105 protein-coding genes, 2 tRNA genes, 1 other RNA gene and 1 riboswitch (1 of these 109 cut by a window edge) are annotated in these 112598 nt (G+C 65.9%); of the genes, 47 read left to right on the top strand and 61 right to left on the bottom strand.

Going from position 1 to position 112598, the window contains the following annotated elements; all coding sequences use genetic code 11:
* Positions 1-33 carry the 3' portion of a c-type cytochrome gene (locus tag M2342_RS00310; RefSeq protein WP_264577618.1) on the top strand. 615 nt of this gene lie to the left of the window's left edge, so only the last 33 of its 648 coding nucleotides appear in the window; its start codon lies off the left edge, out of view; the stop codon is at positions 31-33.
* A gap of 36 nt (positions 34-69) precedes the next feature.
* On the opposite strand, the gene M2342_RS00315 is transcribed toward M2342_RS00310, so the two are convergent.
* Positions 70-1191, bottom strand: coding sequence for an NAD(P)/FAD-dependent oxidoreductase (locus M2342_RS00315; RefSeq protein WP_264577619.1), 1122 nt, complete (start codon positions 1189-1191; stop codon positions 70-72).
* Between the two features lie 100 nt (positions 1192-1291).
* Here M2342_RS00315 and M2342_RS00320 point away from each other — a divergent pair, with 100 nt between their 5' ends.
* The 9 genes from M2342_RS00320 to galE all read left to right on the top strand — a co-directional run bounded on the left by M2342_RS00320 (position 1292) and on the right by galE (position 10568).
* Positions 1292-1765, top strand: a complete 474-nt coding sequence (locus tag M2342_RS00320) for a prepilin peptidase (RefSeq protein ID WP_181561223.1) — start codon at positions 1292-1294, stop codon at positions 1763-1765.
* 55 nt (positions 1766-1820) lie between these two features.
* On the top strand, positions 1821-2792 hold the full coding sequence (gene cpaB, locus M2342_RS00325; protein WP_181561222.1) for a Flp pilus assembly protein CpaB: 972 nt from the start codon (positions 1821-1823) through the stop codon (positions 2790-2792).
* Position 2793: 1 nt separating this feature from the next.
* Positions 2794-4242, top strand: a complete 1449-nt coding sequence (locus tag M2342_RS00330; protein WP_264577620.1) for a type II and III secretion system protein family protein — start codon at positions 2794-2796, stop codon at positions 4240-4242.
* A 16-nt stretch (positions 4243-4258) separates the two neighbouring features.
* A complete protein-coding gene (locus M2342_RS00335; protein ID WP_264577621.1) occupies positions 4259-4918 on the top strand; it encodes a CpaD family pilus assembly protein in 660 nt (219 codons plus the stop codon).
* A gap of 1 nt (position 4919) precedes the next feature.
* On the top strand, positions 4920-6209 hold the full coding sequence (locus M2342_RS00340) for an AAA family ATPase (RefSeq protein WP_181561220.1): 1290 nt from the start codon (positions 4920-4922) through the stop codon (positions 6207-6209).
* Between the two features lie 46 nt (positions 6210-6255).
* On the top strand, positions 6256-7251 hold the full coding sequence (locus M2342_RS00345; RefSeq protein ID WP_264577622.1) for a type II secretion system F family protein: 996 nt from the start codon (positions 6256-6258) through the stop codon (positions 7249-7251).
* A 15-nt stretch (positions 7252-7266) separates the two neighbouring features.
* Positions 7267-8253: a type II secretion system F family protein gene (locus tag M2342_RS00350; protein WP_264577623.1), complete on the top strand. Its 987-nt coding sequence runs from the start codon at positions 7267-7269 to the stop codon at positions 8251-8253.
* A 69-nt stretch (positions 8254-8322) separates the two neighbouring features.
* The gene (locus tag M2342_RS00355) at positions 8323-9405 is read left to right on the top strand and encodes a mannose-1-phosphate guanylyltransferase/mannose-6-phosphate isomerase (RefSeq protein WP_264577624.1); all 1083 of its coding nucleotides are present in this window, start codon (positions 8323-8325) and stop codon (positions 9403-9405) included.
* A 155-nt stretch (positions 9406-9560) separates the two neighbouring features.
* Entirely contained in the window at positions 9561-10568 is a 1008-nt protein-coding gene (gene galE / locus M2342_RS00360) for a UDP-glucose 4-epimerase GalE (RefSeq protein ID WP_264577625.1), read from the top strand.
* A gap of 5 nt (positions 10569-10573) precedes the next feature.
* Here galE and M2342_RS00365 read toward each other — a convergent pair whose 3' ends face one another.
* The 3 genes from M2342_RS00365 to msrP are packed head-to-tail and all read right to left on the bottom strand — an operon-like array spanning position 10574 to position 13085.
* A complete protein-coding gene (locus M2342_RS00365; RefSeq protein WP_264577626.1) occupies positions 10574-11461 on the bottom strand; it encodes a CHAD domain-containing protein in 888 nt (295 codons plus the stop codon).
* 33 nt (positions 11462-11494) lie between these two features.
* Positions 11495-12142 (bottom strand): sulfite oxidase heme-binding subunit YedZ, encoded by a 648-nt coding sequence (locus M2342_RS00370; protein ID WP_264577627.1) that lies wholly within the window; start codon positions 12140-12142, stop codon positions 11495-11497.
* Between the two features lie 4 nt (positions 12143-12146).
* The gene (msrP, locus tag M2342_RS00375; RefSeq protein ID WP_264571757.1) at positions 12147-13085 is read right to left on the bottom strand and encodes a protein-methionine-sulfoxide reductase catalytic subunit MsrP; all 939 of its coding nucleotides are present in this window, start codon (positions 13083-13085) and stop codon (positions 12147-12149) included.
* Positions 13086-13236: 151 nt separating this feature from the next.
* Here msrP and lysA point away from each other — a divergent pair, with 151 nt between their 5' ends.
* Genes lysA through M2342_RS00390 form a run of 3 tightly spaced genes read left to right on the top strand, consistent with a single transcriptional unit; the run spans position 13237 to position 16277 of the window.
* On the top strand, positions 13237-14499 hold the full coding sequence (gene lysA, locus M2342_RS00380; RefSeq protein ID WP_264577628.1) for a diaminopimelate decarboxylase: 1263 nt from the start codon (positions 13237-13239) through the stop codon (positions 14497-14499).
* A 52-nt stretch (positions 14500-14551) separates the two neighbouring features.
* A complete protein-coding gene (locus M2342_RS00385; protein ID WP_264577629.1) occupies positions 14552-15322 on the top strand; it encodes a siroheme synthase in 771 nt (256 codons plus the stop codon).
* Between the two features lie 49 nt (positions 15323-15371).
* On the top strand, positions 15372-16277 hold the full coding sequence (locus M2342_RS00390; RefSeq protein ID WP_264577630.1) for an SMP-30/gluconolactonase/LRE family protein: 906 nt from the start codon (positions 15372-15374) through the stop codon (positions 16275-16277).
* A gap of 2 nt (positions 16278-16279) precedes the next feature.
* Here M2342_RS00390 and M2342_RS00395 read toward each other — a convergent pair whose 3' ends face one another.
* Complete coding sequence (locus M2342_RS00395; protein WP_264577631.1) at positions 16280-16549, bottom strand: hypothetical protein; 270 nt, start codon at positions 16547-16549, stop codon at positions 16280-16282.
* 252 nt (positions 16550-16801) lie between these two features.
* Here M2342_RS00395 and ispG point away from each other — a divergent pair, with 252 nt between their 5' ends.
* The 4 genes from ispG to M2342_RS00415 all read left to right on the top strand — a co-directional run bounded on the left by ispG (position 16802) and on the right by M2342_RS00415 (position 21518).
* Positions 16802-17968, top strand: coding sequence for a flavodoxin-dependent (E)-4-hydroxy-3-methylbut-2-enyl-diphosphate synthase (gene ispG / locus M2342_RS00400; RefSeq protein ID WP_264577632.1), 1167 nt, complete (start codon positions 16802-16804; stop codon positions 17966-17968).
* On the top strand, positions 17965-18282 hold the full coding sequence (locus M2342_RS00405) for a hypothetical protein (protein WP_264577633.1): 318 nt from the start codon (positions 17965-17967) through the stop codon (positions 18280-18282). The genes ispG and M2342_RS00405 overlap by 4 nt, the downstream gene beginning before the upstream one ends.
* 156 nt (positions 18283-18438) lie before the next feature.
* The gene (locus M2342_RS00410; RefSeq protein ID WP_264577634.1) at positions 18439-20769 is read left to right on the top strand and encodes a DNA translocase FtsK; all 2331 of its coding nucleotides are present in this window, start codon (positions 18439-18441) and stop codon (positions 20767-20769) included.
* A gap of 92 nt (positions 20770-20861) precedes the next feature.
* A complete protein-coding gene (locus tag M2342_RS00415; protein WP_413715034.1) occupies positions 20862-21518 on the top strand; it encodes a LolA family protein in 657 nt (218 codons plus the stop codon).
* 72 nt (positions 21519-21590) lie between these two features.
* Here M2342_RS00415 and M2342_RS00420 read toward each other — a convergent pair.
* Positions 21591-21664 (bottom strand) — tRNA-Gln (locus M2342_RS00420).
* Positions 21665-21822: 158 nt separating this feature from the next.
* On the opposite strand from M2342_RS00420, the gene M2342_RS00425 reads away from it, so the two are divergent.
* From M2342_RS00425 to M2342_RS00435, 3 genes are all read left to right on the top strand, one after another.
* The gene (locus M2342_RS00425) at positions 21823-22893 is read left to right on the top strand and encodes a Ppx/GppA phosphatase family protein (protein ID WP_264577635.1); all 1071 of its coding nucleotides are present in this window, start codon (positions 21823-21825) and stop codon (positions 22891-22893) included.
* Entirely contained in the window at positions 22893-23564 is a 672-nt protein-coding gene (locus M2342_RS00430) for an RlmE family RNA methyltransferase (protein ID WP_264577636.1), read from the top strand. Before M2342_RS00425 ends, M2342_RS00430 begins: the two co-directional genes overlap by 1 nt.
* A gap of 169 nt (positions 23565-23733) precedes the next feature.
* Positions 23734-25029, top strand: a complete 1296-nt coding sequence (locus tag M2342_RS00435; RefSeq protein ID WP_264577637.1) for an MFS transporter — start codon at positions 23734-23736, stop codon at positions 25027-25029.
* 47 nt (positions 25030-25076) lie between these two features.
* Here the strand turns inward: M2342_RS00435 and M2342_RS00440 are convergent, their stop codons facing one another.
* The 9 genes from M2342_RS00440 to M2342_RS00480 form a co-directional block, all read right to left on the bottom strand.
* Positions 25077-26186, bottom strand: a complete 1110-nt coding sequence (locus tag M2342_RS00440; protein WP_264577638.1) for a 5-methyltetrahydropteroyltriglutamate--homocysteine S-methyltransferase — start codon at positions 26184-26186, stop codon at positions 25077-25079.
* 169 nt (positions 26187-26355) lie between these two features.
* Complete coding sequence (locus M2342_RS00445; RefSeq protein WP_181561201.1) at positions 26356-27228, bottom strand: class III extradiol dioxygenase subunit beta; 873 nt, start codon at positions 27226-27228, stop codon at positions 26356-26358.
* Position 27229: 1 nt separating this feature from the next.
* Positions 27230-27631 carry a protocatechuate 4,5-dioxygenase subunit alpha gene (gene ligA, locus M2342_RS00450; RefSeq protein ID WP_264571743.1) on the bottom strand — a complete coding sequence of 134 codons (402 nt, stop codon included), beginning with the start codon at positions 27629-27631 and terminating at the stop codon, positions 27230-27232.
* A 324-nt stretch (positions 27632-27955) separates the two neighbouring features.
* Positions 27956-28372 carry a hypothetical protein gene (locus tag M2342_RS00455; RefSeq protein ID WP_264577639.1) on the bottom strand — a complete coding sequence of 139 codons (417 nt, stop codon included), beginning with the start codon at positions 28370-28372 and terminating at the stop codon, positions 27956-27958.
* A gap of 14 nt (positions 28373-28386) precedes the next feature.
* Positions 28387-29628, bottom strand: coding sequence for an RluA family pseudouridine synthase (locus M2342_RS00460; protein WP_264577640.1), 1242 nt, complete (start codon positions 29626-29628; stop codon positions 28387-28389).
* On the bottom strand, positions 29625-30011 hold the full coding sequence (gene crcB, locus M2342_RS00465; RefSeq protein WP_264577641.1) for a fluoride efflux transporter CrcB: 387 nt from the start codon (positions 30009-30011) through the stop codon (positions 29625-29627). Before crcB ends, M2342_RS00460 begins: the two co-directional genes overlap by 4 nt.
* A gap of 70 nt (positions 30012-30081) precedes the next feature.
* A complete protein-coding gene (locus tag M2342_RS00470) occupies positions 30082-31407 on the bottom strand; it encodes a hypothetical protein (RefSeq protein WP_264577642.1) in 1326 nt (441 codons plus the stop codon).
* A 62-nt stretch (positions 31408-31469) separates the two neighbouring features.
* The gene (gene rpoH / locus M2342_RS00475; protein ID WP_181561196.1) at positions 31470-32378 is read right to left on the bottom strand and encodes an RNA polymerase sigma factor RpoH; all 909 of its coding nucleotides are present in this window, start codon (positions 32376-32378) and stop codon (positions 31470-31472) included.
* 52 nt (positions 32379-32430) lie between these two features.
* A complete protein-coding gene (locus tag M2342_RS00480; RefSeq protein ID WP_413715152.1) occupies positions 32431-33330 on the bottom strand; it encodes an RluA family pseudouridine synthase in 900 nt (299 codons plus the stop codon).
* A gap of 70 nt (positions 33331-33400) precedes the next feature.
* On the opposite strand from M2342_RS00480, the gene M2342_RS00485 reads away from it, so the two are divergent.
* The 9 genes from M2342_RS00485 to M2342_RS00525 all read left to right on the top strand — a co-directional run bounded on the left by M2342_RS00485 (position 33401) and on the right by M2342_RS00525 (position 42619).
* A complete protein-coding gene (locus M2342_RS00485; protein ID WP_264577644.1) occupies positions 33401-33895 on the top strand; it encodes a M67 family metallopeptidase in 495 nt (164 codons plus the stop codon).
* Between the two features lie 9 nt (positions 33896-33904).
* On the top strand, positions 33905-34558 hold the full coding sequence (locus tag M2342_RS00490; protein ID WP_264579944.1) for a histidine phosphotransferase family protein: 654 nt from the start codon (positions 33905-33907) through the stop codon (positions 34556-34558).
* 92 nt (positions 34559-34650) lie between these two features.
* A complete protein-coding gene (locus tag M2342_RS00495; protein ID WP_264577645.1) occupies positions 34651-37098 on the top strand; it encodes a chemotaxis protein CheA in 2448 nt (815 codons plus the stop codon).
* Positions 37095-37535 (top strand): chemotaxis protein CheW, encoded by a 441-nt coding sequence (locus M2342_RS00500; protein WP_264577646.1) that lies wholly within the window; start codon positions 37095-37097, stop codon positions 37533-37535. The genes M2342_RS00495 and M2342_RS00500 overlap by 4 nt, the downstream gene beginning before the upstream one ends.
* Before the next feature lie 78 nt (positions 37536-37613).
* Positions 37614-37979 carry a response regulator gene (locus tag M2342_RS00505; protein WP_264577124.1) on the top strand — a complete coding sequence of 122 codons (366 nt, stop codon included), beginning with the start codon at positions 37614-37616 and terminating at the stop codon, positions 37977-37979.
* 19 nt (positions 37980-37998) lie between these two features.
* A complete protein-coding gene (locus M2342_RS00510; protein WP_264577647.1) occupies positions 37999-39087 on the top strand; it encodes a chemotaxis protein CheB in 1089 nt (362 codons plus the stop codon).
* A complete protein-coding gene (locus M2342_RS00515) occupies positions 39084-39977 on the top strand; it encodes a CheR family methyltransferase (RefSeq protein WP_264577648.1) in 894 nt (297 codons plus the stop codon). Before M2342_RS00510 ends, M2342_RS00515 begins: the two co-directional genes overlap by 4 nt.
* Positions 39978-40002: 25 nt before the next feature.
* Positions 40003-40713 carry an N-acetylmuramoyl-L-alanine amidase gene (locus tag M2342_RS00520; RefSeq protein ID WP_264577649.1) on the top strand — a complete coding sequence of 237 codons (711 nt, stop codon included), beginning with the start codon at positions 40003-40005 and terminating at the stop codon, positions 40711-40713.
* A gap of 130 nt (positions 40714-40843) precedes the next feature.
* Positions 40844-42619: an SLC13 family permease gene (locus tag M2342_RS00525; RefSeq protein ID WP_264577650.1), complete on the top strand. Its 1776-nt coding sequence runs from the start codon at positions 40844-40846 to the stop codon at positions 42617-42619.
* Positions 42620-42621: 2 nt separating this feature from the next.
* Here the strand turns inward: M2342_RS00525 and M2342_RS00530 are convergent, their stop codons facing one another.
* From M2342_RS00530 to M2342_RS00540, 3 genes are read right to left on the bottom strand one after another with little or no spacing between them, the layout of a single operon-like run.
* Positions 42622-43224: a hypothetical protein gene (locus tag M2342_RS00530; RefSeq protein WP_264577651.1), complete on the bottom strand. Its 603-nt coding sequence runs from the start codon at positions 43222-43224 to the stop codon at positions 42622-42624.
* Positions 43221-44420, bottom strand: coding sequence for a M48 family metallopeptidase (locus M2342_RS00535; protein WP_264577652.1), 1200 nt, complete (start codon positions 44418-44420; stop codon positions 43221-43223). Before M2342_RS00535 ends, M2342_RS00530 begins: the two co-directional genes overlap by 4 nt.
* Positions 44420-45154, bottom strand: coding sequence for a hypothetical protein (locus M2342_RS00540; protein ID WP_264579945.1), 735 nt, complete (start codon positions 45152-45154; stop codon positions 44420-44422). Before M2342_RS00540 ends, M2342_RS00535 begins: the two co-directional genes overlap by 1 nt.
* 171 nt (positions 45155-45325) lie before the next feature.
* Between M2342_RS00540 and rnpB the strand changes: the two genes are divergently transcribed.
* The 3 genes from rnpB (at position 45326) to M2342_RS00555 (ending at position 46707) form a co-directional block, all read left to right on the top strand.
* Positions 45326-45756: RNase P RNA component class A (gene rnpB, locus M2342_RS00545), an RNA gene on the top strand.
* Between the two features lie 100 nt (positions 45757-45856).
* Positions 45857-46396, top strand: coding sequence for a J domain-containing protein (locus M2342_RS00550; protein ID WP_264577653.1), 540 nt, complete (start codon positions 45857-45859; stop codon positions 46394-46396).
* The gene (locus M2342_RS00555) at positions 46393-46707 is read left to right on the top strand and encodes a (2Fe-2S) ferredoxin domain-containing protein (RefSeq protein ID WP_181561185.1); all 315 of its coding nucleotides are present in this window, start codon (positions 46393-46395) and stop codon (positions 46705-46707) included. Before M2342_RS00550 ends, M2342_RS00555 begins: the two co-directional genes overlap by 4 nt.
* Positions 46708-46739: 32 nt before the next feature.
* Here the strand turns inward: M2342_RS00555 and M2342_RS00560 are convergent, their stop codons facing one another.
* The 7 genes from M2342_RS00560 to hisB all read right to left on the bottom strand — a co-directional run bounded on the left by M2342_RS00560 (position 46740) and on the right by hisB (position 51980).
* Complete coding sequence (locus tag M2342_RS00560) at positions 46740-48263, bottom strand: amino acid permease (RefSeq protein WP_264573905.1); 1524 nt, start codon at positions 48261-48263, stop codon at positions 46740-46742.
* A 125-nt stretch (positions 48264-48388) separates the two neighbouring features.
* Entirely contained in the window at positions 48389-48766 is a 378-nt protein-coding gene (locus M2342_RS00565) for a histidine triad nucleotide-binding protein (protein WP_264577654.1), read from the bottom strand.
* Positions 48767-48769: 3 nt separating this feature from the next.
* On the bottom strand, positions 48770-49087 hold the full coding sequence (locus tag M2342_RS00570; protein ID WP_264577655.1) for a phosphoribosyl-ATP diphosphatase: 318 nt from the start codon (positions 49085-49087) through the stop codon (positions 48770-48772).
* Positions 49088-49147: 60 nt separating this feature from the next.
* Positions 49148-49912, bottom strand: coding sequence for an imidazole glycerol phosphate synthase subunit HisF (hisF, locus tag M2342_RS00575; RefSeq protein WP_264577656.1), 765 nt, complete (start codon positions 49910-49912; stop codon positions 49148-49150).
* Between the two features lie 110 nt (positions 49913-50022).
* Positions 50023-50769: a 1-(5-phosphoribosyl)-5-[(5-phosphoribosylamino)methylideneamino]imidazole-4-carboxamide isomerase gene (gene hisA, locus M2342_RS00580; RefSeq protein WP_264577114.1), complete on the bottom strand. Its 747-nt coding sequence runs from the start codon at positions 50767-50769 to the stop codon at positions 50023-50025.
* On the bottom strand, positions 50766-51380 hold the full coding sequence (gene hisH / locus M2342_RS00585) for an imidazole glycerol phosphate synthase subunit HisH (RefSeq protein ID WP_264577657.1): 615 nt from the start codon (positions 51378-51380) through the stop codon (positions 50766-50768). The genes hisA and hisH overlap by 4 nt, the downstream gene beginning before the upstream one ends.
* Positions 51381-51386: 6 nt before the next feature.
* The gene (hisB, locus tag M2342_RS00590; RefSeq protein ID WP_264577658.1) at positions 51387-51980 is read right to left on the bottom strand and encodes an imidazoleglycerol-phosphate dehydratase HisB; all 594 of its coding nucleotides are present in this window, start codon (positions 51978-51980) and stop codon (positions 51387-51389) included.
* A gap of 109 nt (positions 51981-52089) precedes the next feature.
* On the opposite strand from hisB, the gene M2342_RS00595 reads away from it, so the two are divergent.
* Entirely contained in the window at positions 52090-52569 is a 480-nt protein-coding gene (locus M2342_RS00595) for an SspB family protein (RefSeq protein ID WP_181561177.1), read from the top strand.
* Between the two features lie 35 nt (positions 52570-52604).
* On the opposite strand, the gene M2342_RS00600 is transcribed toward M2342_RS00595, so the two are convergent.
* From M2342_RS00600 to M2342_RS00615, 4 genes are all read right to left on the bottom strand, one after another.
* Positions 52605-53900 carry a YceI family protein gene (locus M2342_RS00600; protein ID WP_264577659.1) on the bottom strand — a complete coding sequence of 432 codons (1296 nt, stop codon included), beginning with the start codon at positions 53898-53900 and terminating at the stop codon, positions 52605-52607.
* A 299-nt stretch (positions 53901-54199) separates the two neighbouring features.
* A complete protein-coding gene (locus M2342_RS00605) occupies positions 54200-54511 on the bottom strand; it encodes a hypothetical protein (RefSeq protein ID WP_264577660.1) in 312 nt (103 codons plus the stop codon).
* A complete protein-coding gene (locus tag M2342_RS00610) occupies positions 54508-55578 on the bottom strand; it encodes a hypothetical protein (RefSeq protein WP_264577661.1) in 1071 nt (356 codons plus the stop codon). The genes M2342_RS00605 and M2342_RS00610 overlap by 4 nt, the downstream gene beginning before the upstream one ends.
* Before the next feature lie 199 nt (positions 55579-55777).
* Positions 55778-55853, bottom strand: a tRNA-Thr gene (locus M2342_RS00615).
* Positions 55854-56077: 224 nt separating this feature from the next.
* Here M2342_RS00615 and M2342_RS00620 point away from each other — a divergent pair.
* Both M2342_RS00620 and M2342_RS00625 read left to right on the top strand, forming a co-directional pair.
* On the top strand, positions 56078-57400 hold the full coding sequence (locus M2342_RS00620) for a hypothetical protein (protein WP_264577108.1): 1323 nt from the start codon (positions 56078-56080) through the stop codon (positions 57398-57400).
* 139 nt (positions 57401-57539) lie between these two features.
* A complete protein-coding gene (locus M2342_RS00625; RefSeq protein WP_413715037.1) occupies positions 57540-62195 on the top strand; it encodes an NAD-glutamate dehydrogenase in 4656 nt (1551 codons plus the stop codon).
* Here the strand turns inward: M2342_RS00625 and M2342_RS00630 are convergent.
* From M2342_RS00630 to M2342_RS00650, 5 genes are all read right to left on the bottom strand, one after another.
* Positions 62192-62893, bottom strand: a complete 702-nt coding sequence (locus M2342_RS00630; RefSeq protein WP_413715038.1) for a peptidylprolyl isomerase — start codon at positions 62891-62893, stop codon at positions 62192-62194. The genes M2342_RS00625 and M2342_RS00630 overlap by 4 nt on opposite strands.
* 138 nt (positions 62894-63031) lie before the next feature.
* Positions 63032-64621, bottom strand: a complete 1590-nt coding sequence (gene purH, locus M2342_RS00635) for a bifunctional phosphoribosylaminoimidazolecarboxamide formyltransferase/IMP cyclohydrolase (protein ID WP_264577663.1) — start codon at positions 64619-64621, stop codon at positions 63032-63034.
* 11 nt (positions 64622-64632) lie between these two features.
* The gene (locus M2342_RS00640) at positions 64633-66390 is read right to left on the bottom strand and encodes a heparinase II/III family protein (RefSeq protein ID WP_181561169.1); all 1758 of its coding nucleotides are present in this window, start codon (positions 66388-66390) and stop codon (positions 64633-64635) included.
* The gene (rpe, locus tag M2342_RS00645) at positions 66387-67049 is read right to left on the bottom strand and encodes a ribulose-phosphate 3-epimerase (protein WP_181561168.1); all 663 of its coding nucleotides are present in this window, start codon (positions 67047-67049) and stop codon (positions 66387-66389) included. Before rpe ends, M2342_RS00640 begins: the two co-directional genes overlap by 4 nt.
* A gap of 79 nt (positions 67050-67128) precedes the next feature.
* Positions 67129-68439: an RsmB/NOP family class I SAM-dependent RNA methyltransferase gene (locus M2342_RS00650; protein ID WP_264577664.1), complete on the bottom strand. Its 1311-nt coding sequence runs from the start codon at positions 68437-68439 to the stop codon at positions 67129-67131.
* A 107-nt stretch (positions 68440-68546) separates the two neighbouring features.
* Between M2342_RS00650 and M2342_RS00655 the strand changes: the two genes are divergently transcribed.
* Complete coding sequence (locus M2342_RS00655) at positions 68547-68711, top strand: DUF1674 domain-containing protein (RefSeq protein ID WP_264571718.1); 165 nt, start codon at positions 68547-68549, stop codon at positions 68709-68711.
* A gap of 226 nt (positions 68712-68937) precedes the next feature.
* Positions 68938-69504 (top strand): hypothetical protein, encoded by a 567-nt coding sequence (locus M2342_RS00660; protein WP_264577665.1) that lies wholly within the window; start codon positions 68938-68940, stop codon positions 69502-69504.
* Between the two features lie 23 nt (positions 69505-69527).
* On the opposite strand, the gene M2342_RS00665 is transcribed toward M2342_RS00660, so the two are convergent.
* The 15 genes from M2342_RS00665 to M2342_RS00735 form a co-directional block, all read right to left on the bottom strand.
* Positions 69528-76448 (bottom strand): beta strand repeat-containing protein, encoded by a 6921-nt coding sequence (locus M2342_RS00665; RefSeq protein ID WP_264577666.1) that lies wholly within the window; start codon positions 76446-76448, stop codon positions 69528-69530.
* Positions 76449-76499: 51 nt separating this feature from the next.
* Complete coding sequence (locus tag M2342_RS00670; RefSeq protein ID WP_264577667.1) at positions 76500-78161, bottom strand: ShlB/FhaC/HecB family hemolysin secretion/activation protein; 1662 nt, start codon at positions 78159-78161, stop codon at positions 76500-76502.
* A 435-nt stretch (positions 78162-78596) separates the two neighbouring features.
* Positions 78597-78676, bottom strand: a riboswitch (cyclic di-GMP riboswitch).
* 452 nt (positions 78677-79128) lie between these two features.
* Positions 79129-79653, bottom strand: coding sequence for a single-stranded DNA-binding protein (gene ssb / locus M2342_RS00675; RefSeq protein WP_264577668.1), 525 nt, complete (start codon positions 79651-79653; stop codon positions 79129-79131).
* 108 nt (positions 79654-79761) lie between these two features.
* Positions 79762-81627: a ferrous iron transporter B gene (feoB, locus tag M2342_RS00680; protein ID WP_264579947.1), complete on the bottom strand. Its 1866-nt coding sequence runs from the start codon at positions 81625-81627 to the stop codon at positions 79762-79764.
* Positions 81627-81890, bottom strand: coding sequence for a FeoA family protein (locus tag M2342_RS00685; protein WP_181561160.1), 264 nt, complete (start codon positions 81888-81890; stop codon positions 81627-81629). The genes feoB and M2342_RS00685 overlap by 1 nt, the downstream gene beginning before the upstream one ends.
* 104 nt (positions 81891-81994) lie before the next feature.
* On the bottom strand, positions 81995-82690 hold the full coding sequence (locus M2342_RS00690) for a COQ9 family protein (RefSeq protein WP_264577669.1): 696 nt from the start codon (positions 82688-82690) through the stop codon (positions 81995-81997).
* A gap of 62 nt (positions 82691-82752) precedes the next feature.
* Complete coding sequence (gene ribH, locus M2342_RS00695; RefSeq protein ID WP_264577670.1) at positions 82753-83172, bottom strand: 6,7-dimethyl-8-ribityllumazine synthase; 420 nt, start codon at positions 83170-83172, stop codon at positions 82753-82755.
* Positions 83173-83204: 32 nt separating this feature from the next.
* Positions 83205-84068: a DMT family transporter gene (locus M2342_RS00700; protein ID WP_264577671.1), complete on the bottom strand. Its 864-nt coding sequence runs from the start codon at positions 84066-84068 to the stop codon at positions 83205-83207.
* 2 nt (positions 84069-84070) lie between these two features.
* Positions 84071-85357 (bottom strand): 3,4-dihydroxy-2-butanone-4-phosphate synthase, encoded by a 1287-nt coding sequence (gene ribB, locus M2342_RS00705; protein ID WP_181561156.1) that lies wholly within the window; start codon positions 85355-85357, stop codon positions 84071-84073.
* A 55-nt stretch (positions 85358-85412) separates the two neighbouring features.
* A complete protein-coding gene (locus M2342_RS00710) occupies positions 85413-86021 on the bottom strand; it encodes a riboflavin synthase (RefSeq protein ID WP_264571709.1) in 609 nt (202 codons plus the stop codon).
* 10 nt (positions 86022-86031) lie between these two features.
* Positions 86032-86988, bottom strand: coding sequence for a bifunctional diaminohydroxyphosphoribosylaminopyrimidine deaminase/5-amino-6-(5-phosphoribosylamino)uracil reductase RibD (gene ribD / locus M2342_RS00715; protein ID WP_264577672.1), 957 nt, complete (start codon positions 86986-86988; stop codon positions 86032-86034).
* 26 nt (positions 86989-87014) lie between these two features.
* Complete coding sequence (locus M2342_RS00720) at positions 87015-87473, bottom strand: OmpH family outer membrane protein (protein WP_181561153.1); 459 nt, start codon at positions 87471-87473, stop codon at positions 87015-87017.
* A gap of 60 nt (positions 87474-87533) precedes the next feature.
* A complete protein-coding gene (locus M2342_RS00725) occupies positions 87534-88214 on the bottom strand; it encodes an energy transducer TonB (RefSeq protein WP_264577673.1) in 681 nt (226 codons plus the stop codon).
* A gap of 128 nt (positions 88215-88342) precedes the next feature.
* Positions 88343-89683: a glutamate--tRNA ligase gene (gene gltX, locus M2342_RS00730; protein ID WP_264577674.1), complete on the bottom strand. Its 1341-nt coding sequence runs from the start codon at positions 89681-89683 to the stop codon at positions 88343-88345.
* Between the two features lie 3 nt (positions 89684-89686).
* Positions 89687-91351: an NAD+ synthase gene (locus tag M2342_RS00735; RefSeq protein WP_264577675.1), complete on the bottom strand. Its 1665-nt coding sequence runs from the start codon at positions 91349-91351 to the stop codon at positions 89687-89689.
* A 174-nt stretch (positions 91352-91525) separates the two neighbouring features.
* Here M2342_RS00735 and M2342_RS00740 point away from each other — a divergent pair, with 174 nt between their 5' ends.
* Positions 91526-92461: a ribose-phosphate pyrophosphokinase gene (locus M2342_RS00740; protein ID WP_181561149.1), complete on the top strand. Its 936-nt coding sequence runs from the start codon at positions 91526-91528 to the stop codon at positions 92459-92461.
* A gap of 33 nt (positions 92462-92494) precedes the next feature.
* Here M2342_RS00740 and M2342_RS00745 read toward each other — a convergent pair whose 3' ends face one another.
* Together M2342_RS00745 and M2342_RS00750 are read right to left on the bottom strand one after the other, a co-directional pair.
* The gene (locus M2342_RS00745) at positions 92495-92632 is read right to left on the bottom strand and encodes a hypothetical protein (RefSeq protein WP_264577676.1); all 138 of its coding nucleotides are present in this window, start codon (positions 92630-92632) and stop codon (positions 92495-92497) included.
* A 166-nt stretch (positions 92633-92798) separates the two neighbouring features.
* Positions 92799-93500: an NnrU family protein gene (locus tag M2342_RS00750; protein ID WP_264577677.1), complete on the bottom strand. Its 702-nt coding sequence runs from the start codon at positions 93498-93500 to the stop codon at positions 92799-92801.
* Positions 93501-93601: 101 nt separating this feature from the next.
* On the opposite strand from M2342_RS00750, the gene M2342_RS00755 reads away from it, so the two are divergent.
* From M2342_RS00755 to M2342_RS00765, 3 genes are all read left to right on the top strand, one after another.
* On the top strand, positions 93602-94789 hold the full coding sequence (locus tag M2342_RS00755; protein ID WP_264577678.1) for an aminodeoxychorismate synthase component I: 1188 nt from the start codon (positions 93602-93604) through the stop codon (positions 94787-94789).
* A gap of 35 nt (positions 94790-94824) precedes the next feature.
* Complete coding sequence (locus M2342_RS00760; protein WP_264579948.1) at positions 94825-95418, top strand: aminotransferase class IV; 594 nt, start codon at positions 94825-94827, stop codon at positions 95416-95418.
* Between the two features lie 75 nt (positions 95419-95493).
* Positions 95494-96696 (top strand): pyridoxal phosphate-dependent aminotransferase, encoded by a 1203-nt coding sequence (locus M2342_RS00765; protein WP_264577679.1) that lies wholly within the window; start codon positions 95494-95496, stop codon positions 96694-96696.
* A 312-nt stretch (positions 96697-97008) separates the two neighbouring features.
* Here the strand turns inward: M2342_RS00765 and cobT are convergent, their stop codons facing one another.
* Positions 97009-98835, bottom strand: coding sequence for a cobaltochelatase subunit CobT (gene cobT / locus M2342_RS00770; protein ID WP_264577680.1), 1827 nt, complete (start codon positions 98833-98835; stop codon positions 97009-97011).
* Positions 98836-99077: 242 nt separating this feature from the next.
* Between cobT and M2342_RS00775 the strand changes: the two genes are divergently transcribed.
* On the top strand, positions 99078-99698 hold the full coding sequence (locus M2342_RS00775) for a PEPxxWA-CTERM sorting domain-containing protein (protein WP_264577681.1): 621 nt from the start codon (positions 99078-99080) through the stop codon (positions 99696-99698).
* Between the two features lie 45 nt (positions 99699-99743).
* Here the strand turns inward: M2342_RS00775 and cobS are convergent, their stop codons facing one another.
* The 3 genes from cobS to M2342_RS00790 form a co-directional block, all read right to left on the bottom strand.
* The gene (cobS, locus tag M2342_RS00780; protein ID WP_264571700.1) at positions 99744-100751 is read right to left on the bottom strand and encodes a cobaltochelatase subunit CobS; all 1008 of its coding nucleotides are present in this window, start codon (positions 100749-100751) and stop codon (positions 99744-99746) included.
* Between the two features lie 84 nt (positions 100752-100835).
* A complete protein-coding gene (locus M2342_RS00785) occupies positions 100836-102146 on the bottom strand; it encodes an Hsp70 family protein (protein ID WP_264577682.1) in 1311 nt (436 codons plus the stop codon).
* Between the two features lie 65 nt (positions 102147-102211).
* Positions 102212-102835, bottom strand: a complete 624-nt coding sequence (locus tag M2342_RS00790) for a J domain-containing protein (protein ID WP_413715043.1) — start codon at positions 102833-102835, stop codon at positions 102212-102214.
* 50 nt (positions 102836-102885) lie between these two features.
* Between M2342_RS00790 and M2342_RS00795 the strand changes: the two genes are divergently transcribed.
* Genes M2342_RS00795 through M2342_RS00805 form a run of 3 tightly spaced genes read left to right on the top strand, consistent with a single transcriptional unit; the run spans position 102886 to position 104538 of the window.
* Positions 102886-103170, top strand: coding sequence for a BolA family protein (locus M2342_RS00795; protein WP_181561141.1), 285 nt, complete (start codon positions 102886-102888; stop codon positions 103168-103170).
* Entirely contained in the window at positions 103133-103633 is a 501-nt protein-coding gene (locus M2342_RS00800; RefSeq protein WP_264577683.1) for an NUDIX hydrolase, read from the top strand. Before M2342_RS00795 ends, M2342_RS00800 begins: the two co-directional genes overlap by 38 nt.
* The gene (locus M2342_RS00805) at positions 103630-104538 is read left to right on the top strand and encodes a tyrosine recombinase XerC (protein WP_264577684.1); all 909 of its coding nucleotides are present in this window, start codon (positions 103630-103632) and stop codon (positions 104536-104538) included. The genes M2342_RS00800 and M2342_RS00805 overlap by 4 nt, the downstream gene beginning before the upstream one ends.
* A 7-nt stretch (positions 104539-104545) precedes the next feature.
* On the opposite strand, the gene M2342_RS00810 is transcribed toward M2342_RS00805, so the two are convergent.
* The 4 genes from M2342_RS00810 to rsmI all read right to left on the bottom strand — a co-directional run bounded on the left by M2342_RS00810 (position 104546) and on the right by rsmI (position 107467).
* On the bottom strand, positions 104546-105157 hold the full coding sequence (locus M2342_RS00810) for a DedA family protein (protein ID WP_264577685.1): 612 nt from the start codon (positions 105155-105157) through the stop codon (positions 104546-104548).
* A 50-nt stretch (positions 105158-105207) separates the two neighbouring features.
* Positions 105208-106167 (bottom strand): glutathione synthase, encoded by a 960-nt coding sequence (gshB, locus tag M2342_RS00815; protein WP_264577686.1) that lies wholly within the window; start codon positions 106165-106167, stop codon positions 105208-105210.
* 92 nt (positions 106168-106259) lie between these two features.
* Complete coding sequence (locus M2342_RS00820) at positions 106260-106634, bottom strand: YraN family protein (protein ID WP_264577687.1); 375 nt, start codon at positions 106632-106634, stop codon at positions 106260-106262.
* Positions 106631-107467 carry a 16S rRNA (cytidine(1402)-2'-O)-methyltransferase gene (rsmI, locus tag M2342_RS00825; RefSeq protein ID WP_264577688.1) on the bottom strand — a complete coding sequence of 279 codons (837 nt, stop codon included), beginning with the start codon at positions 107465-107467 and terminating at the stop codon, positions 106631-106633. The genes M2342_RS00820 and rsmI overlap by 4 nt, the downstream gene beginning before the upstream one ends.
* 10 nt (positions 107468-107477) lie before the next feature.
* Here rsmI and M2342_RS00830 point away from each other — a divergent pair, with 10 nt between their 5' ends.
* A complete protein-coding gene (locus M2342_RS00830; protein WP_413715045.1) occupies positions 107478-108692 on the top strand; it encodes a penicillin-binding protein activator in 1215 nt (404 codons plus the stop codon).
* Between the two features lie 81 nt (positions 108693-108773).
* Here M2342_RS00830 and fsa read toward each other — a convergent pair whose 3' ends face one another.
* A complete protein-coding gene (gene fsa / locus M2342_RS00835; RefSeq protein ID WP_181561134.1) occupies positions 108774-109427 on the bottom strand; it encodes a fructose-6-phosphate aldolase in 654 nt (217 codons plus the stop codon).
* Between the two features lie 144 nt (positions 109428-109571).
* Between fsa and M2342_RS00840 the strand changes: the two genes are divergently transcribed.
* On the top strand, positions 109572-111740 hold the full coding sequence (locus tag M2342_RS00840) for a primosomal protein N' (RefSeq protein WP_264577689.1): 2169 nt from the start codon (positions 109572-109574) through the stop codon (positions 111738-111740).
* Between the two features lie 77 nt (positions 111741-111817).
* On the opposite strand, the gene M2342_RS00845 is transcribed toward M2342_RS00840, so the two are convergent.
* Positions 111818-112384 carry an LPXTG cell wall anchor domain-containing protein gene (locus tag M2342_RS00845; RefSeq protein WP_264577690.1) on the bottom strand — a complete coding sequence of 189 codons (567 nt, stop codon included), beginning with the start codon at positions 112382-112384 and terminating at the stop codon, positions 111818-111820.
* Positions 112385-112598 lie beyond the last annotated feature (214 nt).

Here is a 112598-nt window from a genome sequence, read left to right on the forward strand (position 1 = left end):
GACGTCATCGCCTATCTCCAGACGCTGAAATAAACCCCCAGGCTGAAGCCGAGCCCATAAGATCCGGCTTCAGCGGGACGACCTGAACCGGTCTGGCGCGTAGATGGATGCATCGATGTGCCGGACCGCCGTCGGCAGCGCCTCGCCGAGCAACGTGGCCGCGCCGATCTGTGCTGCGGCCGGCGCCGTCTGCATGCCGAAACCGCCCTGCCCCGCGAACCAGAAAAAGCCGGGCGCATCCGCATCATAGCCATAGACGGGCAGCCGGTCGGGCGCGAAGCTGCGGAGTCCTGCCCATTTATGCTCCACGGCCGCGACCGGCCAGTCGGTGACCTGCATGAACCGGTCGACCGCGCGCGCGACATCCAGTTCTTCCGGCACCACGTCGCGTGCATCGTCCGGCGTTTCGTCATGCGGGGTCACCCACAAGCGCCCCTGACCTTCCGACTTGAAGTAAAAGCTTCCATCGAGCGCGATGACCAGCGGGACATGCGCAGGCGCCGTTGGGCAGCGCAGTTGCACGACCGTCCGGCGCAGGGGCGTGATGCCCAGCGGCGCGACGCCGCAACGCCGGGCGACATCATCGGCCCAGGCCCCGGCTGCATCGACGATGACGCCGCACGACAGCGGCCCGTCGCTGGTCTCCACAGCCCAGCCAGCGCCCTCGCGGCGCGCGGACAGCAGCCGATTCGTCAACCGCTCTACCACGCCGCCGCGTCGTGCGGCCCGCCGATAGGCAGCGAGCAGGCCTCCGGTATCGATGTCCGCACAGGAGGGGGCCGCGACACCGATCGTCCATTCGTCCCGGATGCCCGGCACAGCCTCGGCAAGCGCCTCCCGCCCGAGTCGCGTGAACTGGACGTCGCTGCTCGCGAAATCGGCGATCAAGCGGTCAGCCAGCACCTGCTGATCATGGCGGCCGAGATGGATGGCGCCGCGCGGCGAGAGAAAGCCATGCTCGGAAAATGACGGCTCCGGCCGCGCCAGCATCGGCCCGCTCGCACTGGTCAACGGCTGCACGCCGGGGCCGCCATAGGTTTCTTCCCAGAACGCCACCGACCGCCCGGACGCGTGATAGCCGGGCTGATCTTCCTGCTCGATGAGCATGACCCGAGCGTTGCCGGCAATGCCAGCGGCCAGACTGAACCCGGCGATCCCGCCGCCGACGATCAAGATATCGACCGAGGTCATCGGCACCGCTCCGAATCGGTGGCAGCGCGGCAAAGCCAGGGAATGCACGGGAGATAGTGGTTACGCTTTGGTAAGGCGTACACTCTAGTCGTGCCCCATCATGTCGGGTGTCTGGATATCGACAGCGCTCAGCGCCATGCTGGCTTTGCTCCTCATATGGGGAGCGACGACGGACCTGCGCAGCCGAATCATATCCAACCGACTCAATCTGGCCATCGCGCTGCTCGCGCCCTGCTGGTGGTGGGCCAATGGCCTGTCCTTCTATCCTGACGTTCTGCTGCAAATCGGCCTTGCCGCCGCAGTTTTCCTGCTGTTCACGGGCTTGTTCGCGCTCGGCATGATGGGCGGGGGCGACGTCAAGATGCTTGGCGCGCTGGCCTTGTGGCTTCCGCTGGCGGCAATGTCGACCCTCATCATCGTCATGGCGCTGATCGGCGGCCTGGTCACCATCGTGACCGTCGTCCACCACCGGACGACGCGCCGAATCGGCCAGCCGGAGATCCCCTATGGCGTCGCCATCGCGCTCGCGGGCCTTTGGGTTCTCGGCGAACGCTATCTTAACCATTTGACTTAATGATCACGCGAATTGGGGCCGGGGGTGGCTCCGCCGACTGGAGGCGAGTTTCGAAATGGAACCGAAGAAGATCGCGCTGCTTGCTGGCGCGTTGATCATAGCGGTGGCGGCGGCGTTTCTCGCCCGATCCATGTTCACCAGCGGCGGGGGATCGCCACAGGCAACGGCATCGGCCATGCCGGATACCGCGCAGATGCCGCATGTGCTGGTGGCCACCAAGCCGCTGCCGGTCGGGACGATCGTCGGGCCGGATGCCTATCGCTTCCAGCCTTGGCCGAAGGAACTGGTCGAGGACGCCTATTATATTCAGGGGAAAGCCGACGAGGCCCAGATGGTCGGCGCGGTCGTGCGCACCGCCATCGCGGCAGGCCAGCCGGTCACGCAGGGATCGCTGATCAAGCCGGGCGACCGCGGCTTCCTCGCCGCAGCCCTCAGCCCCGGCATGCGCGCCGTGACAGTGCCTGTCTCCGTGCAGAGCAGCGTTGCCGGTTTTGTTTTCCCCGGTGACCGCGTCGACCTGGTGCTCACGCAGAGCGTGCCCGGCGGCGGCGACGGCCCGCCCCTCAAGGTCTCAGAGACCATCCTGCGTAACCTGCGCGTGCTGGCGACCGATCAGCGCACCAACGCCCTCGATGAATCGGGCAATCCGGTGGTGCGGACGTTCTCCAACGTGACCATGGAAGTCACGCCGCGCATGGCCGAAAAGATCAGCGTCGCGCAGACCGTTGGCGCTCTGTCGCTGGCCCTGCGCTCGCTGGCCGACAACACGCAGGAGCTGGAAGCCGCGCTGGCCTCCGGCGACATCGATGCGGTGGATGCCGAGAATGGCGGCAACACGCTGATCACCGCCGCGCGGCCGGTCGATGGCCGCTCCACCTATTCTACCGGTGCCGACGTTTCGCGCTACCAGCGCAGCACCGTCCCCGCCAAACCCATCGACCCCTCGGGCGCGCCGTCCGGCAATGGTCCGATGGTGCGCGTGGCGCGGGGGACGGCGGTCACCAATGTCGAGCTGGGGAGCAAGTGAGATGAGCAGCCCGTCCAGGCTCCGTATGGCGCGCACCGCGACCGGCGTTCTTGCCACCGCGCTTGCCCTGACCGTCAGCGCTACCGTTGCGCCGGCCCTTCATGCCCAGGCGACCATGGCGCCCAAGACGGACGGCACGCTGCTGCTGGCCGTTGGCGAGAGCCGGGTGATCAACCTGCCGGCCAATCTCACTGACGTGGTGATCGCCAACCCCAATGTGGTCGATGTGCATGTCCGCTCGCAGCGGCAGGTCTATCTGATCGCAAAGGCATCGGGCGAAACCAACGTGTTCATCACCGCGCGCGACGGCAAGATGCTCTACGCCAATGCCGTGCGGGTGGGGAACAACATCACCAGCATCGACCAGATGCTCCGCCTCGCCATGCCTGAATCGGATGTGCAGGTGAACACCATGAACGGCATGGTGCTGCTCACCGGCACCGTCGCCGCACCGGAAGACGCTGCCGAGGTCCAGCGGCTCGTTCAGGCATTTTCGGGCGCCGACACCAATGTCGTCAGCCGGCTGCGCACCGCGACGCCGCTGCAGGTCAACCTGCAGGTGCGCATCGCGGAAGTGAACAAAAACTTCACGAAATCGCTGGGCTTCAACCTCATCACGCAGGACACGACGGGTGGCTTCCTGTTCGGCATCGGTCGCGGCAATCCCGGATCGCTGGCGACGGGCCAGTTCAACGTCATCGAGAACGGCACGTCCATGGCCTTCTCCGGCAATCTGCTGGGCCTCGATGTGCTCGGCACGCTCGATCTGGCCGAAAATCAGGGCCTTGCGGTCACGCTGGCCAATCCGAACCTGACGGCGCTCTCCGGCGAGACCGCGAGTTTCCTCGCGGGCGGCGAGGTGCCGATCCCCATCGCAACCCAGCAGCAGGTCAGCGTCGAATATAAGCAATATGGCGTCAGTCTGGCGTTCACTCCCACGGTGCTCGCCAATGGCCGCATCTCGATGCGCGTGCGGCCCGAGGTCTCGCAGCTCGACAGCAGTTCGGCGGTGCGTGTGAGCGGGTTCGACATTCCCGGCATACAGACCCGCCGCGCGGAGACGACCGTGGAACTCGGCTCGGGCCAGAGTTTCATGATCGGCGGCCTGCTCTCTACGGCGAGCGGCAACACGATCGAGAAGACGCCGTTCCTGGGCGACATCCCCATCCTCGGCAATCTGTTCAAGTCGCAGAGCTATCGGCGTCAGGAAACCGAGCTGGTGATCATCGTCACGCCCTATCTCGTGCGCCCGGTCGACGCGCGCCAGATCGCGCTGCCGACCGACGGCTATCGCAATGCCGATGACGCGCAACGCATTCTGGGCGGGCAGATCCAGGACGGCAGATCCGGCGACGCCCGGCCTACGCCACAAGCCCTGCCTGCTAAGACCGTAGAGCAGGGCAGCGTCGCCGCGCACTCGGGCAATGCCGCACCCGGCTTCAGCTTCTGAGGTGGAAGGACGAGAGATGATCAAGACAAGCTTCTTCCGCACAGCCGGCACCACAACCCTGCTGGCGCTGGCCCTCATCGGCCAGTCCGCCGATGCCCGCTCTCGCGAGGTCAATCGCGGGGTCGAGCCAGTGCATCAACCGGTCGTCGAGCGCACCGATTTCGTCTTCGACTTGAACCCGGACGGCGCAGGCACGCTCAGCCGCATGGACGAGCGCCGGTTGACCGTCTGGTTCAAGGCCCTTGGCCTTGGCTATGGCGACCATGTGACGCTCGCCGGCGATACCAGCGGTTCTCTGGCGCTGCGCGATGGCGTGACGCAGGTCGTGGGGCGCTACGGTCTGCTCGTGGATGGCGAGGCGCCACTGACGGCAGGCGCACCGCCCATCGGCGGCCTGCGCGTCGTGGTCAGCCGCTCGGTCGCCAGCGTGCCGGGCTGCCCGACATGGCGGGACAAGGCGGAAGCCAATTTGAGTGGCGGCCTGAGCGACAATTATGGGTGTGCCATGGCCACCAACCTCGCAGCCATGGTCGCCGATCCGCGCGACCTGGTGGAAGGGCGCGAGGGCGGCCTGGACGTCACCAATGTCGTGAACAGCAAAGCCATCAAGACCTATCAGGAGACGGCCCCGACGGGCGCCGGCGGCCTGCAGGGCATGTCGGTGGGAGGCAAGTGAGATGAACGCACCCTGGAAAGCCGGCGGACCGCATGGCCGCGATGCGTTTCACGCCTATGTCTGCGACGATCATAGCCTCGAGGTTCTGCGGACGGCGGTGCAGGAGATGGGCTGGCCCACCGAGAAGCTCTACAAGGGCGGGCTGCGCAACGCTGTGCAGTCGCTCTCGATGTCCGCAAGCCCCAACATCCTCTTTGTCGACCTCTCCGAATCGGCCGACCCGCTCACCGACATCAACAGTCTGGCGGAGGTCTGCGAGCCGGGCACGGTGGTGATTGCCTCGGGGCAGGTGAACGACGTGCGCCTGTACCGCGATCTCGTCGCCAGCGGCCTGCAGGATTATCTGCTCAAGCCGCTCGCCGTCGACACCATGCGCGATATTCTCACCGGCGCTCAGGCGGTCTTCCTGACGCCCAAGGCAGAGGTGGCGAGTGAGCGGGCGCACATGATGGTGTCTGTCGTTGGCGCGCGCGGGGGCGTCGGCGCCTCCACTGTCGCCACGTCACTCGCTTATCTCACCAGCGCGCGCGGCAAGCGCTCGACGGCCCTGCTCGATCTCGACGTGCATTTCGGCACCGGCGCCCTCGCGCTCGATCTCGAACCGGGGCGCGGCCTCACTGATGCGGTGGAAAATCCCAGCCGCATCGACGGGCTCTTCATCGAGCGCGCCATGGTCCGCGCCAGCGAAACGCTGGCCGTGCTCTCGGCCGAAGCGCCGATCAGCCAGCCATTGCTGACGGACGGATCGGCTTACTTCCAGCTGGAGGAAGAGCTGCGGTCTGCTTTCGAATGGACGTTCGTGGATATGCCGCGTGGCATGTTGGTCCAGCACCCGCATTTGATCCATGAATCCAGCGCCATCGTGCTGGTCACCGACTTCACGCTCGCGGCGGCGCGCGATACCATCCGCATCCTCTCCTGGCTCAAGACGAACGCCCCGCAATCGCAGGTAATCGTGGCCGCAAACAAGGTGCAGGTCGGCGTGGCGGAGATCACCCGCAAGGACTTCGAGCAGAGCATCGAGCGGGCCATCGACGTGGTGCTGCCCTATGACGCCAAGGTCACCGCCCAGGCGGCCAAGCTGGGCAAGACGGCAGCGGAAAGCGGCCGCTCCAGCAAGCTGGGCCAGGCCTTGCTCGATCTGAGCAACCGACTGAACTCGGCCGACCTCGCCGAGACGGGTGCCAAAGGCAAGAGCGGCGGATCGCTGATCGGCCGGCTGCTGGAGGTGAAGATTCCGGGCAAGGCGAAAAAGAAGATGGATGCCGATTCTGTCCCGGGCAACGACTGACGCGATGCCAGCGCCTGCGAGCAAGACGTAACTGGATGAGACCCTGATGAATAGCCAGCTTCTCCTGCTGATCCTGCTCGCGGCGATGGCGATCGCCTTGCTGGTCATGGCCCTCTCCGGGCCGTCCGCCGACCGTGTCGGGAGCCGCCGGATCGCCGCCATTCGTGGGCGCCATGCGAGCAGCGAGAGCAACCAGATCGAAGCGCGGATGCGCAAGGCGATTGCCGCCCGGGGGCTCGATCAGGGGCATCTGTTCACATCGCTGATCCCGAACCCGGAATTGCTCGCCACTCGGCTGCGCATGACGGGCAAGAAATGGACGCTCAGCCAATATGTCACGACGTCCGTCGCGCTGGCGATTGCCGTGCTCGCCATCATGGTGCTGCGCGATTATTCGTTTCTTCTGTCGGTGCTCGTCGCGACCGCGATCGGCTTCGGGGTCCCGCATTTCGTCGTCGGTCGGCTGATTGCCCGCCGGGTCAACAAATTCACCACCAATTTTCCTGACGCGCTCGACCTGCTCGTGCGCGGCCTGCGTTCCGGCTTGCCGGTGGGCGAGACGATGATGGTTGTCAGCCAGGAAATCCCCGGGCCGGTGGGTGAGGAATTCAAGCTCATCACCGAGCGGATCAAGATTGGCCAGTCGATGGACCAGGCGCTGCAGGAAACCGCTGCCCGGCTCGGCACGGCGGAATTCAAGTTCTTCTGCATCACCATCAACATCCAGCGCGAGACGGGCGGCAATCTGGCCGAAACGCTCGCCAACCTCAGCAACGTTCTGCGCCAGCGCGCGCAGATGAAGCTGAAGATTCGCGCCATGTCGTCCGAGTCCAAGGCATCGGCCTACATCATCGGCGCTCTGCCCTTCATCGTCTTCGGGCTGATCAGCTGGATCAACTTCAAATATATGTCGGCCTTTTTCATCGGCGATCCCAATGGCGTGTTCGGCCTCAGCCTGATGCAGGTCATCGCCATCGGCGCGATGATGTGGATGAGCATCGGTGTGTTCATCATGGCCAAGATGATCAGCTTCGAGATCTGAGGGGAGCGCGCGATCATGCAATCCACCGGCGCCACGCTCTTTGGCCTCACCGCAGCCGATCTCGGCACCTTGCTTGCCGCCATGGCGACCTTCGCCGTGCTGGTCGCGCTCTACGCCGCCACGACGGTGCGCAATCCGATGGGCCGGCGTCTGCGGGCGCTGAACGATCGCCGCGAGCAGCTCAAGGCCGGCATCATCGTTGCCCCGTCCAAGCGGCGGACCAAGATCGTCCACCAGAGCGACACGACCGACTGGATGCAGCGCTTCCTGTCCTCGCTCAAGGTGCTGCAGGACGATCAGGTGAGGGATGCGCAGAAGAAGCTCGCCCAGGCCGGCATCCGCTCCAAAGAATATGCCATCGCGGTGATTTTCGCGCGGCTGGTGCTGCCAATCGCCGTGGGCGGCTCGGCCGCTCTGCTGATTTACGGCTTTGACCTCTGGCCCCACTGGGGACCGCTCAAGAAGTTCGGCGCCTTCGCCGGGGCCCTGCTGCTCAGCTACAAGGCGCCGGACCTCTATGTTGGCAACAAGGTCACCAAGCGCTCCGATGCGATCCGCAAGGGTATTCCCGATGCGCTCGATCTGCTGGTGATCTGCGCCGAGGCCGGCCTGACCGTGGATGCCGCCTTCGCGCGCGTCGCCCGCGAACTGGGCTCGGCCTATCCCGAACTGGGCGAGGAATTTCAGCTCACCTCCATCGAGCTGTCCTTCCTCACCGAGCGGCGCATGGCCTTCGAAAATCTGGCCGAGCGGGTGGATGTCGAGGCGCTCAAGGGTGTCGTCACCACGATGATCCAGACCGAGAAATACGGCACGCCGCTGGCCTCTGCGCTGCGCATCCTCTCCGCCGAATTCCGCCATGAGCGCATGATGCGCGCCGAGGAAAAAGCGGCGCGCCTGCCGGCGATCATGACCATCCCGCTGATCCTGTTCATCCTGCCGACGCTGTTCGTCGTCATTCTTGGCCCGGCGGCCTGCTCCATCAAGAAGGCGTTGCTTTAAACGGGCATTTCATCGCGGCTCGCCTTGCGGCCGCGTGGCCCGTGCGCCACTAGGACAACAGTCGCCATCGTGGAACCGGCTATCAGGAGACCGACACTGCCCGCCCAGATCATCACGCCGGTCATCCTCTCGGGAGGATCGGGCACGCGGCTCTGGCCGGTCAGTCGCAACGAGCGCCCCAAGCAGTTCATTGCCCTCACTGCGCCGGAAACCATGTTCGAGCTGACGCTTGGTCGGATTGCCGGCCTGGTGCGCAGCGCGCCGCCGATTGTCGTTGCGAACGCGGCCCATGCCGAGCTCATCCGCAAACAGGCGGGGCCCGAGCCGACGCTGATTCTCGAACCGAGCGCCCGCAACACGGCGCCTGCCATCGCGCTCGCCGCGCTTGCCTTGGAAGAGAGCGACAGCGCCATGCTGGTGATGCCGAGCGATCATGTGATCGCTGACGTCCCGGCTTTCCATGCCGCCATCGAGCGCGCCCGGCCGCTGGTCGCCGATGGCTGGCTCGTGACCTTCGGTATCGAGCCGACCGCACCGGAAACTGGTTTTGGCTATATCGCGCTCGGGGACGAACTGGCTGCGGGCGTCAACACCGTCAGCCGCTTTGTCGAAAAACCTGACGCAACCCGCGCCGCACAGATGCTCGCACGGGGCGGGCATGTTTGGAACGCCGGCATCTTCCTGTTTGGCGCACGCGACTTTCTTGCCGCACTCGCGACGCACCAGCCCGCGATGTTGGCCGCTGCGCGCGCGGCGATGGCGGCAGCCACCCGCCAAGGTGCCGCGATTCTGCCGGATGCCTCAGCCTTCGCGCAATGCCCGTCCGACTCGATCGATTATGCGGTGATGGAACGGGCGGACAAGGTCGCCTGCGTCCCGGTCAGCATGGGCTGGTCCGACGTGGGGAGTTGGGATGCGCTCTACGACCTCGCCGACAAGGATGAGGCGGACAATGCCCTGCAAGGCGCTGCCTATGCCATTGATGCCAGGGGCTGCCTGATCCGCAGCGATGGCCCGGCCGTGACCGTCGTCGGGGCGGAGGACCTGATCGTCATCGCATCGGGCGACGAGATCGTCATCCTGCCGCGCGGGCGCTCTCAGGATGTCCGCAAGGCTGTCGCGGCGCTGAGCGAGCGGTCGGGGCGGTCATGAATCGCGCCCGCCCTCACTGGCTGCGGGCACTGCTGATCGTCTTGGCGTTGATGATCGTCCTGCCGGTTGTCGCGCAGTTCGTGTAGAGCGGCAAAGGGCACTTCCAAGCTCAACACGCTCGTGGCAAGGCGGCCCCACGCAGCAAGGACAATCCGATGACCGACAAGCCCACCATCCTCGTCACCGGCGGCGCCGGCTATATCGGCAGCCACGCCGTGCTGGCGCTGGTTGATGGGGGATGGCCGGTCGTCGTGGTCGATAATCTCACCACCGGCTTCCGCTGGGCCGTGCATGAGAAAGCCGCGTTCGTGGAAGGCGATATCGGCGACGCCGCGTTCATGGAAGGCGTGCTGCGGCAGCATGACGTCAAGGGCATCATGCACTTCGCAGGCTCCATCATCGTCCCTGAATCCGTCGAGAATCCGCTCAAATATTATCGCAACAACACCGCCAACAGCCGCGCCCTCATCGAGGCGGCTGTTCAGGCCGGCGTGCCGCACTTCATCTTTTCCTCCACCGCCGCTACCTATGGTATTCCCAAGGAAAGCCCGGTGCCCGAAGACAGCCCCAAGCAGCCGATCAACCCTTACGGCATGTCTAAGCTGATGACCGAGATCATGCTGGCGGACGTCGCCGCGGCCCATCCGCTCAATTTCTGCGCGCTGCGCTATTTCAACGTCGCCGGCGCGGACCCGCAGGGGCGGTCCGGCCAGTCGACGGCGGGTGCGACCCACCTCATCAAGGTCGCGGTGGAAGCGGCACTGGGCAAGCGCGAGAGCGTCGCGGTCTTCGGCACGGATTTCGACACGCCGGATGGCACCGGTGTGCGCGATTACATCCATGTGAGCGATCTGGCTGCCGCACATGTGCTGGCGCTGGAAGCGCTCATGGCCGAGCCGGAGCGCAATCTGACGATGAACTGCGGCTATGGCCGTGGCTTCTCGGTGCTGGACGTACTCGACGCGGTGGACCGGGTGACGAACCGCAAGGTGGAGCGCCGCATCGAAGGCCGGCGCGCTGGCGATCCGCCGGCGCTCATCTCCGACAACAGCCGCATCAAGGCCACCCTGCCCTGGCAACCCGCTTATGCGGATCTCAACACCATTGTCGATCACGCGCTGGCATGGGAGCGCAAGCTCTCGGACATCCGCGGCGACAGCTGAGCGGTTCAGCGCCGGTGCGGCGGGATCGCCCAGTGCGCGGCAAAGTCTGAGGGTTTCTCCGCGAACAACGCCTCGCCCAGCCGGGTCGCCTTGCGGGCAAGAGCCTCGGCGCGTTTGTGCGCCAGAGCAGCGAGGTGCGCCGCCGCAGCGGGGTCGGACAGCAATCCACCATCCTGACGCAGGCGCGCGATCAGCATGTCGAGATCGTGCCGGTCGCCCAGTAGGTCGCCGAGACGATCGGTCCTGGCGAGGCGCCGCTTCGCGAGGTCCGGGTTCAACCGGCTCAGAAGGCGGATATGCTGGCCGTGATATTTGACGTGCTTGCGCCATGCATGACTGGCTTGCGCAGCAGCGGGCGTTCCGCTGACGGCCTCGAGCGCGCGCATCGCTTGCCGGGCCTGCCGATACGTCTTGCGCAAGCCCGGCAAGATCGCGTCCTCGCCCCGCGCGGTGAGCGCCCATGTCGGCGCGCGGACGCGGGCGGCGAGCAACGGCGCCCGACATGACTCGATCTGCTCGGCCATAGCCCCGGCAGCACCATGCCCCGGCGCTGCCCAATGTGACCGCAGCATCGCCCAGTCCTGGCGCGCCTCGTCCGCATCGATCAGGCTATCCAGCGTCTCGATCAGCACCGCGCTGTCCCGCGCGCCGGAAAGCATTGCTGCGATATCCCGGAAGGCGGCATTTTCGGCTTGATAGGCTGGAAAGGCGGGGCGGACGAGCCGCAGCAGGCCGCGCATCGCCTTGCAGGTCCGCCGCAGCTGATGAACGATTCGCGCGGGCGGCTCCTCAGCGCCGCGAAGGAGAGCGAGCGCCTCATCCAGCCGCTCGCAGGCGATCCGGCGGAAACCCTCCTCCACGGATGTATCGGACGATCTGAACCGAAACGGCATGTCGCGCCCACCCCCCTCGTGACGGGCCTGACGCTAAAGACTCGGGGCAGGCTGGTCCAGCTGGGATGCGGCGGAAGCCGGCCGCGCACGCCCTGCGCGCAGCCGCATGACCGCTCGCCAGCCGAGCAGCGCCGCCACGATCCCCCCGTAGATCAGCGGCGAGCGTGTATCGGCCTTCACCAGCAGGAAATAGTGCACGACGCCCATGATCGCGATGAGGTAGACAAGCTGGTGCAAGCGCCGCCATGCGCGCACGCGCATCTTGCGCCGGATGCGATTGGCGGAGGTGATCGCCAGCGGGACCAGCAGCACGAAGGCTGCCATGCCGATGGTGATGTAGGGCCGCTTGACGATATCCGCGACGATGAACGACCAGCCGAACTGCTGGTCCACGGCCACATACATGATCAGATGCAGCGCCACATAGGCAAAGGCCCACAGGCCAATGCGGCGGCGATAGCGCAACAGCGCCGGCATTTTGAGCAGCTTGGCCAGTGGACTGATCGCCAGCGTGATGCACAGGAAGCGCAGGCCCCACAGGCCCAGCTCACGCAACACATATTCGATGGGATTGGCCGTGAGTCCACCGGTCAGGCCCTGCCAGACGAACAGCAGCAGGGGCGCCACGCACAGCAGCCAGACCAGCGCAGAGATCAGGCGATCGCGCGTCTTCCTGGTCATGCCGTCAGTAAAGCTTCTTGGGGTTCATGCCGCGATAGAGACTCGCAACCTGATCGCCATAGCCATTGAACGGCAGCGTCTTGCGGCGCAGCAGCTCGCCGATGCGCCGCTCACGCGCCTGCGACCAGCGAGGATGATCCACATCCGGGTTCACATTGCCGTAAAAGCCATATTCGTCGGGCGCGAGCATCTGCCAGCTGGTGCGCGGCTGGCGGTCGGTTAGCGTGATCCGCACGATCGACTTGATGCCCTTGAAGCCATATTTCCACGGCACGACCAGGCGAATGGGCGCGCCGTTCTGGCGGGGGAGCAGGCGGCCATAGAGGCCCACCGAAAGCAACGTGAGGGGATTCATCGCCTCATCCAGCCGCAAGCCTTCGCGATAGGGCCATTCGATCACGTTCCGGCGCTGGCCGGGCATCTGCTTGGGATCGTTGAGGGTCTGGAAAGCCACATATTTAGCGCTGCCGAGTGGCTCCACTTCGCGCAGCAGCGCGGAGAGAGGAAAGCCGATCCATGGAATGACCATCGACCAGGCCTCGACGCAGCGCATCCGGTAGATGCGTTCTTCCAACGGAAAGCGGCGCACGATGTCTGAAATATCGAACTTACGCGGCTTCTGGCACAGGCCATCCACGGCGACGGTCCAGGGCGCGATTCGCAGGCTGCCGGCATTGGCCGCCGGGTCGCTCTTGTCAGTGCCGAACTCGTAGAAATTATTGTAGGTCGAGACGTCCGCAAAGGGCGTCGGCGTCTCGTCGATCTTCATCTTGTTGGATGAGAATTTGACTGTCGCCGGCGCATCCGCCGCCATCGCCGCCGGCGCGATCAGTCCGGCGGCGCCGATGCCGGCCACACCGGCAATGAACTCGCGCCGGCGCAGATACAGCGCTTCATCGGTGACGTCGTTTTCGGTCAGGTCGGCAGATTGACGGATCAGCATGGCAAGACTCTCCTGCCCCCAGAGCCGGAACAATGCCTGCCCTTGGCTGCATGTGCAATGAACATGGCCATGACCGAAGGGGCAATAACCCCTCCCGCCAGACGCAAAAGCCGGTTTCCATCCGCCGCACCAGCCTCTAGGGGCGCAGATCATGGATCATTTCGCTTACAAGGATGGCGTGCTGCACGCCGAGGACGTGCCGATGGCGGCGATTGCCGAGGCCGTCGGGACACCGGTCTACATCTATTCGCGCGCCACGCTGGAGCGCCATGCCCGCGTGTTCCGCGAGGCGCTGGCCGGCCTGCCGCGCAAGCACATCGCCTTTGCCATCAAGGCCAACCCCAATCTCTCCGTGCTGCGCGTGCTGGCGCGCGAGGGCTATGGCGCGGATATCGTCTCGGGCGGCGAGATGCAGCGCGCGCTGGCGGCAGGCATGCCGGCCAAGGACATCGTCTTCTCCGGCGTTGGCAAGACTCGCGCTGAACTGAGCGCGGCGCTGGAAGCCGGGATCGGCCAGTTCAACATCGAGCTGGAGGAGGAGGGCGCCGTCCTCGCCGAGATCGCCGCCGCGATGGGCAAGACCGCCGATGCCGTGCTGCGCGTCAACCCGGACGTCGATGCCGGCACGCACGCCAAGATCTCCACCGGCATGAAGGAGAACAAGTTCGGCGTTCCCATCGACCAGGCGGGCGGCATCTTCCAGCGGCTCTGCGCCCTGCCCGGCCTCAATCTGCGCGGCATCGCCACGCATATCGGCAGCCAGTTGTTCGACCTCGCCCCGCTCGAAGCCGCCTATGGCAAGATCGGCGCGCTGATGGGCGAACTCCGCGCGGCCGGCCACACCATCGACCGCATCGATCTGGGTGGTGGACTCGGCGTGCCCTATGAACGCACGAAGGTGCCGCCGACGCCGGCCGATTATGGCGCAATGGTGGAGCGGGCGACCAAGGGCTGGGACGTCACGCTCTATTTCGAGCCGGGCCGCGTGATCGTCGGCAATGCCGGCGTGCTGCTCACCCGCGTCATCTGGGTGAAGCCCGGCGTCATCCGCCCCTATGTGATCGTTGATGCGGCCATGAACGACCTCGCCCGGCCCGCCATGTACGATGCCTTTCACGATTTCGAGGCTGTCGCGCCGACCGGCGAGCGGATCGTGGCCAACATCGCTGGCCCGGTCTGCGAGAGCGGCGACACCTTCGCCATGGCCCGCGATATCGACGTGGTGAAGACCGGCGATCTCGGCATCTTCCGCACCGCCGGTGCCTATGGCGCAACGATGGCGAGCACCTACAATTCGCGCGCGCTGGTGCCCGAAGTGATGGTGGATGGCGACCAGTTCGCCGTCGTTGCCGACCGCATCATGCCCGAGGCGATCATCGCCGCCGAGCGCCTGCCGGATTTCCTCAAGGACTGAGCATCGGCCGCAAGGGGCAGACGGACGGGCCAGGACCGGCTAGGAGTGCGCCATGCACAGCCTTCCGCTCTTCGTCACCCTGTCGGGCCAGCCGGTCATCCTGCTCGGCACCGGCGAGGCCGCCGACGCCAAGCGCCGGCTGATCGAGCGCGCCGGCGGCGTGCCGGTTGCGGACGAGAATGCCACTGCCCGCATCGCCTTCGTGGCGCTGGAGGATGAAACGGCCGCTCAAGCCGCCGCAGAGCGGCTCAAGGCGCGCGGACTGCTGGTCAATGTCGTCGACCGGCCAGCCTTGTGCGATTTCACGACCCCCGCCATTGTGGACCGCGATCCGGTGCTGGTCGCCGTTTCCACGGGCGGCGCCTCCTCGGGGCTGGCCGCAGCCTTGCGCCAGCGGCTGGAGACGATCCTCCCGGCACGGCTTGGCGCCCTCGCCAGCGCGCTCAATGCCGCCAAGGCCGCAATGCGGGAGGCCTGGCCCGATGCCCGCGACCGCCGCCGCGCGCTTGGCGAGGCGCTGGCGCCGGGCGGCATGCTCGACCCCTTCGGCACGCCTGCGGTAGACCCGTGGCTGGAAGCGCGCATCGCGCCGGCCTCTCGCGCCGTGCATGTCATCGCCTTGCGCTCGGACGACCCGGATGACCTGACGGTTCGGGAAGCCCGCACGCTCGGCCAGGCAGACCGCATCCTGTTCGCCCCCGACACCCCGCCCGCCATTCTCGCCCGCGCCCGCGCCGACGCGGAACGCCTGCCGCTCAGCGCGGAAGAAGCTCCGCCCGAAATGCCGGGGCTGACCGTCTGGCTCGTCCCGGCCGAGGATTGATAGGCCTTTCCGCCGTCAGCGCCGGGAATCCCGGCTCAGGAGATCGTTCATGACGTCACATCCCTCCGCCCCCGCAGCCTCGCCCGCCCTATCGGTCGCGCTCGATGCCCGCGCCGCACTTGGCGAAGGGCCGCGCTGGCACGCCGCCGAGCACCGGCTTTATTGGGTGGATATCCTGCGCAATGAACTGCACCGCTTCGACCCAGAAACGGGCGCGGACGAGATGCGCCCCTTCGCCCAGCCGGTCGGCTGCTTCGCCTTCCGCGCGGCCGGTGGCTTGCTGCTGGCGATGAAAGACGGCCTCGCCATTCTGGCCGACTGGGGCTCCGAGCCGCAGCCCTTTGGCGATCAGATTCTCTCGGACAAGCCGGACCTGCGCTTCAATGATGGGCGGACGGATTCGGCCGGGCGGTTCTGGGTGGGCAGCGTCAACATGGCCAAGAGCGCGCATGATGCCGCGCTCTATCGCGTCGGCACGGATGGGGCGATCGACCTGATCGAAGGCGGCATGCTCACCTGCAACGCTGCTGCCTTCAATGCGTCGGGGACGACCTTCTGCCACGCGGACACCCCCAGCCACGCCCTGCGCGCCTATGATGCCGATCCGGCGAGCGGCACGCTCTCCAACCGCCGCATCCTTCACCAGTTCGAGCACGGCACCGGGCGCCCCGATGGCGGATCGTTCGATGCGGAGGGTTGTTACTGGAGCGCCCTGTTCGAGGGTGGCCGGGTTGTGAGGCTCTCGCCCGAAGGCGAGTTGCTCCAGACGGTGACGCTGCCGGTCAGCCGACCGACCATGATCGCATTCGGGGGTGAGGATCTGCGCACCGCTTATGTCACCACGGCGCGGGCCGGGCTGCACGAGGAGGCGTTGGCACGCGAGCCGCATGCCGGCGCGATTTTCAGCTTTCCCGTCGATGTGCCGGGTCTGCCCGAGGCACCCTTTGGCGGCTAAGCCTAGGCTTTGTTGGCTCGCTTGGCGAAGCGGGTCACAAACACCGGGGGGCTGGTCACGTAGCAGGCCTGTGCGAGCGGCAGCGCCGTTTCGCAGACGGCGCATTGGGCACTGACGCGTCCGACATACCATTGGGTGCTGGCGCAATCGGGACAGTGATTGAGCTTGCCAGGCTCGTAACGCGCGCCAATGGCCGTGCCATCGAATGATTTGACGTGAATGCCCGGGTGACGAACGGCAGAGCTCAAAGCCTGCACAGGTGAATGCGCCATGTCACGATCCTTCCGGCGATGAAAACGTCCCGCGCGTTCGCGGGTTCCTGCCTGTGCCAACGGCTCGGCGCATCTGTCTCTTGTCGGGACGATTTACCGCGCGCGCCATGATGGCGACTTGCGACGGGTGCGACCCGTGCCCCCCGCGGCGGGTTGATCCGCACAATCCCCCCTCGCCTCTGCCCTAGAGCGGGGCTATAAGCGCCGGGATGATGACCGACCCCCGGACACGCCCCCTCTCCAAGGACAATCATGTCAGAGCATAATCCCGGCCTGCGCCCGTGGCGCGACATTGCGCGGCGCGAGTGCCGCCAGATCATGGTCGGCAACGTGCCGGTCGGCGGCGGCGCGCCCGTGACCGTGCAGACCATGACCAACACCCCCACCTCCGACGCGAAGGCAACGATCGACCAGATCCGCCGCTGCGAGGAAGCCGGTGTCGACCTCATCCGAGTTTCCTGCCCGGACGTGGAGAGCACGGCGGCGATGAAGCAGATCGTCCGCGCTGCCAAGGTGCCGATCATCGCGGACATTCATTTCCACTATAAGCGCGCGCTGGAAGCCGCCGATGCGGGCGCGGCCTGCCTGCGCATCAATCCCGGCAATATCGGCTCCGCCGCGCGCGTGAAGGAAGTGGTGGATGCCGCCAAGGCCAATGGCTGTGCCATCCGCATCGGCGTGAATGCCGGCAGCCTCGAAAAGGACCTCCTGGAAAAATATGGCGAGCCCTGCCCCGAGGCGCTGGTGGAGAGCGCGCTCGACCATATCAAGCTGCTGCAGGACCAGGACTTTCATGACTATAAAGTCGCGGTGAAGGCCAGCGACGTGTTCCTGGCCGTCGCGGCCTATATGCAGCTTGCCGACGCGGTGGACTGCCCGCTGCACCTTGGCATCACCGAAGCCGGCGGGCTTATCGGCGGCACGGTGAAGAGCGCCATCGGCATCGGCAACCTGCTCTGGGCGGGCATCGGCGACACGATCCGCGTCTCGCTCTCGGCCGAGCCGGAAGAGGAAGTGCGTGTCGGCTACGAGATCCTCAAGTCGCTCGGCATCCGCACGCGCGGTGTCCGCGTCGTCTCCTGCCCGAGCTGCGCAAGGCAAGGCTTCGATGTGATCCGTACGGTCGAGGCGCTGGAAAGCCGCCTGCAGCACATCAACACGCCAATCTCGCTCTCCGTGCTGGGCTGCGTGGTCAATGGCCCAGGCGAAGCGCGGGAGACCGACATCGGCCTCACCGGCGGCGGCAATGGCAAGCATATGGTCTACCTCTCCGGCGTGACCGATCACCACATCAACGATGCCCAGATGATCGACCACATCGTCGCGCTGGTAGAAGCCAAGGCGGCCGAGATCGAAGCGGCCAAGCTTGAGGCCGAAATGAGCGATGCTGGCAATGCCAGCGCCGTGGCGGCCGAATGACCGACCGGCCCGACATGGCCCCCTCCGCGCCGAGCCGTGATCTGCGCGCGCCGCAGACGCAGGCTGCCTTACGCGTCACGGGCGCCAGCGCCACGGGGGCGGTGGCGACCGGTGCGAGGGCGACGGGGGCCTCCGCGACCGGCGCAGTTGCGGTCGGCGCCTTCGCATTGGGTGCCCTCGCCATGGGCGCAATTGCCATCGGCGCGCTCGCCATCGGGCGACTGCGCATCGGACAGGCGCGTATCAGCCGGCTGCGGATCGACACGCTGGAAATCGGGAACGCCGTTCGCACCGGGGAAACGCCTCGCCGGTGAGGCTGGCAGTCCCGGCGTCGGCCGTAGCGCGCCCAGCATGCCGAAAAACCGGGGACTCTTGACGCCGAGTCCGTGAAAGAGGATTGTCGCCGCGCGGAACATTTCGGGCACGGCGCGTGCGTGACCCCGCCGCGCCGGACGAAGGAGTGAGTGGCAATGGCAAGTCGGGCACCGATGAATCGGACCCCCGAATGGCAGGCGATGCTGCGCCGGAGCCTGATCCGCATCGGCACCTTTGCTGGCTCGGTCGGGCTGTACGCGCTGGCGCTGTTTCTGCTGCTGGCCCTGCTCAGCTACAAGGTGAGCGACCAGGCGCTGAACACCGCCGCCGGGCCGGAGACGCGCAACCTGATGGGCGCCGCCGGTGCCTGGGCGGCAGACATTCTCTTCACCTTTGCCGGCCTGCCCGCCTTGCTGCTGCTGCCCTTCATCCTCGTCTTCGCGCGGCGCCTGTGGGCCGATGCGGACATGAGCGGCTGGCAGGGGCAGATCGCTAAATGCCTCGGTGGCCTGCTGCTCATCGGCACGGGCCTGTGGATTGCCCAGCCCGAACCGCTGGTCGGGCTGCCGGCCCGGTGGGGCGGCGTCATCGGCTTCCTGTTCGCCCACGGCCTCACGGCCCTGACGGCGCGCCTTGGCGAAACCGCCGACCTCATTCTGCAATGGCTCCTGCTGGCGGCGTTCATTGCGTCCGGCCTATGGCTGTGGGTCCGCAGCCTCGCGCTCGAAAAGCCGCTTTGGCATCTCGCCCGCCCCGCCCTGCCGCTGCTCTCCAGCCTTGGCTCCTTGCGGACGGCGAAAGCTCGCAGCCTGGATGTCGCCGAGCCCGAACGCGACCCGCATCCCGAGCGCGAGGCGGAACCACGGCGCCCGGTGGACACCACACCCCGCCAGCCGATCACCATCCAGTCGCCGAGCAGCGCCGCCATTCCCAAGGCGTTCGGCCCGGTTTCGGGACAGGAAGACCTGTTCGGCAATGGCGCGCTGCCATCTCCCGATCTGCTGTCACCCGCGCCGGCCAGCGCAGTCAGCAAGATCGACCGGCCGGGCTTGGAGCGCAATGCGCGACTGCTGGAAAGCGTGCTCGATGACTTCCACGTCAAGGGCGCGATCACCGAGGTGCGCCCCGGCCCCGTCGTCACCATGTACGAGCTGGAGCCTGCCCCCGGCATCAAGGCCAGCCGCGTCATCCAGCTCGCCGACGACATCGCCCGCAACATGTCCGCGCTCTCGGCGCGCGTCGCCACCATTCCGGGGCGGACGGTGATCGGCATCGAGCTGCCCAATGCGGACCGCGAATCCGTGGTGCTGCACCAGCTCATCACCAGCCAGCAATTCGCCGAACAGAAGGGCGGCCTGCCCATCATCCTCGGCAAGAACATTTTCGGTGAGCCGGTCATTGCCGATCTCGCCGGCATGCCGCATCTGCTCGTCGCGGGTACGACCGGCTCGGGCAAGTCGGTCGGCCTCAACACCATGCTGCTCTCGCTGCTCTACCGGATGACACCGGACGATCTGCGCCTGATCATGATCGACCCGAAGATGCTGGAACTGAGCATCTACGACAACATCCCGCATCTGCTCTCCCCGGTCGTCACCGAGCCGGCCAAAGCCATCCGCGCGCTTAAATGGGCAGTCGAGCAGATGGAGGATCGCTATCGCATGATGGCCTCCATCGGCGTGCGCAACCTGGCGGGCTATAATGAGAAGGTCCGCGGCGCCCGTGCCAAGGGCAAGTCGCTGGGGCGCCGCGTGCAGATCGGCTTCGACGAGCAGACCCGCCAGCCGATCTACGAGGAGGAGGAGCTGGATTATCAGCCGCTGCCGCAGATCGTGGTGGTGGTCGACGAGCTGGCCGACCTGATGATGACGGCCGGCAAGGAAGTCGAATTCCTGATCCAGCGCCTCGCGCAGAAGGCGCGCGCGGCCGGCATCCACCTCATCCTCGCCACGCAGCGCCCCTCGGTCGACGTCATCACGGGCGTCATCAAGGCGAACCTGCCGACCCGCATCAGCTTCTTCGTCACCTCGAAGATCGACAGCCGCACCATCCTGGGCGAGCAGGGCGCCGAGCAGCTGCTGGGGAAGGGCGACATGCTCTACATGGCGAGCGGCAAGGGCCTGATGCGCGTCCACGGGCCGTTCGTGAGCGATGACGAGGTGCGCGGCGTCGCCGACCATTGGCGCTCCAAGGGCCAGCCAGATTACATTTCCGCGGTCACCGAGGAGCCCGAGGATGGCAGCTTCGCGCTCGATGGCGTCGATCTCGGCGATGACAGCGCCGATGCCAAGCTGTTCCGCAAGGCCTGCCAGCTCGTGTTCGAGAACCAGAAGGCCTCGACCAGCTGGCTCCAGCGCCAGATGCGCATCGGCTATAACAGCGCGGCGCGCCTCATCGAGCGGATGGAAAATGAAGGCATGGTCGGCGCGCCCAACCATGTAGGCCGCCGGGAAGTGCTGCGCGACGAAATGGGCAATCCCAAGTAAGAGCGGCCCGTTGCCCCGCCCCCGGGCGCGGGAACGCGCTACGGCGCGCGGCATTCAGTGGATATTCAACGGCAGGGACCTATCCGGGCGCGATGATCAGACTTCCCAAACTCACCCGGCGTTCCGCCACCCTCTCTTTGATGCTCAGCGCGCTCGCGGCACCGGCCTTGGTGCCGGCGAGCCCGGTTGCTGCGCAGGCCGCGCGGTCGAGCGATCTGGCGAGCGTCAGCACGGCGGTTCGCGGCATCACCACATTGAGTGGCGACTTCACCCAGACCGACCGCAACGGGCAGGTGCAGAATGGTAAGCTGCTCTGGAAGCAGCCGGGCAAGATCCGGTTCGATTATGGCGCCGGCGATCTGCTCATCGTTGCCGACGGCAGCTCGCTCTACATGATCGACTATCAGGTTGCGCAGGTGCAGCGCTGGCCGATCCGCAATTCACCGCTCGGCGCGTTGCTCGACCCCAAGCGCGATATCACCCGCTATGGCAAGATCGTCGACACGGGCGATCCGCGCGTCGTCTCGGTGGAGGTGCGCGATCCCCAGCATCCCGAATATGGGGTGATCACGCTCATCTTCACGCGCAAGGCAGGCGTGCCGGGCGGGCTCTCGCTCTATGGTTGGGTAGCGCTGGATGCGCAGGGCAACCGCACCAACATCCGCCTGAGCAACCTGAAATATGGCGCGCCCATTGCCGATTCGGCCTTCCGCTGGCGCGACCCGCGCGGAACCCGCGGCCCGCGCTGATCCGGCCGCGAAACCGGCGACCGGCCGCGCCACCCCGAAAGGGGCGGACGCGGTCGCGATGATCTGAAAAGCTGGATGCCCCGCGAGGATTCGAACCTCGATTGACGGAGTCAGAGTCCGTAGTCTTACCTTTAGACGACGGGGCAAGAGCGGGCGCAGATAGGGCGCGGACTGCCTGCGGTCAAGGCGATTTTCCACCCTCATCGTTCGGAGCATGGCAGCCACCTTGCGTCGCCCGCCACGCACGTCTAGCGTGGTGGCAAGTCCCGGCGGAAGTCCCGCCGGAAGAGAAGGTCAAGAAGTCATGGCGCATAAGGCGACGCCCGCGCCGCGCATGGGGCAGGAGCCCGGCACACTGGTGTCTGCCGGGGGCGCGAAACAGAAGGCGCGATCCTTCAATCGTCCGCTGCCGCGCGGCAATCTGGCTGCGCTCGACCTCGGCACCAACAATTGCCGCCTGCTCATTGCGCGGCCGGATGGCGACCGCTTCGTGATCGTCGACGCCTTTTCCCGCATCGTTCGCCTTGGCGAAGGCCTTTCCGCCACCGGGCGCTTGTCTGACGCCGCGATCGAGCGCACCCTGTCCGCCCTCTCCGTCTGCGCCGAGAAGCTGCGCCGCCGCCGCGTGGTCCTGGCGCGCTCTGTCGCGACCGAAGCCTGCCGGCAGGCAGAGAACGGGCGCGCCTTTGTCGACCGGGTGCAGCGCGAAACCGGGATCATGCTCGACATCATCTCCCCCCGCGAGGAGGCGCGGCTTGCGGTCCTCGGCTGCAAGGCGCTGCTGGAGCGCGGCGAAGGCCCGGCGCTCATCTTCGACATCGGCGGGGGCTCGACCGAGCTGGTGCTGCTCGATGGCGATGGCGACCAGTTGCGCATCGTCGACTGGCACAGCGCGCCGCACGGCGTCGTGTCGCTGGCGGAAGCCGTGGCGGGCCATGGCGACACCGCCAGCGAGCGCGCTGCGGCCTATGCCGAAATGCTCCGGCGGATGCGCGAAGCTTTTGCCGCCTTTGCCGAGCGACTGCCCAAGACCGGGCCGGTGCGCCTGCTCGGCACGTCCGGCACTGTCACCACGCTCGCCAGCGTCCATCTGGGCCTGCCGCGCTATGATCGCAAGGCGATCGACGGGCTGACCGTGCCGGCCGATGCCATGCGGGAAATCGCCGGCCGCCTCTCCACCATGAGCATAGCGGAGCGCATCGCCCAGCCTTGCATCGGCGACGAGCGCGCCGATCTGGTGGTGGCGGGCTGCGCCATCTTGGAAAGCATTCTCGACATCTGGCCGGCAGACCGGCTGGGCGTCGCCGATCGCGGAATTCGCGAAGGGATTCTCCGTGCGCTGACGGACAGCGCCTCAAGCCGGGACCTGGGATAATGGCCAGAGGTGACAAATCTGTCGGCACGCGCGTGCGCACGGCACGCGGGCGCACGGCCCAATCGACGCGCTGGCTGCAACGCCAGCTGAACGACCCCTATGTGAAGCGGGCCAAGGCGGAGGGCTATCGCAGCCGCGCCGCCTACAAGCTGCTGGAGCTGGACGAGAAGTTCTGCCTGCTCAAGGATGTCCGTCATGTCGTCGATCTGGGCGCAGCGCCGGGCGGCTGGACGCAGGTGGTACGGAAGGCGCTGCCCAAAGCGAAGGTCGTGGGCATCGACCTTCTGCCCATCGAGCCGCTGCCCGATGTGACCCTGCTCCAGATGGACTTCATGGCAGACGAAGCCCCCGACCAGTTAATCGCGGAACTGGGCGCCGCGCCGGATCTGGTCCTGTCGGACATGGCAGCCAATACGGTCGGCCACCAGCAGACGGACCATCTGCGCACCATGGGCCTGGTCGAAGCGGCTGCCGATTTCGCGATGCAGACCCTGCGGCCCGGCGGCGCCTTCGTTGCGAAGGTCTTTGCCGGCGGAACGGATGATGGCCTGCTGCGCCAGCTCAAGGCGGCCTTTCGCACCGTCAAGCACGCCAAGCCGCCATCCAGCCGCAAAGGGTCGGTGGAGTGGTTCGTCGTCGCGCAGGGGTTCAAGGGCCGGCAGGCGCCATAAAGGCGGTTGTGCGGTTGACCCGGACCGCACAAGGGGACTAGCGCCATTTGGCCGGCCACTGCGCGGGCAAGCAGCGTCGCTCACCCGCATGGACATGCGACCAGACGCCGCGTCGGGCGTTGTGCCGGAACAGGATAGAGGAGGCGGCATGAGGTCAGGCGGCAATGGCATGTTTCGCTCCCTCTCCAACCGCAACTTCCGGCTGTGGGTCAGCACCAATCTCTTTTCCAACATCGGCACCTGGATGCAGGGCACGGCCCAGACATGGTTGGTGCTGACCGAACTGACCGATCATAGCGCCGGCGCGGTCGGCATTCTCACCGCGCTGCAGTTCCTGCCGCAAGTGCTGCTTGTGGCGGTGACCGGATCGGTCGCGGATCATGTCGACAGGCGCAAGCTGCTCATCACGATCCAGTGCTTCCAGACCCTGTTGGCGCTCAGCCTTGGCGCCCTGATCATTTCCGGGCTGGCGGAGCTCTGGCACGTCTACATCTTCGGCTTTGCGCTCGGTTGCTGCATGGCATTCGAGGCGCCCGCGCGGCACAGCTTCGTCTCCGACCTGGTGGGGGACGAGATCATCGGCAACGCGGTGGCCATGAACAGCACGGCCTTCCAGACCGCCCGCATGATCGGCCCGGCACTGGCGGGCCTGTGCATCGCGCTGGTCGGCACGGGCTGGGTGTTCGTGATCAATGGCCTGTCCTACCTGATCGTCACCACCGGCCTGCTCAACGTGCGGGTGACACGGCATGCCCATGCGGCGGCGCAGCCGCGCGGGGTGAGCCGGCTGCTCGACGGCTTTCGCTATGTGGCCGGGCGACCGGACATTCGCACCGTGTTCCTGATGCTGTTCTTCTTCGGCACGCTGGGCATGAACTTCGGCATTTTTATCAGCGTGATGGCGGCGACCGTCTATCAGCAGGGCGCCAGCGAATATGGCCTGCTGACCTCCATCATGGCGATCGGCTCGGTCACCGGCGCCTTGCTCACAGCCCGGCGCGACCGGCCCCGGATGCATCACGCGGTCATTGGCACCTTCCTGTTCGGCTGCTTCATGACTGCCGCCGCGCTCTCGCCGAGCTATATCCTGTTTGGACTGGTGCTGATCGGCGTGGGGCTGGCAGCACAGACTTCGCTCACCTCATCCAACGGCTTCGTCCAGTTGGCGACGGACCGGGCGATGCGCGGGCGGGTGATGGCCATCTATGTCGCGATCACATTGGGCGGCCTGCCGCTCGGTGCGCCGCTGATCGGCTGGGTCGCCGACACCTATGGCGCGCGGGCTGCGATGGGCGTGGGCGGCGCGGCCGGCTTTCTCTCCGCAGCGATTGGCCTCAGCTATCTGATCCGCGTGCGCAACCTGCGCTTCATCTGGGATGACGAAGGACCGCGCCTGCACATGAACCCGGACCCGCATCTGCGCGAACCCGGCCCGGCGGTGCTGCCGCCAGATCGGGCGCTTTAGGAGCGCCCACCCTCCCGCACGCGGCGGGAGGGTGGGCCTGGTCCTCGTCAGCCCCAGACCTCCTGGGCAACCTCGGCGACCAGCTCCATCTTCGCCTTCTGCTGGTCGAAGGCGATGTCATTGCCGTGGACGGTCGAGGCGAAGCCGCATTGCGGCGACAGGGCAAGCTGGTCGAGCGAGGCATATTTCGTCGCGTCGTCGATCCGGCGCTTCACCTCGTCCTTGGTCTCCAATTCACCTAGCTTGGTGGTGATCAGGCCGAGCACGACGATCTTGCCCTTGGGCAGGAAGCGCAGCGGCGCGAAGTCGCCCGACCGCGCATCGTCATATTCAAGGAGGAAGGAGTCGATATCGACCTCGTTGAACATGATCTCGGCGACCGGCTCATAGCCACCCTCGGCGGCCCAGCTGGAGCGGAAGTTGCCCCGGCACAGGTGCATCGCCGTGAACATGTCATCCGGCGCGGTGGCCAGCGCATCGTTGATCATCTTGGCATAATGGCGCGGCAGATCATCGGGATCGAGGCCGCGCTTGCGGGCATTTTCGCGCTGCTTGTCATCGCACAGATAGGCGAGATTGGTATCGTCGAGCTGCAGATAGCGGCAGCCGGCCTCGGCGAGATCGGCGACTTCCTCCTGATAGGCCGAGGCCACGTCCGCGAAGAAATCGGCCATGTCGGGATAGACCGCCTCGCTGATGCCTTCGCGCCCGGCGCGGAAATGCAGCATGGTCGGCGAGGGAATGGTCACCTTGGGCGTCTCGCTCACCACGCTGGCGAGATATTCATAATCCGCGCGCTGGATCGGCTTGGCGTGGGCGATCTTGCCGGTCACCACCATTTTGGGCGGCGCGAAATGCACGTCCTTGCCGATCGCATTCTGGAACTGCACTTCCATGCCGCCGTGCTCCTCGATGCCGTCGAGCTGCAGCAGGAAGTCGGTGTGGAAGAATTTGCGGCGGAACTCGCCGTCCGTCACCGCCTTGACGCCGACGCTCTCCTGGAACGCCACGACATCGGCAATGGCCTTGTCCTCGATCGCGCGCAGAGCGGCAGCGTCGATCTTGCCGGCGGCATGATCGTGTCGGGCCTCGATAAGCGCCTGCGGGCGCAGGAAGCTGCCGACATGGTCGGCGCGGAAAGGGGGTTTGGACGTCATGGCAGTCTCCAGCTCCAACCGGCGCAACACACGCCGCACGAATCCTCATATAAAGGATTCTTTATATATAGGAAGCTTTATGTGATAGACTGACGCGATGGGCCGACAAATGAAAAAGCCCGGCGCAAAGGCCGGGCTTTCATGGATGCTGTGAAGAAGGCAAAGCCGCTCAGGCGCGCGCCTTCGCAGGCGCTTCCGCGATCTCCTTGGGCCGCAGCACGATGTGGCCGACGGCGGTGTTGGAGGCCGGAACATGATAGAAACGATGCAACGCCTCCACCTCGGTGCCGAGCGCGGCGCGCATGATGAGCCACATGATGAGCTCAATGCCCTCAGTGCCCGCCTCGCGCAGATATTCCAGCCGCGTGATGGCACGCAGCTCATCGGTCTCGCCGACGAGCTTGTCCAGAAAGGCATTGTCGAACTCGGGATTGATCAGCCCGGCGCGCGGCCCCTGCAACTGATGGCTCATGCCGCCAGTGCCCCAGATCTGCACGTTGAGATCTTCGGGATAGGTCTCCACCGCATAGCGGATCGCCTCGCCCAGCGCCCAGCAGCGCGCGCCCGAGGGCGTGGGGAACTGCGTCACGTTCACCGCGAGCGGAATGACCTTGCACGGCCATTTGTCGACCTTGCCGAACATCAGGCTGAGCGGAACCGTGCAGCCATGGTCGACATCCATATTGTTCATCAGGGTCATGTCGAACTCGTCGATGACGAGTTGTTCGGCCATGTGCGCGGCCAGCTCGATATGTCCCTCGACAACCGGAACCTCGCGCTTGCCCCAGCCTTCGTCGGCCGGCTCGAATTCCTCGGCCATGCCGAGCGCGAAAGTCGGCACCACGTCCAGCATCATAGCAGACGCATGATCGTTGTAGCACAGGATGACCACGTCAGGCTTTTCCTCCTGCTCGAAGGTCTTCACCCACTCATAGCCATCGAAGATCGGCTTCCAGTAATCGTCCGTCGAGCGCCCGGTGTCGAAGGCCGCGCCGATGGCGGGAACGTGGCTGGTGGCAATGCCGGCGGTGATCCGCGCCATGTCAGTTGCCCTCCCGCTTGGAGCGCTGGCCAGTCGGCGAGCGACCGCCGGACCGCATCATCGCGGCATATTCGTCGGGCGTCATGTTGGTCATCGAGCTCACGGCACGCTGCGTGCTCCAGCCATCGGTATTGGAAAGCTTGACGAGGAAGTAGATGTTGCCGCCCAGATCGATGAGCTTGCTGAAATCGCGATCCTGCACGGCGCGCTTCTGCTCCTCACTCATCTTGAACTTGTCGAGATAGGCGCGCTCATGGTCCTTGAACTCGGCGCGATTGCCTGCATCCATCAACGACATGCAGAATTTGTGCAGGTGATAGGCCTCACGCGAGCGGCGGGCATTGAACACGGTCGTGCCGGGAATATCTTCCAGCTCGCTGAGCGGATAAAGGCGAGTGCGCATGGCGGACCTTTCGATCGGTCGAATGAAGAATATAATGGAAGGCCTGCACCTTTCCAATCGCAGAGGCCCTTGTCATTGTGCGCCTGCGAAATCAAGCGGGGTGATGGGCGTGGGTGTTGCGGAGGGCGATGTCGCAGTGCAGAATCCAGCGGGTGTCGCCCGGCGTGCATAAGGCAACGCAAGCCCCTCCTCTTCAGAGGAGGGGATGGGGTGGTGCAGCAACATCGGCGATACGGACAGCGCACGCGATGCTGCGCATCGCCACCACCCCCGACCCCTCCTCTAAAGAGGAGGGGAGGAGGACGCCCCCTAATCCCGCCCCGCCTAGCGCCCCGGCGTCGAGCCCGCTTGCGCATCTCTCGCGAGTCTGGCCACGTCAACGCGTTCGATCACAACTTCGAACAGCATATCACTGGTAGAACGGGCGGTTATGAACGCGATAGCCGTCTCCGCCGCCGCTGCACGCGTCATCGGTCTGGTCGAGAGATCGAGGATGAGGTCTAGCGAGGCGAGATGGCCTTCAGGGACAATCTGAAACCCATCAACCCCCAGCACTTTGCAATTGGCCCGCCCTGCCGCCGTGATCAGCGCTACTGCGTCTCGAGCTGACATTTTCTCCTGAGCGCGCGCCAGCAGGCCTGTGTCGGGGTCGCCTTCTGGAGCGGCACCCTTCATCTTCCGGACGAAGGCGGCCAGGCGCGATCGCAAGAGGGCGGCTTTGGCCTTTACTGCCACGCCCATGCTCTGTTGATTCCCTAATCCCGCTCCGGCTTGCGCGGCCGTGCGCCGCCGGTGGGCCGCTTGGCACCCGGGCGCGCGGCCGGCCCCGCCGATTTGCCCCCCTTGCCGCGTGGCTTTGGCGGCCCCTTGAAGCGCTCGGGCTTGTCCGGCGCGCTGCGGGAGCGGCGTTCGCCACGGCGGGCCTTGCGCATGTCCTTGGCGTGCGCGGTCGACGCACGCTTGTCGGCGGCCTTACGGTCGGAGGCGGTCGGCTGGATGTCGATCTCGAGCGGGAGATCGCCCTCATTCACGTCGAAGCCCAGGCTCGCCAGCGTTTCGGCGAAATGGAAGGGCGGCTCGGCCTTCACATCGAGCGGGGAACCATCGGGATGATCGATGCGAATGCGCCGGGCGTGCAGGTGCATCTTGCGGCTGATCGATCCGCTGAGGAACGCCTCCTTGCCGCCATATTTGCCGTCGCCCACGATCGGGTGGCCGATTTCGGCCATATGGACCCGCAACTGATGGGTGCGGCCGGTGTGCGGCTGCAGCTCCACCCAGGCGGCGCGGTTGCCGGCGCGCTCGATGACCCGGTAACGCGTGCGGGCGGGCAGGCCGTCCTTCTCATCGACATGCATCTTCTCGCCGCCGGTGCCCGGCTGCTTGGCCAGTGGCAGATCGATGAAGCCGTCCGAGACGGAGGGCACGCCCATCACGATAGCCCAATAGACCTTGCGCGCTGTGCGGGAGGAGAAGCTCTTGGCGAAATGTGCGGCGCTGCGCGAGGTGCGGGCGAGCAGCAGCGCACCGCTGGTGTCCTTGTCCAGCCGGTGGACGAGGCGCGGCCGGTCGTCGCGCTCGAACATCAAAGCATCGAGCAGTCCATCGACATGCTCGTACGTCTTGGTGCCGCCCTGCGTGGCAAGGCCCGGCGGTTTGTTGATGACGATGGCCTGCGCGTCGCGATGAATGACCAGACCCTCGGCAAAGTTGATCTGATCCTCGGTCAGGATGGGGCGCGGGCGTGGTGCCTTGCCCGCTTCCTTTGCCGCAGCGACATCGAGCGGGGGCACGCGCAAGGTCTGCCCCTCGGCAATGCGGTCGCCCGGCGTCGCGCGGGCCCCATCGACGCGCAATTGCCCGGTCCGCGCCCAGCGTGAGACAATGGCGAAGCTGGCTTCCGGCATGTGGCGCTTGAACCAGCGGTCGAGGCGGATGCCGTCATCCTCGGCACGCACGGTGAACTGGCGCACGCCAGCGAGATCGGTCTTGCTCATGCCGTGGCACTCCGCATGAGGGTGAGGCCCAGCGCAAGCGCGCCGATGGAGGCGGCGACGGAGAGCAGCACATAACCGAGCGCATTCAGCGCTTCGCCGCGCTCGATCATCAGCATCGTCTCCAGGCTGAAGGCGGAGAAGGTCGTGAATCCGCCGAGCAGGCCGACTGCCACGAGCAGCCGGAGTTGCTCGCCCTGCTGGCCCTGGTAGCGCGCGGCCAGCCAGCCGGCGACGAGGCCCATGGCCAGCCCGCCCAGCACATTGGCGGCGAGCGTGCCCCAGGGATAGCCCGGCCCCATGATGCGCAGGCTCGCGCGTCCCAACTGGTAGCGCAGGGCCGCGCCGATGGCGCCGCCGATCATCACGAGAACTGTATTGAGCATGGTGCACGCCCTAGCCGCTTTTGCGCAACAGGCAAATGGGCGTTCGCTGCGAGGCCGCGCCGGGGCTTGCTCAGTCAGGTTGTGCCAGCAATCCATCCCGCACCAGTGTCCGGTCGATCTCGGCAACGAGCCTTGCGTAGCGCGGGTCTTCGACACTGCCGTAGCGCGCGGCGAAGGCGGCATCGCGCAGCCCTTCGTCGTTCTGAAGCAGGGCAGGCGGCAGCAGGCGTTCCTGCGTCACGGCCGCCAGGCGTTGCGCCACGTCCTGCGACCGGTGCGGATCGCCAGCGGCCTGCGCGATCTGGAAGCCGGAGCGGTCCGCCGCCAGATCGACGAAGGAGAAGCCCGAGGCGGTGCCGGTCTGGAACGCCGACGCGGCAGACAGGCTGTCCGCCAGTTCCTTCCATTCGCCCATCGCGGATGAGAACTGCACACCGGTCTGCGCAGCCAGCGCGGCGGACAGCGCCCAATGCTTGGGGAGGTCGTCCCGGCCATGGAGCGTGATTGCTGTCGCGGGGGGCGGACAGCGGCGCGTGGCGCTCAGCTCCAGCCCGGCCAGTTGCCCGGCGCGCGGATCGACCACCAGCATCGCAAGCGCGACAAAGCCCGCCCGATTCGTTTCCGCCGTCGCGGCTTGGCCCGGGGGGAAAGCGCGGCGGACCTGTATGGCGAAGTCGCTCTGCGGATCGCGCGCTTGCAGCCCCACCAGCGCGCAATAGCGATCGAGCACCTGCGCGCCGTCGATCTCGTCACCGCCGGTAAACTGATCGAGCAGGCCGGTCTTGGGCGGCAACTGCACCGCCGCCATCACCGCGCCATTGCGGATGGAGAAGCGCTGCACGACCGTGTCGAGCGGCGGGATCACGGCGCCGCGCAGACGCAGCAGCTGACGCAACCCCTCCAGCAGCAGCCGAGTCGGATATGCCGGCAACGAGACCGCGCCGATGCGCGCCTCTACTTCGGGAAATCCGTTACTCGGGCCGCTTACGACTAGACCGACATTCAGCCAGCGCCCGAGCGGCAGGGCATGGCTCGCGGCGACATGAAGCCGCTCATCGTGGAGGTAGAGGTTGAGCCGGTCAGGGCGGAAGCCATGAGTTGCGAGCGCACTCAAGCCATCGAGATGGGTGGGCGCGAGCGTGAGCATGCTGACACCGCCCGGCCGTTGCCTGCTGGCCTGCAACTGCTCGATCGCGGCCCGACCGGCACCGACCTGCAGAGGGGTTGGCGTGGCGCGGGCGTCGGCAAGGGGCGCCCCGCTGGTGAACAGCACCGCACCAATGAGTACAGGCAGGACGAACAAGACGAACAGGATCGCCAGAACACGCCAGATTCGCGCCCCCGTGCTGAGGCCTGCCAATCCCATCCACGAGCCAGAGGCACGCTTGCGCTGCATCGCGTCCCCTATCCGTTACGACTGCCCCCTCGCCTAGGCGACGAGCGCAATCCGCAGCCTCGTCAGCCAGCCACCGTCATCAGGCGCTTTTCACCGGCGATCCGCAACATGGCGCGCTGCAGTTTCTCGAACGCACGAACTTCGATCTGGCGCACGCGCTCGCGGCTGACGCCATAGACCTGGCTCAGCTCCTCGAGCGTCTTGGGCTCCTCCGCGAGGCGCCGCTCCTGCAGGATATGCCGTTCGCGGTCATTGAGGTCATCCATCGCATCGAGCAGCATGTCGTGCCGCACGTCGCTTTCCTGCGCGTCGGCAATCCGCTCGTCCTGCAACGGCCCTTCGTCCGCCAGCCAGTCCTGCCACTGCCCTTCGCCGTCATCGTTCATCGAGACGTTGAGGGATGTGTCGCCGCCCATGGCCATGCGGCGGTTCATGGAAATGACGTCATCTTCCGAGACGCCGAGATCGGTCGCGATCTTGGTCACATCCTCGGGGCGCAGATCGCCATCCTCGAAGGCTTCGATCTGGTTCTTCATGCGCCGCAGGTTGAAGAACAGCTTCTTCTGCGCGGCCGTGGTGCCGATCTTCACGAGGCTCCACGAGCGCAGGATGAATTCCTGGATCGACGCGCGAATCCACCACATCGCATAGGTGGCGAGGCGGAAGCCCCGGTCCGGCTCGAATTTCTTCACGCCCTGCATCAGGCCGATATTGCCCTCTGAGATCAGCTCGGAGACGGGCAGACCATAGCCGCGATAGCCCATGGCGATCTTCGCCACGAGTCGCAGATGGCTCGTCACCAGCCGCGCCGCCGCTTCCGGATCGCCATGCTCCTGATAGCGCTTGGCGAGCATATACTCCTCCTCGGGCTTGAGGAGCGGGAACTTGCGAATCTCCGACAGATAGCGGTTCAGGCTCGCATCGCCGCCAAGCGCAGGGATCGTTGCAGGGAGATTACTGCCGTTACTCACGAAACTTCATCCTTCTGGAGCGCGCAAACAAGAAGGGGCATCGCGCTCATCCTTATACGCAAAGATGGCTGAACAGTTGCTGCATGTCATCCGTAATCGGGCTTTCAAAGCTGAGAGGCTGGCTTGTGACCGGGTGGATGAAGCCCAGCCGGGCCGCATGAAGCGCCTGACGATGAAAGCCAAGTTCGGCGAGCAGCGCCTTGTGGATGCCGCCGCGGGCATAGACAGGATCGCCCAGCAGCGGGTGGCCGAGATGGGCCATGTGCACGCGCACCTGATGGGTCCGCCCCGTCTCCAGCCGGCATTCGATCAGCGCCGCCCGGTCCAGTCGCTCGAGCGTGCGATAATGGGTGATGGCGTGCTTGCCGCGCCCTTCGCGCTGCACCGCCATCTTCTTGCGATCCCCGTCCGAGCGGCCGATCCACTGATCGACTTTGCCCGAAGGCGGCGCAGGCCGCCCCTGCACGATGGCGAGATAGCGCCGGTCGATGCTGTGATCCTTGAACTGGCGGGCCAGTCCCTCATGCGCCTGATCGGTCTTGGCGACGACCAGGAGCCCCGAAGTATCCTTGTCGATGCGGTGGACGATGCCGGGTCGCGCGACCCCGCCAATGCCGGAAAGCTGCCCGGCGCAATGGTGGAGCAAGGCATTGACCAGCGTGCCATCCGGGTTGCCGGCGGCGGGATGCACGACCATGCCCGCCGGCTTGTCCACCACGATCAGATGTGCATCCTCATGAGCGATCACCAGATCGATCGCCTGCGGCTGCGCCTCGGCGGGCGTCGCCTCCGGGATCTCCACGGCAAAGGCCATGTCGGCCTTCACCTTATAGGCCGGATCAGCCGCCGGGCGCCCGTCCGGCCCGGTCACCTGCCCTGCCAGGATCAACGCCTTCACGCGCTCGCGCGACAGGGCTGGCAGCACGCTCGCAAGCGCGCGGTCCAGTCTCATGCCGTGCTCGGCCTGCGTGATCAGCGCCGTAATGCTGGTAACCCCCGTTTCCACGGCCTAATATCTGGGGATGGCCGTGCACATATCAAGACCGCTGCGCGATGCGATCCGCGCGCAGGCGAAGGCCGCCGCCTCGCGGGAATGCTGCGGCCTGCTGCTGGGCCAACGCCTGGCTGGCGCGGACGGCGGGACGACCGACATCGCCATCGCCGAACTTCGCGCCGCCGCCAATGTGGCGGAGCAGCCCGAGCACCGCTTCGAGGTCGATCCGGCCGTGCTCATCGCGGCGCATCGCGAGGCGCGCCAGGGCGGGCCGGCCATTGTCGGCCATTATCATTCGCATCCCCATGGCGAGGCCGTCCCCTCGGCGATCGATGCGGCCATGGCGGGGGCGGCGGGCGAGATCTGGCTGCTCGTCGACGCGCGCGGCGACCTTCTGGCCTGGCAAGTTGTTGCGTCAGGCCGCATCCATGGCGTTTTCGATCCCGTCGAACTGGTCGGTTCGCCGCATGGGCGGCTTGCACCCGCGCGCCCGCAGCGCCATGAGGGCACGGCCATCGCCTGAAGAGAGGATATCCCCGTCTTGGTCAAATCCACCGCGTCCGACTCCATCGATTTCGCCAGCCTGCTCTGCTCTCGCCTGTGCCATGATCTGCTCAGCCCTGTCGGCGCGCTGAACAACGGCATCGAGCTGCTTGCCGATGAGACCGACCCGCGGATGCGCGAGCAATGCCTCACGCTGCTGGCGGACAGCGCCCGGACGACGGCGGGCAAGCTCAAATTCTTCCGCTTGGCCTTCGGAGCCGGGGGCGGATATGGCGAGGCCATTCCCGTGCATGAGATCCGTTCTGCCGTGGAAGGCATGTTTCCGCCCGGCGGCAAGATCTCGCTCGACTGGATGATCGCCGGAGACAGCCTCTCCAAGCCGGCCGCCAAGCTGCTGCTCAATCTGGTGCTGTTGACCGGCGAAGCCCTGCCGCGCGGCGGCGTGATCGCCATCGGCGCAGAGCAGCAGGGCGGATCGACCGAGATCGCCGTACGCGGCGAAGGCACGCGCATCACCTTCGACCCAGCCATACGCGCCGGGCTGGAAGGGCATGGCGATCTGACCACCCGCACGGCCGCGGCGGTGATGATCCGCACGGTGGCGACCGAAGCCGGCGGCGAACTGATGATCTCCGGCGCCGACGAGCCCCACCTGCTGTTCGGCGCGCGCCTGCCGACCTGATCCCACCGGTGTGAGAGCCCGGCCGGCAGGTCTTAACCGGGCTTTCACGACTTGGCCCCAAAGGTGTCGCCGCGTTAACCACAGGCGGCGGCATGGACGAGATCATCGGGGAGTTCATTGCGGAAACTCTTGAAACGCTGGAGGTCCTCTCCGGCGAAGTCGTCGCGTGGGAAGCGGACCCGACCGACAAGTCTCGCCTCGACGCGTTTTTCCGGTTTTTTCACACCGTCAAGGGAAGCTGCGGCTTCCTGAACCTCCCCCGTTTCGAGCGGCTGGCGCATGGCGCCGAGGACGTGCTGGCAGCGATCAGGCGCGGCGAACGGCTGGCCGATCCCGCCACCGTCACGGCCGTGCTGGCGGTTATGGACCGAATCGGCGCGCTGGCGCGGGGTCTGGGCGGCGAGCCCGTCCCGGATGAAGCCGATGATGACGGGCTGCTGGATGCCCTGTCACTCCGGTCTGGCGGCTTTGAGCTCTTTCACCGGATCGCGCCTGCCGCAGCGATGCCGGCCCCGCCCCGCGAACCGCCCGCACCGCGCGCCGACTCAGTAGAAGCACCCGCTCCCCCAACGCCCAGCCCGGAGCGACCGACCGCCCCACCGCGGGACAAAGCGCCGCGCACGATTCGACTACCGCTGGCGCTCATCGATCAGCTGATGAACGGCATCTCCGACATGGTGCTCGCCCGCAACGATCTGGCGCGCCGGATGCGCGACCATGGCGTCGCGCCGGATGTGGAGAGCAGCTTCGAGCGGATGTCGACCAATGTCGCGGACCTGCGCGACATGATCAGCAAGACGCGCATGCAGCGGGTCGACCGCCTGTATGCGGCCATCCCGCGCATGGTGCGCGACCTCAGCCGCGAGCTGGGCAAGAAGGTCACCGTGACTCTCGACGGCGGCGATGTCGAGATGGACCGCGAAATGATCGAGATGGTCGCCGACCCGCTCACCCACATCGTCCGCAATGCGCTCGATCACGGCCTTGAGCTGCCGGCAGATCGCATCGCCGCCCGCAAGCCGGACGTCGGGCGCCTGAACATCGTCGCCCGTCAATCGGGCAACCAAATCGTCATCGAGGTGGCCGACGACGGGCGCGGCATGGACCGGGCGGCCCTGGTCGATCGGGCGGTCGCGGCCGGGCTTGTCACCGCTGCCGAGGCGGCCGGGATGAGCGACGCCGAAAAGCTGAACCTGATCTTCCTGCCCGGCCTCAGCACGGCGCGGGAGGTGACCTCCATCTCCGGGCGTGGAGTCGGCATGGATGTCGTGCGGGCCAATATCGAGCAGATCGGCGGCGTGATCGACATCACGACCGCGCCCGGCGACGGCACCGTGATCACCATGCGCGTACCGCTGACACTGACCATCATTCCCGGCCTGATCGTGCGGTGCGGCGGCCAGACCTTCGCCATGCCGCGTGGCAATGTCGTGGAACTCATTCACGAAAACAGCGCCATGGTCTCGGTCGAGGAGGTCGCCGGCGGACGCATCGCGACCATTCGCGGCGAGCGTCATCCGGTTGTGGCGCTTGAGGACGTGCTGGGCCTTGCCCGTCAGGCAGAAGCGAACGGGCCGCGGACCTTGATGGTCATTCGCTCCTCGGCCGGCCAAAATTATGTGCTGGGTGTCGAAACCGTCGACAGCAATGAGGAACTGGTCATTCGCCCGGCCTCACCGGTGATCGCATCCGCCGGGGCATTTGCGGGCATGACGCTCCCCGACAACGGCCAGCCAATGTTGCTGCTCGACGCTACCGGGCTGTTCCAGATCGCGCAATTGCCCGTGGTCGATGCCGACAAGGCGCGCCGGGATCATCACAACCAGGAACCGACCGAGGCCATCGATACCTTGCAGGTGCTCTTCTATCGCGACCGGGATGGCGTGGAACGGCTGATGCCGCTGCCCATCGTCGAGCGCGTCGAGGAACTGGACTGTGCGCAGATCGGCCGCTCGGAGGGGCGCGCATTCGCGCGAATCGAGGAGCGCCTGCTGCCGGCGCTCAACGTCCGCCCGGATGAGACCGGTGTGCTCAAGGCCATGCGCCTGCATGATGGGCGCGATCTGCTCATCTTCCTCATCGAAGAGGTGCTGGACATCCTCGAAATCCCCGCCCGGCTGGACGTGCCGATCGGCCGGGGACGGATCGCCGGCCTGGTGCTGGTTGGCGAGCAGCAACTGGAACTGGTCGATCCGTTCACGCTGTTCGAGGAGGTCGCGGCCCGCCCGGCCTCTGACGCCGCCGCGCAGGCCGTGCGCTGCATGATCGCCGATGTCGAGGACCCGTGGATGCGCAACATCTTGGCGCCGCTGCTCGTTCAGGCCGGCTATGACGTCGTTCTGGGCGCCGCAGGCGACGCGCCGCCCGATGTCGTACTATGTGGCAGCGGCCACGCCCCAGCGCCCATGGGCGTTCCGGTGCTTGCCCTGCGGGAACAGCCGCAACTGCCCGCCGACCCCGACGCGCCGCCCTCCATCTACCGCTATGACCGCGCCGGGCTGATGGCGGCGATCTCCAGCTTCGCACGGAAGGCCGCATGACCGACTCGCTGTTCCTGTTCGCGTCCATCGCGGGCGCCCCGATTACCGTGCGTGCCTGTGCCATCGAAGCCGTGGTGCGGCTGGGGGACATCGTACCCGTGCCATTGGCGCCTGTGCATGTGCGCGGGCTGGCGGCGCTGCGCAGCCGGGTGCTCACCGTGATCGATCTGCAATCGCGCATCTTTGGCACGGCGGCGGATGCACAGACCGCACCGCTGGCGATCGTCGCAGACATTGCCGGGCACAGCTATGGTTTCCTCATCGATGCCGTGACCGATATCTGCCAGGCGCAGGGCGGCGTTCAGCCGTTGCGTGGCCGCGTCGATCCTGCGTGGCGACCGTTCGTTTCCGGCCTCGTCGATTATGATGGCCGCAGCCATCTTCTGCTCACGCTCGCCGATTTCACCAACGCCCCGTCTGGCGCGCTGGCTGCCTGAGATATTTAACGAATTTACCAAAATGACACGCTCTGCCCGTAGGTTACGTAGCCAAGCAAGTATCAGGGGTCGCGACTCATGCCGAACTGCCTCATTGTCGATGACTCCAAGGTGATCCGAAAGGTGGCACGCCACATTCTGGAATCCCTCGATCTCGACGTTCACGAAGCGCAGGACGGACGTGAAGCGCTCGACATGTGCGAAGGGCAGGTGCCGGACGTGGTGCTGCTCGACTGGAACATGCCGGTGATGAGCGGCCTGGAGTTCCTCAAGGAACTCTCCCGCCGCAATTTCGCCCAGCCGCCCAAGGTGATCTTCTGCACCACCGAGAATGGCGTGGACCATATCCGCGCCGCCGTCGATGCCGGTGCCGACGAATATGTCATGAAGCCCTTCGATCGCGACACGCTGGAGAGCAAGCTCCAGATCGTCGGGGTTCTCTAAGAGCTCGGGAGCGCCGGGAATGGCGTGCGCTGCCCTCCTGTCCGATGCCAGCTCCGGAACCGATGGTTCGCGCATCGATGTGCTGATCGTCGATGATTCGCTGGTCGTCCGCCGCGTGCTGGGCCGGGTGCTCGGCGAAGATCCGCGCTTCCGCGTCGTTGGCACGGTCGCCAGCGGAAAGCAGGCTCTGACTTTCGTGGCCAGAAGGTCGGTGGACCTGGTGCTGCTCGATATCGACATGCCCGAGCTGGACGGCTTGCAGGTGCTTCCTCATCTGCTTGGCTCCGATCAGCGCCGGCAGGTGGTGCTGCTCAGCGGTTCATGCAGCGAGGGCAGCGAGGTCGCCTTGCAGGCGTTGGCTTTGGGTGCCGGTGATGTCGTCGCCAAGCCCAGCGCCGGCCATTTCAGCCCGCAATTCGTGGAGCATCTGCTCGATCGCCTGGCCCATCTGGCGCCGGCGGCAGAACGAAGCCGCACGCCGGAACGATTCGATGAGGCGAGCGCACGCCTGCGGCCACCAGGCACGCTCGTGCGCGCCGTGGCCATCGGCGGATCGACCGGCGGGATCAGCGCGATTCTCTCCGTCATCAAGGGCCTTGAGGACAACCCGGCCTTTCCCATCTTCATTACCCAGCATCTGCCTGCCAGCTTCCAGCCGCTGCTGGCAGTACAGCTCCGCCGCGCCACACATCTGCCCGTGGTTCTGGCGGAACAGGCCATGCCAGTGCAGCCGGGTACCATCCATCTGGCACCCGGCGCTGCCCATCTTTCGCTCGGCAAAGGAGCGCGCGGGCAAATACTGGTGCGATTGAGCACCCAGCGCTGCCTGCATGAGAGCTTCCCGGCGGTTGACCCCATGTTTACCGCCCTGGCGCGCCATTATGGACGCGGCGCCTGCGGCGTCATCCTCTCCGGCATGGGGCGCGACGGACTGGCCGGCGCGCAAGCCATCGTCGGCGCGGACGGCTGGGTGATCGCGCAGGACCACCAGTCGAGCGCGGTATGGGGCATGCCCGGGTCGGTCGTGAAGGGAGGTCTCGCCAGCGCCATTCTGCCCCCCGCTCAGATCGCCGACCTGATCCTGCAGCAATGGCAGGCAGGCGCATGACCATGCAGCCAGTTTCCAACGCCGCCTGTCGCCTCGCCGAATTGCTCCACCGGGAGACCGGGCAGACGCTCTCGGAAGCACGGCGATGGCGTATCGAAACGTCGCTGCGACCGCTGCTCCGCGCACACGGGCTGCGTACGCTGGACGAGCTCGTGAACGCGATCGAACGGGCGCCTCACGGCCCCCTGCAGGCCGAAGTGATTGACGCCCTGCTCAATCACGAAAGCTCGTTCTTCCGGGACGTCAGTGTCTTTCACGCGATCGAAAACAGCGTCCTGCCCGCACTCGCCCGGACGCGCGCCGATCGGCGACTGCGCATCTGGTGCGGCGGGTGCTCGACCGGGCAGGAAGCCTATTCGCTGGCCATGATCGTCCACCGCTCGGCCGCGCTGGCCGATTGCACGGTCAGCATCCACGCCACGGACGTATCGGCCCTCGCGATCGCCAAGGCAAAGCGCGGTCGCTTTTCGCAGATGGACATGCAGCGCGGCCTGCCGATCAGCGAATTGCTGCGCTGGTTCCATCCTGTCGATAACGAATGGCAGATTGCCGGCGAGCTTCAGCAGATGATCGTGTTCCAGCAGGACAATCTCCTTGACCCCGCTCATGGCGCGGGCCCATTTGATCTCATCCTGTGCCGCAACGTGCTCTTTTACTTTTCCGAAGAGAGGCAGCGCCGGGCGTGGAAAACGCTGTCGAGTCGGGTTCGGCCCGGCGGCTATCTCGCCCTTGGGGCCGGCGAAATGGCCTGTGCCGAGTCCGGCTTCTCGGCCTGCCGTGGCCTCAGCTGCCTGTATCAGGCCCGTGAGGCTCGGCCCGAAAGACTGCGCCTGGCTCTGCCTGCAGGCGGCGCTTCCTCCGCACCCGCCATTGAGCTAGGACAGGGCTGACCGCACCGCCCGGCAACATGCCGGCATGCGCAAGGAAGTGGCCCAGTTCTGCATGATCGAGACGCCGTCACCCAATTTTGACGACCGAACGCTCCCGGTTTCCATCCTCGTCCTGCACTATACGGGGATGCCGGACGCCCAGAGCGCGATCAACTGGATGGCCAATCCGGATAGCAAGGTCTCCGCCCATTATGTCGTCACGGAGGAGGGCAAGGTGGTCCGCATGGTCGACGAGACCAAGCGCGCCTGGCACGCCGGACGAGCCTGGTGGCGCGGCATCACCGACGTCAATTCCGCGAGCATCGGCATCGAGATCGTCAATCCTGGCCATGAATGGGGCTATCGGCCCTTCCCGCAGGCGCAGATCGATGCGCTGATCCCGCTCGTCCACGACATCATGCAGCGCCACCGCATCACGCGCGGCAATGTCGTCGGCCACAGCGATGTGGCGCCCGCACGCAAGCAGGACCCCGGCGAGTTGTTCCCCTGGAGCAAGCTCTCCCGGCTGCGCCTCGCCCTGCCGCGCCCGACCCGCAATCTCATGGACCCACTCTGGAGCGACGGCGCCTTCATGCTCGCGCTCGAGCGCTTCGGCTATGATATTGCCGAACCGGAAGCCGCCGTGACGGCTTTCCAGCGCCGTTTCCGGCCGGAATTGATCGACGGCGTCATCGACGGCGAATGCCGCGCCATCCTGCTCGCGCTGCTGCTGCCCAGGCCCCGCGGCGACGACTGAGCGCGATCGGACAAGACGGACCGGAATATTTTCAACGCCCGCACCCTGAAATCCATTTCGGGCGTTTGGCGGGGATGATGACAGCGAGGGTGGTCGCGCAGCGCCGCGACGGGCTTGGGGGGAGAACGCGATGACCGGGCCGCAGTGGCTATCTATCGCCACGCTTGCCGGCATGATGGTGCTCTTCCTCTGGGGGCGCTTTCGCTATGACGTCACGGCCGTCATCGTTCTGCTCTTCGCGGTCCTGATCGGCATTGTCGATCCGGCCGACGCCTTCTCCGGCTTCTCGGACGATATCGTCATCATCGTCGGCTCGGCGCTGGTGCTTTCGGCCGCCGTGCAGCGCTCCGGCGCGATCGAGGTGGGCCTCAAATTTGTCGCGGGCCGCGTGCGCCACGTCCGCTCGCAACTGCTGCTGCTTACCGCCACGGTCGGCACGGCCTCGGCGCTGGTCAAGAATGTCGGCGCGCTTGCCATGCTGATGCCCGCCGCCTTCCAGATGGCCAAGCGCAACAACGCCAGCCCGTCGGTCTTCCTCATGCCCATGGCCTTCGCCTCGCTGCTCGGCGGGCTGATGACGCTGGTCGGCACCTCGCCGAACATCATTGTCAGCCGCGTGCGCACGGAGATGACTGGCGAGCCCTTCGGCATGTTCGATTATTTCCCGACCGGCTTCGGCCTGTTCATCGTCGGCCTGCTGTTTCTGCGCTTCGGCTACCGGCTGCTCCCGCGCGATCGGCGCGGCGCCGCAACCATGGGCGATGCCATGGACATCTCCGGCTATGTCACCGAAGCGATGGTGCGCGAGGACACGCCGCCGGACGGCGAGACCATCGCCGCCTTCCTCAAGCGCCACGATCATGAGGTGCAGATCACCAGCCGCCTGCGCGGCCGACGTCCGCTCTCGACGCAGGGCAATGCGCGGTTGCAGGAAGGCGACGTGCTGATTCTCTACGGCGAGCCGGATGCGCTGGAGCGGGTCATCGCCCGCGACGCGCTGGAGCTGGACGGGGAGACGCGCGATCTCCCCGAAGGCAGCGAGGGGGACGAGATCGGCGTCGCCGAGGCGGTCGTCACGGCCGAATCCTCGCTCGTCGGGCAGAGCGCGGAGCGGCTGCTCCTCCAGCAGCGTTATGGCGTCAATCTCATCGCCGTCTCGCGCGCTGGGCAGATGCTCGGGCGCAAGCTGGGCGAGATCAATCTGCGCGCGGGCGATGTCATCGTGCTGCAGGGGCCCCTCGGCCTGCTGCCGGCGCGGCTGCGCGATCTCGGCGCGCTGCCGCTGGCGGAGCGGGGCGTCAAGCTGGGCAAGTCACATCGCGGCTGGCTGCCGCTGCTGATCCTCGCCGTCGCCATGACGGCCACGGCGAGCGGTTATGTGCCGGTGGCCATCGCCTTCTTCGCCGCCGCCGCGCTCACCGTCATCAGCGGCGCGCTGCCGGTGCGGGAAGCCTATGATGCGGTCGAGTGGCCCATCCTCATCATGCTCGCCGCGCTCATCCCGGTCAGCGACAGCATCCGGAGCACCGGCGCGTCTGATGTCATCGCCACCAATCTCGCTCATGTCGCCGCCGCCCTGCCCCCCTGGGGCGCCGTCGCGCTCATTCTGGTCGCGGCCATGGCCGTGACGCCGTTCCTCAACAATGCCGCGACGGTGCTGGTGATGGCCCCCATCGCCGGCGTCTTCGCGCACGACCTCGGCTACCGGCCGGAAGCCTTCCTCATCGCCACCGCCGTGGGCGCGGGCTGCGATTTCCTCACGCCCATCGGCCATCAGTGCAACACGCTGGTCCTTGGCCCCGGCGGCTACCGCTTCAGCGACTACGCCCGCCTAGGCGCGCCCCTTTCGCTACTGGTGGTGCTCATCGGTACCCCGCTCATCATCTGGACCTGGCCACTGCAATAAGGTCAGTTGAGGCGAGCGCTCGCCACCAGAGCCTCGAAATCCGGCGCGTTCCGGCTGAAATAGTTCAGCCGCGGAGCATCATAGGTCATCATGTACAGCTTACCGGCGATGATCGCCGCCCGCGCTTCCCCCTGTCGCGTCAGCCCGTCCTTGTCGGTGAACGCGTACCGGAAGCGCACACCCTCCGCTCCGACGAATGCCGAGGGCTCCGTTGAGATGAGTTCAAAGGCGGCGAGATCTTTCGCAGTCCGGTACGTCCTTTCCAGCAGCTCGGGAATCTCGATCAGCAGCGTTTCGCTGGTGAACTTGGGCAGAGGCTCCCGCTTCTTGCTGCGCTCCTTGATCAGGGGCTGGCCCGCAGGCACGGCGGTGTAGAAGGTGACGTCGTTCAGCTGGGCGCCGTCCACCGTCCAGCTTTCCGCAAACTGGCCCGGCCGCCGGCCGAGTTGATTCCAGTCGCGGGAGGGCGTCACCGTCAACGAGGAGGTGGCTACTTGCGCAGCGACCCCGCTGGGGCGCAGCTTGTGCGCCAGAGCCGGCGTGGCTGTCATCAGCGCGAGCGCTGCGGCGCCAGCGAGCGGAAGCTTGAAAAGCGTGCGTTTCATTGGTCGGTCGTTTCTTTCGGAAGCATCATTTTAATCATGGTTGCGTCGGACGCATCAGGCTTCAACCGCAGGTAGCTGCGCAGCCCCTCCCACGCCTCGGCGCGCGCGCCTGTCTTCAGCTTGGACAAGCCCAGCCCTCGGTAGGCCTCGGCGAAATCCAGGTCGGCCTTGATGGCGTTTGCGTAAAAGTCGGCCGCCTGGATCAGATCGCGCGGGTGCCCGCGGCTGCGATACAGCTCCCCTCTGGAGAACCAGAGTTGCGCGGTCCAACCGTCCTGCGCCAGCGCCTGGATCAGGTAATCGCTGCCGCCGAAATCGTTCAGCTTGATCTGGTCCTCGAGAAACCGGGGCGTCCAGGTCGCCAGTGCGGCCCGATATCGCGCCACCCCATCGTCTCGCCCGGCGCCCTCTGGTGCTGCCAGCTCGGCCAGATAGGATGCGCGCTCTCCCTCCGGCGGATGCGAGGCCGTGAAGGCGATTTTCTTGAAATTGGGCTTGCTGAGCCCCTTCGCGCTGGCGGAGGCGGTCATCTCGCCCATCAGGTTTTCCCACACCTGGGCTGCAGCCTGCGGGCGGTAGTCACTGCGGTTAAGATAGGCGAGTCCGAGCAGGTCTGCCTCCCGCTCCTGATCTCGTCCGAACCGGTACAAGGTGCCGTAGACCTGCAACTGCATGTCGCGATAGGTCTGCATGCCCCCGTAAGGTGCGGCCATGCTCGCGAGCACGGCGGTCCACGCGAGCAGGTCGGTGCCGGACCGCTGCGAGCGAAATTGCTGCAGCGAATGCCGGCTCTCGAAATGGCCGAACTCGTGGCCGAGTATCGCCGCCAGTTCCGCTTCGTTGCGCATCCGCAGCAGCAACCCGCTGTAGACGCGCATCGTGCCGTTCGGGGCCATGCTGGCGTTGAAGCTCGGCTCGCGGATCACATAAATCCGCGTGGCCTTGCACCGGTCTTCGCCAACCGTGCTGCACAAAACTCTGGTGATGTAGCCGGTCAGGGCCTCGTCGCGGATCACGAGCGGCGATGTCGCCAGCACGCGTTCCTCTTCGTCCATTTCCCGCCACATGCCGATTTCATCGACACCCTGCGGCTGGTAGGCACCCGCATAAGGCGGCGGAAGCGGCGGCACGGCGTGCGCGCCAGCTGCAAGCAGTCCCGCCAGCGTCGCCGCGACGGTGCAGGCGAGGCGCCGCATTACTTCGCAGCCTTGCCGATGCTGCTGCCCGGGAAATCCTCCAACAGCTGGGCGACGCGCTTTTCCGAGCCATCCGGCTCACGCACATCGCCGCCCATCTGGCCGTCCGCGTTCAGCCAGAGCAGATCGCCGGTCTTGAGATCGACAAGCCCAGCGAACCCCATATGCTCGCCGGACGTAACCGAGACGCCGCCCATCAAGGCCATGATCTGCAGCACCTTGCGCCCGGTCGAGCCGTAAGCATCGCGATTGTAAATGAAGAGACCGTAGTCGGCATCCTGCGCACCGGGCAGGCGCGCAACCCCGTCGCCAAGGGACCATTCGAAGACTTGCTCTTTATTGTCCCGCTTCTTGGTCGGCAGCCGGTTGCCGACGAAGAACTGATACTCGATCACCGCCTGCGAAACGGCCGAGAACAGGGACATATACTCCTGCAGATTCTGGTCCTGTTCGCCATAGGCTTCGGGCGCCACGACGACCTGATTGCCCAGCCTGCTCTGATACTGCGTCAGCGCCGCCTCGATATTTGCCTTGGCCTTCTCGGTCCATTCGGCATTGGGCTCGAACATCCCGCCAGTGGACTGCGCGCCCACGCGGACCGCCGGACGAAACAGCAGGATTTTCTTCTGACTGTTTGGCGGCAGCGAGAAGCCCTGCTTCACGGCCGAACGCTCCTGCGCAAAGCCCGCGCTACAAATGGATGCGGAAAGACCCGCCGCAAAGGCGAGCCACATAGTGAATAGTCTCAAGCAATCCCCCCATTCGCTTTGCAGCGACCTGGTGGAAGATAACAACGCGAAGTTGACTTTTGCAAGTCGTCTTTCGGGGGAGCTAGTTACTATCTTGCACCATCTGCGTGACACCGCCCGTGACTCTCCGCCCGCCTGCGCCTATAGCCCCGTTCGCCAGGCGGTCGGGCGGCCGCGGCGGGCGCTTGCGTCCGGCGAGGAAAGTCCGGGCTCCACGAAACAACGGTGCCGGATAACGTCCGGCGGCTCTCCTTGCGGGAGTTAGGGACAGTGCAACAGAGAGCAGGTCACGTTCGCCTTCGGGCTTGGGCTTCGGCCGCGTGAACAGTGAAAGGGTGCGGTAAGAGCGCACCGCGTCCCCGGCAACGGCGGACGGCACGGTAAACCCCACCGGGAGCAAGACCGAATAGGGGCGGCGCGCAGGTCTTCAGGCCTGCTAGGCTTGTTTCGGCCGAGATCGCCCGGGTTGGTTGCTTGAGGCCCTGCGAGAGCATGGCCCTAGAGGAATGGTCGCCCATCCGCATGCGCGTCCCTTTACGGGATACGGCGGCGGTGGACAGAACCCGGCTTACAGACCGCCTGGCATTTTGCTGATCGCCTGCAGGGCAATGGCGCCGCCGTCGCAATGCCCGCATTTTCACCGCGCTACGGTGGATTTCACCACGAACCCGCACTAAGTGAGATCGGATGGCCAGAAGCGGACGGAACAATGACTGGGGCTTTCCCCGCTGGCGCAGCTATGGCTCCGCGCGGGAAGCGCAGGCCGTTCGGCTGTGCGACCGGCATGGCTGCGACCAGCCCGGCAACTGCCCCGCGCCCAAATCCCCCAACAGCCCGGACCGCTGGTATTTCTGCCAGGCTCATGCCGCTGAATATAACAAGGGCTGGGATTATTTCGCGGGGCTGGACGAGGAAGAGCGCCACGAGCGCATGCACAATGAGCAGCGCGATGCCTCCGGCTATCGGACCAGCGCTCACAATCAATGGGCCGGCCCCGGCGATGGCACTCGCTCGCGCGACGAGATGCGCGCGCTCGATGTGCTGGGGCTGGAGAGCGATGCCGATTTCGAGGCGGTGAAGCGGAGCTGGCGCGCACTTGCCAAGGAATGCCACCCGGATGTGCGCCCCGGCGATGCCGACGCCGCCACGCGCTTTCAGGCCATCCAGGCCGCCTATGACGTGCTGCGCGTGGCCGAGGAGCGCAAGAGCTGGAAGCCCGCGCCATGAGCGCCCGTCAGGTCCGCAGTCGCTGGTCCAACGCGGTGCTGGTCTGTCGCAAATGCGAAAAGAAGATCAAGGGTGGCGGTTTCGGGCCGGAGGGGAACAAGACCCTTGGCAAGGCTCTGCGCAAGCATCTGCAGCTCGGCAAGGGTCGCAAGGCCGGTGCCGGCATTCTCGAGGTCGGCTGCCTCGACATCTGCCCCAAGCGCGCGGTGACCGTGGTCGACACCAGCAAGCCGGACCGATGGCTGATCATCCACCCCGGCGCCAATCTGGATGTTCTCGCGCACGATCTGGGGCTGCGCAACAAATCCTGAGATGATCGATGCGGCCCGGCTGACCGGTGCCGTCAGTCGATGGGCGGCACGGGCTGCGGCGGCGCGTCGGGATCGGCCTCAGGCACTTCGACGGTGCCGCGCCCGACATGGCTGCGCGAGCGGCTATAGGCGAAATAGACGACGAGACCGACTACAGCCCAGGCCACGAACATCAGCTTCGTCTCGATACCGAGTTTGAAGAAGAGGTAGATGCAGCCGAGGATCGCGACCGGCGCGGTGATGGCGATGGCCGGTGTACGGAACGGCCGCTTGCGCGTCGGGTCCGTCCGCCTCAGCACGAGCACGGCGATGGAGACGGCGGCAAAGGCAAACAGCGTGCCGGAATTGGAAATGTCGGCGAGAATGCCGACCGGGAAGAAGGCCGCGAACAGGGCCACGAAAACGCCGGTGATGATCGTGATGACATGCGGCGTGTGGAACTTGGGGTGGACCTTGGAGAACACCGCCGGCAGCAGCCCGTCCCGGCTCATGACGAAGAAGATGCGCGTCTGGCCGAACATCATCATGAGGATGACCGACGGCAGGGCAAGACCAGCAGCCAAACCGATGAGGTTGCCGATCTGCGGCCAGCCGATCTCCCGCATCGTCCAGGCCAACGCTTCTTTCGAGCAGACCACTGCCTGATCGCCGATGGCCGCGCACTGATCGGCCAGCGCCTTGCTGCCCGGCGCCAGCGCTTCCCCGGCCGGGCCCATCAAAGGCTGCGAGCCCACCGTGCCGACAACCCCGGCAGCAACCAACAGGTAGAAAATCGTGCAGATGGTGAGCGAGCCAATGAGGCCGATCGGCATGTTGCGCTGGGGATTCTTGGTTTCCTCCGCCGCGGTGGAGACCGCATCGAAGCCCACATAGGCAAAGAAGATCGACGCCGCCGCCGCGCCTATGCCGCCGAAACCCAAGGGTGCAAAAGGCGAGAACTGCTCCATGTTCATCACTGGCAGCGCCAGCACGATGAACAGAGTGAGCGCCGCGACCTTGATCACCACGAGCACGGCATTGACCATCGCGCTCTCACGCGTGCCGATGACGAGCAGCCATGTGACCAGCAGGGCGATGCCCATGGCAGGCAAATTGACCAGACCGCCATCGAACGGCCCGCGCACCAGCATGTTGGGAATGTCGATGCCCAGCGCATGCTCGAGCAGGCCGACGACATAGCCGGACCAGCCGACCGAGACGGCCCCCGCCGCCACGGCATATTCGAGGATCAAGGCCCAACCGACCATCCAGGCGATCAGCTCGCCCATCACCGCATAGCTATAGGTATAGGCCGATCCCGAAACCGGGACCATCGAGGCCATTTCCGAATAACAGAGCGCCGCCACGGCGCAGACGAAGCCGGCGATGACGAAGGAGAGCATCATGCCCGGCCCCGCCTTCTGCGCCGCTTCCGCCGTCAGCACGAAAATGCCGGTGCCGATCACGGCGCCCACACCCAGCATGGTCAGCTGGAAGGCCCCGAGCGATCGGTGCAGTGATTTCTTTTCGGCAGTGGCGAGAATGGCGTCGAGTGGCTTGATGCGGCCAAAGATCATGCGCGTCTCTCTATACAGCGCGGCCGCAGCCGCTCCCCCTGAACTGACCGCCAAGCCTATAGGCTTATCGGCGACGCGCAAGGGGCTTGCGACAGGGCAAGGCGTCGCGGGCAGGCAAACCGCGCTCAGCGCGCCAGCATCGGCCCCAGCGCGCGTCCGCCGAACAGATGAACGTGCAGATGCGGCACTTCCTGCCCGCCATGCGCGCCGACATTGGCGAGCAGGCGATAGCCCGGCTCCACCAGCCCCGCCTCGCGGGCAATCACGCCGACCGCGCGCACGAATGCCGCGATCTCGCCCTCGCTCGCGCGGGCCGAGAAATCGTCCCAGCTCACATAGGCGCCCTTGGGAATCACGAGAATGTGCGTCGGCGCCTGCGGGGCGATGTCGTGAAAGGCGAGGACATGATCGTCCTCGAACACCTTGTTGCAAGGAATCTCGCCGCGCAGGATCTTCGCGAAGATATTGCTCTCGTCATAGGGAAGGGTCGGGTCGATCGCCATGGCTCACTCCTTTGTGCGCGATGCCTTTTCGTCCAGCCCAGAAACGCCCTCGCGCCGGTCCAGCTCGGCGCAGACATCGGCAAGGGTAACGCCGCGCTCGGCGAGCAGGACGAGCAGGTGGAACAAGAGGTCGGCCGCTTCGCCGGTCAGGGCCGCCTTGTCCTCACTCAGCGCGGCAATCACCGTCTCGACGGCTTCCTCGCCGAATTTCTGCGTCATCTTGCCCAGCCCCTTGGCGCGCAGGCGGGCAACATAGGAGCTGTCGGGATCGGCCTCGCGCCGGGCGAGGATGGTCTGTTCGAGGCGGAAGAGGCTGTCCATGGCGCTTGTCCTTGCCGCTGCGCCGCCGGGCGTCAATGGCTTTTCCGGCTGACGCCGCGCTCAGGGGTGACGGACGGGAATGCCCGCAGCGGCCAATGCTGCCCGCGCCTCACGCACGCTGTACTGGCCGAAATGGAAGATGGAGGCCGCGAGCACCGCGCTGGCATGGCCCTGCGTCACGCCCTCGACCAGATGATCGAGCGTGCCGACGCCACCGCTGGCGATGACCGGCACGGTGACCGCATCGGCAATGGCGCGGGTCAGCGCAAGGTCATAGCCCTGCTTCGTGCCATCGCCATCCATGGAGGTGACGAGCAATTCGCCCGCGCCAAGCTCCGCAAGCCGCGCCGCGTGAGCAAGCGCGTCGATGCCGGTGGCGCGACGGCCGCCATGGGTGAAGATTTCCCAGCGGCCCTCACCGACCCGCCGGGCATCGACGGAGGCCACGATGCACTGGCTGCCGAACCGATCTGCAATCTCGCTCACCACCTCGGGACGCGACACGGCGGCGCTGTTCACGGCGACCTTGTCCGCGCCGGCAAGCAGGAGCGCGCGTGCATCCTCCGCGCTGCGCACGCCACCGCCGACGGTGAGCGGCATGAAGCAGACTTCCGCTGTGCGCGCGACGATATCGAGCAGCGTGCCGCGATCCTCATGGCTGGCGGTGATGTCGAGGAAGCACAGTTCATCCGCCCCGGCCGCATCATAGACCTTGGCCTGCTCGACCGGATCGCCGGCATCGCGCAGGTCGACGAAGTTCACGCCCTTGACCACGCGGCCATTGGCGACATCGAGACAGGGAATGATGCGGGTGCGGACGGTCACTGGACTAAATCCTCACATCCGTTCGTGTCGAGCGAAGTCGAGACACGGCCACCACTGTCCTCGCGTGTCTCGACTTCGCTCGACACGAACGGGAGGTAGCTGCGTGACATTCACGCGGCATTCGCCACAGCAATCGCGGCCCGCAGGTCCAACCGACCATCGTAAAGCGCCCGGCCGGTCACCACGCCCTCGATGCCATCGCCAGCATGGAGGCTGAGCACCCGAATGTCCGAGATATCCGCCACGCCGCCACTGGCGATCACGGGAATGTCCACGGCCCGCGCCAGCTCGACCGTCGCATCGATGTTCACGCCCTTGAGCAGGCCGTCGCGGCCCACATCCGTGAACAGCAGCGAGGCGACGCCCGCGTCCTCGAAGCGGCGGGCCAGATCGACCACCGGCATGTCAGACTTCTCGGCCCAGCCATCGGTCGCGATCATGCCATCGCGCGCGTCCACCGCAACGACGATGCCGCCGGGATAGTCCGCCGCCATATCCTTGACGAACTGCGGATTCTTGAGCGCCGCCGTGCCGATGACGACGCGCGACACGCCGAGCGCGAACCAGCCCTGCACCGCCTGCGGATCGCGAATGCCGCCGCCAAGCTGGACATGGCCGGGGAAGGCCTGAACGATGGACGCAATCGCTGCGCCATTGACGGCATGGCCGGCAAAGCTGCCGTCCAGATCCACCACATGCAGGAAATCCGAGCCCTGCTCGGCCCAGATCAAGGCCTGCGCGGCGGGATCGTCACCATAGACGGTCGCCCGGTCCATATCGCCCTCGGCCAGGCGAACGACCTGCCCGCCCTTGAGATCAATGGCGGGAAAAACGATGAACGGCGGAATTTCACTCATGGCGCCCACTCCAGAAAACGGGCGAGGGTCGCGAGGCCATAGGCCTGGCTCTTTTCCGGATGGAACTGGACGCCCAAAATATTGTCCTTGCCGACCGCCGCCACCAGCGGTCCGCCATGGTCGGTGGTCGCGACGACATGCGCCGCCTCCGCCGCCTCGAAATGATAGCTGTGCAGAAAATAGGCCTCACCCGGCTCCACCAGCGGATGGGCGCGCGCGCCGACAACATCGTTCCAGCCCATATGCGGGATCTTGATCGCGGGATCGTCCCGCTCGATGCGCCGCACCGTGCCCGGAATCCAGCCCAGCCCCTCATGCCGCCCAAACTCCTCGCCGGCATCGGCCAGCAACTGCATACCCACGCAAATGCCGAGGAACGGTCGCCCGACCTCGAACACCGCCTCGTGCATCGCCTCGATCATGCCCGGCAGCGCGCGCAGCGGCTCGATGCAGGCCCGGAAAGCGCCGACACCCGGCAGCACGATTCGGTCGGCCCGGCGCACCACCTCGGCATCGGCGGTGATGACGACGCCATGCGCCCCGGCGGCCCGGAGCGCATTGTGCACGGAGTGGAGGTTCCCCGCGCCATAATCGATGAGCGCGATGGTCATGGACTGTCAGCCGCCCAGCGTGCCCTTGGTGGAGGGGATCGCATCGCTCTTGCGCGGATCGATCTCCACCGCCTGCCGCAGTGCGCGAGCGAGCGCCTTGAAGCAACTCTCCACAATGTGGTGATTGTTGCTGCCATAAAGGTTCTCGACATGCAGGGTGATCCCCGCCGACTGCGCGAAGCTCTGGAACCAGTGCTCGATCAGCTCGGTATCCCACTCACCCAGCCGGTGCATGGGGATCTCCACCTTCCAGACCAGCCAGGGACGACCGGAAATGTCGAGCGCGACGCGGGTCAGCGTCTCGTCCATCGGCGCGTGCGCCTCGCCATAACGGGCGATCCCGCGCTTGTCGCCGAGCGCCTTGGCGATCGCCTCACCGATCGCGATGCCGGTATCCTCGGTGGTGTGGTGCTGGTCGATATGCAGATCGCCGACCGCCTTCACGCTCAGATCGATCAGCGAATGGCGCGAGAGCTGCTCCAGCATATGGTCGAGAAACCCGATGCCGGTCGAAATGGAATAAGTGCCGGACCCATCGAGATTGACGCTCACCTCGATATCGGTCTCGCCGGTTTTCCGCCTGATCTCCGCGCTACGCATGGCTGCGGCCTATAACGCGCGCGGCGGACCATGCAATGCGCTTCTCGACCGTTAACGGCTGTAACGCTCTGTGCTTGACCGGCGAGCCCCCCGCGCTAGGACTGTGGCCATGACGGAAGAGCCAGCAGACAGCCTGATTCCCTATGACGAAATCGTGCAGGAGGCGCTGCGTGCGATTCCCGGGCGCGTTTTGCAGGATATTGCGCTGACGGGCGTCCTGCCAGGCAATCATCATTTCTACATCACGTTCAAGACGCAGGCGCCAGGGGTGAGTATTCCCACCTGGCTAGCCGAGCGCTTCCCGGACGAGATGACCATCGTGCTGCAGCATAAATTCTGGGATCTCAAGGTTACCGATACCAGCTTCGAGGTCGGCCTCACCTTCAATCAGGTGCCGGCGCATCTGGTGATCCCGTTCGCGGCGCTGCGCTTCTTCGTGGACCCGGCCGTCAACTTCTCGCTGGAGTTCCAGGTGATGGAGAGCGGCGAAGCCGTCGAAACCATGGAGATGGCGGAGAACGATACGCCGGTCGCACAGGCCGAAGACGGCTCCAACGTGGTGACGGTAGACTTCGGAAAGAAGAAATAAGGGTCAGGCGCGACCCGAGCGCGCCCTGTTCCCGCTTACTCCGCCCGCTTTGCCTGAAAATTGAAGCTGATCGTTACGGCATCCGGAATCGTGCTGGTGTCGGACCACTCGCCCGTCCCGACGCCGAAGGCGGTGCGGTCGATCCGGGTGGAGCCGCGCGCCCGCGCAACCATTCCGTCGATATCCAGCGTGAAATCGAGCGTCACTGGCTTTTGCTGCCCGTTGAGCGAAAGCGTGCCCGCTGCGCGGTAGCGATTGCCATCGCGATGCGTGATGCGCGATGCCCGGAACGTCGCGCGCGGATGCGCCGCCACGCCGAAGAACTCGTCACCGCGCAGCATGTCGTCGCGCTGGCTGTCGGCACTGTCGACCGACGCCAGATCGACCGTCACCGCGATGCGCGAGCCGGGCAGATCATCCGGGCTGAAGACTATGTCGGCATCCCAGCGCGAAAAGCCGCCTTCGATGTCGGAGCCGGAATAGGCCGTGCGGAAATTGAGCGTGCCGCCGCGCTGCACCGTCCAGGCAACGGCCTTCTGCGCCTCGTCCTTGGCTGGCTCGTCCGCCGGCGCCGCAGCCTGATTGACCGCCACCGCGTCTTCGGCTGCGTTGCTGGCGTTGACAGCAGGGTCGCCCGCATTATCCGCGACCGCCACGTTTGAGCCCGCAAGACCGGCATCCGCTTGCGCCGGGGCCTTGCCGCCGAACGGCAGCACCCAGGCCAGTGCAAAGGCCGTTAGCGCGCCCGCGATCGCGAGACCCGCCACCATATTGAGCGCGCCTCGTCTGCCCAAGGCGCTAGGCACCATGCGGCCAAGAATATCCTTGCGCAAAAAGTGGTGCCGCAGTGCTCCCGCGACATGCAGGATCACCAGCCCGGCCAGGAGCCAGCCAAGCAGGCTGTGCACGGCTTCCGCCGGATCGTGCAGGGCAGCGCTCACAGGCAGATGCGGCCATGGAATGACGCCGAACAGCAATGTCGGCACCTTGATCGCCGAGGTCGAGACGATGATCCAGCCCGTGAGCGGTCCGAGGATCATCACCACATAGAACAGGGCATGGACACCGCCGGCGAGGGCGGCGAGCAGCAGGCTCGTGTTAAGCGGACGGGGCCGGGGCACCAGCAGTCGGATCACCAGGCGCGCCACGCTGAGCAGCAGGATGCTGATGCCGATCGTCTTGTGAAGCTGATAGGCCGCGAACTGCGGCAGGCCGGCCAGATCCTCCAGGCGCCATCCCAGCGACACCTGAAAGAGCAGCAAAGCGGCAAGCAACCAGTGCAGAATAATCGCGGCAAGCGAATAGCGCGCAGGCGATTGATGCAGGCTCATGTCCGTCGCGTTTCCCCAACACCCAGTCGAATAGAGTGCCGCCGAACCTGCCAGCCGGACAGGCGCTTAGCAAGCGGGTTGGGAGCGGCGTACCGCTTCGGGGAGGGCAAGCGCTCAAAAGGCAAGGCAGTCGAAGCAGCCGCCAGACCGGGACGACCGCACAAGACCCGCCGTTAAGGAAAAAATGGTGCCACAGACGAAAAAGGTGGGCACTCAAATCACCAAGAAGTTTCTATTGATCGCGCGTCATAGGGCGGCTTCGAAAGGTCCGTGAGACAACCCGCCCTAAAATCGGACGTTCAATCCCTCGCGTCGCGGAGCGCTTCCAGTTCGGCTAGCCTCACCGGATCGCCGGCGGCAAGCGTTTCCTCAAGATAGAAGCTATAGGGTATGTCGAGCACCAATTTGTGGGCCTCGCCGCTATATTCTGAGGCGATCACAGGAAATGCATCGACCAGCTCTCGAAGAAAAGCTTTGTCCAAATCTTGAAGCCTCGCTGCCATATCCTCCATCATGAGGACAGACACATCAAGATCTAGCAATTCCTCGTCAGTCATGTTCAAGAACAGAAAAAAATCTGCGACAATCCTGGCGATCTGTTCAACAATCATGGCTTGACCACCCTTACCTTGATGTTGGTTATCTTCATTTTTTTAAACAGCTTAAGCGCAGCAATACGCTGAGCTTCATTTGGAACCTCCCAAGTTCCGATGGAGCGATTATGCGCTAAAGCCTCTGATTGGCGCAATAGCTGAGCGCGGGCGTGCGGGGCATCTACGACCTTGAATTTCCTGTCGATCACATATTCCCCCTGCACGCCATCGAACTTGACCGGCCGTCTTGAGCCATCCGGCATCGTCCGCATCAACGTGGGCGCCTGACCGGGGCGAGCGCCCGTCGCGGCATCATTATAGCGCTTCGCCCGTGTTTCGGGACCGAGGTTTTCCTTAACCCAGCCGATCTGCGGCGGCTCATGAGGTGGGCGAGGTACGGTTCCGCGCAGACGGCGTAACGCCGCAACCTTGCCCACCACCGCGCTGGGCGCGACTGCCAATGCGGCATTGCCAACGGCCGATCCGGCTGCTCGGCCGATATCTCGCGCCGAAGCATTCGCGACGGCATCGGCGGCGCGCGATATTTGAGTATGAGCAGGCGTATCCTCCGCTGCTATCGCCGTATCGATCATGGTGGCGATCCCGCGACCGGCATTTCGAACCGTCGTAACCGGATTTGTCGTCAAGACCGAGCGCACCCCCACGACCGTCTCTTTCGCCACGCCGTAAAGACCTTCACCGACACCGCCGACAAACTCGGCGGCGGGATTTGGCTGCTCGCGCGGCGAACCAGCAGGCCTCGGCTGCGCCGCGCTTCCGGTGCCCCCGTTCGGCCTTTTGTCGAAACCCTGTGGTTGCTTGGCAGATGACGTCTCTGGTGTCGGTGTCCGCGCGATACGGAGATTGCCGCGACTTACGTTTCCTGGCGTACGAGACGCTGGCCCAGGCCGGCCTCTGCCATGATAATTTCCGGATCCGGCAAAAGTGAACCGGCCATCTTCCGGATCATGCCAAGGATTGAACTTGCACTCTATCGCATCGTTTTTTGGCACCGAAGCCACTTTGCCGGTGCGCAACCACGCCGAAAAGGCCCGACGCCATTCGTCCTCTGATAACTCGATCATTCGCCGCACCTCCATCATGAGGTGAGAACATTTCGGGAACATTTTCCAACAAGTCAAGCCGGAGCGGGTCGGTTTCTACCCCGGTCTTCGAGAACCACGCGGCACCACGACGGCTCCCGGCGGTAAAGCCACAGAGAACTGTTCCTAGCTAATTATGTATGTGGCTTGTCTCAATCCGGCTTTCCTGCCGGTTCAAAAATGGTGCCGCTTAGGTGACTCGAACACCTGACCCTCGCATTACGAATGCGATGCTCTACCGGCTGAGCTAAAGCGGCTCCGGCTCGCCGGCAAACCGGCGATCATCATGATGCGTGTCCAGTGCGGCACACGATCATGCAGGCGGGGCGCTTATCAGCGTGTGCCGGGCATGGCAAGCGCCGATCGCGTTTTCGCCTGTGGTATCGCGCGGGCCGGCGGCGATATTTGGTGCCTTTACCGGGCCTTTACCCTTCATGGCGCAGGGTTCGCCCGTTGCACGCGACCACAGGCGAATCCTCGAATGGACGTACATCACAGCCAGGCCGACGCGGTCACCACGCTGGACGAAGCCATGGATGCCCCTCCGCTCGTCCGCTTCGACGAGCGGCGCATGCACATCCGCGCCTATAATTACTGGTCTTCGCTGCTGCGCGACCGGTCGCTGCCGAGCATCGAGGATCTCAATCCCGAGGAACTGCAGGATTTCGGCTCGCACAGCGTGCTGCTGGACTTCACGGCGGGCGTCGAGGATCCGACCATTGCCTTCATCGGTCCTGCTCTGGCCGCGCAGTGCGATATCGACACCTCCGTGCGCCGGGCCAGCCAGGTTCCGGCGCGCACATTGCTCTCCCGCCTGACCGACCATTATCTGCAGATCGTGGCCAACGCCGCACCGATCGGGTTCGAGGCGGAGTTCACCAACCAGCGTGGCGTCGAGGTCATGTATCGCGGCATCATGATGCCCTTCTCGACCCGCGATGACGCGATCGACTTCGTCTATGGCGTGATCAACTGGAAGGAGGTCGCGACGGACGCGCTGACCGAAAGCATCATCGCGCAGGCCGAGGCCGCCGCGCCGGTGCGTGTGAGGACGACCGACGCCACCGCCATCTGGGCCGATGGCCCCTCCGCGCAGACGATCGCGGCTGCGTCCGTGACCGATTTCGCCGAAGACGTGCCGACCGACGATGCGCTGGACCTGACCAGCGAGACGATCACCCTGCCGGACCAGGATACGGCGCTGGCCGACATGCTGGCCCTGGCGCGCGATGCCGCCATGGCCGCCCATGCCCAAGAGGGGCGGACACGCCACGCGCTCTACCGCGCGGTCGGGCTCGCGCATGCGCTGGCGCAGGTCGCCGCCGCCCGGCCGGAGGATTATGCCGCGCTGCTCGCCGACTCCGGCATAGCCGTGCAGCCCCGCAGCCCGCTGACGGCGCTGGTGAAGCTGGTCTTCGGCACGCATTATGACAAGACGCGCCTGGCCGAGTTCGTCTGCGCCATCCAGTTCGCGCTCGACGCGCGGATGCAGCCGGGCGCCCTGATCGCGCATCTTCATGCCACGGTGGGCGGCCTCAAGGGCGTGGTGGCGCAGGTCCGCGCGGCGCGCCGCAACGAAGCTCCCAAACAGCCGCACAAGGCCATCGCGCGCTCCCGCAGGGTGCTGAAGCAGGCCCCCGCCCTCCCCGCCGATCAACTGGTCGTGGACGGCGAAGGGCTGGCCGTGGTGATCATGCGGCGAGAGGCCGATGGCTCGCTTGCGATGGTCGCAGCGCTCGACGGCGCCGACCAGCTTGCCGAACGGGTTCTGACGAAAGCCGCCAAGGCACTTCCGGCGTCCTAAGCCGGCGCGGAGCATAAGCAGGCCGTGCAATGGTCCGGTTGCGGACCCTGCCGGCGGGGTTTAACCACACAGGCCCGACACTGCTTCCACAGATGTGCGTTAGGCAGACAAGGGCCGGCACAAGTGGAAGAGGATGTCCATGACCATCAAGACCAATCGCGACGACGCGCTGACGGCAGCCATCGCGGAGGCACTGGCCAAGGGCGTGCTCGAAAGCGAGCAGCAATCGCCCCAACCGGACCAATGGGACGAGGCGGCGCGCTTCGTGCTGGAAGCCGCCGCAATGCGCAGGGATGGCGAGAGCGCCATCCTCATCGACAGCCTGACCGATGAGCGCAGTGCCGGCGCCGCGAGCCGGCGGCAGCGCATCGCCATCATCAACGCCGACATGCCCTTTCTTGTCGACAGCATCGGCAATTGTCTGAGCCAGGCCGATCTGGTGATCCACGTGCTCGCCCACCCGATTCTCCCGGTGCGGCGTAACGAGGACGGCGCTTTGCTGGCCATTGGCGATGAGGACGGGGCCGGCCGCGAATCGCTGATTTATATCGAGACCGACCGCATAGACGCGCGCGGTCGGCGGGAGCTTTGTCGGGCGCTGGAGGAAACCCTGTGCCATGTGCGCGCCGCAGTGAGCGACTGGCGGGCGATGATCGATGCGCTGACTGCCGATGCCAATCGTCTGGGCGCGGGCGAAGGCGGCGACTTTCTGCGCTGGTTGCTCAAGGCCAATCTCACCCAATTGGGGCACACGCTTTGGGTGCCGGACGGCCAACCGGGACGCCGCAAGGGCATTTGCCGGGCGGCCGAGAACCCGGTGCTTTCAGACCAGTCCGCCGCCGCCGCTCTGGCGTGGTTCGAGGCCGGCCATGCCGGGCCGCTGATCCTCAAATCCAACATGATGGCCAAGGTCCATCGGCATGTGCTGATCGACCTGTTCCTCGTGCCGGTGCGGGAAGAGGGCAGGATCACCGCCATTTCCATCCATGCCGGCCTGTGGACGAGCGCGGCGCTCGCCACCGCGCCGGAGGATGTGCCCATCCTGCGCGATACGCTTTCGGGATTGATGGCGCGGTTCGGCTACAATCCCTCCGGTCATGCCGGCAAATCGCTGGTGCACGCCCTCACCGCCCTGCCGCACGACCTGATGCTGGCGTTCAGCGCGCAGGACCGGGACCGCATCACGCTCACCGCCATGTCGCTGGCCGACCGGCCCCGCCCCAAGCTGGAGCTGGTGAGCGATGTGCTGGGCCGGCACCTCTTCGCCTTCGTCTGGATGATGCGCGACGACCTCTCGACCAGCCGCCGCGAAGGCATCTCCGCGCTGATCGCCTCGGCGGCGCACGCCAGCCTGCTCGGCTGGTCCATCGCGCTGGAAGAGAGCGGTCTGGCGCTGGTGCGCTTCACCTTCGACCTGCGTGATGAAGGACAGGTGCCCGATGCCGAGGCGCTGGACCTGCAGATCGCGCAACTGCTGCGCGGCTGGACCCCCGCCGTGGAACAGGGCCTGATCGAGCTTGGCGAAAGCTCACGCGCCGCCGTGCTCGCCCAGCGTTATGCGCCGACCTTCCCGATGTCCTACCGGGAAAGCGCCGGGCCGGACGAAGCCGCCCGGGACGTGCTGGCGCTGCACCAACTCACCGGCCCGGATGATCGCAGCGTGCGCTTCTACCGCATCCCGCAGGATGGCGACCACCAGCTGCGGGTGAAGATCTATTCGCTCGAACCGCTCGTGCTATCCGAAGCCGTGCCGGCGTTCGAGAATTTCGGCTTCAGGGTGCTGGAGGAACGGAGCACCAGCGCGGGGACGGAGGGGTCGCTCGGCCATATCCAGCGCTTCACCCTGGAGCGGCAGGATGGCGGCCCGGCGGCCGAGGTGCTCGACCGCGCGGCAATTGTCAGCGAGGCGCTGGATGCCGTGCTGGAGGGCCGGGCGGAGAATGATCGCTTTGCCGAACTCATCGTCACGGCGCAGCTGGGGCCGCGCGACACCGTCTTCATGCGCGCCATCTTCCGCTATCTGCGCCAGACCGGCCTTGCCTACGGCCTCTTGACTGTCGTCGAAACGCTGCGGCGCGAGGCGCATATCGCCCGCCAGATCGTGGACCTGTTCTTCGCGCTGCACGATCCTGCGCGCGGCAAGGATGCTGAAGACGCCGCGACGATCAACGCGGCCATTGATACCGCACTCGAAGGCGTCAAAGGCCTCGATGAAGACCGCATCCTGCGGCTCTACCGCGCGGTGGTCAACGCCACGCTGCGCACCAACGCGTTCACCCCGGCCGCGCAGGAAGCGCTGGCTTTCAAGCTGGACAGCGCGCTGGTGCCCGGCTTGCCCAAGCCGCTGCCTTGGCGCGAGATCTGGGTCTATTCGCCGCGCGTCGAAGGCATCCACCTGCGCACCGGGCGCATCGCCCGCGGCGGGCTGCGCTGGTCCGACCGGCGCGACGACTTCCGCACCGAAATCCTGGGGCTGATGAAAGCCCAGCGGGTCAAGAATGCGGTCATCGTGCCGACCGGCGCCAAGGGCGGCTTCTACCCCAAGATGCTGCCCAACCCGGCAAGCGACCGCGATGCGTGGCTGGCCGAAGGCACCGAGAGCTATCGCGTGTTTATTCGGGCGCTGCTCTCCGTCACTGACAATATCGTCAAGGGCAAGACCGTGCACCCAAAGGGCATGGTCATCCGCGACGGCGCCGACCCCTATTTCGTGGTGGCGGCCGACAAGGGCACGGCGAGTTTCTCGGACGTCGCCAATGCCATCGCCATCGATCATGATTTCTGGCTGGGCGATGCGTTCGCCAGCGGCGGCTCCAACGGCTATGACCACAAGGCGATGGGCATCACCGCGCGCGGAGCGTGGATCAGCGTCCAGCGCCATTTCGCGGAAATGGGCGTCGACGTGCAGAAGAACCCGGTGCGGGTGATCGGCGTGGGCGACATGTCCGGCGACGTGTTCGGCAACGGCATGCTGCTCAGCAAGAGCATCCGCCTGGTCGCGGCGTTCGACCACCGCCATATCTTCATCGATCCCGACCCCGATGCATCCGCCAGTTGGAAGGAGCGCCAGCGCCTGTTCAAGCTGCCGCGCTCAAGCTGGGCGGATTACAAGGAAAGCCTCATCAGCGAAGGCGGCGGCGTGTTCGCCCGCAGCGAAAAGAGCATCGCGCTCAGCCCGCAGATGCAGGCGCTGGTCGGCACCGACCAGACGGCCATGGAGCCGGCGGCGCTGATTTCGGCGCTGCTGCGCGCGGAGACCGATCTGCTCTGGTTCGGCGGCATCGGCACCTACATAAAGGCCGCCAACCAGAACAACGCCGAGGTCGGCGACACCGCAAACGACCGTCTGCGCGTGGATGGCGAGGACGTGCGCGCCAAGGTAATCGGTGAGGGCGCCAATCTGGGCGTCACCCAGGCCGGGCGCATCGCCTATGCGCTCAAGGGCGGGCGGATCAACACCGACTTCATCGACAATAGCGCGGGCGTCGATTGCTCCGATAATGAAGTGAACATCAAGATCGCGCTCAACAAGGAGGTCGCCGAAGGGCGGCTTGCGCAGGAGGCGCGCAACGATCTGCTGCGGGCCATGACCGATGAGGTCGCCGCCATCGTTCTGGAAGACAATCGCCTGCAGGCGCTCGGCCTCTCCATCGCGGAGCAGGGCGGGAGCGCGGACCTCGCCTCCTATGTCCACCTGATCCACACGCTGGAGGATGGCGGGCATCTCGACCGCAAGGTGGAGGGTCTTGCCCCGGATGAGGAACTGATGCGCCGCGCCAGCGAAGGGTTGGGGCTGACAAGGCCGGAGCTGGCCGTGCTGTTCTCGACCGCGAAGCTGACGCTGCAGGACGCCATCGAGAAGAGCGACCTTGCCCGCGATCCTGCGCTGGAAAGCGACCTGATCGGTGCCTTCCCGCCCCTGATGCAGCAGCGCGAGGGGGAAGCGATTGCCGCCCACCAGCTGCGCGACGAGATCATTGCCACCAAGATCGCCAACCGCATCGTCAATCGCCTCGGCGTGATCCTGCCCTTTGCCCTCACCGAGGAAGCCAGTTGCTCGCTCGATGAAATTGCCCATGCCTTCGTGATCGCCGAGCGCCTGTTCGGCGTGCGGCAGCTCTGGGACGATATCGACAGTGCCGACCTCTCCGAACAGGCGCGGCTCGCCCTCTACCGCAGCGTCGCCAATGCGATGGCAGGCCATATCGGCGATGCGCACCGCTCCTTGCCGACCGGCATCGCGCCGCACAAAGCGATGGCGATGCTCGATGGCGCCATCGACACGCTCAAGACCAAGGTCGACAGCCTGCTGCAGCCCGAGCCGCTCAAGGCCGCCGAAGCCATGAGAGCCATGCTCACCAGCCTTGGCGTGCCGGATGCGCTGGCCGAACGGACCGTGATGCTGGTGAAGATGGATGGCGCCATCGGCCTTGCCCTGCTCGCGCAGAATGGGCCGCAGGACGCGCTGAGCGTTGCCGCCGCCTTCACGCGGCTGGGCAGCCTGCTCGGCATCGACTGGCTCCAGGCCCTCGCCGCCCAGATGACGCCGAGCGACCCGTGGGAGCGCTTGCTGGTCGCCGGCAGCGCGCGGGAATTGCAGCAGATGCGGCTCGGCTTCCTGGCCCGCGCCGGCGCGAAGACGAGCGAGGAGCATCTCGATCGCTGGCTCGCGGAGAACAAGGTTGCGGTGGAGAAGTTCACGGACTTCATCGGCCGCGCCCGGCAGGCCGCCGCGCCTTCTGCCGCCATGGTCGCGGAATTGACCGGACAGGCCCGGACGCTGCTCAGCCGCTAGCGAACCGCGCCGCGCGGGCTCACCAGCCAGGGCTTCACCACGCCGCTCGGCTTGGGCGTGCCATCGAGTCGCACGGCACGCTTGATCGTGACGCGGTCCTTGATCATCTGGCCGAACATCACGCCGCGCCCGCAGCAGGTGTCGCGCGCCATGATGCGCTTGACCACATCCATGCCCGCGACCACCTGACCGAAGGCGGCATAGCCCGCATAGCCCGGTCTTGCATCGAGCGTGGGATTGGCGCCGACCTGAATGGAGAAGTTGCCGGTGCCCGAATTGGGCTCCTTGTGACGCGCCATGGAAATGGTGCCATCCAGATGTTTGAGGCCAGTCTGGTCGGTCGGCTCCAGCTCTACGGTGGGGAAGTAGACCCGCCGCACCTCGGTATCGATGCCGCCCTGGACGAAGCCCGACTTGGGATCGTTCTTGCGGCGGAAGGCGCGGTAGAAGCTCGTCCCGTCCAGCCGGCCATCATCCACATAGATCATGAAATTGGCGACTGTCTTGGGCGCGCGCCGGGCGTTCAAAGCGAGCACGATGTTGCCCATGTCCGTCTCCAATCGCACACGCACGAAGCCCGGCGTCGGTTTGGTCGCGCTTTGCGCAAGTGCCGGGCCGGGCAGCGCGACCAGCAGCAGGGAGAAGAGAGCGAGGAAGATGAGGTTGAGGCGCAGGACGGGGACAGGCTGAAGAAACAAGAGCATCGATCCGGGCAGTGGCAGGGCGGGCGAAGCCGCACCATGTCACATCGCGGCGCCCGGCATCAACCCGCCGGCGCGCAGAACCGGGCGGACCGAGGCGCGCTCCGGCTGCATGCCTACGTCTGCCGGCACAGCTTAGTGGCGGAAGTGACGCATCCCGGTGAAGACCATCGCCAGCCCGGCCTCATCCGCCGCCGCGATCACCGCGTCGTCGCCCAGCGACCCGCCCGGCTGGATCACCGCGCGTGCGCCAGCCTCGGCCGCTGCGAGCAGGCCGTCGGGGAAGGGGAAGAAGGCATCGGACGCTACGGCGCTACCGACGGTGCGCGGCTCGCTCCAGCCCGCAGCCTCGGCCGCCTCGCGCGCGCGGATGGCCGCGATGCGGGAGGAATCGCGCCGGTTCATCTGCCCGGCACCAATGCCCGCGGTCACACCATCCTTGGCATAGACGATGGCATTGGAGCGGACATGCTTGGCGACGGTCCAGGCGAACAGGCAATCGGTCAGTTCCTGATCGGTCGGCGCCCGCTTGGTCACCACCTTGAGGTCATCGCGGCTGATGCGGCCATTGTCACGCGTCTGCACCAACATGCCGCCGGCGATGGACTTCATCGTCATGCCCGCGCGCGCCGGATCGGGCAGCGGGCCGGTGAGGATGAGGCGCAAATTCTTCTTCTTCGCGAACACGGCGCGCGCCGCATCATCCGCATCCGGCGCGCAGACGACTTCGGTGAAGATCTCGGTAATCGCTTCTGCCGTCGGCCCGTCGAGCGACCGGTTGACTGCAATGATGCCGCCAAAGGCCGACACGGTGTCGCACTGGAAGGCGGCGCGATAGGCGTCGATCAGCGTCTCGCCGGTGGCGACGCCGCAGGGATTGGCGTGCTTGATAATGACTACAGTCGGCGGCCCGTCGCGGAACTCGCTGACCAGTTCCATCGCCGCATCGGCATCGGCCAGATTATTGTAGCTCAGTTCCTTGCCCTGCACCTGCCGGTGATCGGCAAGGCTGCCTTCGGGCGCGAAGGCCGGGAGATAGAGCGCGGCCTGCTGGTGCGGGTTCTCGCCATAACGCAGCGACTGGCCGAGCCGCAGCGGCACCGCCATGCGCGGCGCGAACGGCTCGCCCTGATCCACCGTGGCGAACCAGCTTGCAATCATGGCGTCATATTCCGCCGTCGCGGCATAGGCCTTGGCCGCGCAGAGGCGCCGGAAATCATAGCTGGTCGCGCCGCCCTTCTCGTCCATCTCGTCCATCAGACGCGCATAATCGGCCGGATCGGTGAGGATCGTCACGCTGGCGTGGTTCTTGGCCGCCGAGCGGACCATCGAGGGACCACCGATATCGATATTCTCGATCACCTCGTCACGGTCCGCACCCTTGGCGACGGTGGCAGCGAAGGGATAGAGGTTGACCACGACGAGATCGATCGCGCCGATCTCATGCGCCTCCATAGCTGCGACATGCTCGGCATTGTCGCGCACCGCGAGCAGGCCGCCATGGACCTTGGGGTGCAGCGTCTTGACGCGCCCGTCCATCATCTCGGGAAAACCGGTGAGGTCCGAAATATCCTGCACCTCAAGCCCCGCCTCGCGCAGCGCCTTGGCCGTGCCGCCGGTGGAAACCAGTTCCACGCCATGGCGCGCCAGCGCGGCGCCCAGCTCAAATAGCCCGGTCTTGTCGGACACCGAAAGGAGTGCCCGCCGGATCGTCACATCCTGCATCTGTCTTGTCCTTATCCCGATTTCTTGAGCAGCCAGCCGATGCTTGTTCCGCCCGGCCCCGTGGTGGCGCTCACCACGAGTTGCTGCGTGGGGTGGGGCCTGCCTTCGCCGTCCACCCAGAGGCTTTCTTCCACTGCGAGTTCCCCGGCGCCGACCCGGAACTGCCACAAGGCACCGCTCGGCAAGCGCAAGAGGGCGCCCTGCCGATCGGCGGTCAACGTCGGCTCGATATCCGGGCCGAGATGGAAGCGGATGGCGAGCGGGCAGCTGACCGGCTTGCGGCGGCGGCTGCCGGGCAGCAGCACGTCCTCGCCGCGCAGCTCCCGCCCTTCATGCGTGAGAACCAGCGTGCGCCGATGCAAATGGCCAAGGCGCCGCGCATAGCCATCATGCGCAATCTCGAGCCGGCTGCCCTGCTCATGCTCCTGCCGATCCAGCTCCACTTCGCTCACGCCCTTACCGAGCGCGCCATCGGGAAGAATCGCGGTGGAATTGGTATCGTCCAGCACCAGCGTGGAATGCGCCGCCGTTGTGCGCAGACCCTGGGTCAGATCAGCCGGGAGAGACGCGCCCGCCAATGCCGCGCCGCCGCAATTGACGATGAGCCGCACCGGCCCATCCGAGACTTCCAGCGCCGTGGTCGAGGCGCAGCCATTGGAGGCCAGCCGGGCCACCGGCGGCGGGGCCGCATCGACCTGAACGACAGTCGTGCCGCCGCTCAGCCGCTGATAGCCCCAGTCGCGTGCCTGCCGCAGCGGCCGGGCGCGGATGCCGGAGGCCGCGACGATAGCGGTGATTCGTGCGGGATCGAGCGGCGCCCCGCCTTGCCAGCTTCCGGGCGCGCCATCGCCATGCAATATGCCGAGCAAGGCCGCGACGATGCGCTCCATCGTTTCAGCCAGCCAGGCCGGCAGGTCGGCACGGCGCACGTCGTAGACGGCGCGCAGCATCGCCAGCAGCGTGATCGCCTCGACCTGCTCCAGCGGCGAGCGGGAAATGATGCCGCCATCGCTCGAAAAGCCCGTCTCCAGCGCCCGCCGCAGCCCGGCCTCGCCAAATATCCTTCGCGGATCGCCACCGGGCAGCAACAGGCCAGCCGCAACGATGCCGGTCCAGGCGATCACGCGCGGCAGGCCCAGCGGCGCCTTGTCGGCACCGCGATCGAGATGACGCGCCGTGCGCGCGATGCTGTTGAGCACCAGGCTGCGGTAGACGAGATCGTTGCTGGAGAGGATCAGCGGCGAATAGGCCGTCCAATACAGGATGCGCCAGCCGGCATTATCGGCACGCCAGGCAGGGTCCGTCGGCTTTTCGGCATGGGCGGTCAGCCAGGCCCGCATCTGCGCCTCGGCGACGGGCACCGCATTGTCCCGCGTGGTGGCGGCCGCCAGATCGCGCATCCAGCGGAAGCTGTGGAGATAATCCACGAACTCCGCCGGCTGCTCGATGCGGCGCCAGTCCAGCGTGGCCACGGGCTGCTTGAGGCCGCGAAACAGGAAATAGCCCGCCCGCAGCGCCTTGCCCGCCCGCGCGTCGCCCGGAATGCCGTCATCCGGCACGGCGAGCAGCTTGAGCGGATATTTGCCCTTGAGCCGCATATTGTGGAATGGCGTCGCCCAGCTCAGGCGATAGAAATGATTGGCGAGTCGCTCGGTCAGCGACACACCGCGATCATCCGAGACGCGAATCAGCCGCTTGCCCCGCTCAATACCGTCTTCCACCGGCGGTTCCGGGGGCGGCGTAGGCGTGGGGAGCGGCCGGGCGCTCATCCGCCCCTCAGCATCCGGATGTTGTCGGCATAGGATGCTGGTCCGCCCCGGAAGGTCGCGGTGCCCGCCACCAGCACATCGGCCCCCGCCGCAATGACGCGCGGCGCGGTAACGGCATCCACGCCGCCGTCGACTTCCAGCGCGATGTCCTTGCCGGTCTTGTCGATGGCCTTGCGCACAGCCTCAATCTTGCGAAGCTGGCTGTCGATGAAGCTCTGGCCGCCAAAGCCGGGGTTCACGCTCATGATGAGGACCAGATCGAGATCCTCGAGCAGATAGTCCAGCATCTTGGCCGGCGTGCCGGGATTGAGCGAAACGCCCGCCTTCTTGCCCAGCGCCTTGATCCGCTGAACCGTGCGGTGAATGTGCGGCCCGGCCTCGGGATGCACGGTCAGGATATCCGCGCCGGCCTCGGCGAAGGCATCGAGGAAGCTGTCCACCGGCGAGATCATCAGATGCACGTCAAGCGGCTTTTGAGTGTGCGGCCGCAGCGCCTTCACGACCATCGGGCCGATGGTGATGTTGGGCACGAAATGCCCGTCCATCACGTCGACATGGATCCAGTCGGCACCCGCCTCGTCAACGGCGCGGACCTCCTCGCCCAGGCGTGCGAAGTCAGCGGAGAGGATCGACGGGGAAATACGCACGGATGGCATCATGAATTTCGCTTAACCCTGCGATTCGGACAGTGCAACTGCCACAGGCCGAAAGTTGTGGATGGATTGGGGCCCGCGCGCCCTAAAGCGAGTCAGAGCGGGACAGGCTGGCGATGAAGAATCCATCCAGCCCGCCCGCCGGCATCAACGCGCCGGGGAGAAGGCGCAGCACATGCCCTTCTGCCACGAGCCCCTCGGGCAGCAAGGCCGTGTCGATCGGCCGTGGCAGCATCTCGGGATGGTTCGCGCGCAGGGTGTCCATCTGCGCCTCGCCTTCCTCGGGCTCCAGCGAACAGGTGGCGTAGACAAGCACCCCGCCCGGCTTCAGCCAGCCGCACACACGCGCGACGAGTGCCGCCTGGATTTCGGCCATCTCGGCAACTTGTCGCGGGCCGACGCGGTGCAGCACATCCGGATGGCGCCGGAAAATGCCGGTCGCGCTACAGGGCGCATCGAGCAGGATCGCGTCCACCGGCGCGTCCGGCGCCCAGTTGGTGAGGTCGGCGCGCAGCACAGCTGCCTCGAGCCCGGTACGCGCGAGATTGGCCTGCATCCGCTCCAGCCGGCGCTGGGACTGGTCGACGGCGGTGACGCGCCAGCCCGCAGCCGCAAGCTGCATGGTCTTGCCGCCTGGCGCCGCGCACAGATCGAGCACGGAACGGCCTTCCCCCGCCCCGAGCAACCGGGCCGGCAGCGAGGCGGCGAGGTCCTGCACCCACCACTGCCCCTCGGCATAGCCGGGCAGGGCTGTCACCTCGCTCTCCGCAGCCAGACGGACGTGGCCGGGCATGAGTGACACGCCGCCAAGCCGCTCCGTCCATTCGTCAGTCGTTCCGGCATCGCGCAATGTGAGATCGAGCGGGGGGCGGTGCGCGATGAGCTGCCGCGCCGCGGCGACGACCTCTTCGCCCCACGCCTCGCCCCAGCGCGCCTCAACTTCGTCCGGCAGGCGAGGCGCCTCGGGGAGGGCCAGCTGGCGCCGGAACAAGGTGCCCAGAACGCCATGAACGAGCTTGCGCGGCCCGCCATCGACCAGCGGCAGGGACGTCGCAATCACGGCATGAGGGGGTGTTTCGAGGATGAGCGCCTGCGCCAGCGCCAGCCGCAGCACCAGGCGCGCCTTCGCGTCCACGGGCAGCGGACGGGCGGTTGCGCTGTCGATCAGCGCATCCAGTTCCGTCATGTAACGCAGCACCCCGGCCGCGATGCCATGCGCCAAGGCGCGGTCTGGCGGATGGCTGATGTTGCGGGCCGCGGCCCCCAGCGCCTGTTCGAGCGGCTGCCCCCGCCGGATCACGGCATCGAGCAGGCTGAGCGCCGCTCGCCGGGCAGGGAGACCGGCAGGTTGGGCATTTTGAGGGACGTGCTGCGATTTGGCGGTTGGGCGGGACATGGCTTGGCCCTATAACAGCTAAAGTCGATACGTGGCCGGGAAATGCCGCTTATGGCATCATCAGGTCATGGACCGCGTGCCACGGCACGAAAACGGAGCATTAAAGCGTGGGAAAACGCCCCGATCATCTCAAGCCGCCGAGCTACCTTTCGAAAAGCCCGCCGGTGCCCCAGCCGGAGGAAGCCCGGGCGCAGCCGCGCCCTTCTGACGAAGGACTGGACCCGACGCGCTTCGGCGATTGGGAGCGCAAGGGCATCGCCGTTGATTTCTGAGCGCCGACCCCTGCACGCAATGTTGCATTTTTTTGGCGTTCGCCTTGGTTCAACGCAATTTTCGGATGCACTATCGGCCGCTATCAGTCATATAGTACACTTAACACTCCGCAAAGAGAGTGGGACGAAGAGTCGGTTCGCTGGTTTTGGGGCGAGATGCCATTGTGTCTGCTGTGATGATCCCACCATCATGCCGATGCGCGCTGTTGCCTGACGGATGAGCAACGTGTCCGATTCCCACCGAACTTCTGCTTCGCCCGGTAACAATGCCGGTGTCGAGCAAGGAACGCCGGTCGGTTCTCCCACGCCGACCGGCGAACCGCTTAATGAAGACCAGCCCGATCTTTTCCCCGGCGCACGACCTGCGACTGCGCCTGCCGATGGCGATGCTGCGCTGTTGCAGGCGGTCGGCCGCCTGATTCTCGCCTGGGGCCAGCTTGAGCGGACGACCGCCGACAAGGTTTCGACCATGCGCGAGTCGTTCGGCGATGTGCGCTCCGTCGGCGGACGAACCCGCCCCACGCTGCAAAAGCTGCTCGCCGAACTGCGCGCGCTGGTCGCCATGCGCGACCGGCACGATCAGGATGCGCTGGCGGTGATCGCCACCATCGATGGCAGCCTCCAGCGCACCGCGCAGTTCCGCCAGCTGATCATCGACGGCGCACAGGGCGCATCCGGCAAGATCCTGAACTGCCGGGATATCAAGAACTGCCCGCTGGAAATCGGCCTGCGGGAAGTCGAGCGGGAAGCCGCCTCACTTGACCGGATTTGCGCGCAGATCGCGGAAATCTAGGCGAGCGGGGGCGAGGCTGATCCTTAGCGCGCGCTGGCTAGTTCCAGCTCCCACTCCACCTCCTGCTGGCCCTCGTCGATCTGGATGATGATCGCCCTGTAGCCCTGCCGCAGCAGCTCGCCCAGCCTCTGGACCGTGTTGACGACGATCGGAGGCCGCGCTGGCCCAGCCAAAGCGCTGGTGGGCGCGATTACGCCCAGCGTGAGATTGACGGGCAGGATGATCTCGCCGGTGCTGGTCACCTGGCCACCGACGGGCGTGATGAACGTGTCCGTGATGATCTGGTTCGGGTTGATCTTGCCGCCAGCCACTACGGGCTGATCGTTGACCACGAACGACCCGTCGCCATTGCTGCTGATCTCCTTGAACACACCCTCGATGGTGCCGCCGGGCGCATCGACGACGAGCGCGCCGCCGTTGACCTGCACGTTGAGCGGCGTGTTCGACTGAAGCGAGATCGTGCCGCCCGAGCTGATGGTGCTGGTCACCGCGCCCGGTGCCGCCACCGACACGGCGCCACCGGCGTTGATCGCGCTGGAAATGCTGCCCGTGCCCGAGGTGACCGACGCGCTGCCCGCCGTGACGATCTGCGAACTGATCGATCCGGCACTGGCCAGCACGGTGACCGGGCCGGTCGCCTTGATCGATCCGCTCACATTGCCGGACCCCGCCAAGACGCTCACGCCCCCGCCGGCATTGACCGTGCTCGATATGCCCGACTGCGAGGCGATGGACGCCGAGCCCCCGGAGGTGACGGACGAGCTGACCGGCCCCGTCGCGCTCAGCGCCACCGGCCCGGCGGCCTGGATGGAGCCACCCACGCTGCCGCTCGAGGTGAGCGAGACGCTGCTTTGCGAACTGACATCGCGCGAGACATTGCTGGTGTATGCAAGCTGCACCGGGCCACCCGCTATGATCGAGCCCGTGCCCGAACCGCCCGCGCTCACCGCCACGGAGCCACCCGCCACGATGGGGCCGCTCTCGCTGCCAGTTACCGAAGCGCTCACATTGCCGAGCGTATCCAGCGTGTTCGCGCTGAACAGCTGGTTGCCACTCAGTTGCGAGGTGAAGTCGCCCGCCAGCTTGACGGTTGCGGCGGAGAAGTTCCCGCCCGTGACGGACAGGCTGCCCAGCCGCACGCTTTCGCTGCCCAGATTGCCGAGGCTGACGTCACCATCCCCGGTGGCACCCGCAAGACCGGTGCCGGTGAGGAACGCCACGCTTTGCGCGGCATTGGCGGTACCGATCAGATTGGGGCTGATCGCGATCGACCCGCCGGGACGCGCATCGAATTGGGTGAGCGCCTGTGTCAGGCGCAGCGCTGATCCGGTCGCCGTTCCGCTGAACGTCAGCCCGCTCGCCGTGTAGCTGCTGCCGTTCAGCACGACCTGATTGCCGATTACACGCGTTGCGCCGAGCCGGGTGATCTGGCCGATATTGCCCAGAGCGACCGTGCTCGCATTGAGCGTGAACGTCTGGCCACCGCCTGCACCCCCGTTGATGCCGAGGAAACTAGCCACCGCCAGCGCATCGACCGTGGTGGCGCCGGCCAGCGTCGTGGCGCCGTTCACGGAGAAGCTGGTTGCGCTGTACGTGCCGGCCAGCGTCGTCGCGCCGGTGTAGCTCTGCGCTCCCGTCGTGACAGTGCCCGCGGTCATGATCTGACGCCCGGTCGCCGTTATGCTGCCGACGTTCACCGACCCCAGCTCGATCGCGCCTTGCCCGGCGTCCACGGCCAGCGTCTGGGGTCCGCTGACGACACCCAGACGGACAGCCCCACCGTTCGTCACCAGCGTGGTTGCGCCACCGAGCATGGTCGCGCCATCCACGCGGAAGGCGCCTCCGCCTGTGCTGAACGTGCCGGAGAGGATGGTCGCGCCGGTGTAGGTCTGGGTGGCGGTCGTTGCGATGTTGGAGGCCGAGAGCATCGTGCCCGTGGCGTCCAGACGACCGATTGCCGCGCTTCCGATGGCGGCAGTGTTGCCGCTCAGGCTCAGCCCATGGTTTCCGTCGACCGAGGCAAGGCTGATCGTGCCCGCCGGCGCTCCAATCACCATATCCCCGGAGAGGGTGAGGAGACCGGCGGCGGTGAAGCCGCCCTGTCCCACCGTCACCGAGCCCCTGACACTGCTGCCAGCCGCGCCGCCGCCAAGTGTCATCCCGTCCAAAGTCGCGCCCTCGAAGATGAGCGCGCGCAAGCCGGACAGGCTGGCCGCTTCGCTATAGCGGCCGGCACCGACGAAGATCGCATCACCCATGCTGGAGCCGTCGAGCGCCGACTGGAGCGAGAGCATCGCCGTCCCCCCGCCATCGAGCTGCCCCTCGCCGACATAATAGGTGCCGCTGCTCGCCGTGCCAGACCAGCCCTGAACAAGGCTCGCGTTCGCCGCTGCAAGGTTGACGGCATAGTCGAAGGCGTCCTGCCGGCTCTTCTGGAAGAAGGTGAACTGCGCGCCGTCCTGCCGGTGCTCCGCATTCCGGACGATATAGTCATAGCCCAGGATATTGATCGCACCGGGCGCCGTCATCGTGGAAGAATTCTGCAGGTAGAGGCCGTTCGATTCACCGAAGCTGTTGCTCGCCTCGATCGTGATATTGGTGAGTTGCTGGGTGCTGCCACCACCGTCGATGTTGTTGGCCTGATAGAGCGCCAGCCCACCCCAGGCATTGCCGGCCGTCTGGCTGTTGCGCACAACGACATTGGCGCTGTCGGTGATCGAAATGCCGTTGCCGGCCACGACGCCGCTGACCGAAACCCCATCGATGGTCGCGCCGACGACGGCGTTCAGATCGAGACCGGTTTTGTGCGATCCGCTGATCGCCACATCAGTAATAGCAAAGCCAGTGTTGCGGGAGTCGGCATCGCCGCGCTTTTCAACCTTGATGCCATAGGTAGAGCTGGTGTTCGCTTGCGAGCCGAGCAACGCAAAGCCGCTCAAGGCGACATCGTCGGCATTCACCCTTATGCCGTAATGGCCGTGCCCGCTGGCATCGATCACGGTCAGCCCGGAGCCTTGGCCAACCACGTCGATATCCTTTGTGATAAACAGCGTGTCGGTGAGACTATGGGTGCCCGCCGACAGGTTCAGCCTGTTGCCATCTTGGCCCAGCGCCAGGGCGCGCCGCACAGCATCCGGGCCGGATACCGTGGTGACGAAGAGCTGGCCGGCCACCACATGGGCGAGACCCGCGCCGGCCACGTCGACGCCATGGGTAATCCGATCTTCGACAGCGAAGAGCTGGTCCAGCGTCAGTGCGCTCGCCAGCACCCCGTTGAAGCTGACTCCGGTCAGATCGAGATCATTCGCGCTGCGCCACACAATATGCTGCACGGTGGCGTCACCCGCGACGAAATTGTTGCCGCTGCCGAAGCTGAGTGTCCCCCCGCCGGCGACATTGGTCGGCAGGTAGAAATCATAGCGATTGTTGATGAAGCTGTTGCCGGTGATGGTCGTCGCCGTCGGCAGGCCAAAGCCGGGCTCGACAGCCAGAACCTGATTGTTGTTGGTGAAGATGTTGTCGGTGAGGTTCAGCGCCTCGACGCCGCGCATCATCAGCACGGCGCCGTAGGTGGCTTCGCCGCCGGGAGTCCAACTGCTCACGCCGACATCGCTGACGCTGTTGCCGACGAAATCGACGGTTCCGGCGCGGAACGCCTTGAAGATCGCGCCGAACGAGAGGTCCGAATCGCCGCCATTGCGCACGATATTCTGGGCGATCGTTACATCCGGATAATCGAAGTCGCCGCTCTGCTGCCGGAAGGCGATGTGCCCTGCCGTGTGGTCGAGCAGATTGCCGCTGAACACGACACTCCCAATCTGCGCGCCGTCATTGGCGCCACCCGCACCGCTGCGCGTATCGAACGCTGCCCAGCCACGGATATTGAGGAATTCCGAGCCGGTGATCGCGATATCGCCGCCAATCTGCCCGCCAATGAAGCCGTGGCGACCAGCGACATTCTCGCCGTCGATCCGCACGCCGCTCAGGGTTAGCCCGGTGATCGTCCCGCTGTTGCTGATCACCGCGGAGCCGGCCGAGCCCCGCACCGCGAAGTTCCGCAGGGTCAGTCCGCTCGGGCTGCCGCTGATCGTCATGCCGCCGGTGATGATCGTCTCATCCATGCCTGCGCCGCTCAGGGTCAGCGCCTTGGTGACGGCCGCGGTCTCTTCATAGGTGCCGGCGGCGACATTCACCGTCGCGCCGGACCGCGCATCGCCGATCGCGGTGTTGATCGACAGGCCTTCGGCCACGGTGAAGATGTTGGTCAGGCCGCCCGGGCCGTATCCCTCGATCGAACTGGCCGCAGCATTGCCCACGTCCCGCGCGAAACTGAGCGCATCCGCCAGGTCGGTGCGATAGAAAATGAACTGCCGGTCGAGATCATCGCTGCGATGATCGCTGTTGCGCACCGCATAATCGAAGCCGGTGAGGTTGAGCTGGCCGAACTGCTGCGTGGTCGATTCAAGCTGGCTGAACAGACCCAGCTGTTCTTCGAAGCTGTTGAGAGCAGCATCGATGGTGATGTTCGTCGTCTGCCCATTATAGCCGCTGCTCTTGTTGCTCTGATACAGCGCGACGCCGCCCCAATCATTGCCAAAGGTATGCACGCCCTCCAGCACCACATTGGCACTATCGGTGATCTGCACACCGGCCCCTTCCGTGAGAATTGCGTCGTCGGCGACGCTGCGGCCATCGGCGGTGAAGTTGGTGATGCGGGCGCCGACCACACCATTGAGGTCCAGTTCGGCTCGCCGCGAGCCACGCACCGTCACATTGCTGATCGCAAAGTCGTGGACCCGCTCGCTCGTTCCGCCCGGCGTGCTGACATGCCCCGCCGGATTGGGCTGGACCTTGATGCCGTAATTACCGCCGGCGAGCGTGCTGCCATATAGCGTGAAATTCGACAGAGACACATTGTCGGCAAAGACGGAGATCGTCCCGAGCCCGTTGCCGCTGACCGCGCGCCCATCGAGGATCACGCCGCTTTCCGACTGGCCAGTCAGGGTCAGCGCCTTGCGGATGACGAGTTGCGAACTGCCAAGATCGTAGGTGCCGTCCCGCACCTCCACCATGCCGCCGGACACGACGGCGTTCACGCCAGCCTGTACCGACGACAGAGGCGTCGCCGCCGATCCCTGAGCGCCTCCCGAACCGTTTGTTGCGACCGTGACATGCGTTCGGTTCGAGGCGGTATAGGCCTGGTTGAACACGGACATACCGCCATTGGCGCCGCTCAGCGCCAGCAGTCGCGCCTGCTCCTCCAGAGAGATATTGGCGCCGAGCAGGCCGTTTCCGGACGTGGTCGTGGTGCCGTTCCACACCCCGTTCAGATGCAGGTTCATGCCCCACTCGTTGCCGAAAGCACCCGCGCTGTTGCCGCTGATCACGAACCCGGGGGCGGAACCATCGACATATTGGAGGGAAATGCCGCTCTTTGTATTGTCGATCAGATTGCCGGTGATCCGCAGATCGGCGACATTGCGTCCATCGACGAGAATACCGTTGCGCACGCCAATGATGCTGTTGCCGGCGATCGTTGCGTTATCTGCGCCATTGAGCAGCGCGATGCCACGCGTAACCGAGCCTCCCCAATCAAAACCCGATGCGGTCGCTCCTTCGGGCAGCGTACCGATGAACCGCATGCCGGTAATCGTCACGTCATCGGCATTGACGGTCAGGCCGTTGATCTGCCCGCCGGTTAGCGGGAGCAAAATTGTCGCGAGACCATCTCCATTTATGGTGACGTTGTTACGCGAAACGGTCGCGCCGGCGGCGTAGATGCCCTCGCCCAGGTTCAGCAGTGTGCCACCGGCGACGGTGCCGATCACACCGAGCGCATCCCCGATCACATCGCCATTGCCGCTCACATCGGCACCGCCGATGCTGAGGGACATTTCCAGCGCCCCGTTGCCTACATTGATCTGCCCGGCCCCGCCGATGCGGGCGCCCTCCACGAGCATATCGCCAGACACGGACAGCGCCGAGGTGACGTCGATCCCACCGGCCGCTCTCGCACCAACCAGACCGTCCGCACCGGCATCGATGGTTCCGCTCATCGCAAGATCGCCACTCTGGGCGAACAGCACGACCGTCCCGTCGGGTTCGGAGGTCATGCCGGATGCCGTGAGCGTGCCGCTATTGACCACCTGATCAATCAGGGCACCGGCTGTCCGGGCCGTGAGCAGGATCTGGCCGCCCCGCGCGGAAATCGTGCCGCTGTTCTCGACCAGCGCATTGTCTGCGCCAAGGCCGATCTCCAGAAAGCCCGTGCCGTCCAGATCCAGTGTGGCGCTGCTGCCCGAGGCGAGCACGACGCGGCCAAGCCGGGCCGAGATCACGCCCTGATTGCGCACGGTCGGCGCGAAGAACGCGGCAAGGCCCTGATCGGCAATGCTGATATTGGCGCCAGCGCTGACCACGATCTCAGCCGTCGAGCCTTGCATGCCGGTGAAGGCCAGCGGACCGCCGTTCATGAAATCGGCATCCACCACATTGGCGCTGCTGGCGATCAGGCCGCCGACATTCACGTCGGCCGTGCCGGCAAACATCACGCCATTGCTGTTGATGACCGCCACGATGCCGTTGGCATTGAGAGACCCGGCGATCTGCGACGGCGCATCGCCTCCAACGACACGGTTGAGCGCGACGGCGCTGGCGCCCGGCTGCGAAAAGGTGACCTGCGCATTCGAGCCGATGTCGAAGCTGTTCCACTCGATCAGCGCGCGGTCGCTGGTCTGCGTGATGGCCAGGCTGGAGGAAACGGGCGCACCGATGGTGGCGCTGCCGCCGACCACCACGCCGCCGGTCGGCAGGGCATTGGCGTCCTGCGCGAGAGCGGGGCGTGCGCTGGCCAGCGCGAGAATGGCTGCCGAGAGCAGCAGCGCGGTACGGCGGCCCCGAAGGGGTGAGAGGGCGGGCTGGGCTGCGAGAGTGGACGTGCTCATATCAGGTCTCCACGAAATCGGAACGATCGGCGCGACGAGGATCGCGCCGGCTCAGTAAGCGGCGCTCAGGGACACGAAGATGCGGCCATCCCGGTTGCCCTCTGCGCTGACGGCGCGGCGGACGGGCTTGGCGTATTCCATCGAGAGGCTGAAACGGTCGGCAATGCCAGCCCGCAGGCCGGCGCCATAGGATCGCAATCCGGCGCGCGGGCGCTCGCCTGGCAGCAGATCGTTCTGCCAGACACGGCCGCCTTCATAATAGACATAGGGTTCGACCGTCCCCATGCCGCGCGCGGCGATGGTGTAGAAAAGCTCCACCTTGCCGGCGATGCCCTTGTCCCCGGTGATTTCGGAGGGATCATAGGCACGGCCGTATTGGGCGCCGCCCAAGCCGAACTCCTCGGAGGCCAGCAGGCTTTCGGCCGACCACTGACCTGTGGCGCCGAGCAGAAGATGCAGTCCGCGATAGAGAGGCTGCACCCGCGTCACTTCGCCATTGAGACGGGTGAACATCGCCGATGCGGTACCCCGTGATTTCGCGGGGTCACCCAGCCTTGTCGCATCGAAAACGTCGAGCCCCTGCGTCACCGACGCGCGCAGCGTCGTCTGGCCGCCCATTCGGTCGGCATGATTGGCCAGCAATTCGGCCGTGACGGTCCGAATGCGGTCATCGAACACCGGATCGATCAGGCGATTGCGGGAACTGCTCTCCCGCGATTGCCAGGAGAGCCGCCCGAGAACGTTGGTCTGCCGGCTGCGCAACATGGGGTATTGAAGAGCAAGGCCCCAGCTGAAGCTCTTGCCCTTCACGGCTAGCACTCGCAACTCGTCGCCCGGCTTGGTGCGCGCAAAGCTGGCAAAGCCGCTCATCCGCAGCCCGGAACCGCCGAGCGGCTGATCATAGGCGCCGGACACGAAGGCCAGTTCACCGCTTTCGTCGGGCGCGGCCACCGCGGTGAGGGCGAGGCGTCCGCCCAGCAGCGCGAGATCGTTGAAGACCAGCCCTCCGAAGAGTTGCACCGGCCCGAGCCAGCGCGATCCGCGATTATCCACCGCGACAAAGGCCTCGATCGGTTGGCGCGCGACGAGGAGAGAGAGGTCAGCGGCACCTTCGTCGCTCGACGGGGTCAGCACAGCCCGCACGCTGGCGCCTTTGAGGTCGCGCGCGAGCAGCAGCGCACGTGCGAGATCATCGCCCGAGGTCGGCCGCTCGGCCCGCACCGGCGCGAAATAGCCTTCGAGGAGCGGGCGATAGCCGCCGGGATCGCCCTCGACGCGCACGTCACCGATGAAGCCCTCGACGATGTTGATCGTCGCAACGCCGTTTTTGATACGCTGCGGCGCGACCACCGCGCGGGACAGCACGAAACCCCGGCGCCGATATTCCGTCGTCACCGCTTCCGCGAGCCGGAAAAGGTCGGCCAAGGTGATGTCGCGGTTGAGATAGGGTTGGGCCAGAGCGTTCAGAACGTCGAGCGGCACCGCGGTCGCTCCCTCGAACCGGATGAGGGAGAGGCGGAGCGGCGCCGTGCTCTCCGGCGCAGCCTCCGATGTGGGCGCCTGCGGGAGTTCCACCGGCGAGACCGAGGGCATGGCCGGCTGCCCGCGCAGACGCTCGTCGACCCTTCCGGGATCGACAGTCTGCTGCGCATGCGCGGATGTGCCCGCCAGCGCGATGGCGGCCAGCAATAAGCTACGAGTCGTCATGGTCATTCCGATCCCCTTGTTCCCCATCGGAAAGTGATTGAGCGCCACGATGCAGCCCCCCTGCATCGCGGTGTGCGAGCGCCGTCAGGCGGCTCTGAAATCTTTAACGAGAGCGGTTGTCGCGCGGCGGCCGGTAACCGTGACAGGCTGGCGGCCAAGTCCCGGCCCAGCTGAAGCCCGACAAGCCTTTTGCTCTTGCTGCAAAGCCCGTGATCGCAGGGCTCCGCAGGGCCACCTCACCGTGCCGGCCCGCTCATTCTGCGGTGGCAGCGATGTCAGCGGCTCAAGGCTACGCCATCGCGCGCCCCACATTCGGCGCGCGAAAACGCGCCTTTTTTCAAGATATTCGAAGGAAAACCCGCATATCTCCGCTACGGAGCATGGCGGCTTTCGAAGGCTCCTGGGGGAGCCCGGAAGATCACGCGGTGTCATGTTCGACCTTTCGGCAACCCCGCTATCCTGAAGGCTCAGGACCGGAGGCTTTGCGTCCCGCCGTTACCGACGGTTTGCCCTTTCGAGATCAAGGCGATCTCATCGGTCTGTTAATGGGCATAGTTAATCGAGCCCGTCAAGGTTATTGAGAGCTGATTGCAAAGATGAAGGATTAATAGAAATTTCACACTGACCCACGTTCGTGTGAAAATTTCGTGGATTCCGGAATAATCCGGGCAGTCGCCAAGATAAGGAGCGGGATTTGTCTTATGGCATCGCGGCTTCGCTACTCGCGCATCGCAATTGCTCTGCGCGATTGCGCTGAAGACTATAGTTAAACTCTATTTAACTGACGCAGCCCCTGGGATTTGGACATGCTCACTATAATTGGCGGCGGCGCGGCCGCCCCTTCGGCGGCCAACTGCTTACGCCGCAGGCGCGGACAGACCCACGCACAGAAGCGCTCCGCGCGTCCATTTAGACTGCCGGCGCTAGCTTTATCGCTGGAAGGAACCCGCGCGCCTTGTGCGCCGGGCGACCGTCAGAACGGAATTTCGTCGTCGTCCAGCCCGTCGTCGAACGCGCTGCTGCTCGAGCGCGCGCCGCTGCCGCCAGACGAGGAGCGACCACCGCTGAAGTCGTCGTTGCCGCCGCCCCAGCTATCGTTGCGGCTGCCGCCACCACCGCCCTGACCGCCGCCACCGCCGCCGCCTTGGCCGCCGTCGAGCATCGTCATCACGGCGCCGGGGCCGGAGAGCACGATCTCGGTGGAATAGCGGTCCTGCCCGTTCTGGTCCTGCCATTTGCGGGTCTGCAGCGAGCCTTCGAGATAGACCTTCTTGCCCTTGCGCAGATATTTTTCGGCAATGCCGATCAGGCCATCCGAGCGGATCACGACGCTGTGCCATTCGGTCCGCTCACGGCGCTCGCCGGAGGCGCGATCGGTCCAGTTTTCCGACGTCGCGATGCGCAGATTGCAGATGCGTCCGCCATTGCTGAAGCTCTTCACTTCAGGATCGGCACCGAGATTGCCGACCAGAATGACCTTGTTGACGCTGCCTGCCATGGAGCTCTCCGAAAAACGCGACGAGGATAGGAAATCGAACGGCTGCTTATAAAGCTGAACGGCGTCTCGTCCAGATCGCAATACCGCTCTGCATGTGCCTTGCGTCGATTAAAGGCCGAAGGCGACGGCCGTCCAATAGGTCGCGCCCGCGGCCAGCCAAGCCAGCCCGAACAGATAGGCGGTCATGAAAAGCGGCCAGCGCCAGCCATTGGTCTCCCGGCGGGCAACCGCGATGGTCGACAGGCATTGCGGAGCGAACACGAACCAGGCGAGGAAGGCCAGCGCCGTCGGCAGCGACCAGCGCCCCTGCAGGCGTTCGCCAAGCGTGCGGGCGGTCTCGTCCTCATCCTCGCTCGCTTCGATGGCATTGGCCGTCGCGAGCGCCGACACGGCTACCTCACGGGCTGCCATGGCCGGGATCAGCGCCAGCGCGATTTCATGGTTGAACCCCACCGGCCGCAGCACCGGCTCGATCACGCTCGCGATGCGCCCCGCCGCGCTATACTCGACCAGGCTGGCCGAACTGCCCGCCGGCGGCTTGGGGAAGGAGAGCAGTAGCCACAGGACAATGGTGGTGCCGAAGATGATCGTGCCGGCGCGGCGCAGGAATATCCATGCGCGCTGCCACAGGCCGATGATGACGTCGCGCAGCATCGGCATCTGATATTTCGGCAACTCCATCAGGAAGCTACCGCCGGGCCCCTTGATGACGCCCATGCGCAGCAGCATCGCGACGATGACCGCGCCGATGATGCCGGAGACATAGAGCACGAACAGCACCAGACCCTGCAGACCGACCCCGCCCCAGACCGTGGTCGAGGGAATGAAGGCGGCGATGATCAGCGTATAGACCGGCAAGCGCGCCGAGCAGGTCATCAGCGGCGCAATGAGGATGGTGGTGAGGCGATCCTTGGGGTCCGAGATGGTCCGCGTCGCCATGATGCCGGGAATCGCGCAGGCGAAGCTGGAGAGCAGCGGAATGAACGCGCGACCGGACAGGCCGACCCGCGCCATCAGACCATCCATCAGGAAGGCGGCGCGGGTCATGTAGCCCGTCGCCTCCAGCATCAGGATGAAGAAGAAGAGAATGAGGATTTGCGGCAGGAAGACCACCACTGACCCCACGCCGTTGATGACGCCCTGCACGATGAGATCGCGCACGAAACCTTCGGGCAGGATCGCTTCCATCGCTGCCTGTAGAGAGGCGAACGCTTCCTCGATCATTGCGATCGGCGCCTCGGACCAGGCGAACACGGCCTGGAAGATGACGAACAGCAGCGCGAGGAGGATGAGCGGACCCAGGAGCGGATGCAGCACGATCCGGTCGATCTGTGCGGTGATCCGGCGGGTGGGCGTTTCGGCGACGATGGCACGCTGGGCGATTCGGCGCGCTTCGCGACGCAGATTATCGGCATCCCGCGCTGCGTGCGTTGCGAGGACGGCGGGCGCGGGAGCATGGGCCGGCACTGCCGCCACCATGGCCGCCTTCAGATCATCCAGCCCGCGCCGGCGCACGGCGACGGTCGGGATGACCGGTACGCCGAGGTCGGTCGCAAGCTGCGTCGCATCCAGTTCGAGCCCGTCGCGGGTCGCCAGATCGACCATGTTCAGCGCCAGAACGCAGGGCGAGCCGAGCGCGATCAATTCCAGCGCGAAGCGCAGGTGATTGTCGAGATTGGCGGCATCGACGACGATGACGAGGAGGTCCGGCCGCCGTTCGCCTTCCTGATGGCCGAACACGACGTTGCGGGTCACCTGCTCGTCCGGGCTCTTCGCATCGAGACTATAGGTGCCGGGGAGATCGACGAGATCGGCTGTCCGCCCATCCGGCAGCACCAGCCTGCCGAGCTTGCGCTCAACGGTGACGCCCGGATAATTGCCGACCTTCTGGTGCGCGCCGGTCAGCGCATTGAAGAGCGCGCTCTTGCCGGCATTGGGATTGCCGACCAGCGCGATGGTGAAGCGATCATCCATCACGCCGCTGCCTCACCCGCATCAGCCGCAGTACGGACGTGGATGGCATCGGCATGCGCCGCCCGCATGGCGACGATCATGCGCCCGATGCGGCAGGCATGAGCCCCGCGACCTGTGAATCCGGCGCGATGGAGCAGTTCGACGCTGGCGCCCTCATGCAGGCCGAGCTCACGCAAGCGGCGACCGTCCATCTCGGATATGGCGTTCCAGTCGACACTGTCGACATAGGCGGGGCGATTGGGTTCTAGGGAGGTCAGGCGCAACGCAATATCGATCTCTGGTGGTTTTGCGAACGACTATCAATATCGCCCGATAGAAGCAAGGCGATGCTGGCGCGGCCGTGGCTTATCGGCAGGACGCCAGACGGTTAGCGCCCCCGATAGCGCAGCCGGCCCAGGAAACGCGCCATGCTGAAATGCTGGTCGGTTTGCCCAGTCAGCCGGCCCTTGGCTTTCTCGAACCGCATGATTCCTTCGATCCGCCGCGCCAGAAAGGCGCGGGTGTCAGCATAATCCGCGCTCTCGTCATTGACGAAGACGAGCAGGGTCGCGGCATAGACTCCCGCCAGGGTGGTACGCTTGGAATAATGATTATAATCCACCGCGCGGTCCCCGGCGGCGCGCCACATCGCATCGGCGGCGCGCCAGCCCAGCCGGGTCGCGCGCGGCAGGTTGAGCGGCATCGCCAGCACGGCCTGAGCGCGGCGCAGCGCCTCGCGATTGGGCGCCAGCACGGCAAGCCGAGCTTCGACCAGTGCCGTGATCCGCTCGCGAATTTTCATCGCAGCCAGACGCTCCGCCGGCAGGGCATCGAGCATGGCCTGATCGACGCTGGCGAACCACGCATCGATCATAGTCAGAGCGCCGCCGGAGAAAGCCAGCGCCGCCACGTCCCGATCCACACCAGCTGTGTCGGCTGCGACCGCGAGCGCCGCATCGGACCAGCCATCGAAGGCGGCATTGGCCGCGATCAACGGCGCGAGCCGCAGTCGCAGGTCGTCCAGGGTCTCATCAGCCAGCAGACCGGCGGTCTGCGGCGCGGCGGTGGGGGGCGCGAGGGTCATGGCCCCTGCTCTACGGCATTTTCACGCGCGAGGAAATCGCTGCCGCCATCGCCATGACCGTCTCAGCGATACTCTTCGGCGATCTCCAGCATGCGGATCGCAGCAACGGCGGCCTCGCCACCCTTGTTCTTGCGGGCCGGATCGGCACGTTCGAGCGCCTGCGCCTCGTTTTCCACGGTCAGAATGCCATTGCCGATCGGGATGCCATCCATGGTGAGCGCCATCAGTCCACGCGCGCTTTCGTTGGAGACGATCTCGAAATGATAGGTCTCGCCACGGATCACGACGCCGATGGCGACGAAGCCCTCATAGCGCCCGCTCTCTGCGGCCAGCGACACGGCAGCCGGAATCTCCAGCGCGCCGGGCACGGTGAGCACGTCGACCAGATGACCTGCCGCCTCCAGCACCGCCCGCGCGCCGGCGATCAGCATATCATTGAGGTGGTCATAGAAGCGTGCTTCGACGATCAGAAACTTGGCCATGTCGGTTCCTTTCAAGACATATGTTCGTGAGCTTATCTGAACGCCGTGCTGGCAATCACCGCGAGCGTGCCTGCCATCACCAGCAGACCGCCCGTCAGGCGGCGCCAGCCGAGCCTCTCCTTGAGCATCCACGCGCCAAGCACAAGCCCGAAGACGATGCTCGATTCGCGCACCGCCGCCACCGCGCCGACTGGCGCCAGACCAAGCGCGAACAGCGCCGGGGCAAACGCGACCACGGCCATCACTCCGGCCCGCAGCCCGGCGACCTTGTCGCGGATCATGAGGGACAAGGCGTTGCGACCGTGCCGCACCACCAGAGCGGCCGGCATGGGGAATGACCCGAGCAGGAAGAACCAGGCAATGAAGGTCAGCGAATCGGGCGCCGCCCGTACGCCCTTGGCATCGACCAGCGTGTAGCAGGTGGTCAGCAGCCCGGCGATGGCGGCGGCGGCAAAGCCGGCCGGCGAAATGGATCGGCCGCTCGCCAGCACCAATATGCCGGCGCTCACGACCGCGATCCCGGTCAGGACGAAACCGTCCAGCCGGTCCCCCAGCAGCGCCATGCCGAGCAAGGCGGTGAACACCGGCACGAAGCCGCGAGCGATAGGATAGGCCGCATTGAAATCGCTTACCGAATAGGACCAGGAGAGGACGAGCTGGTAGATGGCATGAACCACGACGGCCGCGAGCAGCCAGGGCCAGAGCACCGCCGGTGGCAGGCCGATCCACAGCACGAATGGCAGGGCGAGCACGAATTCGACGCAGCGAATCCAGGCCAGCACCGCCAGCTTGTTCTCGCCCGATTTGAGCAGCGCATGCGCTGCCGCCGAGGCGAGCGCCGAAAACAATGCGAGCAGGAGGCCGGTTAGGACCGCCGCAGCGCTCCGTTCGATCATGGTCAGACGCCCGTGATCGCCCGCTCCTCGACAACCGCCAGATCATAGCCATCCAGCGCGATCAGATTGTGGTGGCTGTTGGTGAGCAGGATCATGTCATGCACGCCGAGATCGGCCAGAATCTGCGCGCCGACGCCATAATCGCGCAGCTCGTCCATGCCGGCAGGGCTCGCCTCACCGGTGCGGATCTTCATCTGCCGGCTGAACCGGTCTTCGCTCGGGCGATTGATGACGACGATGACGCCGGCCCCTGCCTCCGCGATCATTTCCATCGCGCGGGAGAGCAGGCTGGCGCGCGGGCCTTCTTCGCCGAAAATATCAGTGAAGACGGACACCTGATGCATCCGCACAAGCGTCGGCTGCTCGGGCGTGACGTGGCCCTTGATGAGCGCGACCTGCTCGGACTCGGTCGCCCGGTTGAAGAAGGTCACCGCCCGCCACTCACCGCCCCAACGGCTGGTGAACGTCGCTTCCGCGCGCCGCTCCAGCATGTGATCGTTGCGGCGGCGATAGGCGATGAGATCGCGAATGGTGCCGATCTTGAGGCGATGCTTCTGCGCGAAGGGGATGAGATCATCGAGGCGGGCCATGGTCCCGTCGTCCTTCATGATCTCGCAGATCACGCCGGAGGGATTGAGTCCCGCCAACCGCGCGACGTCCACCGCCGCCTCGGTATGGCCGGTGCGCACGAGCACACCGCCATCGCGCGCGATCAGCGGGAAGACATGGCCCGGTGTCACGATGGACTCGCGCCCCTTGGAGGCATCGATGGCAACCGCGACGGTCCGTGCACGATCGGCTGCGGAGATCCCGGTGGTCACGCCCTCGCGGGCCTCGATCGATACCGTGAAAGCGGTCTCGTGCCGGGTGCCGTTGCTGGCGCTCATCAGGTTGAGGCCCAGCGTTTCGACGCGCTGCCGGGTCAGCGCCAGACAGATGAGGCCGCGGCCGTGCGTGGCCATGAAGTTGATCGCATCCGGGGTCGCCATCTGCGCAGGGATGACCAGATCGCCCTCATTCTCGCGATCTTCGTCGTCGACTAGAATGAACATCCGGCCATTGCGCGCCTCGTTGATGATCTCCTCGGCGCTAGCCAAGGCCGTCCCGTGCGCGCGGGCGAGCAGATAGCTTTCCAGCTTGCCCAGCGTGTCGGCGGTGGGATTCCAGTCGGCTTCATCCAACCGGCGCAGGCTGTTGGCGTGGAGCCCGGCGGCACGGGCGAGACCGGAGCGGGACAGAATGCCATCCCGCACCAGCTTACGAACATTTTCGATCAATTCGCTGCTCATGAAGGGCAAATATCACATCGTAATGTGATTGCCAATATTTCTCGGCAACTGCGCCTTAGCTGCGGGCCTGATGATCCTTCATGCGCGCCAGATATCGGGCCAGCACGTCGATTTCCAGATTCACTGGCTGGCCCGGCGCGAGCTGGCCGAAGGTTGTCACCGACCAGGTGTGCGGAATGATGTTGAGGCCGAAGGTCGACCCCTCCGGACCGTCTTCCACGGAATTCACGGTCAACGATACGCCATCGACCGTGATCGACCCCTTGGCCGCGACATAGGGGGCAAGATCGGCCGGAAGCCGCACGGTAACCCGGTGCGAATCACCTTCGGCTGTGATGTCTGCGACTTCGCCGATGCCATCGACATGACCCGTGACGATGTGCCCGCCCAGCTCATCCCCGAGCTTGAGCGCGCGCTCCAAATTGAGCAACCGCCCTTCCGCCCAGGCGCCCTGCGCGGTGCGCGAGACGGTCTCGGCCGACAGATCGACCGCGAACCAGTCGGCGCCCTTGTCCACCACGGTGAGGCACACGCCGGAACAGGCGATGGAAGCGCCGATATCCACGCCCTCCATGTCGTAATGGCAGCCGATGACCAGACGCAGGTCGCCGCGCTGCTGCGCGCTCTGGATGGTGCCGATGTCGGTGATGATGCCGGTAAACATGCCTGCTGCTCTATGCGGGCCGCACGCGTTCGTAAACCTCCAGCCGGTCTGGCGCGAAATCGCGCGCGTCGACCAGGCGCCAGCGACCGTGGGCCTCGGCCAGACGATTGAGCCCGATGTCGCCCAGCGCCGCCTTGCCGCGCCCGATGAGGATCGGCGCGCGATACAGCAGCAGACGATCGACCAGATCGGCCGCAAGAAAGGCGCCAGCCGTCTGAGCGCCGCCCTCGACCATCAGATGATCGCCGGGAAGGCCCGCAATTTGAGCCGGAGTCTGGATCGAAAGCCAATCATCCGGCGCCGCACCGCTGCGACTTAGGAGCACCCGGACGGGCGAACGCGACTCCAGCCCGGGCAGGCGCACGTCCAGCCGGGGCTGATCCTGTGCGAGCGTGCCGCGCCCAACCAGGATCAGCTCGTGCCGCGCCCGCTCCAGATGGGTATGTGCCCGCGCCGCCGGACCGGTAATCCACTGGCTCGTCCCGTCTTCCAGCGCAATGCAGCCATCGAGCGAAGTGGCGAGCTTGAGCGTAACGTGAGGTCGCCCCGCCCGCTGGCGCGTGAAGAAGCCAGCCATCGCTTCGCGCGCTCCGGGCGCTAGTTCTGGCAGAGTATCGACGATCAGCCCCGCGTCCCGCAAGCGCGCGATACCGCGACCGTTGGTCCGTGGATCGGGATCGCCTGCCGCCACGACGACGCGGCGCACGCCGGCCTCCACCAGCAGATCCGAACAGCAAGGGCCGCGCGCGGATTGGTGCGCGCAGGGCTCCAGGCTGACATAGGCCGTGCTGCCCCGCGCCGATGCCCCGGCCATGGCCAGTGCCATCGCCTCGGCATGGGGGCGGCCGCCGGGCTGCGTCCAGCCTCGCCCGACGACGCGGCCTGCGGCATCGAGCATTGTGCATCCGACATTGGGATTGGGCGCGGTGCGACCGCGGGAACGGTGGGACAAGGCGATGGCTGCCATCAGCCAAGCGCTGTCGCCCGGAAGAGTCAGGGCGTTGCCGTCGCGGTATTGCCCGCTACGCCGCCTTCCTTGGCCAGAGCCGCGGCGAGCTTCTGCTGCAGCTCCTTTTCCTTCGCATCGAACAGCTCTTCGCGCTCGCGCTTGGTGCGCGCGGCATCCTCGCGCCAGTCGATACCGAGACTATCGGCGAGGCGTTGAAACTCGCCCTGCTTGCTCTCAAGCGCCACCCGATACCGCGCGAAATCCTCAATCTGGCGCTGGATGATCGCACTGTCCGGCCGGTTGGCCTCCCAGTTCTCGATGTAGATGATCTGCCGTTCCTGCTCCGGCTTGCGCGAGTCGATCGCGAACCCCCACAGCAGAACGCCAGTCAGCGTCACCGAGAGCGCAAGAATGCTCCAGCGGTGCGGGCGATCGGGCGCGAACATCTCGCGCAGATCGGACGCAGCGCTCCGTGGAGAAACCGGGCGGGGAAAAATGGCCATGGCGCCTACATAGGGAGCCACCATGGCCTTGAAAAGCAGCGCGTCATCGTGACGCCCCGCTTAACGCTCCAGTTCGAAGCGCAAGGTGAGCACCTGCTCGGACGCGACCGGCACGCCATCCCGTGTGGCCGGGCGGAAACGCCAGGCCCGCAGCGCGTGGCGCTGGGCTACCTCGAAGAAGGCCGGATCGCTCGCGCGCACCTGCTCGACCGCGGTCACCCGTCCACGCTCGTCAATGCTGACCCGCACCGTGACGCTGCCCTCGCGCCCTTCGCGCTGCATCGCGGGGGGATAAGGCGGGCGAAACCGGTCAGCAAATCGCGCATCGGGCTGAGCGGGCACGATGACTGGCGCAGCGGGCGGCGTGACGATGGTCTTGCCGGCATCTGGGTCCGGCAAAGGCGGGTAGGGCTTCGGCGTCAAATCGGTCATGGTGCCGAGGTTGATCTGCGGATCGACCCTCACCGGGTCGCGTGGCGTATCGAGCGGGCGAGTCGGCTGAGTCTCCACTTTCGCGTCCGGCTCCGGTGTGACGGGCGGCGGCAACGGAGCGGTCGGCACGAACCGCACATCAATGGGAGGGGTCGGTGCGGGCCTCAAATAATGGGTGGCCGGCAAGGCGATCAGCAGCCCGATGAGCCCGCCATTAAAGGCAATGGCCGCTGCCAGCGCGCCCGGTGACCGCCGGGCCGCATAGCCGCTCTGGGGGGCATAGGATGATTGAGACGACACAAGGGACATGACACCTCTCCTGATTTTATTTGTGATGTTATACTATCACTAAATAGAGATCAGGCGAAGCGGTTTTTACCGGGCGTCAGAGTGCGCATGGATCGGCCGGGAGTGGGCTCAGCGGCGCCGACGATCGCTCAGCTGCTGGCGGCAGCACGCAGTCGCGCGAGCGCGCGATCCCGCCCGATCAGCGGCAGCAGCGCGGCCATGTCAGGGCCGTGATCCACGCCGGTCAGGGCGAGACGCAACGGCAGGAACAGCGCCTTGCCCTTGCGCCCGCTGCGCTGCTTGAGCGCGCTCGTCAGCGCCCGCCAGGGATCGGCGGCGAAGTCGATATCCGCTGCAACCTCGGCAGCCTGGGCGACGAACGCGTGGTCTTCGGCATCGAGATCGGGCCGCGCGATCTCGCCGCTGAGCACCGCAACCCAGTCCGCTGCCCCCGCCACCGTCTCGAGATTGGGTTGCACGACCGGCCACGCGGCGGCATCGATCTGCGCCGGGAGGCGATCGGCGACTGCCCCATAGGGCAGCATGTGGACGATCTTGGCGTTGAGGCCGAACAGCTCTTCATCCGAGAAGCGGGCGGGCGCTCGCCCGAAATGCGCGAAATCGAAGCGTTCGATCAGCGGCGCCATGTCGATCACCGGCTCCACCGGATCGCTGGTGCCGAGCCGCGCGAGCAGTGCGCTGATGGTGATCGCCTCGACCCCCGCTTCCCGCAGATCGCCGACGCCAACCGCGCCGAGACGCTTGGAGAGCTTGCCTTCCGCGCCGGTGAGCAGGGCCATATGGGCAAACTGCGGCAGCGATGCGCCGAGGGCGGCAAACATCTGCAACTGCGTGGCCGTGTTGGAGACATGATCCTCGCCGCGCAGCACATGGGTGACGCCCATGTCGATATCGTCGATCACCGACGGCAGCATATAGAGCCAGCTGCCGTCCGCCCGGCGAATCACCGGGTCGGAGAGCAGTCGAGGATCGAAGTGCTGGTCGCCCCGGATCAGGTCGGTCCATTCGATCGGCGCATCATGATCCAGCTTGAACCGCCAGTGCGGCTGCTCGCCGGCCGCCTGCTTCGCCGCAATCTCGTCCGCGCTCAGCGCCAGCGCCGCGCGATCATAGACCGGGGGCAGACCGCGCCCGAGCAGGATCTTGCGCCGCAAGTCCAGCTCCTGCGCCGACTCGAAGCAGGGATAGACCCGCCCGGCGGCCCGCAGCGCTGCAAACTTCTCCTCATAGAGATCGAACCGCGCGGACTGGCGCACCTCGCCGTCCATATCGAGGCCGAGCCAGGCGAGATCGGCCCGGATGCCTTCGACAAAACGCTCCTCGCTGCGCGCGGTATCGGTGTCATCGATGCGCAGCAGGCACTGCCCGCCCATCTTGCGCGCCCACAGCCAGTTATGCAGCGCCGCGCGGATGTTGCCGACATGCAGATGGCCGGTCGGCGACGGCGCGAAACGGGTGATGACGGTCATGGTTCAGGCGGTCCGGAAAGCATTGGTGATGGGATAACGCCGGTCGCGACCGAAATTGCGGCCGCCCAGTTTCACGCCCGGCGGGGCCTGGCGGCGCTTGTACTCCGCGACGTAGAGCAGCCGCTCGATGCGGGCGACGGTCGCGCGATCGAAGCCCATGGCGGCAAGCTGATCGACCGACTTTTCCTGCTCGACCAGGCCGTAAAGGATGGGGTCCAGCACCTCATAAGGCGGCAGGCTGTCCGAATCCTTCTGGTTCTCGCGCAATTCGGCGGTGGGCGGCTTGGTGATGACCCGCTCAGGCATCACCGGCCCATCCGGCCCTAGCCCAAGCGGCGGCTTCTCCGCATTGCGCCAGCGCGAGAGATCGAACACGGTTGTCTTATAGGCATCCTTGAGCACCGAATAGCCGCCCGCCATGTCGCCATAAATGGTGGCATAGCCCACGCTCATTTCGCTCTTGTTGCCGGTGGTGAGCAGCATGTGGCCGAACTTGTTGGAGAGCGCCATCAGCGTCACGCCGCGAATGCGCGACTGGATATTCTCCTCGGTCAGGTCCGCGGTCCGCCCGATGAACGCCTCTGCCAACATGGCATCGAACGCGCCGACAGCGGGCGAAATCGGGATGGTATCAAGCCGGCAGCCGAGCAGCCGCGCGCATTCCGCGGCATCGTCCAGGCTTTCCTGGCCGGTGAAACGCGAAGGCATCATTACGCACCAGACGCGATCCGCCCCCAGCGCATCCACCGCCACAGCTGCGGAAAGCGCGCTGTCTATCCCGCCCGAAAGGCCCAGCACCACGCCGGGAAAGCGGTTGCGAATCACATAGTCGCGCAGGCCCACGACCATCGCGTGATAGATATCCGCCGGGTGCGCATCCAGCGCGTGCACCTCGCCCGGCTTGCAGAACCAGCGGCCATCCTCGCCCCGGTCCCACTGGGTGATGACCAGCGCTTCCTCCCAGTCCGGCAGCATGTGGGCGATGTCGCCATCCGCATTCAGCACGAAGGAAGCGCCGTCAAATACCAACTCGTCCTGCCCGCCGACGCGGTTGAGATACAGGAGCGGCAAGCCTGTCTCGTTGACGCGCTCCATGCACACGCCGCGGACGCGGAAATCATCCTTGGCCACCTCATAGGGGCTGCCGTTGATCGAGATGAGCAGCTCCGCGCCCTTTTCCGCCAGATGCCCGGTGACGAAGGGGAACCAGATGTCCTCGCAGATCGGCAGACCCAGCTTCACGCCGCGAAACTCGACTGGGTCGGGCAGCGGCCCGGGCGCGAACAGCCGCTTCTCATCAAAGGTTCCGTAGTTGGGCAGCTCGCGCTTCTGGCGGATCGCGACGACCTTGCCGCCATCGAGCAGCGCCACGCAATTGAACAGCAGGCCTTTGTTGGCGATGACCGTGCCGACAAGCATCGCCGGGCCGCCATCCGCCGTCGCCTCGGCAAGCCGATGCAGCGCGGTCTCGGCGCGTGCGGCCAGCGCGGGCTTGAGCACCAGATCCTCGGGCGGATAGCCGATGAGCTGCAACTCGGGATACACGATCAGATCCGTGCCCTGCTCGCGTGCTTTGTCCCGGCAGGCCAGCATGGCCTCTGCATTACCCGTGATATCACCCATGCTCTGGTTGAGCTGGGCCATGGCGATCCGGAGAGAGGCTGTCATAGCGCCGCTTTATGGGCGGGCGGGGGCGGGAGCAAGGGCGTCGCCGAGCCGGATATGCGGCCTTGCCGCACCATTGACCGCAACCCCTTGTCCCCGAACCGTCACAAGCGCCTTTTCAGCGGGGCACCTGCTCGCTAGAGGGGCCGCGACAACCGCAGCCATGGGGACCCCGACATGAAGATCATCTCTGGCAACGGCAACATGCCGCTCGCCCAGGCGATTGCCGATTATGTGGAGCTCCCGCTCACCGATGCGAGCGTGCGGCGTTTTGCGGACGAGGAAATCTTCGTCGAGATTCACGAGAATGTGCGCGGCGAGGATGTGTTCGTTGTGCAGTCGACCAGCTATCCGGCCAACGACAATCTCATGGAACTGCTGATCATGATCGATGCGCTCAAGCGCGCCTCGGCGCGGCGCATCACGGCGGTAGTCCCTTATTTCGGCTACGCCCGGCAGGACCGCAAGCCCGGCCCGCGCACGCCGATCTCGGCCAAGCTGGTGGCGAACCTCATCACCACCGCCGGCGCCAACCGCGTTCTTTCGGTCGACCTCCATGCCGGGCAGATCCAGGGCTTCTTCGATATCCCGACCGACAATCTGTTCGGCGCGCCGGTGATGTCCGCAGACATTCAGGCCCGTTTCCCGAATGAGAATCTGATGGTCGTCTCGCCGGACGTCGGCGGCGTGGTCCGTGCTCGCGCGCTGGCCAAGCGGCTCGACAACGCCCCGCTCGCCATCGTCGACAAGCGCCGCGAGCGCGCTGGCGAATCGGAAGTGATGAACATCATCGGTGACGTGAAGGGCCGCTTCTGCATCCTGATCGACGACATCGTCGATTCGGCGGGCACGCTCTGCAACGCAGCCGCCGCGCTGAAGAATGCCGGCGCGACCGACGTCGTGGCTTATGTGACGCATGGCGTGCTCTCGGGCGGCGCTGTCGCGCGGGTGGAAGGCTCCGCCCTGCGCGAGCTGGTCATCACCGATTCGATTCTCGCCACGCCCTCCGTCGCGGCCTCGACCAAGATCCGTCAGTTGCCGATTGCGCCGCTGCTCGGTGAAGCCATCCGCCGCATTGCCGACGAAAGCTCGGTCAGTTCGCTGTTCGACTGATCGGGCGCCGGGGCGACTGATCCCAGCCGCAGATCAGAAACCGGCGTCGAGTCGGCGCAGACGCATGGTGGCGCCGATGAAGCCCATCACGCAGATCATCAGCGACCAACGCGCCGCCTCGGGCGCGGAACGCAGCAACAGCGCAAGGCCCAGCGCCGCGAACAGAGCCATTATTGCGCCTGCGATCCTGCCAAACCCGAACATGATACGCCTTCCGCTCCCGCGATAGCCGATGACACGGATTCGCCATGCGCCGAACAGCGGCTGACAATCCACGACATTGACGGTGCCGGCCGGCCCAAACCGGGGTGGCGCGTCGATTTTGGGAGAGACTGTGTCATCCAATCCACAGCCAAGGCGGCACGAACGGTCCGCCCAGCAAGGGATGCGCCCAGGTGGCACCGAGCCAGAGGATGACGCCGCCGAGCACCGGAACGACGCCCGGCCACAGCGCGTGCCACTCCGCCTTCCCGGACAGGAGCGCGACGAATGGCACAAAGCTCGTGCGCGCCTGCCACTGGCGCCATGGCGCACCCAGGAGCCGCGCCTTCTTCCGGTCCTGCCCCAGCGCGCCCACACAAGCGAGCACGGCGATGCCGCCCGTGAGGATCAGCGTCCGTCCGGATGGCCAGAGCGTGGCGTGAACCAGCGCCCAGAGAATGAAGCTCCACATCATCGGGTGGCGCGTCACGGCATAGACACCCCGGGCGCGCTCGGGCGCGGTCATCTGCCCGGTGGGGTCGACCATCGCGGGATTGCCGATGAGCGAGCCAACCAGCATCACGCCGGCGAGCGCCATCACCAGCCCGCCAAGGTGCCACAGGCCGATGGGCGCGATCCACAGCAGCGGCGCGGCGGGCGCGGCCCGGAAAGCGAGGATCGTCCAGCCCAGCGTGGCGAAAGCGGTGAGGGTATAGAGGCCAAGAAAGCCCCGCTCGGCCAGCCGCGCCACCAGAGGCGGACGAAGGGGATGGGACAGGAGAAGGTGCGTGCCGACGAAGCTCCCCATCGCCAAAGCCAGATGTATCAAAGCCTGCATGAGACGTGCCTCCTCAACGCTGCCGCCTGTCCAGCTTCTACACCGAGTCTGACGGTGCTGAAACGCTGGCCTTGATGCCATCACGCTGCCAATAGGGCGCCATGACTCGCCCCGCCCTGCCCATGTCGCCCGACGCACCCTTCGTGCTGCTCGATGATGCGCGGGCAGACGGATCCGGCAGCGCGACGCTGTTCCGCGACCCGGTCGACATCATCCGCGCCGACCGGCTGGCCGATGTGCTGCCTGCGCTGGCGCGGGTTGAGGCGGCGGTCAAAAGCGGGCTGCACGCCGCCGGCTACCTCTCTTATGCGGCGGGCCACGCCTTCGAGGCGCGGCTGAACGGCTATGTGCCGCGCGAGGGCGATGCCGGGCCCTTGCTCTGGTTCGGCTTGTTCGACGCGCCCCAGCCCATCGCGGCGGATGCCGTGGATGCGCTGTTGCCGGAGACGCCCGTCACGATCGGCCCGATCGAGCCGATGATCTCGCGCGCGGACTATGGCCGCGCCATCGGGACAGTGCTGGACTATATCCGCGCCGGCGACATCTATCAGGCGAACCTGACCTTCCCTGCGCGAGTCGCCATCAATGGCGATCCCCTCGCCGCCTATCGCGCCATCCGGCCCCGCGCCGCCGCCGGCCACGGCGCCTTGCTGCGCCATGACGGCCGGCATGTCCTCTCCTTCTCACCCGAGAGTTTCTTCACGCTGGCCGATGGCACGGTGACGACCCGGCCGATGAAAGGCACTGCGCGGCGCGATGCCGATCCGGACCGCGATGCCGCCGCCGCACGCGACCTCGCCAGCGACCCCAAGCAGCGCGCCGAAAATCTGATGATCGTTGACCTTTTGCGCAACGATATCTCGCGCGTCACGGAGCCAGGTAGCGTCGCGGTGCCCGCTCTCTTCCATGTCGAGCATTATCCCACGGTCCATCAGATGATCTCCGTCGTCGAGGGCCGGCTGCAACCGCAACTCGGGCCGGCGGACGTGCTGCGCGCCCTCTTCCCCTGCGGATCGATCACCGGCGCGCCCAAGCTGCGCGCCATGGAGATCATCCGCGAGGTCGAACGGTTCGGGCGCGGACTCTACACGGGCAGCATCGGCCATATTGCGCCGGACGGCACCGCACGGTTCAACGTCGCCATCCGCACCATCGTGCTGGAGAAGGACGCCCGGACGGGCATCGTGGGGCTGGGCTCCGGCGTCGTTGCGGACAGCCAGCCCGAGGCAGAATGGCAGGAATGCCTCGACAAGGGACGGTTTCTGGCCGTTGGGGAGAACGTGCTTTGATCGCAAAGGCCCATCATTTCGACCTCATCGAAACCATGGCCTTCGATCCCGAAATCGGCCTGCCGCTTCTCGACCTTCACATCCGGCGACTCGAACGCAGCGCGCACGAACTTGGCTTCATTCTCGACCGGCATGAGCTGCGCAACGAACTGCAGGCCGCGACGTTCGGCTTTGTCGAGCCGAGGCGCGTGCGCATCCTGCTCGGCCGGATCGGCACGCTCAGCATCGAGGTTCGCGAAATGCCGCCCTTGGTGGACGGACCGGCAGCGGTGAGCGTCGCGCCTCGTCTGCTCGGCGGAGACGATATTCGCGTGCGGCACAAGACCACGGACCGGCGCCATTATGAGGTGCCCCTGCGGCAATCGGGCACGTTCGAGGTGCTGCTGACCGACGAGGCCGGCTATCTGACGGAGGGTTGCTTCACCAACCTGTTCCTCCAGCGGGGCGAGACCCTGCTGACGCCGCCCCTTGCGCGCGGCCTGCTGCCGGGCGTGCTGCGCCAGAGCCTGATCGACCAGGGCAAGGCGCAGGAGGCCGACCTGCGGCCGGAAGATCTGGCAGACGGTTTCCTCATCGGCAATGCCGCGCGCGGGCTGATGGCTGCGAGGCTGGTTGCGCCGCAAGGCTGAGCGCACTATGCACCGCGCCGTCCGGGAGCGTCCCGGGCGCCACGCGCATCATCCCTGACTGTCAGGAGCTTTCCCATGTCCCGGACTTCCGCCGCCCTCGGCCGTATTCAGCCCAGCGCCACGCTCGCGATGACCGACAAGGTCATTGCCCTCAAGCGGGAAGGCAAGGACATCATCGGCCTTTCCGCCGGCGAGCCGGACTTCGACACGCCAGATTTCGTGAAGGATGCCGCCATCGCCGCGATCCGCGGTGGGCAGACCAAGTACACGAATGTCGACGGCACCGCCGAGCTGAAGGAAGCGATCGCCGCCAAGTTCAAGCGCGATAACGAGCTCTCCTACAAGACGAGCGAGATCAGCGTGAACTCGGGCGGCAAGCACACTCTGTTCAATGCGCTGGTCGCGACGGTGGAAGCCGGCGACGAGGTCATCATACCCGCGCCTTATTGGGTGAGCTACCCCGACATCGTGAACTTTGCCGGCGGCACACCGGTGATCATCGCGGCCGGTGCCGACCAGCTCTACAAGATCACGCCGGCCCAGCTCGACGCCTCGATCACGCCCAAGACGCGCTGGGTGCTGCTCAACTCGCCCTCCAACCCGACGGGCGCGGCCTATTCCGGCGAGGAACTGATGGCGCTCGGTGAGGTGCTGCGCAAGCACCCGCATGTGCTGATCCTCACCGACGACATGTACGAGCATGTCTGGTACGCGCCGACGCCGTTCAAGACGATCGCGCAGGTCTGCCCGGATCTCTACGAGCGCACGCTCACCGTGAACGGGGTCTCCAAGGCCTATTCGATGACCGGCTGGCGCATCGGCTATGCCGGTGGCCCGCAGTGGATCATCAAGGCGATGGCCAAGCTGCAGTCGCAGTCGACCTCCAACCCCTGCTCGATCAGCCAGGCCGCAGCGACGGCCGCGCTGAATGGCGATCAGAGCTTCCTCATCGAGCGCAACGAGGCCTTCCGCAAGCGGCGCGATCTGGTGGTGGCGATGCTGAACGACGCGCCGGGCCTCAACTGCCCGACGCCCGAAGGCGCCTTCTACGTCTATCCCGATGCCGCCGGCTGCATCGGCAAGACCACGCCCGAGGGCAAGACCATTGCCACGGACGAGGACCTCATCACCTATTTCCTCGAGAGCAAGGGCGTCGCAGCCGTCCATGGCGGCGCCTTCGGCCTCGCTCCGGCCTTCCGCGTGAGCTACGCGACCTCGGAAGAAATCCTGCGCAAGGCCTGCACGCGCATCCAGGAAGCCTGCGCCGCGCTGAAGTGATAAAGGACAGGCCGGCCTGAGCGGGAATGCCGGGCCGGCCTGCCTCCAGCGCCGCCTGACGGGCGCTATTACTGGCGTCGGCACGGATAACTCTTCGAGCAGCCCTCCGTTCGTCCTGAGTAGCTGCTGAGCCTGTCGAAGCAGCGTATCGAAGGACCGGCCCGTGCGCTGCGATGCTTCGATAGGGCTCTTCGATATGCGCCTGCGGCGCTCCTCAGAGCCTACTCAGCACGAACGGTGAAGGCGGCTTCGGCGTCATGATCGGAGCTTCCCCAGGCGAAGAAATGCTCGCCGACGCAAGGCTCGTCCAAGCTAATCCTTGTCGAACAACGCCGCGAGCTGCTCCACCATCGCACCGCCCAGTTGCTCGGCATCCATGATCGTGACGGCGCGCTTGTAATAGCGGGTGACATCGTGGCCGATGCCGATGGCGATCAGCTCGACCGGTGAGCGCCCTTCGATCCAGCCGATCACTTGCCGCAAATGCCGCTCCAGATAGGTTCCGTTGTTCACCGAGAGCGTCGAATCGTCCACCGGCGCGCCATCGGAAATCACCATGAGGATGCGCCGCTCCTCGGACCGGGCGAGCAGGCGGTTGTGCGCCCAGAGCAGCGCCTCGCCGTCGATATTCTCCTTGAGTAGCCCCTCGCGCATCATCAGGCCGAGGCTGGCCTTGGCACGGCGCCAGGGCTCATCCGCCTTCTTGTAGATGATGTGGCGCAGATCGTTGAGACGACCGGGCCGCGGCGGGCGCCCGGCGGCCAGCCATTGTTCGCGACTCTGCCCGCCTTTCCACGCCCGCGTGGTGAAGCCGAGCACTTCGGTCTTCACGCCGCAGCGCTCCAGCGTGCGCGCCATGATATCCGCGCTGATCGCTGCTATGCCGATGGGGCGCCCCCGCATAGAGCCGCTATTGTCGATCAGCAGCGTCACCACCGTATCGCGGAAATCGGTGTCCCGCTCCATCTTGTAGGAGAGCGAGTGCGCGGGATTGACGACAACGCGCGCCAGCCGCGCGGCATCGAGCATGCCTTCCTCCTGGTCGAAATCCCAGCTGCGGTTCTGCTGGGCCTGCAGGCGCCGCTGCAGACGGTGCGCCAGCTTGGAGACCGCCCCCTGGAACGGGGCGAGCTGCTGGTCAAGAAAACCACGCAGGCGCACGAGTTCATCGGCGTCGCACAGGTCGAGCGCCGTCACCACCTCATCGAACTTCGTGGTATAGGCATGATAGTCGAAGTCCGGCGGCAGGTCCGACAAGGGGCGATTGGGGCGCACGGGCATGGCGCCATCGTCATCCTGCGCGTCGCCATCGCCATCCTCGTCCGAGTCGCCGTCCTGCTCCTCGCGCTCCTCGGACATCTCCTCGCCCGGCTCGCCCTTATCCTCGCCGCGCGTGTCGGCGCGGGACTGGTCGTCCTCCTCGCCCTCGTCTTCTTCCTTGTCCTCATCCTGCTGCTCGGATTGCTCGTCCTGGTCCTCGTCATCCTCATCGGGCGATTCGGGGGGAACCTCCGCGCGCACCAGCTCGAGATGCTGGAGCATCGAGAGCACCTTGTCCTGAAAGGCCTGCTGATCGTCGAGGCACAAAGACAGGCCTTCAAAGTCGTCAGCGGCCTTCTCGTCGATCCACTCGCGCAGAAATTCGATGCCCTTGAGCGATTCGGGCGGCGGCGCTTCCCCGGTCAGCTTTTCGCGCAGCAGCAAGGCAACGGCGCCCTGAACCGGCACTTCGTCGGCCGATTGCGCGCGCGTGATCGGGTCGGAATGGGTGCGCATGTCCAGCGCGGCGGCGAGATTGGCCCGCATGCCGGCGTAGTTCTTGGACCCCAGCGCCTCATAACGGACCATCTCGACGGCATCATAGACGGCGCGCGCAGCGGGCTCGCTCGGCGCCCGCGCGGAATGGAGTCGCGCATCATGGTGGCGAAGCTTGAGAGCGAAGCTGTCTGCAAAGCCGCGCGCGAGCGCGACCTGATCCGCCGGCAGATTGCGCGTCGGCGTGGGCACCTTGATCTGCTTGCCGGCGAGGTGCGGTGCATCGGGCGTGAAGCCGAGCTCAACCTCGGCATCATGCGCGACAGCGCGCGAGGCGCCGGTGAGAACTTCCTTGAAGCGGTCGAGGGGGGAACGGTCAGCCATGATGTACAATGGGCTGGTCCAGTGCCCCGATCCTGTCAACCCTCCTGCCCTTTGGCAGAGCTGCCCATCTCAGCCCGTCAACCTTTGCGCGTGCAGCTGTGCCGCTGTGGAACAGCACCCAAATTATTAGGATTTCTTGGTTAAATCCATTTTCGAACGCGGCCTGCCTGCCTATCAGCGTCCCCAAGGGACGGTGCTGGAGCGGCCAGGTCGCGCAGCTTTTTGTGATAGGACGATTGCCCATGATCCGGACTGCCTGCCTTGCCGCGATGCTGACGAGCGGCGCACTCCTGCCGATCCAGAGCGTCAGCGCGGCGGTCAATCTCAATGCGCGCATCGCCCTGCTGACCAGCATTCTGCACACCGAGGCCACCTTCTCGCAGCGCGATTTCAGCTTTGCGATCAACAGCGGCGGCAGCCAGCAGATGGTCTTCAAGGGCCTCGATGGCGTGCGCAACTTCAACAATTATGCCCAGCTCAACAGCTGGCTGACCCACCATGCGGAGTCGCAAGGCGTTTTCGAGGGCGGCTCTTACAAATTCACCCACTCCGTGCTCGGCAGCTACTTCACGAGCACCAGTCCAGCACCCGCCACGCCGATGGCGACCGTGACTGAACCGACGCCAACCGTGTTCGAAGGCGCACCCTACAAGTTCACCCATTCGGTGCTGGGCAGCTATTTCGACGAGGCCGCGGAGCCGCAGGCAGCGTCGCACACGGAGACCGCCGGCCCGCTGATGCGCGCGATGATGGCGCCGCCGCCCGCCATTCCGGAGCCGGCGACCTGGGCCATGATGATTGCCGGCTTCGCGCTGGCCGGCGTCGCCCTGCGCTACCGGGTGACCCGCACGCGCATCGCCTGATCACCCATTCGCGAAGGCGGCCCGCGCTCGGGCCGCCTTGCCGCGTCAGGCGCTCTTGCCGACGACGCTTTCCGGCAGATCCTTGCCGAACACGCGCTGGTAATATTCCGCCACCAGCGCCCGCTCCGCCTCGTCGCACTTATTGAGGAACGACAGGCGGAAGGCGAAACCGACATCCTTGAAAATCAGTGTGTTCTGCGCCCATGAGATCACGGTGCGCGGGCTCATCACGGTGGAAATATCCCCGTTGATAAAGCCCTGACGGGTCAGTTCCGCGACGCGGATCATCTTCGCGACTTCCTCGCGCCCGCCGGGATGATCATATTCGCCGGACTTGGCGAGCACGATCTGCGCCTCGGTCTCGGCCGGCAGATAGTTCAGCGTCACCACCAGATTCCAGCGGTCCATCTGGCCCTGGTTGATCTGCTGGGTGCCATGATAGAGGCCCGTGGTGTCACCCAGGCCGACCGTGTTGGCGGTGGCGAACATGCGGAACCAGGGGCTCGGACGAATCACCCGGTTCTGGTCGAGCAGGGTCATCTTGCCGTCCGCTTCCAGCACGCGCTGGATGACGAACATCACGTCCGGCCGACCGGCGTCATATTCGTCAAACACCAGCGCTACAGGGCGCTGCAAGGCCCAGGGCAGCAGGCCTTCCTTGAACTCGGTGACTTGCTGACCGTCCTTGAGGACGATGGCGTCACGCCCGACGAGATCGATGCGGCTGATATGCGCATCGAGGTTGATGCGGATGCAGGGCCAGTTGAGCCGCGCCGCGATCTGCTCGATGTGAGTCGACTTGCCGGTGCCGTGATAGCCCTGCACCATCACCCGGCGATTATAGGCATAGCCGGCCAGGATCGCGAGCGTCGTGTCCGGATCGAACACATAGGCGGGGTCCGTATCCGGCACGCGCTCGTCCGCTTCGGAAAAGGCGGGGATCTCCATGTCGATATCGACCCCGAACACCTCGCGCGCGCTCACGACACGATCGGGCGCGTCGAGCAGCACCTCGCTGCGCATGTCGGAATTGGTGTTGGGCAGATCGGTCATAGTCATCATCTTCCTGCGAGTCACACAGCCCCTAACCGATTGCCGCGCGCCCTGTCGATAGAAGGTAGGGTTCCATCAGGCGGATCAGACCGCCCATTCCGCCGGATCGTGCTCCAGCCCGATCAGCGCGAGACCGTGCGCGATGGACGTCAGTTCTCCGCCGGTCGCGATCCGCTCGGCACCGAACCGGCGTTCGAATATGGCGCGAATCGCGGGGATCAGCGACGATCCCCCTGTGAGGAACACGCGGTCGATGGCGCCGGCGTTCAATGCGGCGTCTGCCAAGGCCTGATCGACCGTCTCCTCGATCCGCGCGACATCCGGCGCGATCCAGCGCTCGAACTGGGCGCGCGTCACATCGGCATCGATCACCAGATCATCGCTTTCGAAGCGGAAATGCGCTTCATCCTCGCTCGACAGCGCACGCTTGAGTTGGCCGACTGCATCGTAGAGCGCATAGCCGAGCTCCCGCTCGATGATGGCGATCATCCGCCCGATGGCAGCGGGATCGACGGCAGCGCGCTGCAGCCGCGCCAGCTCTTCCATGGTCCGCCGGTTGCGCATCAGGGCGAGTCGGGACCAGTCGGCAAAGTCCGCGAAATGGCTGCGGGGAATTTCCAGAACCTTGTCGAAGGAGCGATAGCTGCTGCCCTTGCCAAGTATGGGAAGCACGAGATGATCGACGATGCGGTAATCGAACCGGTCGCCCGCAATGCCGATGCCGGCATGGCCGAGCGGCTCGCAGCGCCGCCCGTCGCCCGCCGGGCGCATCCGCACGATGGAGAAATCGCTCGTGCCGCCGCCGAAGTCCGCGACCAGAACCGTCGCCGGCTCCGACAGGCGGCTGGCGAAGCTGAAGGCCGCGCCGAGCGGTTCGTAGACATAATGGATGTCGGTGCCGAAGGTGCGGAACATGGCATCGTAGCGCGTGCGGGCCAGCCCCTCATCCGGTCGCGAACCGGCATAGCGCACCGGTCGACCGACGATGATCCGTTCGGGCCGCTCATCCGGCCCGGAGCCCAGCGCGCCACCGGCATGGGCGACCATGCGCTCCAGAAAGGCCTCTCCCAACTGCTCGAAGGTCATGCGCTGGTCGAAGATGCTGGCATGATCGAACAGCGGGCTGGCGGCGACCGACTTGAACGACTGGATGAAGCGCGAACCCTGCGGAAATTCCAGATACTCAGCGATAGCCCATGGCCCTGCCTCGCGCGCCAGCGCCGCCCGGCTCTCGCCCTCTTCCCAGAAGCAAAGCGCGGACCGGAAGACGGCGCCTGTCGCCTTGTCGCCCGAGAACTCCATCATATGGGATGTGCCGTCTTGAGCAATCGCGGCCACGCTGTTGGTGGTGCCGAAGTCAAAGCCCATCGCGCGGGCCGGCGTGCCGGTCGCCATATCAATCACCTTCCTGAAAGCGGGCCGGCGCCTATGGCAGCGCAGACCGGGCGCGGCAAGGTCCGTCAGGCGAAGGCCGGCGCCTTGCGGAGATGGGAATAGGCCGCGATCACGTCTTGCAGCGCTTTCTCATGCGCGCGGTCGCCGCCATTATGATCCGGGTGAAAGCGGCGGACCAACTCGGTATAGCGGGTGCGCAAGGCGCGCCGGTCGGCATCGGTCGAAAGACCAAGCGTCTTGAGGGCAGACCGATCCGCGCCAGACAGCGGCTTGCCATCCTGCCGTTGCGCGGTTTCCGCTGCCCGCATCTTGAAGCGGGCGCCAATCGCATCGAGCGGATCGGAGAAATCGGCCCAGCGTGGCGGCGGCGTGCCACTCGCTGCGGCCGACGAAAAGGCCCGCGTCTCCCGCTCCCAGCCGCCATAAGGGCGCTGCGCCTGCGTGATTTCCTCCGGGCTCATGCCCTTGAAGTAATTATATTCGGTGTTGAACGCGCGGATGTGCTCCAGGCAGAACCAGCGCCATTGCGGCGGACCATCGGGTGCGCCGCGCCGTTCCTCGGGCGGCGCACGGAATTCGCCCGCTTCCATGCAGCCGGGGTGCGAGCAGCGGCGCGCCTCGCCTTCCACGCGGCCGTGAAAGCGCGTGTGGCGGCGCGATGCACCCTGATTGAACCCCGACCCTGACACGACCGTCTCTTCCCTGTGGCTGCGTGAACCAAAACGCCTATATAGGGCGCATGGTTGACGCTTCGCTAGGCCCGGTCGGGCAAGAGATCGCACAGCGGCTGGAAAATGCCCTGTCCCCGCAACAGCTCGCCGTCATCAATGACAGCGCCAAGCATCGCGGTCATATGGGCGATGATGGCAGCGGCGAAAGCCACTTCACCGTGGAGATTGTCGCCGACTCCTTCACCGGCCAATCCCGCGTTGCGCGACAGCGCATGGTCAACGCGGCGCTCGCCGATCTGCTGCGTGAGAAGGTGCATGCCCTCGCCATTCGAGCCCGCGCGCCGGGTGAATGAGCCGGGCGTGACCCGTCGCGCGAAACGTCCGGCGGCCCGCCTGCTGGTCACCGATCCGCAAGGACGGCTGCTGCTCTTCCGCTTCACGCCCGATGATCGCCCGCCTTTTTGGGTGACGCCCGGCGGCGCGGTCGATCGGGGCGAAACCTTTGAGCAGGCCGCGCGGCGCGAACTGCGCGAGGAGACAGGGCTCGACCTCGAACCCGGTCCGCTCGTGGCGGTGCGCGATGTCACCTTCGTCACGCTCGAGGGCATTCCCGTCGATGCCGAGGAGCGCTTTTACGCGGTCCCCGTCGCGGAGGCGCGAATCGACACGGCGGGTCACACCGATCTCGAGAAGGCCGTCATGCTTTCGCACCGCTGGTGGACGCCACAGGAACTGGCGGCCCATGACGAGGCCTGGTATCCGGTCGATCTGCTGGACATCTGGCAGGAGCTGCTCGCCGGCACCGTGCCGTCATGACCGGCGAAACGCGGGCAGGGCTGCTGGAAGGCTGGCGCGCGCATCTCGCCGAAGGCCGGCGCCGCTCGCTTCACACCGTGCGCGCCTATGTCTCCACCGCCGAACGCCTGCTCGACTGGATGGCGGACATGGACGGCCGCGCGCCGACATCGGCGGCCATCACCACGCTGACGACAAGCGATCTGCGCGCCTTTCTGGCGGCGCGCCGGGCGGAAGGCATCGGCAACAGTTCGGCGGCGCGGGAGCTCTCTGCCCTGCGCGCCTTTCTGCGGTTTGTGGGCGGCGAGGGCGCCACGATTCCGGTGATGCGCGGGCCGCGCGTCAAGCCCGGCGTGCCGCGACCGATCAGCCCGGATGAAGCCGTCGCGCTCGCCGAGGACATTGCCGAAACCGCGCGGGACGGATGGATCGGGGCGCGCGACTGGGCCGTGCTGATGCTGCTCTACGGCGCGGGCCTGCGCATCAGCGAAGCCTTGGGACTGACCGGCGATGCCCTGCCCCTCGCTGAAACACTGCGGGTGCTGGGCAAGCGGGGCAAGACGCGGGTGGTGCCGCTGCTGCCGCAAGTCCGCAGCGCGATCGAGGAATATATCGCGCTCTGCCCCTATCCGACGGGCAAAGACGCGCCGCTGTTCCGGGGTTCGCGCGGCGGGCCCCTTTCCCCGGCGCTGATTCGCCGCGCCGTGCAGGGCGCGCGCGGGCGCCTTGGCCTGCACGATCGCACGACGCCGCATGCGCTGCGCCACAGCTTCGCCACCCATCTGCTCGGGCGCGGCGCGGACCTGCGCTCACTGCAGGAACTGCTCGGTCATGCCAGCCTGTCCTCGACGCAAATCTACACGCAGGTCGATGCGGCGCATCTGCTCGATGTCTATCGCAACGCGCACCCGCGCGCGGAAGGATAAGACATGATTACGGCTGGTCGCGCGGCTCGCTCTTCCAAGTGAACAGCCGCCAGAGATAGCCGACGACCAGAAACGCCACCGCGATATTGGTGAGCGGGCCAAGATAATCATCGATGCGCTCGAACCGCACGCCAAGATAATAGCCGGCCCCGACCAAGACGACATTCCAGATCAGCGCGCCACCGGTCGTCCAGATGACGAAGCGCCAGAACGGCATGGCGAACAGCCCGGCCGGGAGCGAGACGATCGTGCGGAACACCGGCATGAAGCGGAAGATGAAGACGATCTTGTCGCCATGGCGCAGAAAAATCCGCTCCAGCCACTCGACCTCCCGCCACCGCAACGTCGCCCAGCGGCCATAGCGCTCGACCAAGGGCCGCAGCCGCGTATAGCCGAGACAGAGCCCCAGATAATACCAGAAGAGATTGCCGATGGTGGTGCCGATGGTCCCCGCCGCCAGCAACGGCACCACATCCATCTTCCCCTGGCCGACGCGAATGCCGCCAATGCCCATGATCAACTCGGAAGGGATGGGCGGAAACACATTTTCCAGCACCATCAGCAGGGCGATGCCCCAATAACCGCCGGCATCGATCAGATGAACGACCCAATCGCTCATCTGTCGTCACCCATCATCAACATATCAATCATCTGGTTGTTGCAGCAGCCTCAGGCCGCCCGCTCCGCCAGCCGGCGCTCGACCGCATCCCAGATCATGCCGCCGGTATCCGTGCCGTTGAAGGCATCGATGGCAACGATGCCGGTCGGTGACGTCACGTTGATTTCGGTCAGCCATTTGCCGCCAATGACGTCGATGCCGACGAACAGCAGGCCGCGCTTCTTGAGCTCCGGCCCCAGCGCGGCGCAGATCTCCTGCTCCTCCGCCGTCAGCTCGGTCTTGGCGGCAGTGCCGCCGGCGGCCAGGTTCGAGCGGATCTCGCCCTTACCAGGAATACGATTGATCGCGCCGGCCACTTCGCCATCGACGAGCACGATCCGCTTGTCGCCCTGCGCCACGTCCTTGAGGAAAGCCTGCACCATGAAGCTTTCGACCCACATCTCGCCGAAAAGTTCCACCAGAGCGGCGAGATTGGCCCCATCTGCGCCAATGCGAAACACCGCCGAACCGGCGTTTCCATACAGCGGCTTCACGACGATCTCGCCATGTTCGGCAAGGAAGTCGCGCGTTTCCTCAAGGCTGCGCGTGATCATCGTCGGCGGCATGAAGCGCGCGAAATCCAGCACGAACAGCTTTTCCGGCGCGTTGCGCACGGCCGCCGGATCGTTGACGACCAGCGTCTCGCCGGTGATCCGCTCCAGCAGATGCGTCGCGGTGATATAATTGAGGTCGAACGGCGGATCCTGCCGCATCCAGACCACATCGATATCACGGCCAAGGTCCAGTCGGGCCGTCTCACCGAAGCGATAATGATCGCCTTCGACTCGCTGCACCGTCACTTCGCGCGCCTGCGCATAGAGCCGTCCGCCGCGCCAGCTCAGATCATCCGTGCGATAATGGTAGAGCCGGTGCCCCCGCGCCTGAGCCGCGATCATGATGTGGAAGGTCGAATCGCCGGCAATGTTCAGCGACTCCATCGGGTCCATCTGCAGAGCGACCTTGAGCGACATCCGTTCTTACCTTCCACCGTTCGGGCTGCTTCAAGCCCTGCTCTTGTTCTGAACCGAGACGCTGTCACGCGACGCAACCGGGACCGCAGGCGCTAGCCGCCGTGCCAGACATTTTCCAGATGGCGTGGCCGATGACCCGGCGCAAGCAGCATCACGTCGATGCGCATGTCATCATCCGGCCCTAGCCAGTTATGGGCGACCGCTTCCGCCGCCGCCGCGACGCGCGCCAGCCGCCGCTCATCGATCGCTTCATCGAGCAGCGCCTCGCTGGCCCGCGTCTTCACCTCGACGAAGGCGACGATCTTGCCGCGCCGGGCAATCAGGTCGACCTCGCCGGCGCGGGTGCGCACCCGCCGCGCCAGAATCGTCCAGCCCTTGAGCCGCAGCCACCAGCCGGCGATCCGCTCGCCCTGCCGGCCGCGCTTCTCGGCAGCGAGCCGCGCCGGCGTGGGCGGGCTGCCCTTCACTTTCCTTTGAGCTCCATGGCGCGCGCGTAGAGCGCCTTGCGGTCCGCGCCCAGCGCGCGTGCGACTTCGCCTGCCGCTTGCGAGACGGTCAGCCGCTCCAGCGCCTCGCGCAGCGCTGCATCGATCTCGTCGGCTTTCGGTGGGGCGCGCTCGCCCGGCGGACCGACGACCAGCACGATCTCGCCGCGCGGCTCCTTCTGCGCGCACGCAGCCGAGAGTTCGCTCAACGTGCCCGTCAGCGTTTCCTCATAGGCCTTGCTGATCTCGCGACACAGCGCGGCCGGACGATCGCCGAGCACGGCCGCCATGTCCGCCAGCGATGCCGCGCAGCGCGGCCCGCTCTCGTAGAAAACCAGCGTCGCACGGAGCGCCACCACTTCCATCAGCGCATCAGTGCGGGCCTTCGTCTTTGGGGGCAGGAAGCCCATGAACAGGAAACGGTCGCTGGGGAGGCCGGAGAGCGTGATCGCCGCAATCGCCGCGCAGGGCCCAGGCACCGTATTCACGGATCGGCCCGCCGCACGGGCGTCTCGCACCAGCTTGTATCCCGGATCGGAGATGAGCGGCGTCCCGGCGTCCGACAGCAGCGCTACGGCTTCGCTCGCCATGCGCTCGACCAGACGGGCGCGAACCCGTTCATCGCTGTGGTCATGGTAGGGAATCATGGGCCGGTTGGACCCGGCATGGCGCAGCAATTTGGCGCTCACACGGCTGTCCTCCACGGCCACCACGTCCGCACCTTGCAGCACAGCGGCAGCGCGGGGCGACAGGTCGGACAAGTTGCCGATCGGTCCCGCAACGATATATAGGCCAGGCTCAAGTGAAGCGGACATGAGGTGTGCCATGGCAGAGAGGAGCCTTGCGGGGCAAGTGAGGTTCGACATCGCGGCTGGAGGCACCCCGACGCCCCGTCGCATTCTGCAGGGCATTGTGCTGATCGGCGCCATGCTGCTGGCGGCCTGTACCCGCGTGGTGCCGCCCGCCGCGCCGCCTCCCCCGCCGCCCAAGACACAGCAGCCGGATGTGACGCAGGGCCTGCCGACCGATACGGAGCGGCATCGCATCGCCCTGCTCGTGCCGATGAGCGGCACGAATGCCGGCGTCGGCCGCTCGCTGGCCAATGCCACAACCATGGCGCTGCTGGATACCAAGACCGAGCGGCTGCGCGTCACCACCTACGACACCGGGCGCAACGCGGCCGAGGCAGCGCGCAAGGCCGTAGCGGAAGGCAACAAGCTCATCCTCGGCCCGCTGACGGCGGACGAAGTGCGGGCCGTCGCGCCAATCGCCCGCGCAGCCAACATCCCGGTGCTGAGCTATTCCAATGACGAGAGCGTCGCCGGCAATGGCGTCTATCTGCTCGGCTATAGCCCGGAGCAATCGGTCTCCCGCGTCGTGCGCTTTGCGAGGGCGCGCGGCCTGAGCGATTTCGCGGCGCTCGTGCCGCGCGGCGTATATGGCGAGCGGGCCGGCAAGGCGTTTCTCAGCGAGGTGAAAGCGGCCGGCGGCACCGTCGTGGCAATGGAGACATTCGATCGCTCGGCCAATTCGGTGCAGTCGGCGGTCCAGCGCCTGTCGGCCAGTTCCAGCTATGATGCGCTGCTGATCGCCGATGTCGGTCGCATCGCGTTGCAGGCCGCGCCGCTGGTGCGCACGGCCGGTGCGAAGGAGGCGCGCATTCTCGGTACCGAGCTGTGGGCGACCGAATCCGGCCTTTCCGCCAGCACGGCGCTGCGGGGCGCCTGGTATGCGAGCGTATCCGATGGACTCTATCGCACGCTCGCCACCAAATATCGCTCATCCTACGGCACGGCGCCTTACCGCCTGGCGTCGCTAGGCTATGATTCGGTTCTACTCACCGTGCGGATCGCGCAGGACTGGAAGCCGGGCACGGCCTTCCCGGCGGCGCGGCTTCGTGACGCCGAGGGCTTCGCTGGCATCGATGGCGCCTTTCGCTTCGGCCGAGATGGGATCGCCGAGCGCGCGTTGGAAGTCCAGCAGGTCGGCCCGAGCGGATCGACGGTGGTGGACGCCGCGCCCAAGGGTTTCGGGCGCTAGATCGCGCCAGCCTTTGAGCTAAAGAAAAGGGCCGCTGCCTCCCGGGAGACAGCGGTCCTTCTTATTGCAACACAGCAGCGCTTAGAGGATCGACTGACCCGTCTTCTCCCAGTCGGAAGCGAAAGCGGCGAGGCCCTTGTCGGTCAGCACATGGTTGACCAGCGACTTGATGACCGCCGGCGGCGCCGTGATCACGTCCGCGCCGATCTTCGCGCATTCGAGCACATGGATAGGATGACGCAGCGAAGCCGCCAGAATTTCCGTCTCGAAGGCATAGTTGTCGTAGATCAGCCGGATGTCCTCGATCAGCCGCATGCCGTCGAAGCCATTGTCATCGTGCCGTCCGACGAAGGGCGAGATGAACGTCGCGCCGGCCTTGGCGGCCAGCAGGGCCTGATTGGCCGAGAAGCACAGGGTCACATTGACCTGGCAGCCATCCTGCGTGAGCGCCTTGCAGGTCTTGAGGCCATCGATGGTGAGCGGCACCTTGATGCAGACATTCTCGGCGATCTTCCGGAGCACGGCGGCTTCCTTCATCATCGTCTCATGATCGAGCGCCACGACTTCTGCTGAGACGGGGCCATCGACCAGCCCGCAGATTTCTTCCACCACTTCGAGGAACTTGCGGCCCGATTTGTGGATGAGGCTGGGATTGGTCGTCACGCCGTCCAGCAGGCCAGTGGCGGCAAGCTCGCGAATGTCGGCAGTGTCGGCGGTATCGACGAAGAATTTCATGGCCAGAGGTTCCCGGTTGTGGAGAGATTGGCGCCGCCTATAGCGCCGCACGCCCCCGGATGTAAGGCCCGCCTGCCGTGCGGAGGCGCAAGCGAGGCCGACGATGCCATTTCCTCCGAGCCAGACAGTCTCTAAGGCCGGAGCATGACCCGCGCCCGGATCATTCTGCTCAACGCCGCGCTAGGCCCGCTCGATTACCGGGTGCCGCATGGCATGAGCGTGGAGCCCGGGCAGATCGTCGTCGCCCCGCTGGGTCCGCGCCCGATGATCGGCGTGGTGTGGGAAGCGGACCGCTTTCCGGACGTCGCGCCGGTCGGCGACAATCGTCTGCGCCCCATTAGCGGCGTGCTGGACGCGCCGCCTTTGCCCGCCTCTCTGCGCCGCCTCATCGAGTGGACGGCGGATTATTATCTCGCCCCGCCCGCTGCCGTGCTGCGCATGGCGCTCGCCTCCATGTCCGCGCTGGATGGCGAGAAGACAGTGGTGGAATATCGTCCGACCGGCGCCGTGCCGGATCCGCTGACGCCCCAGCGCGCGCAAGCGCTGGAACGCATTGGTGAGCGTCAGGGGCTGGTGCGTGAACTCGCCGCTATTGGCGAAGTCAGCGACGCGGTGATTCGCGGGCTGGTGAAGCAGGGCGCGCTGGAGGCCGTGGAGGTCTCCACCGATCAACCCTATCCCGAGCCTGACCCCGACTTCGTGACCGTCACGCTCAGCGCCGACCAGCAGGCCGCGGCCGACAGGCTGACAGACCATGTTCGCGCCCATGCCTTCCAGACCGTGCTGCTCGATGGCGTCACCGGATCGGGCAAGACGGAGGTGTATTTCGAGGCGCTGGCCGAGACCCTGAGGCAGGGCAAGCAGGCGCTGGTGCTGCTCCCCGAGATCGCGCTGACCGAGCCGTTTCTCGACCGGTTCACCGCCCGCTTTGGCTGTGAGCCGGTGCCCTGGCATTCCGGCCTCAAGCAATCCGACCGGCGTCGCGCCTGGCGGGCGATCTCACGCGGCGAGGCGCAGGTGGTGGTGGGCGCCCGCTCGGCGCTGTTCCTGCCTTACCCAAAGCTCGGCCTCATCATCGTGGACGAGGCTCATGAGACCAGCTTCAAGCAGGAAGAAGGCGTGCGCTACCATGCGCGGGACGTCGCGGTGATGCGCGGCATGTTCGAGAGCTGCCCGATCATCCTCGCCTCGGCGACTCCGGCGATCGAGACGCGCCATCAGGTCGCGCTGGGGCGCTATGAAGAGATTGCCCTGCCCAGCCGGTTCGGCGGCGCCGAACTGCCGGAGATCATCGGCCTCGACCTGACGCGCGACCCGCCCGACCGGGGCCGATGGCTCGCGCCGCCGCTGGTCAAGGCCATGGCGGAGACGCTGGAGCGTGGCGAGCAATCCTTGCTGTTCCTCAACCGGCGCGGCTATGCCCCGCTCACCCTGTGCCGCCATTGCGGCCATCGCTTCCAATGCCCGCACTGTACGGCGTGGATGGTCGAGCATCGCCTGACCCGGCGCCTCGCTTGCCATCATTGCGGCCACAGCATCCCCACGCCCGACGCCTGCCCGGAATGCAACGAGAGCGATGCGCTGGTCGCCTGCGGCCCCGGTGTCGAGCGTATCGCGGACGAGGTGAAGCTGCTCTTCCCGCAGGCGCGCACCGCCATCGTCACCTCCGACACCTTATGGTCTCCGGCTCGGGCGGCTGCCTTTGTGCGGGACGTGGCGGGCGGGGCCGTGGATATCATCATCGGCACGCAACTGGTCACCAAGGGCTACCACTTCCCCGAACTCACGCTGGTCGGCGTGGTCGATGCCGATCTCGGGCTGGATGGCGGCGACCTGCGTGCCGCTGAGCGCACCTATCAGCAGATCATGCAGGTCTCGGGACGCGCGGGGCGTGGCGAGAAGCCTGGACGGGTCTTCATCCAGACCCGCGCTGCGGAGGCGCCGGTGATCCGGGCCTTGCTCGATGGCGATGGCGCGCGCTTCTACGCGATGGAGACGGAAAGCCGGCGGATCGCCAACGCGCCGCCGTTTGGGCGCTTCGCGGCAATCATCGTCAGCGATACCGACGGAGCACTGGCCCGGGAGACGGCACAGCGAATCGGGAAGATTGCGCCCCATCAGGATGGTCTGGACGTTTATGGTCCGGCCGAAGCGCCACTGGCCGTGCTGCGCGGTCGACACCGGTTCCGATTGCTCGTCCACGCGCGGCGCGGGGTGGATCTGCAGGCCATCGTCCGCAAATGGCTGAGCCAGATCGATTGGAAGTCAACGACGCGGGTGAGCGTGGATATCGATCCCTACAGCTTCGTCTGATTTCGAACGGCGCTGTAATGAACAGCCGCTCCTCGTTACGAAGAGCGGCTGCATCTGAAGCTACCGACCGATGGAGATCAGGTCGTGCGCGGCTTTTGGGTCGGGCGGACGGTCGTCCCGCCGAAGCTATAAACCGTCTGACGCGCAGGGGCTTGCGGCTGGGTTGCGGGCGCTGCCGCCTCCGCAGTCTGGCGGTCCACCGTTGCCGGCGCAGCCTCAGGCAGTGCGCCATGGCGCATCAGGAAGTTGGCGCGACGCAGACGATTCTTACGGGTAAGAAATGGGTTCTCCCGCGACGGCGCCGCCGCCACCTGTTGTTCCAGATCGCCCTCGCGGACGACAGTGGAGCGCTGCATGGTCGGAGCAGAAGAATCAACGGGGGCACGCGCCGCTACGGCAGGTGCATAGGCTGGATTCACGACCGTATCCTGCTTCGGCGTGACGACGGGTTCACGGATCACCTCCCGCTCCATCGCATCTGTTTCGATCTCACGATCATAGGTTTTGCGGCGACGGAAGGCCATGAAGCCAGCCCCAAGCAGGACGAGTGCACCAGCGCCGCCGATGATGATCGCGGTGTTATCCCTGGAAGCAGCCTCACCGGTGGTTTCAAGCGGTGCGGGTTGCGGTGTCTCATTGACCATCGGCGCCGCAGTCGCAGGGGCTGCCTCAACCGCCTGGGGCTGGGCTTCAGCCGGCGCAACAGCATCGCTGGCGGCTAACTGCGGAGCCGGTTCACGCGCCGCAGTCGGACGCGTCGATTCCGCGCGGGCACTCGATGTGCGCTCTGCAGGGGCTGAGGTCGTTTCCGCGGACGTCCGAGCAGCCTGACGCGCCTGGGAAGGGGTATCAGCAGTA

Source organism: Sphingobium sp. B8D3A, assembly GCF_025961995.1.
In the GTDB taxonomy this organism is placed as follows: Bacteria; Pseudomonadota; Alphaproteobacteria; order Sphingomonadales; family Sphingomonadaceae; genus Sphingobium.

What these genes read in the sequence shown, in the direction of transcription:
- M2342_RS00735 (WP_264577675.1), bottom strand. Translation starts at nt 91,351, where the DNA reads ATGACAGCCTCTCTCCGGATCGCCATGGCCCAGCTCAACCAGAGCATG.
- M2342_RS00430 (WP_264577636.1), top strand. Translation starts at nt 22,893, where the DNA reads ATGGCCAGAGGTGACAAATCTGTCGGCACGCGCGTGCGCACGGCACGC.
- M2342_RS00350 (WP_264577623.1), top strand. Translation starts at nt 7,267, where the DNA reads ATGCAATCCACCGGCGCCACGCTCTTTGGCCTCACCGCAGCCGATCTC.
- M2342_RS00745 (WP_264577676.1), bottom strand. Translation starts at nt 92,632, where the DNA reads ATGGCTCTGTTCGCGGCGCTGGGCCTTGCGCTGTTGCTGCGTTCCGCG.
- M2342_RS00330 (WP_264577620.1), top strand. Translation starts at nt 2,794, where the DNA reads ATGAGCAGCCCGTCCAGGCTCCGTATGGCGCGCACCGCGACCGGCGTT.
- M2342_RS00700 (WP_264577671.1), bottom strand. Translation starts at nt 84,068, where the DNA reads ATGATCGAACGGAGCGCTGCGGCGGTCCTAACCGGCCTCCTGCTCGCA.
- feoB (WP_264579947.1), bottom strand. Translation starts at nt 81,627, where the DNA reads ATGGATGATCGCTTCACCATCGCGCTGGTCGGCAATCCCAATGCCGGC.
- M2342_RS00365 (WP_264577626.1), bottom strand. Translation starts at nt 11,461, where the DNA reads ATGCCGTTTCGGTTCAGATCGTCCGATACATCCGTGGAGGAGGGTTTC.
- M2342_RS00625 (WP_413715037.1), top strand. Translation starts at nt 57,540, where the DNA reads ATGACCATCAAGACCAATCGCGACGACGCGCTGACGGCAGCCATCGCG.
- M2342_RS00760 (WP_264579948.1), top strand. Translation starts at nt 94,825, where the DNA reads ATGGCCTTCGATCCCGAAATCGGCCTGCCGCTTCTCGACCTTCACATC.
- M2342_RS00445 (WP_181561201.1), bottom strand. Translation starts at nt 27,228, where the DNA reads ATGGCGCGGATCACCGCCGGCATTGCCACCAGCCACGTTCCCGCCATC.
- purH (WP_264577663.1), bottom strand. Translation starts at nt 64,621, where the DNA reads ATGCAGGATGTGACGATCCGGCGGGCACTCCTTTCGGTGTCCGACAAG.
- M2342_RS00595 (WP_181561177.1), top strand. Translation starts at nt 52,090, where the DNA reads ATGACGGAAGAGCCAGCAGACAGCCTGATTCCCTATGACGAAATCGTG.
- M2342_RS00535 (WP_264577652.1), bottom strand. Translation starts at nt 44,420, where the DNA reads ATGCGGCGCCTCGCCTGCACCGTCGCGGCGACGCTGGCGGGACTGCTT.
- M2342_RS00320 (WP_181561223.1), top strand. Translation starts at nt 1,292, where the DNA reads ATGTCGGGTGTCTGGATATCGACAGCGCTCAGCGCCATGCTGGCTTTG.
- M2342_RS00415 (WP_413715034.1), top strand. Translation starts at nt 20,862, where the DNA reads ATGATCAGACTTCCCAAACTCACCCGGCGTTCCGCCACCCTCTCTTTG.
- M2342_RS00840 (WP_264577689.1), top strand. Translation starts at nt 109,572, where the DNA reads ATGACCCGCGCCCGGATCATTCTGCTCAACGCCGCGCTAGGCCCGCTC.
- M2342_RS00485 (WP_264577644.1), top strand. Translation starts at nt 33,401, where the DNA reads ATGGCCGTGCACATATCAAGACCGCTGCGCGATGCGATCCGCGCGCAG.
- crcB (WP_264577641.1), bottom strand. Translation starts at nt 30,011, where the DNA reads ATGCTCAATACAGTTCTCGTGATGATCGGCGGCGCCATCGGCGCGGCC.
- M2342_RS00390 (WP_264577630.1), top strand. Translation starts at nt 15,372, where the DNA reads ATGACGTCACATCCCTCCGCCCCCGCAGCCTCGCCCGCCCTATCGGTC.
- M2342_RS00530 (WP_264577651.1), bottom strand. Translation starts at nt 43,224, where the DNA reads ATGAAACGCACGCTTTTCAAGCTTCCGCTCGCTGGCGCCGCAGCGCTC.
- msrP (WP_264571757.1), bottom strand. Translation starts at nt 13,085, where the DNA reads ATGCTGATCCGTCAATCTGCCGACCTGACCGAAAACGACGTCACCGAT.
- M2342_RS00565 (WP_264577654.1), bottom strand. Translation starts at nt 48,766, where the DNA reads ATGGCGATCGACCCGACCCTTCCCTATGACGAGAGCAATATCTTCGCG.
- M2342_RS00500 (WP_264577646.1), top strand. Translation starts at nt 37,095, where the DNA reads ATGACCGACTCGCTGTTCCTGTTCGCGTCCATCGCGGGCGCCCCGATT.
- M2342_RS00460 (WP_264577640.1), bottom strand. Translation starts at nt 29,628, where the DNA reads ATGAGCAAGACCGATCTCGCTGGCGTGCGCCAGTTCACCGTGCGTGCC.
- M2342_RS00540 (WP_264579945.1), bottom strand. Translation starts at nt 45,154, where the DNA reads ATGTGGCTCGCCTTTGCGGCGGGTCTTTCCGCATCCATTTGTAGCGCG.
- M2342_RS00525 (WP_264577650.1), top strand. Translation starts at nt 40,844, where the DNA reads ATGACCGGGCCGCAGTGGCTATCTATCGCCACGCTTGCCGGCATGATG.
- M2342_RS00470 (WP_264577642.1), bottom strand. Translation starts at nt 31,407, where the DNA reads ATGCAGCGCAAGCGTGCCTCTGGCTCGTGGATGGGATTGGCAGGCCTC.
- hisH (WP_264577657.1), bottom strand. Translation starts at nt 51,380, where the DNA reads ATGACCATCGCGCTCATCGATTATGGCGCGGGGAACCTCCACTCCGTG.
- M2342_RS00710 (WP_264571709.1), bottom strand. Translation starts at nt 86,021, where the DNA reads ATGTTTACCGGCATCATCACCGACATCGGCACCATCCAGAGCGCGCAG.
- M2342_RS00480 (WP_413715152.1), bottom strand. Translation starts at nt 33,330, where the DNA reads ATGAGACTGGACCGCGCGCTTGCGAGCGTGCTGCCAGCCCTGTCGCGC.
- ispG (WP_264577632.1), top strand. Translation starts at nt 16,802, where the DNA reads ATGTCAGAGCATAATCCCGGCCTGCGCCCGTGGCGCGACATTGCGCGG.
- M2342_RS00785 (WP_264577682.1), bottom strand. Translation starts at nt 102,146, where the DNA reads ATGGCGACCGGCACGCCGGCCCGCGCGATGGGCTTTGACTTCGGCACC.
- M2342_RS00720 (WP_181561153.1), bottom strand. Translation starts at nt 87,473, where the DNA reads ATGGCCATTTTTCCCCGCCCGGTTTCTCCACGGAGCGCTGCGTCCGAT.
- M2342_RS00515 (WP_264577648.1), top strand. Translation starts at nt 39,084, where the DNA reads ATGACCATGCAGCCAGTTTCCAACGCCGCCTGTCGCCTCGCCGAATTG.
- lysA (WP_264577628.1), top strand. Translation starts at nt 13,237, where the DNA reads ATGGATCATTTCGCTTACAAGGATGGCGTGCTGCACGCCGAGGACGTG.
- gltX (WP_264577674.1), bottom strand. Translation starts at nt 89,683, where the DNA reads ATGACCGTCATCACCCGTTTCGCGCCGTCGCCGACCGGCCATCTGCAT.
- M2342_RS00755 (WP_264577678.1), top strand. Translation starts at nt 93,602, where the DNA reads ATGACTCGCCCCGCCCTGCCCATGTCGCCCGACGCACCCTTCGTGCTG.
- M2342_RS00845 (WP_264577690.1), bottom strand. Translation starts at nt 112,384, where the DNA reads ATGGTCAATGAGACACCGCAACCCGCACCGCTTGAAACCACCGGTGAG.
- M2342_RS00810 (WP_264577685.1), bottom strand. Translation starts at nt 105,157, where the DNA reads ATGAGCGATTGGGTCGTTCATCTGATCGATGCCGGCGGTTATTGGGGC.
- M2342_RS00510 (WP_264577647.1), top strand. Translation starts at nt 37,999, where the DNA reads ATGGCGTGCGCTGCCCTCCTGTCCGATGCCAGCTCCGGAACCGATGGT.
- hisB (WP_264577658.1), bottom strand. Translation starts at nt 51,980, where the DNA reads ATGCGTAGCGCGGAGATCAGGCGGAAAACCGGCGAGACCGATATCGAG.
- M2342_RS00455 (WP_264577639.1), bottom strand. Translation starts at nt 28,372, where the DNA reads ATGGGCGTGGCAGTAAAGGCCAAAGCCGCCCTCTTGCGATCGCGCCTG.
- M2342_RS00690 (WP_264577669.1), bottom strand. Translation starts at nt 82,690, where the DNA reads ATGACCCTCGCGCCCCCCACCGCCGCGCCGCAGACCGCCGGTCTGCTG.
- M2342_RS00640 (WP_181561169.1), bottom strand. Translation starts at nt 66,390, where the DNA reads ATGAGCGCCCGGCCGCTCCCCACGCCTACGCCGCCCCCGGAACCGCCG.
- M2342_RS00650 (WP_264577664.1), bottom strand. Translation starts at nt 68,439, where the DNA reads ATGTCCCGCCCAACCGCCAAATCGCAGCACGTCCCTCAAAATGCCCAA.
- M2342_RS00555 (WP_181561185.1), top strand. Translation starts at nt 46,393, where the DNA reads ATGAGCGCCCGTCAGGTCCGCAGTCGCTGGTCCAACGCGGTGCTGGTC.
- M2342_RS00370 (WP_264577627.1), bottom strand. Translation starts at nt 12,142, where the DNA reads ATGACCAGGAAGACGCGCGATCGCCTGATCTCTGCGCTGGTCTGGCTG.
- M2342_RS00550 (WP_264577653.1), top strand. Translation starts at nt 45,857, where the DNA reads ATGGCCAGAAGCGGACGGAACAATGACTGGGGCTTTCCCCGCTGGCGC.
- M2342_RS00505 (WP_264577124.1), top strand. Translation starts at nt 37,614, where the DNA reads ATGCCGAACTGCCTCATTGTCGATGACTCCAAGGTGATCCGAAAGGTG.
- M2342_RS00800 (WP_264577683.1), top strand. Translation starts at nt 103,133, where the DNA reads ATGCCCTCGCCATTCGAGCCCGCGCGCCGGGTGAATGAGCCGGGCGTG.
- M2342_RS00740 (WP_181561149.1), top strand. Translation starts at nt 91,526, where the DNA reads ATGAAGATCATCTCTGGCAACGGCAACATGCCGCTCGCCCAGGCGATT.
- M2342_RS00610 (WP_264577661.1), bottom strand. Translation starts at nt 55,578, where the DNA reads ATGATCGAGTTATCAGAGGACGAATGGCGTCGGGCCTTTTCGGCGTGG.
- M2342_RS00520 (WP_264577649.1), top strand. Translation starts at nt 40,003, where the DNA reads ATGCGCAAGGAAGTGGCCCAGTTCTGCATGATCGAGACGCCGTCACCC.
- M2342_RS00410 (WP_264577634.1), top strand. Translation starts at nt 18,439, where the DNA reads ATGGCAAGTCGGGCACCGATGAATCGGACCCCCGAATGGCAGGCGATG.
- M2342_RS00765 (WP_264577679.1), top strand. Translation starts at nt 95,494, where the DNA reads ATGTCCCGGACTTCCGCCGCCCTCGGCCGTATTCAGCCCAGCGCCACG.
- M2342_RS00335 (WP_264577621.1), top strand. Translation starts at nt 4,259, where the DNA reads ATGATCAAGACAAGCTTCTTCCGCACAGCCGGCACCACAACCCTGCTG.
- cobT (WP_264577680.1), bottom strand. Translation starts at nt 98,835, where the DNA reads ATGGCTGACCGTTCCCCCCTCGACCGCTTCAAGGAAGTTCTCACCGGC.
- M2342_RS00605 (WP_264577660.1), bottom strand. Translation starts at nt 54,511, where the DNA reads ATGATTGTTGAACAGATCGCCAGGATTGTCGCAGATTTTTTTCTGTTC.
- M2342_RS00435 (WP_264577637.1), top strand. Translation starts at nt 23,734, where the DNA reads ATGTTTCGCTCCCTCTCCAACCGCAACTTCCGGCTGTGGGTCAGCACC.
- M2342_RS00620 (WP_264577108.1), top strand. Translation starts at nt 56,078, where the DNA reads ATGGACGTACATCACAGCCAGGCCGACGCGGTCACCACGCTGGACGAA.
- M2342_RS00425 (WP_264577635.1), top strand. Translation starts at nt 21,823, where the DNA reads ATGGCGCATAAGGCGACGCCCGCGCCGCGCATGGGGCAGGAGCCCGGC.
- M2342_RS00570 (WP_264577655.1), bottom strand. Translation starts at nt 49,087, where the DNA reads ATGGACAGCCTCTTCCGCCTCGAACAGACCATCCTCGCCCGGCGCGAG.
- M2342_RS00315 (WP_264577619.1), bottom strand. Translation starts at nt 1,191, where the DNA reads ATGACCTCGGTCGATATCTTGATCGTCGGCGGCGGGATCGCCGGGTTC.
- galE (WP_264577625.1), top strand. Translation starts at nt 9,561, where the DNA reads ATGACCGACAAGCCCACCATCCTCGTCACCGGCGGCGCCGGCTATATC.
- M2342_RS00600 (WP_264577659.1), bottom strand. Translation starts at nt 53,900, where the DNA reads ATGAGCCTGCATCAATCGCCTGCGCGCTATTCGCTTGCCGCGATTATT.
- ribH (WP_264577670.1), bottom strand. Translation starts at nt 83,172, where the DNA reads ATGGCCAAGTTTCTGATCGTCGAAGCACGCTTCTATGACCACCTCAAT.
- M2342_RS00405 (WP_264577633.1), top strand. Translation starts at nt 17,965, where the DNA reads ATGACCGACCGGCCCGACATGGCCCCCTCCGCGCCGAGCCGTGATCTG.
- M2342_RS00830 (WP_413715045.1), top strand. Translation starts at nt 107,478, where the DNA reads ATGGCAGAGAGGAGCCTTGCGGGGCAAGTGAGGTTCGACATCGCGGCT.
- M2342_RS00395 (WP_264577631.1), bottom strand. Translation starts at nt 16,549, where the DNA reads ATGGCGCATTCACCTGTGCAGGCTTTGAGCTCTGCCGTTCGTCACCCG.
- hisA (WP_264577114.1), bottom strand. Translation starts at nt 50,769, where the DNA reads ATGAGTGAAATTCCGCCGTTCATCGTTTTTCCCGCCATTGATCTCAAG.
- rsmI (WP_264577688.1), bottom strand. Translation starts at nt 107,467, where the DNA reads ATGTCCGCTTCACTTGAGCCTGGCCTATATATCGTTGCGGGACCGATC.
- ribD (WP_264577672.1), bottom strand. Translation starts at nt 86,988, where the DNA reads ATGGCAGCCATCGCCTTGTCCCACCGTTCCCGCGGTCGCACCGCGCCC.
- cobS (WP_264571700.1), bottom strand. Translation starts at nt 100,751, where the DNA reads ATGACCGATCTGCCCAACACCAATTCCGACATGCGCAGCGAGGTGCTG.
- M2342_RS00725 (WP_264577673.1), bottom strand. Translation starts at nt 88,214, where the DNA reads ATGTCCCTTGTGTCGTCTCAATCATCCTATGCCCCCCAGAGCGGCTAT.
- cpaB (WP_181561222.1), top strand. Translation starts at nt 1,821, where the DNA reads ATGGAACCGAAGAAGATCGCGCTGCTTGCTGGCGCGTTGATCATAGCG.
- M2342_RS00795 (WP_181561141.1), top strand. Translation starts at nt 102,886, where the DNA reads ATGGTTGACGCTTCGCTAGGCCCGGTCGGGCAAGAGATCGCACAGCGG.
- M2342_RS00750 (WP_264577677.1), bottom strand. Translation starts at nt 93,500, where the DNA reads ATGCAGGCTTTGATACATCTGGCTTTGGCGATGGGGAGCTTCGTCGGC.
- M2342_RS00340 (WP_181561220.1), top strand. Translation starts at nt 4,920, where the DNA reads ATGAACGCACCCTGGAAAGCCGGCGGACCGCATGGCCGCGATGCGTTT.
- M2342_RS00345 (WP_264577622.1), top strand. Translation starts at nt 6,256, where the DNA reads ATGAATAGCCAGCTTCTCCTGCTGATCCTGCTCGCGGCGATGGCGATC.
- M2342_RS00775 (WP_264577681.1), top strand. Translation starts at nt 99,078, where the DNA reads ATGATCCGGACTGCCTGCCTTGCCGCGATGCTGACGAGCGGCGCACTC.
- M2342_RS00670 (WP_264577667.1), bottom strand. Translation starts at nt 78,161, where the DNA reads ATGACCATGACGACTCGTAGCTTATTGCTGGCCGCCATCGCGCTGGCG.
- rpe (WP_181561168.1), bottom strand. Translation starts at nt 67,049, where the DNA reads ATGATGCCATCCGTGCGTATTTCCCCGTCGATCCTCTCCGCTGACTTC.
- ssb (WP_264577668.1), bottom strand. Translation starts at nt 79,653, where the DNA reads ATGGCAGGCAGCGTCAACAAGGTCATTCTGGTCGGCAATCTCGGTGCC.
- M2342_RS00665 (WP_264577666.1), bottom strand. Translation starts at nt 76,448, where the DNA reads ATGAGCACGTCCACTCTCGCAGCCCAGCCCGCCCTCTCACCCCTTCGG.
- ribB (WP_181561156.1), bottom strand. Translation starts at nt 85,357, where the DNA reads ATGAGCAGCGAATTGATCGAAAATGTTCGTAAGCTGGTGCGGGATGGC.
- M2342_RS00440 (WP_264577638.1), bottom strand. Translation starts at nt 26,186, where the DNA reads ATGACGTCCAAACCCCCTTTCCGCGCCGACCATGTCGGCAGCTTCCTG.
- ligA (WP_264571743.1), bottom strand. Translation starts at nt 27,631, where the DNA reads ATGCGCACTCGCCTTTATCCGCTCAGCGAGCTGGAAGATATTCCCGGC.
- M2342_RS00385 (WP_264577629.1), top strand. Translation starts at nt 14,552, where the DNA reads ATGCACAGCCTTCCGCTCTTCGTCACCCTGTCGGGCCAGCCGGTCATC.
- M2342_RS00495 (WP_264577645.1), top strand. Translation starts at nt 34,651, where the DNA reads ATGGACGAGATCATCGGGGAGTTCATTGCGGAAACTCTTGAAACGCTG.
- M2342_RS00805 (WP_264577684.1), top strand. Translation starts at nt 103,630, where the DNA reads ATGACCGGCGAAACGCGGGCAGGGCTGCTGGAAGGCTGGCGCGCGCAT.
- fsa (WP_181561134.1), bottom strand. Translation starts at nt 109,427, where the DNA reads ATGAAATTCTTCGTCGATACCGCCGACACTGCCGACATTCGCGAGCTT.
- M2342_RS00560 (WP_264573905.1), bottom strand. Translation starts at nt 48,263, where the DNA reads ATGATCTTTGGCCGCATCAAGCCACTCGACGCCATTCTCGCCACTGCC.
- gshB (WP_264577686.1), bottom strand. Translation starts at nt 106,167, where the DNA reads ATGTCGCTCAAGGTCGCTCTGCAGATGGACCCGATGGAGTCGCTGAAC.